Raw genomic sequence first — 115343 nt, 5'->3', positions numbered from 1 at the left:
ATGCTTTCACCAAAAACCGGACTGTCACGAAAGCGGGACTGGCTCTGCACAGATCCCTGAGCGCTGTTCCGCCCCTTTTCCGTACGAATAAAGGGCAAGTTGTCCTTAACGAGACCGGTATATACGGCACGCCCGACAACAAGCTGCAAGCTCATAGCGGCGATAGCGGCTCCAAAAATTTCTGGCACAGCCGCTCTTACACGCTTTCTGTAAAGAAGAAAGCAATGAAGGATATTAATCGCAAAACTGGTCAGGATAGGAATCGTCAAGGACATCATGGGAAGAACCATACCGACAAAAACGATCATCGGAACCCAGACCAAATTCAGCATGGCCACCATGACGCCAAGCGCATCAGAAAGCCAAAAGATCCATCCTGCTATAAACTGCCGCCGCTGTTGCGGGGTCAGTGTCTCGGAATTCGGCATCATATGCCGACGATGCTTCTTGATAATCTGTACAGCACCATACGCCCAGCGATGGCGCTGTTTTTTGAAGGCATCAAAGGTATCAGGCAACATTCCCCAGCCGTATCGCCGATTTGTGTATGCCGCTTCGTACCCGGCTTCAAACAAACGGAGACCCAGCTCGGTATCTTCAACAATGGTGTCTGTGGACCAGCCTCCGACCTCGTCAAAAGCCGTACGCCGCACCATCAACATTGTTCCATGCGCAACAATAGCGTTATCCTCATTACGCTGTACCATGCCGATATCAAAAAAACCGGCATACTCCCAATTCATCATCGACTTGAAGAGACTTTCATGGGCATCCCGGTGATCTTGTGGAGCCTGTACCAAGGCAATTTCAGGGTCCTTGAAACAAGGACAAAGATCTCTGAGCCAATGCGGATGAACAGCATAATCAGCATCAATAACTGCAATAACGGAGGCATCGGGTGCTGTAAAGGAATAGGCCATGGTCATGGCACCGGCCTTGTATCCAATAACACGCGGCAAGTAAATAAACTTGAAAATTTCACGGCCCAGTTGGCGATTCAAACATGCGCAATGATCCGCAACCGGCCTCCAATACTCAGATTCCGTTGTGTTGTTCATGATTACCAGAACCTCAAAATCTGGATAATCAAGGTCGGCACACGTAGTCAGGGTATGCATCAGCAAGGCCGGATTCTCGCGATAAGCCGGCACATGAATAGAAACCTTGGGGCAGAACGCATCATCGCCATGCACCTGACCTGCACGAACGAGCCGTTTTGGCTTTAAACCTAGAAGAACCTCGCTGATCTCGTTAACTTTTGCCAATGTCATGATGGCAAGGGGAATAACCATAAGCACCCCCATAAACCACATGATCCCCGTTCCAAAGTTCATGTAGTTCGTGAAAGGATAGGCCCCGGCCAGAGCAATACCAGCCGCAAATCCATTGGCTGCCAAAGCATAAATAAGAGCGTGCAAAAGGGTTGGCTTCTGGCGACGCAAGCCAAGTATCGTAAGGCATGCGCCAATGATCAAGGCGATCACAGCAACCCGGTCATACCGAACCTCAAAACGCCCCTCCAGAGGAAACTTCAGGTTCCGGGCGGAATCAAAAATGCCCCAATACGCCCCGACTGAACCTTCATTGACTTTCCAAGGCTGATCAAAAGCCTCGATGATGTTGTACTCCACACCGCGCCGATGCGCTTCACGAATAAAGCCACGAATAACTTCGGCCTGCACATGACGCCCCGTATCGGCAGCCTTGAAGTTATAACCTTGGCTGGGCCAACCAAATTCGGCAACGATAATGCGTTTGCCAGGGTAGGCTTGCTTCAAGGCATCCAGCCTCTCATACGCAACCTTGACAGCCTGATCCCAAGGCACTCCTTCCCAGTACGGGAGCAAATGCGCCGCGATAAAGTCAACCTCGCGGACAAGCTGCGGATACTTCAGCCACACATCCCATGTTTCCCCGGTCGAAACAGGAACATTCACGCGTCCCCGTGTCTCCCGAAGATAGGCTATGAGCTCGTCAATTGTAATTTCAGCCCGCAGCAGGGCCTCGTTGCCAATATACAGCGAGCGTACATTCCAGTTGCCCGTGGTGAGCCGTATGGCCCGCTCTATCTCGGCCCGGTCTTCGACCAGATCACCGGACAACCATGCCGCTGTTGTAACGTACATGGCATAATTGCGTGCAATCTCGGGAACATTCTCCAACCCGAGACGAGACGAATACAGGCGTACATTCCGCGTATAATGGGATAGCAGTTCCAGATCCTGATTGATGCGGTCTATGCTGACAGATGTTCCTGCAACAGGATCATCTCCCGGACGAAACGGGCTGAAAGACAGGGAATCGATCGGCATGTCAAATCCCTGCTCACCAACGATATCGGGAGGCACAACGGTAACGTTGGCCCCTTGCCAAACAAGGAAGTGTACGAAAGCTGCAACCAGGACGGCAAAGAAAACACGCACCACAGTCCCTTACCCTGAAAAAGCCCCGAAACCAACACGAAGGTTCCGGGGCACTGAAAGCCGAGCACTACTAAAAGAGCACAGTACAGCGTAGCCGGACCGGGCAAAGATCAAACTTAAAGAGGGCTGTTCCAGCAACGGTCAACCCGGGCGGCCATATCCTCCGCATTCAGGGCTCCCGCAGATGCATCAGAAATCACACAACGGAAAGATGGCCCAATATGACTCTCCTTGCAACCAAACAACCGATAAAAATTCATGAATCGGTTGGCCTGATCCACATCATCCCTGGATAAAAGACTTAAGACCCTTTTGCCAATCCATGCGCACTCTCCAGACACAGCGGGAGACGGTGTTTTTTTTGCCGCACGCTGGGACTGCGCTCCCTTTGCCCCATCCTTGCCAGAAGCTGCAACCTGTACCGACGAAGCAGGCACAGCACCATCCCTTGAATCATCCGCATTACGGGCGAGACCAAGGCCGGGAAAACCAAGGGCACAAACAACAACACACACGACAAAAGCGCACAGGGATTTTTTCATATTTCTGAATTCCTGAACAAGGCAACACCCACTCACACCAGAGGACCAAACGAACATCCCCGCACCGAAGCAGGCGAGGCTGCATGGTAGTCTAAATCCCCAAAAACTCAATACACTATAAATCTCTGTTCCTAATAGGTTTTCCTGTTTCACAACAGAAGCGACACAAAACTGTCAGAGCACTCCCTGCAAACCGGGAAGCACGTCAGACAATGAATCCCCATACCAAGCAGATCGGAAACCATTATGCCCGGCATATCTCTGATGAGAGAGAAAAACGCATAACCAGATATAAATCAGCCTGAACGAGGAGAGGTTGATTATTCGCCGCAAGATAGAATAGATTTCTGCATACAATTAAAAACTATTCGGCTTTGGACGCGCGGATTTCCAAGCGTTACAGGGACGATAAAACGAGGGATGAAATGACCTACAACCCCGGCCCCGAGGTCTGCGCTGGCGGACTGGATCGTGAATACACACTTGAAGATCGCTATAACCGTACGGAAGGGCGCGTTTGGCTGACAGGAACCCAGGCCCTGGTGCGCCTGGTTCTGATGCAAAAAAGACGGGATCTACAGGCCGGCCTGCAAACCGAGGGCTTTATCTCGGGGTATCGCGGCAGCCCATTGGGAGGATACGACCAGGCACTCTGGCAAGCCCGCAATCTGCTTTTGGCCTCAGGCATCCATTTCCAGCCTGCAGTCAACGAAGAACTAGCAGCCACCGCCATTCTTGGAACGCAGCAGGTTGAAAGCAGTGGTGAAAGCCGGGTCAAGGGCGTCTTTTCCCTGTGGTATGGCAAAGGCCCCGGCCTTGACCGGTCCGGCGATGCCATAAGGATAGGATCAGCATATGGCTCATCCCCAAACGGGGGTGTTCTTCTGGTGGTCGGAGATGACCACGGTGCTGTCAGCTCATCCATGCCTTTCCAGTCCGAACAGGCATTTGCCTCATGGAACGTACCGGTCCTTCACCCGGCCAATATAGCAGACTACCTGGAATTTGGCCTGTACGGGTGGGCCCTCTCCCGCTTCAGCGGGACCTGGGTTGGCTTCAAGGCTATTTCCGAAACTGTGGAAAGCGCCTGCTCCATTGAGCTTAGTCCACACAGTCTGCATATCTGCAATCCAGATGATTTTATCGCGCCTCCCGGAGGACTGCACTACCGCTGGCCCGACATGCCAGGCCCCGGCCTGGAAGAAAGACAGTTTGCCAAAAAAGAAGCGGTTCTGGCCTTTGCACGGGCCAATCCTGCCCTGAACCAGTACCTCGGCAATCAGGACCAAGCCGTGTTTGGCATTATCGCAACCGGCAAGGCATTTACGGATCTGAAAGAATCCCTGATGCGCCTGGGACTGGGAATGGTCGATCTTCAACAGCGCGGCATTCGTATTCTGTACCCGGGCCTGACATGGCCACTGGAGCCAGAATCAATACGGCGCTTTGCTCATGGCTTGCGTGAAATTCTTGTTGTTGAAGAAAAGCATAGCTTTGTCGAAGAACAGGTTAAATCAATCCTGTACGGGAACAGAAATGCCCCCCTGATCACAGGAAAAACGGATGGTGCGGGGCAAAACCTTCTCCCCTCATCGGGTGAGTTAAGGCCATCGCGCATTGCTCCGATCCTTGTCCAACGACTTGGCCCTTACGTTCCCGATCTCCTTGAACAGCTTAACAGCAAACTTGCCGCAATCGTTCCGCCGCCAGGCTCGGGCCAATCACCGTCCGAGATCCGTCGAATTCCATACTTTTGTTCTGGCTGCCCGCACAGCTCCTCGACACTGATCCCAGAAGGCGCAAAAGCCTTTGCCGGAATTGGTTGTCACTTCATGGCCAGCTGGATGGACCGGAACACCGGCGGCCTGACCCAGATGGGAGGAGAAGGTGCGAACTGGGTAGGACAAGCTCCGTTCAGCCTGCGCACTCACGTCTTCCAGAATATTGGCGATGGTACCTTTTTTCACTCCGGCAGCTTGGCCCTCAGACAGGCTGTTGCCGCAGGAACAACCCTGACCTACAAAATTCTGTTCAATGATGCTGTTGCCATGACCGGGGGGCAACCTCACGATGGCAATCTAACCGTTGACCAGATCACGCGACTGGTTCATGCCGAAGGCGTGCGGCGCATTGCGGTTGTCACAGATGATCCGGATAAATATCCACGCACCCTGAACTTTGCACCAGGCGTCACCATCCATCATCGCCGCGATATCAACCAGGTACAGCGGGAACTTGCGACACACCGGGGCGTAAGTGTACTGGTCTATGATCAGATGTGTGCGGCAGAAAAACGACGCAAGCGCAAACGGGGGCTTCTGGCCGACCCACCAAGACGACTGATGATCAACGAAGCCGTCTGCGAAGGGTGTGGCGACTGCGGCATGCAATCCAATTGCCTGTCCCTGCAACCTGTAGAAACACCTGCCGGGCGCAAAAGGCAGATCGACCAATCATCCTGTAACAAGGATTTTCTGTGCGTCGATGGATTCTGCCCCAGCTTTGTCAGTATCCGCAGCGCTGAACTGCGCAAACCCAAGGGCGTGGATGATACACCGGATCTGGCCGCAAGGCTGGCAAACCTGCCGATACCCCACCGCCCCTCTGTCCTTGAGAAACCATGGGAAATTCTGGTCACTGGCGTCGGGGGAACAGGCGTTGTAACCATAGGGGCGTTGCTGTGCATGGCAGCTCATCTTGAAGGCAAGGGAGCCAGCGTTCTGGACTTTATGGGCTTTGCGCAAAAGGGGGGGAGCGTTCTCAGCCATGTGCGCATTGCCTCGATACCCGATGCCCTGAATCAGGCACGTATAGACAGGGAGCAAGCCGATGTCCTGCTGGCCTGTGACATGGTTGTGGCAACCAGTCCGGACTCTCTGGGAACCCTGTGTCCCGGGTACAGCCAGGTTATTTGCAATACCTTGGAAATCCAGACCGGATCTTTCACGCGTGATCCGGATTTCAGCGTACAGGGCGACCGTCTTCTGTCCATACTTGAGGCCTGTGTCGGGGCCGATCACGTGCAGCGGCTCAACGCAGGCCAGTTAGCGACAGCACTGACAGGTGACAGCATCATGGCCAATATTTTCCTGCTTGGCTTTGCCGTCCAGAAGGGCCTTGTCCCCGTCAGCCTGGAAGCCTTGGACCGGGCCATCGCGCTTAATGGCGTTGCGATAGATGCCAACCGCCGCGCCTTGGCGTGGGGTCGCCTGGCGGCGGTTGATCCAGACTATGTCCAGTCCATGGCCAACCGGGGAAGAGAACCTCAACAGGATACAGATGACCTGGATACGGTCATAGCTAACGCAACGCGACACCTGACCGATTGGCAGAACGAACAATGGGCAGAAGAGTATTGTTCTTTTGTGAAGCAGGTCGAAGAGAAGGAAGCACGAATTTCAGGCAAGAGGGATCTGACACTGGCTACGGCCCGCAACCTGGCAAAACTGATGAGCTACAAAGATGAGTATGAGGTTGCCAGGCTCTATACGGACCACACATTCCGTGAACGCATTCGCCAGACATTCGGAGACAGCGCCAGAGTATCCGTTCACTTGGCCCCTCCACTCCTGGTTTGGCTGAAACGTCCGGACAGCAAGCCGCGCAAATACGAATTCGGGCCATGGATTTTTGCTGTTTTTAACATCCTTGCCCGCCTCAAGATGCTGCGCGGGTCCTGGCTTGATCCTTTTGGCTACACCAAGGAACGTAGGACAGAAAGATCCCTGATTTCTGAGTACCGTCATCATATCCGTGAGGTCTGTACCTCTCTGCATCCTGACGCCCTTCACCTTGCCGTAAAAATAGCCTCCGTTCCGGAGCAGATACGGGGTTTTGGGCACATCAAGGAAAAAAGCATTGAAAAAGCACGGGAACAGTGGCGATCCCTGATCTGGAAGATCCGGGAAACAGATCAAGGACGATAAGGCAATAACGAAACACCCCAGGGATGTTCGAAGGCCCTTCCAGATGCCTCCTCGAGATCTGGAAGGGCATTAATGCACGGAAATAATGGCCCGTCCCGTATCAAGGATTGCAAAAACTTTGTTAGCCTGCTACACCTCGGCGGCTTGGCAGTGATTGCCAAGGAATTCTTTGCGATTGTGCGCAGATGTGCATACCGCTTCAAAGCGGCGGCCGTCGATATGCCTTGAATTCCCTCTCCTCCCGCTGGTTGCGTGCCCCAGGGGCGCCTTTTTATGTGGCCATTCCCCCTTCTGCCATGAGCATGCGGACAGGGCGCGGCCTGTTTTGAAAGAATTCCGTCGACCATGACCCCATTTTCTGATCTTGGCCTTGACCCGCGACTGCTGAAAGCGCTGGAAGAAGAAGGCTACTCCATACCAACTCCCATTCAGGGAAAAGCCATTCCTCCTGCCTTGGAAGGACGTGATGTTCTGGGCCTTGCGCAAACGGGAACCGGAAAAACTGCTGCCTTTACCCTGCCTATCCTGCATCGCCTGGCTTGCAACCCTATGCGCCCTGCCCCGCGAACAGCCCGGGCACTGATCTTGACCCCAACACGTGAACTGGCCGTGCAGATCGGGGACTCCCTAGCCGCCTATTCGCGCTTCATGCGCCTGAAACGGGCCGTCGTGTTCGGTGGCGTTGGCATGGGCCCCCAAGTACGCTTCATGGCCAATGGCGTTGATGTTCTTGTTGCAACTCCCGGCCGCCTGCTTGACCACGTCAACCAAGGGACAATTCGCCTGAACGGAACGGAAATTGTTGTGCTGGACGAGGCGGACCGCATGCTTGACATGGGCTTCATCCATGATGTCAAGCGCCTGTTCCGGGGACTGCCGCCCAATCGCCAAACACTGCTGTTCTCGGCTACAATGCCGCGCGCTGTCGAAGAACTGACCACGGATTACCTGCGCGAGAGCGTACGCGTTGAAGTGGCACCACAGTCCACGACAGCGGAAAGAATAGAACAGCGCGTCCTGTTCGTGCATCGCGGCGACAAGCGCGATCTTCTTACAGATCTGCTCAACAGCAACGAAGTCAGCCGGGCTATTGTCTTTACACGGACCAAACACGGTGCCAACCGGGTTGTCGAGCATCTGAGCGAACAGGGCATCAGAGCCGATGCCTTGCACGGGGACAAATCCCAAGGTGCACGCCAGAAAGCGCTGAACGGCTTCCGCAAGGGTATTGTTCGTGCGCTGGTCGCAACCGATATTGCAGCCCGCGGCATCGATGTTGATGGAATAACCCACGTCATCAACTATGAACTGCCGAACGAACCGGAAAGCTATGTACACCGGATCGGACGCACAGCCCGTGCAGGCGCTGGCGGCATTGCCTTGTCCTTCTGTGACAACGAGGAAATTGCCTATCTGCGGTCTATCGAAAAGGCTATCCGGATGCAGGTTCCGATGGAACTGGAGCACGCATTCCACAATACAGACATAGCGAGCCTTTATGCCAGCGGACGCTACGTTGCCCCCCCCAAGCGCGGGGGTGGCGGTGGTCGCCCGGGCGGCGGGCGCCATCAAGGAAAACCGGGTGGTGAACGTACACGCCCCGGACGCGACCGCGATGACCGTAGCGCCTCTTTCTCTGGTCGCACACGGAATGACGGGCAGCATTTCTCGTCACGCCGGAATGATCCTGCGCAAGGAGAAGGTGGAAGGAGGCCCCCGCGCGAAGGACAGCAGGCGCAGGACGGACACCGCGCTGGCAAATCCTTCCGGCAGGGCGAAAGACGCAGCTTCCATGCAGATGACCGCTCTGGCGGCGAACGGCGCGGCCCTGACCGCGAGTTCGGCCAGAAGCGAGGATTTGGCGGGCGCAGCAACATGGAGCGTCGCTTCCAGAACCGCAAACCGGCCTGATCATTGAATACAGGGGAGAAGACCGGCAATCCCGGGCTTCTCCTCCTCCATCTTATTCAGACAGAGTCGAATGCTCTTCACGCAGAACAATTTTTCCCAATCGCCGCCCTGAAGACATGTCTATGACGTGCAGGCGATCAGCTCCGCCGCCACCAACACGGACGAGAAGTACGGACTCTTCAAGAATAGCCTGTACAAGAACCGCATCTGGCCCCTCATCCAGACTGACTGTTCCGAAACCAGGCCCTGAGGTCGCAGGGATTTGCAACAGCTCTCCAGCTTTCTCATCGTGCTGCTCCTGTTTTCCAACCCCGGCAAACAACCCGTAAGCCAGCAGGGCAACACCTAACAGAATGAACAGGCCCATTGCTAGGACCAAGGCTTTCAATGCCCTCATAATACTGCTATCTCCAATCATAATTTATGCAAACCCATTGCAGAGCCCAACCGTGACCCAACCACCACGCCACCCCAATTCCCCCGAACCTTCTTCGTATGAAGATGAAGATACGTGCAGCGAAGATCTTGAATCAGGCCCGACAACACTTCTTGTAGCACTGGAAGACGCGGGAGAACGGCTGGACCGCTGGCTGGCTGCATCGCATCTGGACCTGTCGCGCTCCCGGATTAAGTCACTGATTCTGCAAGGACAGATTCAGGTAAACGGCCAGACCATAACGGACCCATCCCTGCGGGTCAAACATGATCAGTCCGTGACCGTGGCAATACCAGAGACTGCACCTGCCATTCCCGTTCCACAGGATATTCCCCTGGCCATAGCATTTGAGGATGACCATCTGGTTGTAATCAACAAAGCCGCAGGAATGGTCGTGCACCCCGGCGCTGGCGTACCAGACGGTACGCTGGTCAACGCCCTGCTGCACCATTCCGGGGAAAGCCTGTCCGGAATCAGTGGCATACGCCGCCCCGGTATTGTACACCGTCTGGACAAGGATACATCCGGCCTCATCGTTGTCGCAAAACACGACCAAGCCCATCATCATCTGGCTAGGCAGTTTTCTTCACGAACCATCGAGCGTACATACCGCGCCATTGTATGGGGCGTCCCAACACCAGCATCAGGTGACATTACCGGCAATATCGGGCGCAGCGGGCACAACCGGCAGAAGATGACTATTGTCCGGCAGGGGGGGAAACCAGCCCTGACACACTATCGGACTCTGACACGTCTGTGCAATGAACGGGCGGCTCTGGTGGAATGCCGCTTGGCCACAGGGCGAACACACCAAATCAGAGTTCATATGAATGCAGTTGGCCACCCCCTGATAGGCGATCCTGTCTATGGGTCACCGCGCTGTATAGGAAAAGATGACGAGAATGCACGGGCAGCTGTTGCCAACTTTCGTCGACAAGCCCTGCATGCCAGAACCTTGGGCTTCGAACACCCGGTAACCGGGGTCTTCATGCGCTTTGAAGCCATACTTCCAGCGGATATGCAGGCATTACTGGTAGCCTTGGGGAGTGGCGCAAACTTCTTTTGAAGTTGCCCACTGCATTTGGAGTCACGATTCAAAAGAGCCAGACCGGCAGAACACACGTAACAGCATCGCAACAAGGCTGCATTATTCTGTCAAAGAATACACGCAATTATATATTGTATACATAATATATAATACGTTTCATAACAAACAAAGAACGAAATTATTACGCACCCATACGTTTTTCATTCCTTTCCATTCTTGACCTGTCATATCCACAATTATTCTTGTCGTTGTGGTGCATTATCCCCATGCTACAATGACTGCGTGCGCACTCGGTAAACGAACAGCGCCATGCAACGCCGTTTTCCCACGGTGCCACAGGGAGCCCAAGATGACCGGCAAGATAATCACCGTCGCACAACAGAAGGGCGGATCCGGGAAGACCACCCTGACAGCCCAGCTTGCCGTCGCATGGCGGCAGAAAGGGCGCAAAGTTGCACTGGTGGATATTGATCCTCAGGGGAGCCTTTCAGCGTGGCACAGCGCACGTGAAGCATCAAACGCGGCAGGGGACTTTACTCTGCTTGCCGTACCTGGCTGGCGCTTGGGCAGCGAGCTGGAAACGCTGTGCCAGACACACGATATTGTCCTGATAGATAGCCCTCCCCATGCAGAATCCGAGGTCCGTATCGTGATCCGAAACGCATCTCTGGTTATTCTGCCCGTACAACCCAGCCCCATGGATCTGTGGGCTATTGAGCCTACCATTGACATTGCAGCCCGCGAGAAAACCCCGGTTCTTCTGGTCCTGAATCGCGTCCCACCAAAAGGCCAGCTGTCCGACAAAATAGCAGACATCCTGAACCGCCTTCCAGTCGTTGTATCGAAGAACCGCTTGGGCAACCGCGTTGCCTTTGCCTCGTCAATGATGGAAGGCAAGGGCGTGATGGAAACAGCCCGACGCAGCCTTGCCGCCCGTGAAATATCGGCTCTGGCCCGGGAAATTTTGTCCCACCTCTCCGCTTCATCCAAAAAAGTATAGCTGAAATAATGGAGTACCAATGTCAGAGTCGTATCCGTCCAAGGTTGAAATACTGGAGAAAGAGCCTCTTCTACGCGCATACAGCAAGGTCAACCGCTACCACTTGCGTCACGAGTTGTTTTCCGGAAAGACAGGGCCTGTTCTGGTCCGCGATGTCATTGAACACAAACATGCTGTCGCTGTTCTTCTCTACGATCCACAGGCTGACGCTGTTGTACTGATCGAGCAATTCCGGGCTCCTCCCCATATTGCCGGCATCAGAAACCCTTGGCTTCTGGAAGTTGTCGCCGGCGTCATTGAGGAAGGGGAGACGCTGGAAAACGTATGCCTGCGTGAATGTGCAGAAGAAACGGGCCTTGAGCCAAAAGGACTCTTTCATATCCAGACATGGTTCACAACGCCGGGTATTTGCACGGAAACCGTCAGCCTTTGGTGCGGTGCTGTGGATTCAACGGAGGCGGGAGGCATACACGGCTTGGCCAATGAAGGCGAAGATATACGGGTCGTTGTGCACCCTGTTGCATCAATACAGAATATGCTGCGCGATAGCACAATCAGCAACGGCACCACACTCATCGCCTTACAGTGGCTGCTGCTGAATCACCAAGCTACGCGCGACAAACTGGCAAGAGCGCAATAGACATAGCCTCGTTATGAGCACACACCCGGAAAAACAGGTCGATGGAAGAAAACGCACCAAGGCTTGTTACGACATGCAGCAGCGGGGTAACGGCATATGCGATCACCATGGCCGCATACTTGCCCGGAAACAAAGACTCTGCCCTATACGACGGATCATGGACAGAACGGGGCAACAACGCGGATAATGCCCTTCCCGTCCACACAGGACCGTTTCCCCTGACAAATCAGCATACAACCTGACGAGGAAGCGGGCTTTCCCGACGCAAGCCAAAAGCACCCGTTGCAACGCACGACCCATCCGGAAAGCGCCACAGCGTGGCATCGTGCGGATCCTGCTCATCATCCACGGAAGCCACCATACCGCCGAAACCAACGGCTATCTCCTCAGCCAAGGCCGCAACGGAGTCTGGCTCCACCAAGCTGCGCCAAGCATTTCCAAAGCGATTCTCCATGGTCAAGGAAAACAGGTTCCACGCATGACTTGCTGTTGGAGTAGCAGACATACAAACCCTCCCTCATAAACAGGCGCTTGGATCACCATAAATCTACACGTAACGCAACGGTACACCCGGCAACATCTCTATCATGCAGCGCACAATTACGATACAGAGCATTTATAACCGTTCCCTTCCAGACAGATGGAGCCTTCACTCCATAATCCGACAGCTGCGATATTGGCATTATTTTGTGCGGTGCACAACAAGAAATAACAGGGCAACGGCGATCAGGGCCTAAAAATGGCTATATCAGGGCATTGCCCCACGATTTTTCTGATTAAAAGGCTTTCCAAGCGATCAGGAATAGGCAGCAGACTACATGCCGAGGAACAAAAAAGGGCCCCCAAGAGGCCCATCCGGATGCCAAACTGTACATCACTCCCCTCGGCCGCCCATTACGGGCGGCCGCGCCCTGTAACTGTATTATTTCCCTGCATTACGCAGCTCGGCAAAAACCGGGCTGGCTTCCATCACCTCATCAACCAACTTCATCGTCTGGAGGTGATTCTGGTAGGAATCCCGCAGACGATCCTGTGCCTTGCGGAATTGCTCCACAACATCACGGAGCACACTTTCAGCTTCTCCCAGACGGCTTTTAACGTGCGAGGCATCAGCGTGCATACGCTCTACTTGGCTGATAATGCCCACATTGGCCTCCTCAATGCTGCGACAAGCCTTCAAAATACGGAACGAGTCATGTGTGACGATCTTGGCCATGGCCTTAACCCCTCGAAAAGAGCAGAAAAGTTCTCCCCCATGGCTTGGCAGCGGGTGGCCGTTCCTCTTCAGCTGGCCCTCTGCTTCCCTCACATTGCACGTCCCCTCTACAGCGCACCAGACAGGCAAAAGGCCCGCAGAACATAAGGACTATGCGTATTCAGCCCGGCCCTGATACGAAGGAACCGGCGAACATGATCCAAGATTGATTTGCTAACGATGAATATAAAAAAATAGACACCCTCCATGCCTTGGAGCGGTGTCTATCTGTCTTGGCGCGCCCTGGAGGATTCGAACCTCCGACCGGCCGCTTAGAAGGCGGCTGCTCTATCCAGCTGAGCTAAGGACGCCCGGTCAGCCAACCTTGCCAAATGCAAAGTTATCCGCATAGGACTTTGGCTTTATATTGCGTTCTCTTGGCTCATCCACCCGCACAACAAAGCCATTCCTGCGGGCATAGGCGATAGCGGAGTCGCGATCATCAAAGCGCAGGCGAACCTGCTTTCGTGTATCGGACGATCCACTCCACCCCATAAGAGCATCGTGAACAACGGGAGCCTCTGACTCAAACTCCAGAATCCAGCCCCGGCTGTTACCGTAACCGGATTGCATTGCATTTTTTGCTGGTCTGTAGATTCGGGCGTTTATCGGCATAACAACCTCACAAACACTGAAACCGTGAACCAAGATCCCGCACCATACGGGCCTTGTTGGTCGGGGCGAGAGGATTCGAACCCCCGGCATCTTGCTCCCAAAGCAAGCACTCTACCAGACTGAGCTACGCCCCGACCTGCCAAGGCAGGCCGGGAAACTAAGGCGAATCGTCCAACAGTGCAAGAACTATCTCCATGCTTTGGGCCGACAACTGACGGAAAGAAAAGAAAACCACCCGACAGGCCCCAAAAGGCAACGTTCCGGCCTAGTCTTTCGTCATCCCGTTGCACCAGTCTGCAAAACCAAAGGGTACACCTGTTCTTGAAACAAACAGCGAAAACAGTCCCTAATTTTCCCGTACAGACGCTTCCGGGTGTACGGGAGCAAGCTTGAAGAGATCATGCGAAAGCTTGTCGCCAACACGGATACCCAACCGCGAACACGTGCCCCCGACAAGCTCAAGAACGGCAAAAACGGGCACCGAAGGGCCACGGGGAACAAGGGAGCCTGGCTCGGCCATATCCTCAATCCAGAGGATATGGCCTCCCCGATCAGTAAAAACCATATCCAGGGGAACAAGTGTATTCTTCATCCACATACGAACAACACGCCCCGGCGAGAAATCAAACAGCATCCCCCGTGAAGGGGCAAGTTCACGACGAAACATCAAACCGATAGCTTGGCGTGCTGGCGTATCGGCAACCTGCACATCGAACCGGTGCCTCTGGTTCCCGCTTGAAACATACAAGGGAACATAGGGCATCTCTGGATCTCCCCCTGACTGAACACCATCTCCTGAAACACCTGTGGCATGGCATATATCTGCAATCAACATGCTGATAAAACAGAACAAGATCAGCCCATAACGGCGCAAAACCATCCGCCTCGCGGCGCCCCATGATCCAGATCGGAAATACAAACTCGACAACCAAGACCTCCTACTGAAGCAACGGCAATCATTGCCCTTGGTCGAGACGCTTCTTGGGGACCCAAGAGGTTACACTCACTGGCTTTCCTTTATGGGAACGCAGAACCTTGGGACGCACAACCTGATCCAGGGCGGGCGCCCCCCCCCTTTCGTCATGACCGGCTGGTGATGCGCTACGCCCATAATAAGCCACCATGGACTCAAGTGAAATCTCACACCTCTTGCCTATGGCAACAGCATCCTGGAAAGGTGGCTGGGCCATGATCATCCGGGCCAGATAATCGGCACCATGGGACCCGAAACGCCGCCATATGCTGCTCAGGAAGTGCTGAATATCATCCGGCAATGGGTGCGGAGCCAAGGAAGGACGCCCTCCCTCAAAAATACGCCAGCTTGTTGGCTCAACAGGCCCCAGAACCGTTGCCAGGAAAAGGCAGGGGATCAGCCTCTGCCCGCGGGAGAGCACGCCGTAATAGGCTTGGGACAGGTACAGAAGACGCTGCATCTTCTGGGGTTGGAGATACTCCCCGTCCTCCAGGGCTCGATCCAGGAACCAGAAGGCAACATCAAAAACACTGTCACATGCGGGGGGTTTCTGAGACAAGGATGACATAAGACCCCGTTTAACCACTCAGTATCAACAACGCAGGAGGATCCGGAAGTGCCGCACACGGGCACGGCTCCATGAGCATCGCGCCCGCAAAACAACGGACCCGTACCTGTGCTGCAGCAAGAACAATCCCTCTAACGAAAGAGGGTAGCTGATAAGGCAAATGTCACGCAACCGTATCAAGAAGGGTGCGGTCCTGCTCCCCCTCGGAATCCAGCAACGATGCACTTGCCTTATAGGCCGTTTCGGCAGTCTTCAGAGAAAGAATGCTGGAGGTCAGGTCAACATTGGGCGCCGCCTGCGCAACCCCGCCAGCACCCGGAGTCGCAACAAAAGCCGGTGTCACCGGACGCACACCAGCAACAACACCAGATCCAGGCTGACTGGTAAAAACAGCTTCCTGGGCAACATAACCATCGTAGCTTTTCCCGGGCTCTGGCATCGCCGCGCCACTGCGGATATTAACAATATTGGTCGCTTCAACTGCGGCTTTTATGCTGGCCGCTTTCATCCCCGATGCCGCAATATTGCTGATGTCCGACATAGACCAACCCCCAAAAGACAACGCCAAGCCAGTACGCTGGCGCACCACATCATATGCATGACCATGAACATTGCGGTATGGGGAAAAGGGACCAGCCTTCAGTCCTAGAAAAGACGGCTGTAATTAGCTCCAACATGCTGCTGAACGCCACCGGATGACAGGACCTTCACGACTGTGTCGTAGAAAAAAGCCCCATCTTTGGTCGAAACCTTCTGCACCTGCGTATCGTTACGGGAACGCCAGGAAACAAGAAAACCCGATACCGCAGACGTCGTCAGAACACCACCAAAATGAACACCGGACCAGCGCCCAGACCCATCAGACTCCTGCTGTGCAGGCTGGCGACCCTGCAGATCATCCCACGTATCAGCAAAATGAAGAGACTCATCCTCTGGACCGACACCCCGGCCTTGCTGCAGACTGGCAACTTGGCTGAAGCTTTGCGCCGAAGAAACAGGGTAGCCGCCGGCAAGCCTCGACGAAGACGAGACCGGGAGAGCTTGTTGCCCTTGTCCAACTTTGGCGACCATACCAGAGAGATCCTTACGTTCTGCACAAAATGCCCCCGCCCCACCGGGAGGAAGCAAATAAAAATCCCATAGACACACGCGGAAGAAGCAGCCGAGGCACAGGGGAATCGGCACGCCCTGTACACGCTGTGTTCTGAGTTCATTCTACATCAAACAAATAATCTGTCAAATTCTCTTGCTGGCACAAGGCTACACCACCTTAATACCATTATTCACGACTGATCGTCAGAATGGGGCATAGAGAACAGAGGCAAAGAATGACCAAAGGTAGATCACGGCGAAAAGGGCCGCCAATCCGATAAAGTCTGCCGCGTAGTGCTGAAATCGCATCTTTCACACCATGTTCACTTTTTGTTCTTATAAATCTGCATATAACAGACCTACCCGTCAAGCTCTGGTGAGCATGGTTGTCGTAACGTCATTTTTCTGCTTTAAACCGGAATATGAGCACACAGCATACATGGCCTGATCTCAGGCTGTCTGTCGCACCGATGATGGACTGGACGGATCGTCACGACCGGGTCTTTTTGCGCGGGATTACGAAGTACACCCGTCTGTACACGGAAATGGTCGTGACAGGAGCCATTTTGCATGGAGACAAACACAGGTTCCTGGACTTTGATCCGCAAGAACACCCCGTGGCCCTTCAGCTTGGCGGCTCTGACCCCGCTGATCTGGCTCGGTGTACAAAAATTGCCGATCAATGGGGGTATGACGAAATCAACCTGAATGTCGGCTGCCCCTCGGATCGGGTTTCATCCGGGCGCTTCGGGGCTTGCCTGATGGCAACCCCGCTTCTGGTCAGGGATTGCCTGAATGCCATGCAAGAAGAAACAGACAAGCCCGTTACGGTCAAGCACCGCATAGGGATTGACCGGACCGACAGCTATGACGAACTGTGCCGCTTCATTGAAACGGTTGCCAGCGGAACATGCCGTACGTTTATCATTCATGCCAGAAAAGCGTGGCTGAATGGTCTTTCGCCGAAACAGAACCGGGAAATCCCTCCGCTGCGGTATGACGTCGTACATCGTATCAAGAAAGAGTTCCCTGAACTCCAGATCGTCTTGAACGGTGGGCTGGGATCCATTGACGAATGCCGCCCCCATCTGGGCGTTGTGGATGGCTGTATGATAGGCCGTGCCGCTTATCAAACGCCGTGGATCCTGTCAGAGGCAGATTCGCTTCTTACCGGTGACACCGCCTTGCAAAGACCTGATCGTATACAGGTGTTGGAGCAGTTCACCCCTCATATCAAAAAACACTTGGCGCGCGGCGTTCCGCTCCACCACATGACCCGGCACGTTCTGGGGCTCTTTCATGGCATGCACGGCGCGCGCACATGGCGCCGCTATCTGAGCGAAAATGCATCAAGCCGTGAGGCAGGGCTGGATGTCTGGGAACGTTCCATAGAGATTATACGCACATCAACTGAAGATGCCGTATCGGAAGCCATCTGACACACTGAATCTTTCAGTGAACAAGACGTGGATTTGCCGACCGAAAGGTGCTCGCTTCTGCCAGTAGCCAGTTCCGGAATGCCATAACCCCTGGTGCCGACGCCGTATCCGGGTTTGAAAGCAAGCACCACGGGCGACCACTACTGACAGAGACATCGAACGGACGCACCAGCGTACCTGTTCGTAGCTCGGAGGCTACAAAGGCACCCCTGGCCAAAGCCACGCCAAGGCCATGCAGGGCAGCATCCATTACAAGCGCCCCATGGTCCATATACTGCTCCCTTGCTCCGCAAAAACCATGCATCCCAACGGCGCGCAACCAAGAACTCCAACCCGCCGCATCAAGCTCACGGGCAGAGCTGTCGTGCAGGATCGTCTGCATCGACAGATTGGCCGGGGCCTTCAAAGACATACGCAGAACCGGAGCACAGACGGGAAAAAGTTGATCCTCAAACAAACGGCCAACACCTTGGCCATCCGGATCTGCCAAGAATACAGCAAGATCAGCATGAGCACTCTCACTGGGTTCCCCCTTCATATCGGGCTGAACCTGAACAGGTATGTCCGGATGACAGGAGAAAAACCCCTCCAGCCGTGGCGCAAGCCACTTGGCGGCGAACGGTGACGCAACAGAAACGGTCACAGGGCTGTCAGGTCGGGGGCGCGCATCATTGACAGCCATCGTAAGGCGATCAAATGCATCGGTCAGCCCCGGCAAAAGCCGGCGTCCAACCGGGGTCAACTCGACAGCCCTGTGATGACGCTGGAACAGCGATGCTCCGAAATGATCCTCAAGGCTACGGATCTGATGACTAACGGCTGCGGGCGTAACAGCAAGCTCCTCGGCGGCACCGACAAAGCTGGAATGACGAGCAGCCGCTTCAAAGGCCCGCAACGCATTCAACGATGGCAGGTCCCGCTTCACCGCGCCCCCCCCGAGATAGATTTTCTATCTCTTCCAGCAGACAGACTGCCAATGCCAGCCTGATAATTCACGGTTTTTTCCTGTCCAGCCCCAAGACCAACGGTAGCAAAAATAACAGGAACCCGGCAAATCGGGAACACAGACAACCGCCACAATTCCACAGGGACAACTAAAGCCCCTGATATTCCAGAGCTTCTTGACACAGGCCACATGCAACAGGCGCAGGATTTTTACTTCAGAAGAGAGGTCAGCTTCATGGCCAGCCCCTTGGATCCCTCTACTTTGATCTTGCCCATGGCAAACGCAACCATAGGATCCATGTTCCCATCCATCAGCTTCAACAAGTTATCTGATGAAATCCGTATGGATGTATCAGCTGGACCATCCTCCCGGCTGACAACGGCAGGCGAAGATGTCGCGTCAATACGCAAAACCCCTTCATCCTTCAACTCGAATTTGACAACAGCACCCAGCGTACCAATTGTCCCAAGCAGGGAACCAACACGCTCTTCAACATCATCAATGGACATGCCCGTCCCCCATACAATAAAGAGCCCGCCCGCTACATACGGCGCGAACCACGCCTTGCGGCTTGATATCCAAATGACGACAAGAGGCCAGGAAGATCAGGCATCATCGCCGCACAACGCTTCTGCAAAGATGTCCTCGCCTTTATGGCTTTTCCCATCCCATCAAGGTTACGGTGCAAGAAGTCCCACGTTTTTTCGCATCCGTCACTTGGGTCATCAAGCCAGTACAGAAGCGTAGCCGTATAAATACCCGATATGGAAGCACGCTTGGTATACCAGTTGAAATCATGGGAGGAATCGCCTGCAGCACGCCAGACAGCATCGGCCGTACGAGCTGTTGCCGCCACTGCACGCGGCATATTGGAGGGCAAGGCATAAAGCAGCAACCCCCTGCGCACAGCCTCCCGAAAACTGCTCCATCGTTCAAGACGCATGCGGATAGCACGATGAAGCTTGTCCTGCACCCGGGACTTGTCCTCACATACCCCCTGCATGTCCTCAATCATCAAACGGTCCGCCAAGGACGCAAAATGATCAACGGCATCAATAACGCCCCGCGGAAATAAATACCCCGGCGCATCAGGAGGCAAACCGCAATCGCGCGCCGCCCGCTCCAAGGCAAGATCACTCCACCCATCAAACGGAACATGGGCCAAGGCTGCAAGGACAAGCCTGTCCTGCCGGGAGCGCCTCTCACCCCCGGCACTTTCTTCCTGCGGGTTTGCCCCGGCTTTACCAGCATGCCCTGCCATCACAACCCCTCGATCAAGACCATTAATGCGCTATTATTCATCAGGAGCAGACACTCTCCTGAGCTCTTCCACAAAGCCAAAGGTCGCCATGTTTTTCATTCTCATGGGATAAAGAATCCCATCCAGATGGTCAATTTCGTGCTGAACAACCCTGGCATGAAAACCTTCCACCAACTCATCCAGCCTGTTGCCGGAAAGGTCAAATCCCCTGTACCGGACGCTCTTCCAACGAGGCACTGTCCCAGCAAGTCCGGGAAGAGACAGGCAAGCCTCCACACCCTCTACACATTCGCTGCCGACCGGCTCAAGCTCGGGATTGATCAACACGGTCAATGGAACACCTGCGCTACCCGAACACTTTTCCGGGACATGAAATATAATGATTCTCAGAGGAATATGAACCTGGGGAGCAGCCAGCCCCACGCCGCCGGCATCCTCCATGGTCTCAATCATGGACTCAACAATCCGAGCGACCTCTTCGCTCTTTGGGTCTTCAACGGCACGCGCCGGCGTCTGCAAGACAGGGTGACCCATGCGGGCTATTTTCAGTATTGGCATGCCCTACTCTTTGAACTTCCCTGCCTTTTCACCGACAGACACACCATATCATGATGCGCAGTGGGGTACTGCAGAATTCTGCCCTATTATTTTGTTTTCCCGCGCACAATAGCATGCTAGAACATCGTGTAGGAACACCTTGTCACAAGCAAGTGTTCCTGTTTCTTTTTCCCTGTCCTACAGGGTAAAACACATGATTTCCTGCGGAAGGAGGTGACGTCAAGTGCAGGTTCTGGTTCGTGACAACAACGTCGATCAGGCTCTCAAGGCTCTGAAGAAAAAGATGCAGCGCGAAGGAGTTTTCCGTGAAATGAAGCTCCGGCGCAGTTTTGAGAAGCGTTCCGAGAGGAAGGCCCGCGAAAAGGCTGAGGCCATCCGCCGTACGCGGAAGCTGGAGCGCAAGCGCCTCGAGCGCGACGGCTTCTAAGCCCAAGGTCGATCCGTTTGTCCCAAACGGCCTCCTTGAGTACCCGAAACCCCGCTTGAACAGTGTTCCGGCGGGGTTTTCCGTGCCTGCAAAGCAAGACGCAAACCCTCGCGCCCCTACATATGGAATAAACAAGGTGGGGTAGATTTATAAACGCCTTGCAGCTACAATGCGGTCGTCCTGCACAAATGGTTTGCACGCGGAGAGAGTGTTGTCCATCTGTACCGCGGGATACATCAGGGGTGCCAAGGAGAGCGCAATGATATTCCGAGTATCCGTAACCAGTCTTGTAGCTGGTCTTCTTTTTGTGTCCGGGTCGGTCATGGCCCAAGATCTTGCCGCTGGCGAGAAAATCGCCAAGAGTCGCTGTGCAGCCTGCCATAACTTTGATAAGGGCGGTGCACACAAGGTTGGCCCTAACCTGTTTGGCATAACAACCCGGGGGCCTGCAAAAGCTGCAGGCTATGCCTATTCAACAGGTCTGACTGATGCCGCAACAAAAGGCTTTGCGTGGGACAAGACCGAGCTCGATACCTATCTCACGGATCCTTCCAAATTTCTGGAACAAAAAACCGGGGATGCCAAGGTTCGCTCCAAGATGACCTTCAAGCTGCCCAAAGCCGATGAGCGGGCTGCTGTGATCATGTATCTGGAAAGCCTCAAGTAGGACTATCTCGTAACACGCCCCAAGCCCCCCACCATCGGGGGGCTTTTTGTTGCCACAAACAGATTACAAATCATTTCCGGGGACAGCTGGTTCAAGTCCCGCCGAGCGATCTCTCTCGGAAGCGTACTTATGCTTCTCGCGGTGATCATCTCCCAGAAAGCTATAGACGACAGGAAGAACAAAAAGCGTAAAGAGAGTCCCGATCAAGAGACCGGAAACAATCACAACACCAATAGAATGGCGGCTTCCTGCACCGGCACCGGAAGCAAGTGTCAAAGGGAAAGCACCCGCAACCATGGCCGCCGTGGTCATCAAAATAGGGCGCAACCGTAAAGATGCAGCATGCGCAACAGCTTCCCTACGGTCTTTCCCTCCATAGATCTGCTCTTCACGGGCAACCTCACAAATGAGAATGCCATGCTTCGTGATAAGCCCGATCAATGTAATCAGGCCAACCTGGGTGTAAATATTCAGTGAAACCAGTCCAATAGCCAAAGGCGCCATGGCCCCGACCATGGCCAGCGGAACCGTCACCATGATAACCAAAGGATCCCTGAAGCTTTCGTACTGGGCGGCAAGAACAAGGTAAATAATGACAAGTGCAAACGCGAACGTTAGCATAAGGGCGCTACCCTCAGTCACAAACTGGCGTGTCGGGCCAGCATAATCAAAGGTATAGCCGGAAGGCAACAGGCGCTGGGCCGTATCGCGAAGAAAACTGACGATATCACCCATAGCCGCACCGGGCATGGGTACAGCTTGGAAAGTGGCAGAGTTCAACTGATTAAACTGCCTGAGTACGTTGGGCTCCGTCACAATTTCTGTACGCACAAGGCTGGATAACGGGATCAACTGGCCAGATGCACCACGCACATACACTGTTCCAATAGCGGCGGGATCAAGACGGAACTGTCGCTCTGACTTAGGAATGACTTTATAGGCCTTGCCCTCTATATCAATGCGGTTGACATAATTGCCACCATAAACACCACCCAAGGCCATACCGATATCCTGCATGGATACACCATAAAGCCCTGCCCGATCACGATCCACCGTTACCTTGACTTCGGGTCTGTCATACTGAAGGTCAAACTTCTGGAAGATAAAATAACCACTTTTACGTGCTGCATCGCCGAACTCCTGCAACACACCCATCAGGGCATTATAGTCTGCCGTTGTTGATATGACAAACTGCACCGGCATTCCTCCAAAACCAGGCAAAGGTGGCAAGGAAAACGCAGATCCTCTCAAACCAACAACCTGCTTCAGATTCCGGCCAACCTCCTCAACAACCTGCTTCTCGGAACGCTGACGCTCACCCCAAGGTTTGAGTATAACGCCGGCAAAACCATCAGACACAGCCTCTGCGCCAACAATGAAGAAATAGGTATCTTTCTCTCGAACAGAATCAAAAATCTCACCAACCTGTTCAGCATAGACATCCATATACTCCGGATTGGCATCCGTAGGACCTGTCAGCTCAACCAAGGCAATACCCTGATCCTCAGGCGGGGCAAGCTCGGAACTTGCCAGCTTGAACAAAAAGGGAAGGCTGAGAAGAACAACCGTCGCCACAATCAAGACATAACGCCAATGACGGATAGACTCCGAAAGCAAGTGCTCATAACGCGCTGAAAGACGGGAAAACCAAGCATCAACCACCTGCGCAATCCGGCTGCCATCATGGGCCTTCAGCAAATGAGCGCACATCATTGGCGACAGTGTCAGCGCAATAACACCAGACACCAAGACAGACCCTGCCAATGTCAACGCGAACTCCTTGAACAGGGCACCCGTCAATCCCCCCAGAAATGCCATTGGCGCGTAAACAGCTGCCAATGTAATCGTCATGGAAATAACGGGCACCGCAATCTCACGAGCACCGACAATGGCAGCATGAAAAGGTGATTTGCCCTCCTCTATGTGCCGATGCACGTTCTCCACCACAACAATGGCGTCATCCACAACCAACCCAATAGCCAGAACAAATGCCAGAAGCGTCATCAGATTGATGGAAAAATCCATTGCCAGCATCAGCGTACAGACGCCGATCAGAGACAGGGGAATGGTCACAATCGGTATGACAACCGAACGCGGAGATCCCATAAACACAAAGATAACGCAGATAACAATGATCACAGCCTCAACAAGGGTCTTCAGAACCTCTCGTATGGACTCCTGTATAAAAATTGTTGAATCGTAATTCACATCAAGGTGAATGGAGGCTGGAAGATTCTCCCGTATACGCGGCAAAGCCGCACGGACATCCCGAACGACTGTCAAAGGATTGGCATCTGGCGTAGCATCAATTGATACAAACAGCGCCTTCTGGCCATTGGACAGAACAGTCACGTCTGACTGTTCTGGACCAATCGTGACCTTGGCGAGGTCTGCCAAACGTACAACACCACTATCTGTCGTTTTGATAACTAGGTTTTCGACAGCATTCACATCGCTGACGCTGGTTTCGGCGCGGATGGTCATGGAATCAGTATATCCACGCAGGGAACCGGCTGCGACTTGCAGGTTATTGCGCTTCAGAACATCGTAAACTTGCTCGGCCGTCAGTTGGTTCAGCGCCATCAACTGAGGATTCAACCAAATCCGAACCGATATCTTCTGGGCACCCAGCAAGGTAACCGATGCAACGCCTGGAATAATAGACAACTGCGGCCTGACAACCCGGCTGACATAATCGGTAATCTGGGCACGATTCAGTACAGTGCTGGAAAACGCCATATACAGGCTGGACACACCGGAGCCAGCCTTCTTCTTGACAACTGGCTCCTCTGCTTCGGAAGGAAGCTCGGAACGTGCGGCCGAGACTTGGGCCATGGCTTCGGTCATTGCTGCATTCGGGTCATGGTTCAGGCGGATATACGCTGTTACAAGGCTGGAACCAGCAGAACTGCTGGACGTGATGTAATCAACCCCATCAACACGAGCCAAGGCAGCCTGAATAGGATCACCGATGAAACCTTGCATCAGGCGGGCATCAGCACCCGGGTATACAGTCGTGACCTCGATGACCGTATTGGACAGCTCCGGATACTGCCTCACCTGCATACTGTCCAAGGAACGAATGCCAAGAAGAAGAATAATGAAGCTGACCACGATTGATAAAACAGGCCTGCGAAGAAAAATATCGGTGAACCGCATGGTGGCCTCCAATCAATCCAAGCCCAGAACGGGCGGAGAGGACAGGCGGCCATCATCAACAATCTTGATCCGCGCCCCACGAGAAAGTTTAAACCCACCAACGGCAACAACACGGTCGCCGGCCTTGATCCCTTCCAAAATCCGGACGCGGCCGTCACGACGCTCCCCTATACGCACAACGGTTGGAACAGAGCGAAGAACCCCGCTTCCATCATCTTCAACTTTATAGACTGTTTCTCCGTACAGAGAGTACGTCACGGCTGTAAGCGGCAGCGTAACCACAGCCTCGCTCTGACCACGGGATATTTCAATTCTTGCAAACATGCCCGGGCGCAGCTTCCGGTCAACATTGGCAAAACTTGCCTGTATACGAACTAAACCACTACCATCAACAGATGGCTCCATGGCGCTGAGTATTCCCTCAAATACTTGACCTGGATAAGCGACAACTGATGCATGCACGGCCTGACCAATCTTCAACAAGGGCAGAATATCTTGTTCCACACCTGCATTCAGACGCATTGCTGAAAGATTCTGTAGATTTACAAGGGCATCACCGGGCTGGACATACTGCCCAAGATCTGGACGCACAAGCCCGAGATCACCATCAAAGGGGGCACGTATAACCTTGCGCTCAATTGTGGCTCGCAGGGACTCAGCATCTGCCGTAACGGAATTGAGATTGGCCTCTGCCTCATCAAGATTGGCCTGAGAGGCCGCATCCACTTTGCGCAGACTCCGCAAACGCTGAACCGTGAGCCGCTGTAGCGTAACCTTGGCTTCTGCCGATCGTAGATTCGCTTTCTCAACGTCTGCATCCAGCTCAACCAAGGTATCATCGGCCTTGACAGAGGCCCCCGAAGAAACCCTGATAGCCTTCACAAGACCGCCAACCGCACTGGAAACCAGAACACCCTGCTCTGCCTCCAGGGTACCAATGGCTGGAATGTTTTGATCCCAATGGTCTTCGGTCGCAACTGTTACAGCTACGGCATGCTCCGGCTCCGGTAGGTTTGCCAGAAATCTGGCAATCGCTATCTCCCGGAAAAGGCCAAACCCTATAACCAACGCCAAAGCCAGACCTACCCCAATCGTGATCAAGACAGGCTTGCGCGCAACCGATTCCAGCTTAAACAAATTCATCCCCAAATCATCGGAAGAGAGAAGGATCTGAGACCCGGCCCAGATTGTAGCACCTAAACATATAAAGAATGATCAATTATGCTGTTCCTTTCTTGGGCAGACACAGAACAGCATAAGCACAGTTGATGCTACGTCTTCTGAATCAACTCTATTTTATACCCATCAGGATCTTCGATGAATGCGATCAACGTCTTGCCATGCTTCATCGGACCTGGCTCACGTGTGATACGCACACCCTCGGCTCTCAGGGATTCACAGGTTGCATAAACATCCTGGACACCCAAGGCAAGGTGGCCAAAACCAGTCCCAATCTCATACGGCTCAGTCTGATCCCAATTGTGGGTTAACTCCAGGACAGTATGGTCATCTTCTTCGCCGTAGCCAACGAACACCAGCGTAAAGCGCCCTTCAGGATAATCACGACGACGCAGCAGCTGCATACCAAGGTGGCGAGTATAAAAATCAACCGAGGCTTCCAGATTCAGGATACGGATCATAGTATGCAGAAATTGAAACGTCATACTCCGTCTCCCCTTGAAAATTACGGAACAGGATGCTGAACACCAGAAAACTCCAAGACGGCAGCAGCGGCACGATCCGCAGGATCACCATCTCCACCGGCCAAGTAGCGCAAGGATTGGGCAAATTCAAGGCGCTGCGCTTCTCTTTGCGGCGAATCATATAAAAGAGCCTGAACAACAGGCGCAATACGCTCTGATACACACTTCTCCTGCAGAAGCTCGGGCACAATCTCGCAATCACGTACAATATTGATCAAATTAACAAAGCGAAGCCGGGTCAGGCGCCTGAAGATCCACGCTGTCAGGGGAGCAACGCGATAGATAACACAATGCGGAACGTTGGCCATTGCCAACTCCAGCGTCACCGTACCCGAGGCAGCAACAGCCGCAGTTGAAGCTGCAAATGCGGCATAGCGATCCTGCTCCCCCCGTACAAGTACAACCCTTGCCGGCCAATCCGTTACAGCCTCTGCAACCATGGCCGAAACGGTTGCCACCGTTGGCACAACAACAACCAGATCGGGGCTTTTGGCCACCAAGGACGTTACAACATCCTTCAGAATAGGCAACAGACGCGACGTTTCGCTATGGCGGCTGCCAGGCAAAACACAAAGCAAAGGACTATTCGGGTCTATATTATGCCGTGCACGAAAAAGATCACCATCTCCCTTGTCCGCCCCGCTTCCAACAACAGGATGCCCAACGTGACAGCACTCCAAGCCATAAGGGCGGAACCAAGCAGGTTCATTGGGAAGAAGACACAAAAGCGCTTGTACCGTACGGGCAACTGTTTTGGCACGAGTTTCTTTCCACGCCCATACCATGGGAGCAACATAATGAATACGCCGCACAGACGGAGATGCTTTGGCAACCGAGCGCTGCAAACGGCCCGTAAACCCCCATGAGTCAACTGTAATCAGCGCAACAGGTGACTCTTGCACGATGCGATCTGTGAGACTGCGAATGATAGCAAGAACACGCGGGATACGGGGAATAACCTCGACCAGCCCCATAACGGCCAACTCAGACTGATCAACAAGACTTTCCAGCCCCTCGGCAGCCATACTTTCACCGCCAACCCCCATAAAACGAATACGTCCCCCCGTCGCCTGCTTCAGGGCAGCCATCAGGCGCGCGCCCAAGACATCGCCCGAAGGTTCGCCGGTGACAATAAAAAACAGGGGGATATCAGACGTCATGCCAGCACGTGCCCTGCTTCATCAACCCCAACAACAAATAATCCCAGCCGATCTGCTTCAGAAATGGCTTCACTACGATGAACAAGCAGGCCAGCTCCGCTCTGAACGGCCACACCGCGCAAACCGGCAGCAAAGGCAGCCCGAACGGTTTCCGGACCAATTGTAGGGAGATCTGTACGCTGCTCCTGGCCGGGTTTACGCATTTTGACAAGAATGCCTCCGTTCCCGTCCCTGCGCAAATCCAAGCAACGGGACAGCATCACATCTGTCCCTTCGACCGCCTCGACAGCCAACACAATGCCTTGCTGAACCACGACACCTTGTCCGACATCAAGAAGACCAAGGCCCCGCGCCACCTCAGCTCCCCTTATGATATCCTGCCGGGCTTGGTTATCAGGAGAATAACGGCCTAGAACCCCGCGTGGCATCACGACATCACGCAACACATCATCGATGCCGATAACCCTGAACCCCTCTGCTTCAAACTCGGCAATCACAGCCCGAAGCAAACCGTCATCGCCCAGTGCCCGTAGACCAATCCGGGCAAAAAGCCGGGCAGCACGCCAATCCGGACACAAGTCGAAAAACCCCGGACGCCGAACTGCGCCAATCATCACAACATCTGTAACGCCAGCCTTTTTCAGTGCCGCAAAACCCTCTGCGGCTGCCCCCAAGCGAACCCACGCATGAGGATGGGTGCCAACCCAAGACGGCTCAGCATAACCCTTGAGAGCCAGTACAAAATAGGGGCGGCCACCCTGACGGCACACATCTGCTGCTTGGGCAGGGAGATCACCGCTTCCCGCTACAATCCCCAGAACCACAGTATACTCACCCATGGTCCATCGGCCGACAAAACGACCGGGAGGAATCTGTATCCAGGAAACGGACAACAACCTGAACAGGCTCGCAATCCGGCCAACGAGAGCGGACATCCTCTATGCGTTCAGACAATACCCCTGTGCTGTCACCAGCCTGAAATAATATCTTGAACGCACTTCTCAGGCTATGAATATCAGCTCGCCCAAAACCCCGACGTTTGAGACCAACAAGATTCAGGCCTTCCAAACGGGCACGATTTCCCATAACCGTACCATAGGGAATAATGTCACCTTCCACACCTGATAACCCACCAACCATGGCATGGCATCCTATGCGGACAAACTGATGAACGGCAGCGCCACCACCAATAACGGCAAAATCATCGATCTCGACATGTCCACCCAACAGCACGTGATTCATAACCAGAACACCACGGCCAATCCGGCAATCGTGAGCCACGTGGCATCCCACAGCCAACATGACCTGATCACCAACAGAAGTCAGCATTCCCCCACCTTCTGTGCCAATGTTCACGGTTACATGTTCACGGACAAGGCAATCGCGCCCAATCTCAAGCCGGGACGGCTCACCCTTGTACTTGAGATCCTGGGGAGCCAGCCCTATTGAAGCAAAGGGAAAAATACGGGTACCGGACCCGATGCTGGTTCTTCCACCGATAACAACGTGCGAAGAGACAGAAACACCCTCCCCCAGTTCGACATCGGGACCTATGACAGAAAACGCTCCAACAGAAACGCCCTCTGCAAGGCGGGCAGCAGGATCAATGATTGCGGTGGGGTGTATCAAGGGCATAGTGGCATCAACTATCCATAATCATGGCCGCATATGTTGCCTCGGCAACAACGGTATTGCCAACACGTCCCTCCGCCCGGAACTTCCACACATTCTTGCGGGCATGCTCCTTGAAGACATGCAGTTCCAGACGATCACCGGGAACAACAGGCCGGCGGAACTTTGCATTCTCCACACTCATGAAGTACACCAGCTTGCCCTCTGCGGCCTCGCCCAAGGTAGCAACAACAAGAACAGCCGATGTCTGGGCCATGGCTTCAACAATCAGCACGCCGGGCATAACGGGACGCCCGGGAAAATGCCCCTGAAAAAACGGCTCGTTAACCGAAACATTCTTCACACCGACAGCCGAAAGCCCAAGACATACATTCTCAAGACAATCCACCATCAACATGGGGTAACGGTGCGGGATCATCTCCATGATCCGTTCCACATCGATCCGCTCAAAATCAACGGACGACGCTGGCATCTCTTTGGCTAAATTATTTGTCATCTCTATCTGCCCATCTATCTCAAAAACACGGCGCTAGGAGGACCGACGGGAAATCAACTTGCCCAAAGCAGCAACCTCGCGCCAGAACTCCTTGATCGGCCTGGCGGGATACCCCATCACCACCGTGCGCGCATCAACATCGCGCATCACGCCAGACTGCGCCGCAATCTGAGCACCATCACCAATCACCAGATGACCGGCAATGCCACCCTGACCACCAATAACAACACCTTTGCCAAGCTTTGTGCTGCCCGATATTCCAACTTGGGAAACGATGACAGAACCAGCCCCTACCTCAACGTTATGGGCAATCTGGACAAGATTATCAATCCGGCAACCAGACCCAATAACCGTATCGGGGCCAGAGCCACGGTCAATTGTTGCATTCGCACCAATTTCCACATCGTCCCCAATAACAACACGACCCAGCTGGGGAACCTTCAAATGCCCGGCTGCACCCATCGCAAAGCCAAAACCATCCTGACCAATACGGCAGCCCGGATAGATAATAACCTTGTCCCCCGCAACCGTGTGCGTAACGGACGCATTGGCGCCAACCACGCATCCCCTGCCCAGAACAACCCCCGTACCAATAACAGCATTGGGCCCGATGACTGTCCCCGCTCCAATAGAAACACGAGCACCAACAACAGCGCCGGCTTCAATAACAACGCCGTCGCCGAGGCTGGCTGAAGAATCAAGGACAGCTGACGGGTGGACACTCGGCCCTAGGTGGGAACCAGGGTAAAAAAGCGAGGCTATCTTGGCATAAGCCCGATATGGATCATTGCTGAATAACAGGGCAACCCCCGGAGGCGCTGCATCACGGTGCGATGGGTGCACAACACAGGCCGCCGCCTTGGTAGAGCGAAACTGAGGCAAATAAGCCCGGTTATCCAGAAAAGAAAGATGACCGGCCCCGGCCGTTGACAAAGGGGCAACATCATGTATCACCAGCTCCTTGCTCTGGTCAGAGATCTCTGCATCTGCGGCCGCAGCAAGATCAACCAGACGAAAAGGGCCAGCCTTGTTGAAGAAACGTGGGTCAGCCAACGAACTACCTCTCTCCTTCCAGCATCCCGCCGTCTTCTTCCCGATCCGCCAGCATCGAAGGATCCAACATTGAAAGACGCGGAAGATCTCTGTTCAAACGCTCCAGAACTTCATCTGTAATATCAACCCGTGGGTCAAAAAGAAAAACTTGGGACCGGTAAAAAATAACGCCCATGCCCTTTTCCTGCGCCACACCATGCACAATCTTTATTAAGGCAGACTGCACCTCAGCCATCGCCTTGGCAAAAGCACGCTCCAAAGCAGCACGCTTGGCCTGAACCTGCTTCTGGAAACGCGTCACACGCGCCTGGAACGCTTGTTGGCGGCGAGCAAACTCCTCCGGAGAAAGCGTGGTACGAAGTTTCAAGAGGGACTCATCCTCAGCCCTCAGTTTCTTCTCCTGCTTTGCAGTTTCACCTTGATAGACCTCTTGGTACCTGTCCCGGTCAGCAAAAACCATACGAGCCGCCGAGGACTCCGCCATGATCTTTTGCTGATCCAGAACACCGAAAGCATACTCCTCACGCCCTGCATAAGCCAAAGAGACCTGAAGCAGCAAGGCAAAGCAGGAAAGAGAAACCCGGACAAAATACCGCAAACACATCAGAAACGGGTTCCGAAGTTAAAGCGGAAGAACTCTGTCTTATCATAATTTTCTTTTACCAGCGCTTGGGCAAGATCGATACTGACTGGCCCCATCGGAGATTTCCAGACCAACCCCACACCAGCAGAAACGCGCGCCTTACTGGATTTATTGATCTCAGATGCAAGCACACCGTCTGGTTCGCCTGAAATACCATAGTCGATGAATGACTTGGCAGATATGCCTAACTCCTCAGGCAAACCAAGAGGAAAACGAAGCTCTGTCGTACCGGCAGCAATCCACTTGGCACCAAAGGAGTCACCCGTCAACTTATCACGGGGACCTGCACCTCCGTACTTGAAGCCACGCAGATTGTCACCGCCCAAGTAGTAATTTCTTACGAAACGAACATCCTGCCCAAGTCCTTCAACAGCACCAATCATACCCTGCTGCATCAAAACAGTATCGTCGGTAACCGAAATATACTGCTGCGCGTCGAGCGCACCCCTGACAAACTTTTCGCTGCCGCCAGCACCGGCAACATCCGTACTCAGACGCACGATATAGCCTTCCTTCGGCTCTATCACATTGTCGCGACGGTCATAGGAAAGGGTCTGCCCGACCATGGACAAAACGCTCTTTCCTTCATTAATCCGACTGGCAGATCCGGATTGACGAGCCCCACGCAAATAACGCGAAGCCGTGGCCTTGACCTTGGTAATTTCAGTTTCACTGATCGTGTAGCGAAGCCCTTGGCGCCAGTGTTCGTCGTAATCAAATCCCAAGCGTAAACCAACACCCATTTCCTTGATGTCATAAGATGACTCGCGCTGCCGATCACGCTCACGAACAAAGACATCAAAGCCAGCAGCCAAAGGACGGTCGAGGAAGTAAGGTTCTGTGAAACCAAGTTCAACTTCCTGCTTGCGCTCGGCAGCCGTTAACGAGAGCCGAACATCTTGTCCCTTGCCGAGCAGGTTACGCTCACTTAGGGATGTATTGAACAGGGCGCCATCACTACTGGACCATCCGACGCCAAACATCAGGCTTCCAGTTGAACGTTCGCGTACGTCAACCTTGACCGTTGTTTGGTCCGGCGCAGTCTCGGAAGGAACATTGGTCACTTCAACTTTTTCAAAAAAGCCAAGATTGCGGATCTTCTCGCGGGAACGCCGCAAACGCGCCGAATTAAAGGCATCGCCTTCAACAAGCTGCATCTCACGACGCACAACACTGTCAAGAGTCCGCATGTTGCCTGAGATATCGATACGATCAACGTAGACCCGCGGACCTTCCTGAATCTCGTAAACAATATCGATAACACGGGATTTGCGGTCACGTTTCACGCGTGGGCGCACATCAACAAAGGCATATCCCAAAGCACCAACAGCATCAGTCAGCGCCTGAACGGTTTCCTCGACATAATCCGCATTATACCAATCGCCCTGCTGCCCGACGATCACAGAAGACAAATCAACAGCATCCATATCCGGAAGCGCAATCTCTATCTTTTGCTCTCCGAACGTATAGCGCTCACCTTCATCGATCGTAAAGGTCATGAAAAAACCGGAACGATCGGGGGTCAACTCTGCAACTGAAGAAATGACCCGGAAATCAGAGTATCCCTGACGCAGATAGAACCGACGCAGCAGTTCGCGGTCATAGTTCATACGATCGGGATCGTATGTATCGGAAGAAGACAGGAAACGATACCAACGCTCTTCCTTGGTCGCAATCATCTCCTTCAGAAGATCATCAGAGTATTTCTTGTTTCCGACAAAATTAATCCTCTGAACGTATGTGGACGGTCCCTCATTGACCTCAAAGACCAAGTCAACGCGATTTTGCTCAAGCTCTATGACCTTGGGTTCGACTGTAACAGCAAAACGCCCGCTGCGCCGATAGACATCCAGAACGCGCTTCACATCTTCCTGAACCTTGGTTCTGGTATAAACGTGGCGGGGCCGCAGCTGCAATTCTGCCTGAAGCTTCTTCTCATCAATCCGTCTGTTACCTTCGAAAACAACGCGATTAATGATCGGATTTTCCACAACCTTCACAAGAAGGGCAGAACCACTACGAGTGATTGAAACATCGGCAAAAAGACCAGTTGCAAACAAACTCTTCAAAGACCCATCAAGACTGTCGGACCCCAGTTTGTCACCGGGACGAAGCGTCATATAGGCCTTGACTGTTTCAGCCTCAATTCTCTGATTCCCCTCGACCCGGATCTCAGAAAGGGCAACAGCAGCAGAATCCTGAATCGAAGCAGGGCGGGCATGGGCCTCGGACAGGACCAAACCGGGAGAAAAAGCGAAAGCAAGTGCCCCGACAGCTGTCAGCGTCAGCACAGGAGCCACAAGGGCGGGATAAGAACGACCAGACAAGGAAACCCCCGCACAGGAGAATGACAAAAGCAGGACAAAACAAAAATAGCCGGAGTGCTACCCCGCGATCAATCGCAGAATATCATTCCAAGTCGTGAAGATCATTAGCCCGAAGAGAAGGATAAGTCCAATCCTCAAACCAATCTCCTGAGCTTTCTCTCCCAAGGGACGACCACAAACAGCCTCCCACGCGTAAAGAACAAGGTGCCCCCCATCAAGTGCAGGGACAGGAAACAGGTTAATCAGACCCAAATTAACGGACAAGACAGCGACAAACATAATCATGCTGAGAAACCCGAGCTGCGCCGCATTGCCGGAATACTCAGCGATACGCACAGGGCCACCAAGATCCTCTACGCCCCTGGTTCCGACAACAATCTGACCAAGGGCTGCCAGTGTACTGACACTCACAGACCATGTCCGGTTCACAGCCTCAACAACAGAATCAAGCGGCCCCAGACGCTCAATACGGAACGCTGAACCAGAGGAGTACACACCCAAAACAGGAATTTTCTGTGTCTTCCCAAATCCATCGGGCATCTCCCGCCATTCTGGGACAGTATGGAGAAGCAGATACTGCCCATTGCGCAGAACCGTTACACGCATGGGAGCCGCACCGTAAACAGGCACCAGCATACGAAGATCCTCGAACTGACGAACAGCCCGCCCCTCTATGGCAACAATTTCGTCTCCAGGCTGGATACCAGCCGCAGCCGCCGGACTTCCTTCGCTGACACGATCAACCACAGCCGGCGTAAATGGTTTGCCGACAAACATGAAAACCAGAGAAAATACAACAAGGGCAAACAGGAAATTTGCTGCAGGACCCGCAAAAACAATAGCTGCTCTTTGCCATACCCGTTTAGCTGCAAAAGAACGCTCACGATCTTCAACTGCCACATCGGCAGCAACCGAACTGGAGGCATCGGCATCGCCCAGAAACCGGACATAGCCCCCTAATGGAATCAGCGATATTTTCCAGCGTGTTCCGCGCGCATCGTCAAGCCCGATGATTTCAGGACCGAAGCCAATGGAAAAGACCTCCACATGCACACCATTCCAGCGGGCAACAAGAAAGTGCCCAAGCTCATGGACAAAAACCACGACGGTCAGCGTCAGAAGGAACGGAACGAGGTAGGTGGAAAAAAATGAAAGAACATCCATGACGCAACGTATCCGTATCCTTCAGGAATTTATGAAGACCGCAATAACACCATCAACCGGGACCAGAAGCCACTCCGGATAATCGGGTCCGACACATCTGCACTGCAATCTCGCGGGCCTGACGGTCAACGTCCAGAACATCAGAAAGATGCTCTGGCTCCGGGCAGCCCGAAAAACGGGCCAGCGTTTCCTCGACCGCAGCGGCAATATCGGTAAAGCGCAAGGAACCATCAAGAAAACGGGCAACCGCAATCTCGTTGGCTGCATTAAGAACAGTCGGAGCACCACCACCCTGACACAGGGCAAGACGAGCAAGACGAAGAGCAGGAAAACGGTTCTCGTCAGGAGGCTCAAATGTCAGGGAACCCAAGGTACGCCAGTCCAGTCTGTCCGTCCGGGCCTCCATACGGCCAGGCCATCCAAGAGCAAAGGCAATCGGGATACGCATATCCGGCGCACCCATCTGCGCAAGGATAGATCCATCCTTATAAGATACCATAGAATGAATAACAGACTGCGGATGCACAACAATATCGATACAGTCTTCATTGACACCAAACAGGTGGCTGGTCTCAATCAGCTCCAGCCCCTTGTTCATCATCGAGGCAGAATCAACTGAAATCTTCGCCCCCATAGACCAAACAGGGTGAGAAACAGCCTCATCCGGAGTTACATCGCGCATCTGCTCGAGGGAGAATTGGCGGAAAGGACCACCAGAAGCCGTCAGCGTCAATTTTTCAACCTGATCCGCCACGGACTGGTCAAGAACCTGGAAAATAGCAGAGTGTTCTGAATCAACCGGCAAAAGAGTCGCACCGCAACGTACCACCTCAGACATAACAAGGCGACCAGCACAAACAAGCGATTCCTTGTTTGCCAAGGCAACAACAGTTCCTTGCCGAACAGCAGCCAAGGTCGGGGCAAGACCAGCAGCCCCCACAACAGACGACATGATCCAGTCAGCAGGCTTGGACGCAGCATCAACAACAGCATCCAATCCCGCAGCAACCTCAACACCTGTACCAGCCACCGCCATTTTAAGGTCAGAATAAAGAGCCGGATCCGCAGTCACGACAATTTCAGGATGAAAGGCACGAGCCTGCCGCGCCAAAAGATCAATGTTACGATTACCAACCAAGGCAACGACATGCCACTTTTCCGGCTTGGCAGACAGCAAATCAAGGGTGCTTGTACCAACTGAACCCGTCGAGCCAAGAATAGAGACACGACGGACATCAGCAGGCTCTGCACGGTGAACCGGGTATCGCATCACCAAGATCCCAAGCCTCCACCCAAGGCGAGAACAACCAAGACAACAACGGGTGCCGCCGCAACAAGACCATCAAGACGATCCAGGATACCACCGTGCCCCGGTATAATCCCACTGCTGTCCTTGACCCTGAAGCGTCTTTTCACAGAAGACTCAAAAAGATCGCCAACTTGGGCCACAACGGCAAGAAGAGCAGCAAGAACCGACGCAAACAGCCAGCCCGCCATATCCAGCATGAATGGCAATGCAGCACCCGTTACAGAAGCACACACCGCACCACCCAACAAACCAGCCCAAGTCTTGTTGGGGCTGATCCGCGGAGCAAGCTTGGGGCCGCCGATGGCGCGCCCAAAAACGTAAGCCCCCGTATCGGTTGCCCACACAACAAACAAGAGCCACATGAGCGTCCAGACATCCGTCTCGCCACGCAGCCAAGAAAGAGCAAGGCACGGAAGGCCAATATAAAGCACACCCATGGCAAGCCAACCTGACCGGCTGAATGCAGCAACGATCAGCGTCCCGATCCATACAAGCCCCAAGGCAACAAAGGACGAATGAGGTACCAACAGGGCAGACACAAACGTAGTTCCGGCAGCAAGCATCCCGCAACCACCAAAACGCCCCCTGCACATCCTGTCCCACTCCCAGACCATCAAGGCAGACGCAAGAGCAACAGCGGATGAAAAGGCAATATCACCAAACCAGACAGCCAAAAGAACAACAGGAGCAAGAAACAACGCCGAACAGACTCTGGCTCCTAACACGGATACCCCCACACATAATAAAACAGTCAGCCCGTCAAGGCACCAAAGCGTCGATCACGACCCGCAAAAGCCTGTAAACATTTCGCAAGTTCAGCCTTGTTGAAGTCAGGCCACAAGACATCTGTAAAAACAAGCTCTGTATAGGCACACTGCCACAGAAGAAAATTACTAATCCTTTGCTCACCGCTAGTCCGAATCAAAAGATCAGGATCGGGCAGGCCGGGAATCATCAAAGAAGAGGAAAACAGATCCTCGGAAATTGAACCTGCATCCAGCAATCCATCCCGGACCATTCCGGCTAACTTCTGAACCGCCGAAACAATCTCTGCCCGGCTGCCGTAGTTAATTGCAATTACAAGATCAAGCAAACTGTTACCGGCAGTCTTTTCTTCTGCATCGGCCATCAAGGCAGCAATGTCGTCTGCCAACCCACAGCGATCACCCATAAATCTCAGGCGCACATCTTCAGAGTTCAGACGTGACACCTCAGACTGTAAATAAAGACGAAGCAGCCCCATCAAGGCAGACACCTCGGACTGCGGTCGCTTCCAGTTCTCAGATGAAAAACCATACAAGGTCAGTTGATTAATACCGAGAGAGGGCGCAGCTTCGACCACAGCCCTTACAGCATCGGCACCACGTTTGTGGCCGGCCACCCGGGGCAGTCCTCTTTTCTGCGCCCAGCGACCATTACCATCCATGATGATTGCCACATGCAAGGTTATGCACCCTTCAGCTTGTTAGAAAGCTAGTAAAACAGATGTTACACAACAACACTACACCTGCATGATTTCTTTCTGCTTGTGATCAAGAACCTCATCCAGGGACTTGATTGTATCATCAGTCATTTTCTGTATTTCAGCGGTATAAGTATGAAGCTCATCCTGTGAGATCAGCCCATCCTTCTCCATTTTCTTCAGGTTGTCATTCCCGTCACGGCGGACATTACGCACGGCAATCCGTGTTGTCTCTGCATACTTGGCGGCAACCTTTGTCAGTTCCTGGCGCCGCTCCTCTGTCAAGGGAGGGACCGGAATGCGAATGGTCTGACCATCCGCCATTGGGTTAAGTCCAAGACCGGCATCACGAATAGCCTTCTCAGCTGCCTTGACCATTCCCTTGTCCCAAACGCTGACCGTCAACATCCTGGGCTCAGGAGAACCAACCGTACCCACTTGGTTCAATGGCATGCTCTGGCCATAAGCCTCAACCTGCACAGGATCAAGAAGGCTGATGTGCGCACGCCCTGTACGCAAACCGGCAAACTCTTTTCTCATCACCTCGACAGCCTGCTCCATACGGTGCCGGATATCTTTCTTCAACGAGGCATAGTCACCAGCCACGATCAATTCTCCTCGGAAATAACAGTATAGCGCCCCTCACCACGCATAACAGCGGCAAAAGCACCATTCCCATGCATGTTAAAAACAACAACAGGCAAGCGGTTTTCACGCGCCAACGCAATAGCCGACGCATCCATGACACGCAAATCCTTGGTCAGAACCTCTGTGTAGCTCAGAGTCTCATAACGCTTGGCATTACAGTCTTTCCTTGGATCAGCAGAATAGACACCGTCAACTTGGGTAGCTTTCAGCAAAGCGTCACAATTAACCTCAACAGCACGCAAGGCAGCGCCTGTATCTGTTGTAAAAAAAGGGTTACCTGTACCTGCCGCAAAAATGACGACACGCCCCTTTTCCATGTGACGCACAGCCTTGCGCCGAATATAAGGCTCGCAAACAGCAGACATGGGAATAGCGGACTGGACCCGGGTATCAACGCCCATCTGCTCCAGCGCATTCTGCACGGCCAGTGCATTCATGACCGTGGCAAGCATTCCCATATAGTCAGCACTGGCCCGGTCCATTCCTTGCGCTGCACCAGAAACACCGCGGAATATATTACCACCGCCAATCACCAGGCAAACCTGCACACCGCCTTGCACAACAGACCGTACATCACGGGCAATAGCCTCTATAACAGCACGGTCCATGCCGTATTCACGATCCCCCATCAATCCTTCGCCAGATAGCTTGAGCATAACACGGCGACAGGTTGACAGGACAAACATGATTAGAACTCCAGAAGGCACAGCGGGGGAAAGAATGACACGAAGATATCAAGACCCAAGCGGGAGGCGGCAACACTCGCAAGATTGCACAACGTTGCCGCCTCCCACATCAACACAAGCAATACAGACCCAAGAAAAGATCAAGCATGCCCCGCCGCAGCTGCAACCTCAGCAGCGAAGTCGGATTCTTGCTTCTCGATCCCCTCACCCAGAGCAAACCGCACAAAGCCTTTCAGCACCACAGGCTTCCCGAGTTCCTTGGACAGATCGGCAACGACGGCAGAAATTCTGCTCTCACCATCGATAACAAAAATCTGCTCGACCAAGCATACTTCCTCGTAAAACTTCCGCAGCCTACCATCAACCATCTTGGAAATGATGTCCTCGGACTTTCCGGAGGCACGGGCCTGATCGGCCAATACATCACGCTCCCGGTCCAAAGCAGCTGTGTCCACCAGATCCTTGTCAAGATACTGCGGATTGGCAGCCGCGACGTGCATAGCGATCTGCTTGCCAACTTCCTCAAGACGGGTCACATCACCTTCGGATTCCAGCGCAACAAGAACACCGATCTTGCCAAGGCCGGGCTTGACTGCCGTATGGACATAGGAGGCGACAACACCGGAAGACACCGACAGCGCCTGATAGCGGCGCAGGTTCATATTTTCACCGATGGACGCAATGGCTGCAGTCACCTCATCAGCAACACTGCGACCGGATCCCGGGAAAGCCGCAGCCTTCAAGGCATCAACATCGCCATCCACACCAAGGGCCACCTGGGCAATACCCTGAGCGAGGGACTGGAACTGATCATTCCGGGCCACAAAGTCTGTTTCGGCATTGAGCTCCACAACTGCGGCACGTGCGCCGATGGCAGCAACAGCGACCAGCCCCTCGGCTGCCACACGCCCTGCTTTCTTGGCAGCCGCCGCAAGACCCTTCTTCCTCAACCAATCAACCGCGGCCTCAAGATCCCCACCGGTCTCGGACAGCGCTTTCTTGCAATCCATCATGCCCGCGCCGGATGTTTCACGCAGTTCTTTTACCAGTGCAGCAGTAATTTCAGCCATTAGTGTAACACCTTCTTCTTCAGGACACCGAGACCGACCAACAACAGAGAAAAAATAGCCGGACAGCCCGATAGTTCAGTTATCTCGAAGAGCCTCACGCGCAGTGGGGCACTCAGGAAAACGGCGGCAACTGCTGTCGCCGCCGCACCTCTTCAACCGCGAACGCCTCAGGCCTCTGCCTGGGCGCTGTCACTCTCGGCGACAAGGACCGGCTCAACAGGAGCCATTTCCGATGCGCCAACATCAACACCAGCAGCTGTCATCTCTGCCTGGATACCCGAAAGAACAGATCCCGCGATCAGATCGCAATACGTGGTGATGGCACGAATGGCATCATCATTGCCTGGAACAGGGAAATCAACACCTTCCGGGCTGGCATTGGAGTCAACGATGGCAACCACGGGAATGCCGAGCTTGCGGGCTTCAGCAACGGCTAGATCTTCTTTTGTCACATCGACAATGAAGAGAATGTTGGGCAGGCCGCCCATATCCTTGATCCCGCCCAAGGCACGATCAAGCTTTTCCATCTCGCGGGTCAGGCTGAGCTGCTCGCGCTTGGTGAAGCTGTTGACAGCGCCGCTCTCGAACATCCCCTCCAACTCACGCAGACGATTGATGGAATTGGATATTGTCTTCCAATTGGTCAGCATCCCGCCAAGCCAGCGGTGATTGACGTAGTACTGTCCGCAGCGACGAGCTGTTTCAGCAACGATATCCTGCGCTTGACGTTTGGTGCCAACGAACAGCACACGACCACCTGAAGACGTGACTTCACGCACTTTCTCCATGGCGCGCTGCAACATCGGAACGGTCTGCTGCAGATCAATGATGTGCACTCCGTCACGAACCCCGTACAGGTAGGGCTTCATGCGGGGATTCCAGCGACGGGTGTTGTGACCGAAGTGGCAGCCAGCTTCGACCAGTTGGCGCAGTGTAAATGTCGGAAGAGCCATTATTTCCTCTTTTCCGGTTGATACCTCCACAGGGCAAGTGGCCGAATAAACGGCACCGGATGGACCATAGTCCCCTTGGAAGAGGACCTCGGGCCCGTGCACCCGTGTGTGTAGTTTTGCACAAGGCTGGTTGTTTATCGCGCCAGACCATGAATTGCAAGCCTGGATATCAGACTTGGGCAGCGCAAGCCTAGATTTCCCGCACCTCCAAGACTCCGGGAACATCCTTCAGGGCACCAATAGTATGGCCGAACAAGGCAAACCCTTGACGAAGAGGCATCTCAACCTCCTGAAATCGCGTTCTGGCCACCAGAACAACCCGGCCGTGCCCCTTGGCGTCAGCATCAATTATCTGACGCACCTTGCAAAGGCAGGATGGAACATCAAAAACAATCATGATTTTCTTGGTTGCCCTGGAAACGGCATTATCCAGGCTTTCAACGTGCTGGACGGACAACCTGACCTGATCGCCATCCAGCCGGGCATCAACACTCAGGAGGAGCGGCTTGCCGGAGTCCAGAAGATCCCGGCTGGATGATAGAATCTCGGAAAAAAACATGGCTTCGTACCCGCCACCCGCATCCGACAGGCTGACAAAGGCATAGCGGGAACCATTACGCCCGGTTTTTTCCTTACGCCCCCCGACAATGGCAGCCATACGTACCGGCGTTTGCCCTCCATTCCGCAAATACATCACTAGGTCAGAAGAAGGAACAGCATCAAGCCGCTCCAAGGTTGTCTTGTAGGCATCCAAGGGATGCGCCGACAGGAAAAAGCCGATGGCGGCCCGCTCTTCATTCAGAATATCTGTCCTGGACCACTCTTCGCCTGTAGGCAAATCAAAGCGTGGAACCGTATCTGCAGGACCAAACAGGCTGACCTGGGACGAGGCACGAGCCTCTGCAGCTGCTTGGGCATGCCTCAAGAGAAGCTCTATACCGGCAAAAAGCCGCGCACGGGACGGCTCCAAGCAATCAAAAGCCCCTGCCCTGACCAAACTCTCAAGCAGCCTCTTGTTGATAGCGCGGCTGTCCACACGCCCGGCAAAATCCTGTACGGAACGAAAAGCACCGCGACTTCTGCGTTCCGTCACCAACCCCTGCATGGCAGCCTCGCCCACATTGCGGACCGCAGCCAGTGCATAACGTACCGCCCCCTGTGGGCTTGCATCGCCAAATTCAACACTGAACTGAACATCAGAGGCATTGATATCAGGCGGTAGAAGCGGAATACCCAAACGTTGCAGCTCCCCCCTGAAAGAGGCCAGCTTGTCTGTATTATGCATATCATACGTCATGATCGCAGCCATGAATTCAACGGGATAGTTGGCTTTCATGTACGCTGTCTGATAGGCTACATAGGCATAGGCTGCGGCATGGGACTTGTTGAACCCATAACCGGCAAACTTGGCGATGGTATCGAAAATACCGGAAGCCTGACCGGAGGCAATGCCACGCTCCGCGCAGCCCTGCACAAACATGGCGCGCTGCTGGTCCATTTCCTCCTTGATCTTTTTCCCCATGGCCCGACGCAACAAGTCCGCAGTACCAAGGGAATAGCCTGCCAGAACCTGAGCTGCCTGCATGACCTGCTCTTGGTAGATCATGATCCCGTACGTTTCCTTCAGGATCGGCTCCAGGCTGGGATGCATATAGTCAATTGGCTCGGTACCCTGCTTGCGGGCAATGTAAGAAGGAATATTATCCATCGGACCCGGTCGATACAGGGCAACAACCGCGATAATGTCTTCCAGGCAGTCAGGTTTCATCCGCGTCAGGACATCCCGCATTCCTTGGGATTCCAGCTGGAACACGCCTGCTGCCTCTCCACGACCAAGCATGTCATAGGTTTTCGGATCATCCAGAGGCAGGGAAGACAGATCGATCTGTCTCCCTCTCTCCCGCAACAGGTTGACAGCCTTCTGCAGTACAGTCAGCGTTTTCAGGCCAAGAAAGTCAAACTTCACAAGCCCTGCGGATTCAACCCACTTCATATTGAACTGGGTCACCGGCATGTCTGACCCGGGATCGCGGTACATCGGAACCAGCTGGTCCAAAGGACGATCGCCAATCACCACGCCGGCCGCATGGGTTGATGCGTGGGAATAAAGCCCCTCCAGGCGCTGACCAATAGACAGCAGCTGGGCAACCTGGGGATCACTGTCACGCAGCGCCTGTAACTGCGGTTCCTGAACAATGGCTTCCTGCAAGCTGACAGGGTTGGCCGGATTGTTGGGCACCAGCTTGCAGATACGGTCAACATAACCCAGGGGCATTTCCAGAACACGACCAACAGACCGCAACACAGCCCTGGCCTGCAACTTTCCAAAAGTTATAATTTGTGCAACACGGTCACGTCCGTATGTCTTCTGCACATAGTCAATGACTTCCCCTCGCCGCTCCTGACAAAAATCGATATCGAAGTCCGGCATTGAAACGCGCTCCGGATTCAGGAACCGCTCAAAGAGAAGCTGGAAGCGCAGGGGATCAAGGTCGGTGATGGTCAGCGCCCATGCGACCAAGGAACCAGCACCGGAACCACGCCCCGGACCAACGGGTACGTCGTTGTCTTTCGCCCACTGGATGAAATCAGCAACAATGATAAAGTAACCGGGAAAGCCCATCTGGATGATCACATCCAGTTCGAACGCAAGCCTTTGATAGTAGGGTGCAGCGACCTTCTCTTTCTCATCCTCTGTCATGCCCGGCATGTAAACATGAACAGGCAGGCGCCTTTCCAACCCTTCGCGGGCCATCTGGCGTAACACATCTTCTTCTGAACTGTCCACGGCACGCGCTGAACGCGGCAGGATTGGCTTGCGCTTCTCCACCATCACTGCACAGCGGCGGGCAATCGTCAGGGTATTATCAATGGCCTCCGGCAGATCCTGAAAAAGCTCCCGCATTTCAGCGGCCGATTTCAGATAATGCTCCGGCGTCAACCGCCGCCGCTCGGTCGCAGAAACCGTCAGCTTTTGCGACATACAAATCAGGACATCATGAGCCTCGAATAACTCGCGATCCGGGAAATAACAATCGTTCGTAGCGACAAGAGGAAGCCCGTGCTTGTAAGCAAGATCGAGAAAAACAGGCTCGGTTCTGTTTTCTTCCGGGGTATCATGGCGCTGTATTTCCATATACAGCCGCCCGGGGAAAACCGATCCAAGCCACTGCAACTCAGCCTCAGCAGGCTGTGAGCCACCATTCAGTATCCGATAACCAACCGGCCCGGAAACCCCACCCGTCAGACACAACAATCCTTCACTTCGAGATTCCAGATCAGGGCGGCGTATCTTTGGTATCTCACCACTCTCTGCCGCCATAAATGCATGAGAAATCAGCGCAATAAGATTGCTGTAACCAACAGCATTCTGACACAACAGAACAAGATCATCAAATTGGTCTGGCACCATATCCGGCCGACCCCGTGGGGGGTCAGTATCCCCGCCGCGTTCCACGGCAACCTGGCATCCGATAATCGGTTGCACACCATCTGCGGCCAAGGTTACCGAAAACTCCAGCCCACCGAACAGGTTGCGGGTATCAGTAATGGCAACAGCCGGCATACCGCGTTCGCGACATGTCTTGCCAAGCGTCTTGATCGGTATCGCCCCTTCGGACATTGAATAGGGCGTGTGAAGGCGGAGGTGAACAAAGGCATTCTGCATAGTCCGCCTAAGATGCCAGAACACGTCAAAAATCACCAGACCTGACGGAGGTCTGGACAGAGCCGAGGCCACACACACAATTTCCCATAAATAAATTGCGGAAAAAGGATGATGGTATTAGCGTACATTCATTATTTTTCGACATAATGATGAAATGACTGATAGGGTTTGCGAGGCATAGATGCTTGTTTTCTGGATGGAATTTGCTCTGGTTCTGGGTGCAATCCTGATCGGTATCCGGCGGGGCGGAGTCTCCTTGGGGTTGATCGGCGGCTTGGGGGTTGCCGTTCTGTGCTTCGGATTTGGCGCTGTTCCAGCCAAACCACCTGTGACCGTCATGCTGATCATTCTTGCCGTTGTTACGGCATCAGCAACCCTGCAGGCCGCCGGTGGACTGGACTGGCTGGTCCAACAGGCTGAACGGCTGCTCAGGACTCACCCGAAGCATGTCACACTTATTGCCCCTTTTTGCTCGTTTGCCTTGACGGTCTGCGTTGGCAGTGGGCATGCCATCTATTCGCTACTGCCCGTTATTGCTGACGTATCCCTGAGAACGGGGGTAAGGCCGGAGCGTCCCATGGCTATATCCAGTGTTGCATCGCAAATGGGCATTACCGCCAGTCCGGTTGCCGCAGCTGTAACCACTTTTCTTGCGATTACCCATGACGCACCCGGGGCCATAGGACTTGTCGATCTGCTGATCGTGACTGTCCCCGCAGGACTGTTCGGCCTTGGACTCGCCTGCCTGTGGAGCCTCAATCGTGGTTTGGACCTGAATAAGGATCCGGAGTATCAGGCACGGCTGACCGACACTGAATTCAGGGAACGCCTTGGAACCAGCATAACAACTCTCGACAAAACACTACCAGCTTCCGCGAAAATATCTGTTGTCCTCTTCTTCAGCGGGATTCTGACCATCGTCATGCTGGCCCTGAATCCGCAATGGGTTCCTGTAGCCAACGGCAAAGCGGTACCCATGACAACCATCGTACAGATTGTCATGTTGGCCTACGGGGCCTTGATCATGCTTTACAGTAACGTCAAGGCTACTGATATTGCCCGAAGCGGGGTCTTTAATGCGGGAATGATTGCCGTCGTGTCCATATTTGGCATTGCGTGGATGAGCGACACCTTTGTAAGTGACAACGAAGAGCTGCTTATCAACACAGTCCGCCAAATGGTGGAGTATGCCCCCCTGACCTTTGCTTTTGCCTTGTTCGCCGTTTCCATGTTCGTAAAAAGCCAAGCAGCAACACTGGCGATCATGATTCCCTTTGGCCTGACCTTGGGCGTGCCCATGCCTGTTCTGGTTGGCGTCATTCCCGCATGTTACGCTTATTTCTTTTTTGCGTTCTACCCCAGTGATTTGGCCGCCATCAACATGGATCGTACCGGCACCACCCGTGTTGGAAAGTATCTTCTCAACCACAGTTTCATGATGCCGGGACTGATCGGTGTATGGGGGGCCACCCTTGCTGGGTGGATACTAGCTTCCCTTACACTCTAGAAAGAGCTCCAGCACCTCACGGATTCTAAGAGCAGGATGCCATATTGGGATCCGGTGAGGCATCAGGATACAAAGTTACAACAGACTGAGCACGTGAAACAAACACCAGACGGAACGCCTGCCCTCCGGCATCGGTCAAGCAGGCTACGTTGTCTTTTTTACCCTGTACACGAGGCAGAACGTGCTTTAGTGCCATAGTTCCTTCTTTCAGAATGTCCCGCGCATGCTGCCCAAGCCCATAGCCCTTGGGACATGCACGACCAACAGAGCCATCAGGACGAATATAAGAAACGCCCACCGTATACACAGGCGGCTTTATATCCTGCTTGGAACACTGTGTTGCTCCGTCAGCAAGGCCAGCCCACCCCGCTTTTTGAGCTTGAAGATAGCGCCCTTCAAAATGGAAACCACCCAAAGTACGGGAACCCGGCTCACCACAGAAAACATGGGTGAATCCATTCTGGCGGAACCATACGTCTGTCAGTTCATTCACAAATCCAGCCACGTCAGCATGGCGGGTCAGAATGGTACCATCGAGCGCGGTGTACAAGGCATTGGCTTCCTCAGGAAAAACCGAAAGAAGCGTAACAGCAAAGTTTTCCGCCCTTGGTTTCGAACCCCAGTTGCCACACAAGGCCAGAACCCCACGATCAAAGGCATCCAGCTCTGGGGCCAAAGGAGCAGGATCATTCACAGAATCAGTCTGCTCATCAAAGAACGGTAGAAAGTCAGACCGCCCAAAAACCGCTGTACGCATCTGGCCACAATCAGCACGAACCCACCGGTCTTTGGGCGATGCACTATTAATCCGGACCTGGATCCACGCATCTTCACCCTGTTCGTAAGAATTGGCCGGATACTCACGGGAAGGAACCAAGCGCACATTATCAGGATTGGACAAGGTCTTCTTGCTGACATAGGCCTCGCATGGACCGGATGCTGTCAGAACACCCGAGGGGGCAGCAACAGACTGACAAGAAAAGACACACCACAAACAGAAAACCAGAAACGATACTGGCGATACACGGTTCATATGGATCCTCACAGGAATAAAATCCGATACAATAACCCGTCACCAATAGATTATTATCAAATTATAATCTATCTATAATTATTATAGGGAGCAAATAGACGTCTGGCTGCGCACCGTAATAGTCCGATCCATACGCGCGGCCAGATCAGTGTTATGTGTGGCAATCAAGGCTGAAAGCCTCTCTTCACGTACCAACGTCAACAGCTGGGAAAAAACCTTCTCTGCGGTCTCCGGATCAAGGTTCCCCGTTGGCTCGTCGGCCAGAAGCAATGCCGGGGCATTAGCCAACGCCCTGCAAATCGCAACACGCTGCTGCTCACCACCTGATAACTGCCCTGGTCGATGCTGGGCACGCACTTGCAACCCCATGGACGTCAGAAGATCCATAGCCCGAACGCGAGCCCGTTGACGCGATGCTCCGGCTATCATCTGGGGAATAATAATATTCTCGACAGCTGAAAATTCCGGAAGAAGGTGATGATACTGATACACAAACCCCAAGTGCCGACGCCTTAACGCCGTACGCCTGTCATCATCAAGCCCGTCGGTATTCAAACCACCAATGGAAACAACGCCTTGATCGGGGCGCTCCAGAAGACCGGCGATCTGCAACAGTGTCGACTTTCCTGCACCTGATGGTCCGACCAGAGCAACGATCTCACCTGCCGCAACTTCAAGATTGATATCAGACAGCACGTCCAGACGCTCCCCGCCCTGCACAAAACAGCGCGACACCCCAGACAGCGCAAGTGCTGGCTTTTGCTTGTCCAGATTCTCACTCATAGCGCAGGGCCTCTACAGGATCCAGGCGGGCTGCCCGCCAACTGGGATAGAGCGTCGCACCAAGAGACAAGGCAATCGCCATGGCCGTAACACGGATAACTTCCGACCATTCCATCTTTGCCGGCATTTTTGAAAGGAAGTAAACTTCAGCAGAGAAAAGGTCTGTTCCTGTCAAAGATTGCAGTCCCTGACGAATGGATTCTATGTTTTCACAGAACAAAACACCAAGAACCAATCCAAATACCGTACCGCACACGCCAACACTGGCCCCCGCCAGAAAAAATATTCTCATGACTGAACCACGCGTCGCGCCCATCGTTCGCAATATCGCAATATCGCGCCCTTTGTCTTTGACCAGCATGATCAGACCAGAAATAATGTTGAAGGCCGCAACAACGATAATAAGGGTCAGAATAAGAAACATTACGTTTCTCTCGACCTGCAAGGCGTTAAACAGGCTGGCATTGCTGCGGGTCCAGTCGGCAACATAGTAGCCACGCCCAAGGGTCTGATAGACTTCATCAATAATCGTATCCAGATTATCCGGATCAACCGTCATGATCTCGATCTGGCTGACCTGCTCCGGCATCTGGAAATAAGCCTGCGCAGCAGCCATTGGCATATAAATGAAGGCGCTGTCATACTCGTGCATGCCAACATCAAAGATCGCTGCAATACGATAGGCACGCATACGCGGCACTGTCCCGAATGCAGTAACGGCACCCTTGGGAGAAACAAGGGTTAAACTATCACCAACCTCCACACCGAAATGGCGCGCCATACGTGACCCAATCACAATCACGCTGGACTCATCAAAATGATCCAGATTCCCGTCAATCAGGCTTCCGGACAAAACCGGCCGCTTGCCGAGATCAGCCTGCGTCATGCCACGCACCATAGCCCCCCTGCTCGCCCCCTTGGCGCTAACCATAACCTGCCCCTCTACAACCGGGCTGGCCAAAGTCACGCCAGAAAGAGTGCGCAAACGCTCTACATACGAACTGTACGCATCAAGATTTCCGTGGGAGGACGTGATAACAACATGACCGTTCAGACCAAGAATGCGCCCCAGCAACTCGTGCCGGAAACCATTCATGACGGCCATGACGATAATCAAGGTTGCAACGCCAAGGGCAATACCAAGCAGGGAGAAGCCGGCGATGACAGAGACGAAACCCTCTTTCCGCCGCGCTCTCAGGTAACGCAGGGCAACCATTCGCTCGAAGGCATCAAAGATCATACTGCAAACCTATCACCTGCATGGCGTCACAACAGACAGCGGCTGCGCTTCAGACAGACGTCAAATGTGACAGCACGGACTCTACAGACACATCCCTCTTTTCGCCGGTACGGCGGCATTTCAGCTCGACATAACCGGCAGCAACGCCTTTGGGACCGATGGTCACGTGCCACGGCAAACCAATTAGGTCAGCCGTGGCAAACTTGGCACCGGCACGTTCATCGGCCCGATCATCATACAACACATCGACCCCGGCATTCCGCAAGTCAGCGTACAGACCATCGGCCACAGCATCAACAGAAGGATCACCGGGCTTGATATTGATCAGGGCAACACGGAAAGGCGCAACACTCTCTGGCCAGATGATGCCATTTTCATCGTGGCTGGCTTCTATGATAGCACCGACAAGGCGGGAAACACCGATACCATAGGACCCCATGTGCAGAACAATATCTTGCCCATCCGGCCCGGCAACCCGGCACCCCATGGGGGCGGAATACTTGGTACCAAAGTAGAAGATATGCCCGACCTCTATGCCACGTGCCGAAACCAGGTTCTCACCCAAGCCGGCTTCCAGCGCCGGGTCATGCATTTCATCTGTTGCAGCATAAGGACCTGTCCAGCTGTCGACCAAAGGCTGGAGATCACCATCAAAGTCAACCGTATCCGGGATCGGCATATTCAATAGATCCCTGTGCACAAAAACACCGCTTTCGCCTGTATCGGCCAAAATCAGGAATTCATGACTGAGATTGCCGCCAATTGGCCCCGTAGCGGCCCGCATGGGTATAGCGCGAACACCCAGCCGGGCGAATGTCTTTAGGTAGGCAACAAACATGCGGTTATAGGCACGGCGGGCGGCCGCTTCATCAAGATCGAAAGAATAGGCATCTTTCATCAGGAATTCACGGCCGCGCATGACGCCGAAACGCGGACGAACCTCGTCACGGAACTTCCACTGGATTTGATACAGGGTTTTCGGCAAATCCTTGTAGGAACGGACCATGGAGCGGAAAACATCCGTGATCACTTCCTCATGCGTTGGACCATACAGCATTTCCCGATCATGGCGATCAACAATGCGCAGCATTTCGCGCCCATAGTCGTCATAGCGGCCAGATTCCCGCCACACATCCGCCGTCTGTATGGTTGGCATCAGCATCTCGACCGCACCAGCACGATCCTGTTCCTCGCGAACAATCTGTTCCACTTTCCGCAAAACACGATGCCCCAAAGGAAGCCAGTTATATATCCCGGCAGCGTGCTGACGAATCAACCCGGCGCGCAACATCAAACGATGGGAAATGATCTGGGCTTCTGCAGGAGTTTCCTTGAGGACAGGAAGAAAATAGCGAGACAGACGCATAAGCGGAGAATTCCTGAGGACAAGACGGTAAACAAGGTCATTTGGCTGACTTTATGACAGGGGTATGTGCTTTTTCCAATGACGTTTTGCATAAATAAAGGGACTTTTAACGTCATAACTCCAAAGCGGTAACGCGGAACGGGACAGTTAAAGTAGAAAGAACACGCACAGGTTCCTGAAAATCAGGCAAAACATCCGGCAGATCACGCCCAAAAGGACCTGCATCCTTTTCTTTAAGGCCTTGTTATAGAAAAAGAACACATGAGAGGAAGCGTTTGTCCGCAATAAACTTGCCATAACCCTTGGTGTTTTCTGTTGCCATTTTGCGGCAGGCCCGGCAGGATCCGCGCACCTCCACGCCCTTCTGAGACAAGGTCATGTCCCGCATCTCTCCTGAATTTATTCGCCTTGCGTGCCTGTATGGGGCCATTTTTATCGTCAATGGCATTCAGCTGCCCTTCTGGCCCGTCTGGCTTGAGAGCCGGGGCATGGGGCCGTGGGAAATCGGTATCCTGTCCGGCGCCCTTTACTGGGCCAAAGCTGTCACCAACCCAACAATCGGCACAATCATAGACACACGCGGCAATCGTATTGGCATGATGCGGTTCTTGGCTGCCACCTCCTTGATTATCTCGCTCTTCTACTTGGGCTTTGATGGTTTCTGGGGACTGTTGATCATCGGTATACTGGGCGGATCCCTGTTTTCTGGAATTACGCCAGTTGCAGAAACAATCAGCATGGGGCATGCCACGCGCGGCAAGATCGACTATGGCCGCGTTCGCCTTTGGGGATCAATCAGCTTTATGGTTGCGGCCTATCTAGTTGGGAAGATACTGGATTATACTCCCAATAACGAAATTATCCTCTGGCTGTTCTTGGGTGGCCTTGGCATTACCCTTGCCGCAACGTGGTTCTCCCCCGACTCGCCCAGCACCGACAGCAATACGGAGCGGGAGCCATGGAGCGGCCTTCTGAGGGACCGCCGCTTCCTTGTCTTCCTTGTTTTCGCTGCGTGTGCGCAGGGAAGCCATGCTGTTTACTATGCTTTCGGCACACTGCACTGGACAAGCCAAGGCGTGGAAAGCGGGGTGATCGGTGGGCTGTGGGCCGTAGGCGTCTTGGCCGAGATTGTCCTTTTTGCTGCATCCGCACGCTTTGTACGCCGGATGGACCCTGCCATTTTGATGGTATCTGCCGGTATTGCCGGGGTTATTCGCTGGCCACTGATGGCCTTTACGACGGCACTGCCCGTTCTCGTCCTGCTGCAAGTGCTCCATGCCTTTACCTTTGGCGCCGCGCACTTGGCAGCAATGCACTATATTACCGCAAACACGCGATCAGGATTGATTGCTCGCGCACAGACCGTGTACTCGGCCGTTGCTGTTGGGCTGGGGTCCGGGATTCTTATGATTGTCGCCGGACGACTCTATGAACTTTTGGAGGGATGGGCTTATTTGGCAATGGCTGGCTTGTCGGCTTTCGCGCTTGTCTCTGCAGCATTTCTTGCCTTCACACGGCATCAGCCAGAGACCATGGAACAAAAGAAACAAGAACTTAGGGAAGAAGCTGCCTAAGCAAATTGCCCGATGAAAAAAGCCCCCAGATCGGGGGCTTTTTTATTTCTATGCTAGGTACAATCAAGCGGCACTCTCATCCCTGGACGATGAAGACTTCCCACCCGAGCTAACGTAGGCAACAGAGGCATGCTCGGCACAGTATGGCTTATTCGGAAGTGATGGTGCACCACAGAAATGGAAACCAAGCTCACGGGGATCACCAATAGGCCAACGGCATGTATGAACAGATAGATCAACAACCGAGCGAATCTTGGGATCCGTCTCTTTTTTCCTGGAAGCAGGAGCATCTTGGCGCGGCTTCTGCTCCCTTTTTATAGGGGAAGGTCGCCCTTGCAAACCCAACCGGTGCGCTTTACCAACGACGGCGTTCTTGGACACGCCCAACCGCTTGCCAATTTCCCCCGTTGTCAGACCCTCAGCCCAAAGAGCCTTCAGCTCCTCGATCCGTTCATCAGTCCAGACCATATACCCCTTGCTCCCAAATAACCGATGACAAGCAGCCGTCAATTCTCTAAACAACAGCCGAGGCTCTCATTGTAGCAGCAAATGAAGGCCAGATAATCCCGAAAAAAAAGGCCGCACACGAAGCACGGCCCAAGTTTAGGGAGGAAACGTCCAAGAAAGACAACATAGCCTCACAAAAAGGAGGGACACGCCATGTTGCATCGCGGATACATCTCACGCCAAGCGTTTCATGTAAAGTCGAAAAAATCCGAACACAGAAAGAAAGACATAAAGAAACACGAACTTAGGGGATCCTGCAATTATCAGTACCATCATAAGCTTTTTAATTCCCGATAAGCACTGCATGAGAGCGAATCCAAATCGCAAAAATACGATACTATAAGGAGAATAGAGCTCGGTATAAAGCAATCAAAAGAACAAGGGCCAAACCCACAGAAACCAATATGTCTGAAATATTCCAATTTCCGTCCCCTTCCCTGCTCATAGCTGACGCGGAAAACCTTACATGGCAAAATTTTCACAGATCTAACATAAATGGAATTCCATGACGTGCTTGAGTGGACTGAAAAAATGAGCGTAGGCTCCGAGGCTTTGGATGAAGACCACAAGCGCCTCATAAGCATGCTGAAAGAACTGAATACGGCTCTGAAAGCAGGGAGCCCAGCAGAAACAATACGGGACATTATGGTCGAGCTGGCTGCCTACACAGATTACCATTTTGCTGCTGAAGAGAGAGTGCTGCGCATGGCCCGCTATGAAGGGCTGGACGAGCACATAGAGGCTCACAACAAGTGGCGTGAACGTCTTTCTGAACTCCAAACAACCTTGGAAGGCAAGGCAGATCGCCGTTCAGCCCTTAAACTGTCTGACTTTTTGTCTGATTGGCTGATACGCCACATTCTGGGTGATGACCAGAAATTCAAGCCTGCAATCGAGGCCTTGGTCAATCGACGGAAGGCAGGTTCTGGAAATGATGGAAATCAATCCACCCCGGAATCATGATTATAAAAGCACTTCATCAATCAAGGGATGCCATCCGTTACGGTCTTCCACCTCAATAACCCACAAATCATCGTCATAGCCCCGTTGACGCGCAATATAGGCATCAGCTTCCTGCTCGGTAACGGCTTGCTCACCCGTGCCACGCATCCAGGCAGGACGACCATCAGGAAGGCGGACCTGTGAAAGAACCCAGCACCCGCTTCCCAACGTGTTCACTTTGACCAGAACAGCACCGGCATCCGGATCGCCGGATACGACAACCGCAGCAAAAACGCCCCGGGATTGACAGTGACGCAGCAAAGCTTGGACCCGTATACGGGTCCGAAGGCGAACATCCCTGTCCATCAAGCCGTGCGTAAAATCAGATGATACCCAAACGCTGTTTCAACCACGTCGGACATGTCACCAACGGACAACGCAAAGACAGCCTTGTCAAATTCCGGAACCATCATACCGGGAGAGAAGGACCCAAGATCACCACCCTCCTCTGACGAAGGGCACTCTGAAACAATTCTGGCAGCCTCCGCGAACTGCACATCTCCACTGCGGATCTTGTCGCGCAAACGAACTACTGCTTCCAGGGCAGCGGCTTTTGATCTTTTTGAGGCTGTATCCGGGGCATCTGCGTGCATTAACAGAATATGGGAAGCGCGAACAGATGTGCTCATGTGAATCAAGACCTCTCTATTGCAAGAAGGGGAAGAGACAACACATCCAGGCCCATGTCAAGATAAGGGGGCAACGGGACCTCAGTCTTGAACACAGGCCCGACAAGATATCTTGACAATAACAAAAAGCCCCACCGGACGAACCGGCAGGGCCACGAAAGATGGGCTTTATCATCTCGCACAAGACAACAAGCCAAAGCCACAATACGGGATTAATGCAAGTGCGCTGCCATTCGCGCGATCTCATCCTTCAGGCGCAACTTCCTGCGCTTTATATCACTGACAAATTCGGGATCCGGGACCGGCCTTCGGCTCTCCACCTGCAGGACAGCTTCAAGTTCCGCATGCTTCATCCGGAGGGACTCAACCCGGGCATCGACACTCATCGTAGCTTCTCCCTTTTCCTGCTGGTAAGAAACACGCTAGATTTTACGCCTGCCCGGCCACAAAGACCATAGAAATTCACAACGCCTTGTTACACCAAAAGTTTTTATCACTTTCTCTTGAACTGCCCATTCAACAGACTCCCGGAGATCAAAATGACGGACAAACCTCGCATGGTGGTTGGCATCAGTGGTGCTACCGGGGTCATATACGGTGTCAAACTGCTGCATATGTTGAAAACTATCGGCATAGAGACCCATCTGGTCATGAGCCGGACGGCTGAAATTACACTGGCATACGAATCGAGCCTGAAAGTTACGGACGTTCAAAATCTGGCAACCGTGCACTACCGAATTGATGACCTGGCAGCGGCTGTATCGTCAGGCTCCTTCCGAACCATGGGAATGATCGTTGCGCCCTGCTCAGCCCGTTGCCTGGCAGAAATCGCCACGTGCGCCGGAAACAACCTGCTGACAAGAGCAGCGGATGTCACCCTCAAGGAACGACGGCGCCTGGTTCTGATGCTCCGCGAAACCCCCCTGCACCTTGGGCACATCCGTAACATGGCTACTGTGACCGAGATGGGTGGGATTATCGCGCCCCCCGCCCCGGCTTTCTACACAAGACCGCAGAGTCTGGAAGATATGGTGGAGCAGAGCGTAGGTCGTGTCCTGGATCTTTTTGACCTCGACATAGGAACGATCCCACGCTGGGGAAAAGATGTAGGACCGGAGCCACGTTCTACAATGCCGCAGACGACACCTTGAGAAGAGGCGCGGATCCGCCCGTATATATTCCCAATGCCTTTGCAGTACACACAAGGACATCATCGGCAGCAAGTAACCGAGCTCCGGTTGTCACATCTTCCAATGGAACGGATGTAACAGTCCCATTCTTCCAGGCCACCATACGACCCCAAGCCCCCTCTGCGACAAGATCGACCGCCGCGGTGCCGAAAGCAGAAGCAATAAGGCGATCACGGGCGGAAGGGATACCGCCACGCTGCAAATGGCCCAAGACGATGGGGCGAGTTTCAATGCCGGCCATACCGGCAATCCGGTCGGCAAGATAATGCCCTATGCCACCATAGCGCTTTTCCCCGCCGGAGTAGGTTATAATGGCACTCTGACCATCTTCACGTCGCACACCCTCGGCAACAACGATGACGACGTGGCTTCTCCCGGTGTCCAGAACAGCACGGATCTTGCGCGATACCTCTTCCAGGGTATAAGGCAACTCAGGGACCAGGATAATATCAGCACCACCGGCGATCCCTGCTGTCATGGCTATATAGCCGGCGTCACGTCCCATAACCTCCAGAATCATGGCGCGGTGATGGGATGCTGCTGTGGAGTGCAGCCGGTCCAATGCTTCTGTAGCAACATCTACAGCTGTGGCAAAGCCAACAGCATAGTCTGTACCGTGCACATCGTTATCGATTGTTTTCGGGATTCCGACCATCCCCAGCCCGGCACGACGACAGAGTTCCGACGTAATGCGCATGGACCCATCGCCACCCACCACAACAACGGCATCCAGCCCGAGCATTCTTGCACCCTCGGCAAACTCTGGCGAGAAATCGCGGTATGATCCATCCGGCATCGGGAATTGCAGGGGATCTCCTTTGCTGGTAGTGCCCAGAAAGGTACCACCAGACCTCAGGCAGGATGCATCCATGGCACCGCCACCAAGCTCGATATACTGCAAAGGACGCGTAATCAGGCCCGAAGTTCCATCAAGAATGCCGTATACCTTCCAGCCGTACATTTCATGCGCTGCACAAGCAACGGCACGCACCACAGCGTTGAGACCGGCACAATCACCGCCGCTTGTCATAATGCCGATTGCACGATTGACAGACATAATACACCTACCTCTTAACTCTATCGGTATACTACACAAAAGCAGCCATACCCCTTTCACAAATTTTCTGCTAGTATCAAATTAATCCAGCATTTTATGGTGTCCTGCCGACGATGATTGATGATGAAGAGAGGGAACAGGTTCTGTCCCGCCTCGCCGAGCTCCGGGTTGAGCATCGCGATCTTGACGAAATTATAAGTCGACTTGGCGATGATGGCCAGAGCAATCAGCTTCAGATTGTTCGCCTGAAGAAACGGAAGCTTCTTCTCAAGGATGAGATATCCCGGGTGGAAAGTATCTTGGTACCCGACATCATTGCCTGAGCAGAATTTTTTATGCCCTCTTGGTGCCGCGCAGCGCCATACGCACCCTGAGCCCTGAGTCTGTTTCCCGCAGGATTGCCTCCGGCTCATCCCCCGGAAAGACGGGGTGCATACCCGAGCAAACCCGCAAGGGAAAATGGCTGCCTCCGCGCGGAACATCCATCCCGTCAAGTCTTGCTTCAATCGCGGCAATGGCCCGTGATGCTTCCGGCTCACGAGCCGGAAAGGAAAGGAGCCCAAGTCCAGCACCGCCGACTGTCGTCACCACATCCGTTTCCTGAACAAGATCGGATACAGACTGGGCCATGGCCTCCATCGCCAAGTGCAAACCATCCAGCCCATAGTTTTCATGAATCCAGTCATGGTTCTCAAGCCAGAAAAGCGCAAAAACCCCACCAACATGGCTCTCGGGTGGCAATGACAAGATATGCTCCATAGCCCTGTGCAGGGCGCGCATGTTATCAATGCCCGTCCATGGGTCCTGGAAGATCCTTGTCTCCAGCCACTCCTGACGTCTGCGCCCTTTCTCCAGGTCTCCACGCAGAACGGCGATTTCCGCGACAGCACGCTCCAGAGCATCACGGGCAGAAGGATGGACATGGGCAAGATCAATGCCTAGAACGTCCACGGGGTCTATAACCGGTGGATGAGGCACCCCCCCCTCTTCATAGGCCAGAAGGGGATTTTTCCCGTGCCGGAAATGACGGCCACCGCCTGCACCTTTCCTCCAATGCGAAGGATCGACGGATCCCGTCCCCTTAACTCCAGCCATACACGCCCCCGCACCATACCGAAGATGTCCCCATTCTATCAGTAAAAAGCCCTTGGTTCAGCACCGACACGCTTTCCTGACAACACCGACAGCATTTATCCTGCCGCATTCGCTTGCAAGCTCCTGTTACCTCCCTATAATGCCGCCTCTTCCCGGCTGAAAGCCCCGCACAGATGCAAAGAGGCCATGATGAACGGCACACAGGGTACTCCTCTCTCGAATCCGGTTGCAGGGATTATCATGGGAAGCCAGTCCGACTGGGAAACCATGCGCCATGCAGCTGACCTGTTGCAGGATCTTGGCATTGCCACAGAGACGCGGATTGTATCAGCCCACCGAACGCCAGACCGGCTCTACCATTACGCAACGTCGGCTCGGAACCGTGGCCTGCGTGTGATTATTGCCGGAGCAGGTGGAGCCGCCCATCTTCCCGGTATGTGCGCCGCATTGACCCCGCTTCCTGTTTTCGGGGTCCCCATTGAAAGCAAAAATCTCAAGGGAATGGACAGCCTGCTTTCGATTGTACAAATGCCGGCCGGTATTCCGGTCGGAACATTGGCTATCGGGAAGGCCGGCGCCATCAACGCGGCTCTTCTGGCCGCATCTGTTCTTGCTCTCAATGATCCGACCATAGCAAGCGCCCTGGACACATTCCGGGAGCATCAAAGCTCTGCTGTACAAGAGTATCCGGTCAACCAGGAAAACTGATATGCCCCTCACACCATCGACCACGGCAAGAGAAAGAGATAACACCCCTCCTGTTCCTCCGGGCTCTGTCATTGGTATTCTTGGAGGTGGCCAATTGGGGCGTATGCTGTCTCTGGCAGCGGCCCGCATGGGGTATACGTGCCACATCTATACACCGGATCATGACAGCCCGGCTTCGATGGTCAGCGCCATGACCACAGTTGCTCCGTGGGACAGCCGGGATCACCTGGCCACATTTGCGGACCGGGTTGATGTCATTACCCTGGAATTTGAAAATATACCCCTTGATTGCCTTGACTTTCTGTCACAGCGAACACGGGTCCATCCTGCCCGGCCTGCCCTGGAAACCGCACAGGACAGAATAAAGGAGAAGACGTTCTTTTCCGCTTTTGCCCGAACTGCGCCGTGGGCGCCTGTCTTTTCTGAAAATGATCTGATGCATGCCGTTGAGGTAACAGGAACCCCGGCCATCCTTAAAACCAACCGCCTGGGTTACGACGGGAAGGGACAGGTCCGGATTGAAACACAAGCTGACCTGCTCAAGGCGTGGGATGCATTGAAAACAGACTGCGCCATCCTTGAAGGCTTTGTCGCATTCAGGGGAGAGGCATCCATCCTGATTGCACGGGGCAGAAATGGAGAAACCGCCTCGTGGGAGCTTGCCTGGAACGAGCATCGTAACCATATTCTCGATACGTCTTCTGTCCCCGCACCCGTGTCCCCAGCCGTTGCCGACGAAGCCCTGCGCATTGCATGTGAGGCCGCGAACAGGCTGGATCTGACAGGCTTGCTGGCTCTTGAATTTTTTATAGCGCATGACGACAGAGTTCTGGTCAATGAAATGGCACCTCGCCCCCATAACTCCGGACACTGGACTATGGACGGCAGCTACACGGACCAGTTTGAGCAGGCCATACGTGCCGTATGCGGTCTCCCCTTGGGAGATACGCGCAGACGCTGCGCCGTTACGATGAAGAATCTGCTTGGCCACGATGTGACCAACTGGCCGATGATTCTTGAAAACCCCCTCGCCCGCCTCCACCTTTATGGAAAGGCGTCGCCACGTCCCGGTCGCAAGATGGGACACATCAATTTTCTGGAAGGATGAGAACGTGCCCGCAACAACCAGGTCTGGACGTATGGCCCTGCAAGGGGGATGCAGGTTGTGATAGAGGAGTTGCTGAGAGAATGGGGGTATCTGGCCATTCTTGTTGTAACCTTTCTGGAAGGTGAGAGCATTGTCATTCTTGCCGGTGCAGCAGCCCAACAAGGAATCATGAACGCGGAGCTGGTTGCCCTGACCGCCTTGTGCGGTAGCTTCCTCGGGGATCAATTCTACTATACGATAGGCCGTTATTACGGTACGCCACTCCTGGACCGGCGACCATCTCTGCGCGGCAAGACAGAATGGGCTTTTCGGCTTGTACGCAAACATGAAACTCTTTTCATTCTCAGTTTCCGCTTCATCTATGGCGTAAGAAACGTCAGTCCGTTTGTTATTGCCATGGCCGGTATCCCCCGCATCCGCTTCATGTGCCTGAACTTCATTGCCGCATTGATATGGGCCATAGCTTTCACGTCGATTGGCTATTTCTCCAGCAAAGCTCTTGAGCGGTTTTTCGGGGAACACCAGATGAAGGTTCTGATCGGCCTTGCAGCGGTTGCCCTTGTCTTTGGGGTGTGTTCATTCCTGCGTGGCTTGATCAACAAAAAGAAAGCTCAAGCTTCCACGGATGTAGTCGAAGAGCCGGAACTGACGGAAACAGACGGCTCCAACACACCACGGACAGGATGAAACAATGTTTTCCAGCGATGAAAAACAAACCTGTCCACGTGAGGGGTGGAACGCGGAAACAGATCATGGCGATCTTCTCAAACTTGTATCCCAGTTGGATGATGCACTTGGCCGCTCCGATACAGCACGCTTTACCCACCCATCGGAATCTATCGTTGATCGATTGATCTCACACATGCGCGAAGAGGGAAGCGCACTGCTGTACCAGTCATACCAAGCAGCACGTGAATATCAAAAAATCAACAGAGCCATAGAATTACAGGGACTGACTATCCTTTCCATACTGGAGCGCAACACATTACCCGGGGTTCTTCGACAATGCGCCGATGGATTCCGGAATATTATCGAGAAAGAAATCTCGGTAAGCAAACCACTTCATAAAGAAGTAGAGCCAAAACAAGTCGCAATGCCTCGAAAATTCTTGACACGAAAAAACCTTAAGGCGAATTATGTTCCATGTGTTTTGTTTTATATAATACAAAAAACAGTGGGGAGGGAACAACGTGGGACGTATTTTATCAGCTGGTGTGATCTTTTCTGTCATCACCTTGTGTTTGCACGGGAATGGTTGGGCTTCGGAAGTCAAATACGTTGCGAGCACAGCCATTGTTGAACACCCTGCCTTAAATGCCATACGGGATGGTTTAAGGGATGGGCTTCGCAATAAGGGCTATGATGACAGCACACTGAAGTTTACATTCGAAAGTGCACAGGGAAGCCCGGCTACTGCGGCCCAGATTGCGCGCAAGCTTGCCGGTGCAGGGCCTGACGTTATTGTCCCCATTACCACACCATCAGCACAGGCTGTTGTCGCCTCTTCCAACCATATTCCCGTTGTATTCTCGGCCATATCAGACCCTGTGGGCGCTAATCTTGTCCAAGACATGGATAAACCCAGCGCCACCGTAACAGGGATTGCTGATATCCCTGATTTTGGGAAAAGCTTGGCGATGGTGAAGGCCATTGTTCCTTCTATGCAGACAATCGGCATACCCCACAATCCAGGTGAACCCAATGTTGTTGATGCCCTTGCAAGAATACGGGCCGCGGCAAACGTAACAGGCATCAAGATCATCGCTACGACAGCGCACCGGTCATCTGATGTACAGTCAGCCGCGCAGGCGTTAGTTGGAAAAGTGGACGCAATCTACATACCACTCGACAATACCGTTGTATCTGCTTTGGAAAGTGTTCTGAAAGTCGGTATTGACAATCATATACCTGTTTTCGCCACCGATACCCACTCTGTCGAGCGTGGATCGGTTGCAGCACTGGGATATGACCAGTACGATATCGGCCTCCAAACAGCTGATATTGTTGATAAGATTCTGAAGGGGGCAAGGGTTTCTGACATTCCGATCGCAATGCCCCGACTTGTACAGCTTTATGTCAATGTAAAAGCTGCTGAACAGATGGGGGTCAAAATCCCTGAGGACATCCTCAAACAGGCTGCTCATGTTGTACGTTAGGAAACTGTCTATCATTTCTTATCCAGATCAATCGTCACCTAAAGAAACGATAGCGCACGTTGAAATTAAAAATATAAGCGAATACTATAACTCCGAGACAGTGGAGTAATTACTAACCTCATTAATTATTAATGTTACAATAAGGGATATTTAATTACATGTCCTTGATATCATTTCTCGGATCTGTGGAGATCGGACTTGTATACGGCCTAGTTGCCCTCGGCGTTTACTTATCATTCAGGGTCCTCAACTTTCCTGACCTGACGGTTGATGGAAGTTTCACGTTGGGCGCTGCTGTTTCTGCAGCCTTGATTGTTCAGGAAGTTGATCCCTACCTTTCGTGCCTTGCTGCTGTTGCCGCAGGTGCCTTGGCTGGCAGCGCAACTGCTTTTCTTAACATTCGCTTCGGTATCCTGCACCTTCTGGCCAGCATTCTGGTCATGACGGCGCTATATACTATTAACTTGAGAATTATGGGGCGCCCGAATATTGCATTAATTATGGAGCCAACCGTCCTTGATCCCCTCGAGAATCTCCGGATTGCTCCGCATTGGATAAAAGTTATGGCTGCAGGTGGTGTAGCCATAGGGGCCGCTGTATGTCTTGCGCGCTTTCTGAACAGCTGCATTGGCATTGCCATGCGCGCAGTCGGCAGTAACGAACGCATGGCGCGGGCAAATGGTATTTCCTGCTCTCGCAAGATATATATGGGTATGGCCATGTCCAATGGATTAGTGGCAATGGCAGGTGCACTATTTGCCCAAATGAATGGCTTTGCCGATTCAACAATGGGGCTTGGAACTATTATTATCGGCCTTGCCGCCGTTATTATTGGGGAAAATCTTTTTCCATCCCGGATCATTCTTGCATCAACTCTAGCATGCTTGGTTGGATCCGTACTCTACCGTATTTCAATCGGAATTGCCCTGCACGCTGACTTCATTGGCCTTACAGCGTCAGACCTTAACCTGATTACTGCCATATTGGTTGGCTTAGCGTTAATTCTTCCCAGACTGAGAAGAGAGTCCGCTGCACGAAGAGCAAGGATACATCAAACCTCCTCAGCTCCAAGCACTTCGCTGTAAGGGAAACAAGACATGATACGCTGCCACAACCTGTGCCTGACATTTAACCACGGTCTTCCAAGTCAGAAAAAGGCATTGGATTACTTATCACTTGATGTCCCTGAAGGAGAGTTTGTCACTGTCATTGGATCAAATGGCGCCGGAAAATCGACTCTTCTGAATACATTAGCCGGAGACCATCTTCCCGATCACGGCCACATAACCATTGATGAGCATGACGTTACAACCTGGCCCACACATCAACGTGCCAGCCTTGTGGCCAGGGTTTTCCAAGATCCGGTCGCCGGAACCTGCGGAGACATGACCCTGGAAGAAAACTTGGCGCTTGCCAATGGTCGCGGTGTTTCAGGAACGTTCAGAAAAGCTTTGGATAAAGACCTCAGGGATCGTTTCCGGGAAGCACTGCATCGCCTTGGTCTGGGTCTTGAGAACAGACTTGCAACCCCAATGGAATCACTATCCGGTGGACAGCGCCAATCTGTCAGCTTGTTAATGGCCACACTGCGCCCATCAAAAATTCTGTTGCTGGATGAGCATACGGCAGCCTTGGATCCCCAAACGGCTTCCATGGTCATGGCATTGTCGGATCGTGTCATCCGTGAACATAATCTGACGGCATTAATGGTCACACATTCCATGCGTCACGCACTGGACTACGGAACACGCACTATCATGCTGCATGAAGGACGCATTGTTCTGGACATAACCGGGGATGAACGGCACAGCATGACAATTCACGATCTCCTCGACATGTTCGCAAAGGTTCGTGGTGAAGAATTGGATGATGACAAACTCTTGCTTGAATAAACCTATTTTATAGGAGATCGCAGATCAGGCACCCCTGCGACTGCCATTTTCCAGATTTTCCTTCAAGATTTCGAGTTCAAGCCACTGCTCCTCTGCGCGCTCAAGGAATGCTTTCTTTGTCTCAAGACGCTCAGCCGTTTTTGCAAAAGCTGACGGATCCGCAGCATAGAAATTGGAGCAAGACAGTTTTGCTTCCAGTGCCGCAATCTCTTTCCGTGCTTGCTCTATCTCATTTGGCAGTTCCTTCAAAAGCCGAGCTTGGGCGTATGACAACTTTGTCAGCACACGCGGTACCTCTGAACGCTCGCGACTTACATCCTTTTTCGCAGATGTAATCGGTAGCGCGTCATCAACCTGCTTTCTCTGGCGTTCGTAGTCAGAGTATCCACCGGGGTATTCGCGGATAACCCCCTCACCCTCGAAGACAAGACTGGATGTTACGATACGATCGAGAAAATCACGGTCATGGCTGACCAACAACAGCGTCCCGTCATAGGATGACAGCGCATCCTGCAGCAAATCCAGCGTATCAATATCCAAGTCATTTGTCGGCTCATCAAGGACCAGCAAGTTGGATGGAGCCGCCAGTGTCTTGGCCAGAATCAGCCTGTTACGCTCCCCCCCTGACAAGCTTCCAACCGGACTTCGCGCCTGGCTCTCACTGAACAGGAAATCGCGCATATAGCCAACAACATGACGCATGGTTCCACGAACATTGACAGAATCACCACCGGTATCCGCCAACGTATCCCACACCGTCTTTTCCGGGTCGAGGAGGCTTCGTGTCTGATCAAGGAAAACCGGAGACAAAGCAGTTCCTAACCGGACAGAGCCGGAATCCGGAGCAAGCTCGCCGAGAAGCATTTTCAACAGGGTCGACTTTCCAGCCCCGTTCGGACCGATGATACCAATCCGGTCACCACGCAAGACACGCACCGAAAGCGGCTTGATGACGCACCGCCCTGAGAAAGTCTTTTCTATATCAACAGCCTCGATAACCAGCTTCCCGGAGAGAGCACCGCTATCAATTCCCATCGCCACACGTCCGGCTTGTGAAATCATGCCGGCGCGTTCCTGACGCATATCGTAGAGACGCTGTACACGCCCCATATTCCGCGTTCTTCTGGCTTTAACACCCTGGCGCAGCCACTCTGTTTCCTTGGCAATCAGCTTGTCAAACTTGGCTCTCTCAACGGTTTCCTGTTCCAAAATGGTTTCGGCCCATTCCTCAAAAGCAGAAAAACCTCTGTCCAGTCGCCGGACAATACCACGGTCAAGCCATAGCGTAACGTTTGTCAGGTTATTCAAAAAAGCGCGATCATGAGAAATAACAATGAAGCCACTGCGACAGGAACGCAGCTTTGATTCCAGCCATTGAATGGTGGGGAGATCCAAGTGGTTGGTAGGCTCATCCAGCAGCATAATGTCTGGATCACAAACCAGAAGACGGGCAATGGCTGCCCGACGCTTCTCTCCGCCGGAAAGTAGGCACGGGTCAGCATCAGGATCCAGGCCAAGCTCATCCAGAAGAGGCTTGACCCGATGCAGGACATGGTCCTGATCCCCCTCGAAGCCACCTGCAACATAATCATATACAGAATGGAATCCCGACACATCCGGCTCTTGAGGCAACCAGGACAGCCGGGTCCCGGGCTGCACAAAAACATCGCCATTTTCAGGCTCAACCTGACCGGCAATAATCTTCAGCAGGGTTGACTTTCCTGCCCCATTCCGCCCGACCAAGCAGATACGGTCGCCACGCCCGACGGCCATGTCAACGCCATCAAACAGGGGAAGGCCACCGAACCCGAGCCGGACATCTCGAAGGGAAAGAAGGGGGGGAAGCGCCACGCGGTACAATCCTGATACAAAGAATAAATACATTATAAACAATTAACGCCAGTACCCGATCCGGCATAGACCTGTGGGGTGTAACAGAAATGCCTGATTTGTTCAATCTTCGGCCCGTATATGCTTGCATACGAAAAACACAGACATCATCATGGGTCACGATTCGTTGACTCTCGGGAGATCATGCACCCCATGGACATTCTGGTCCTGGCGGCCCTTCTTGGTATTGTTGAGGGCCTGACAGAGTTTCTGCCCATTTCATCAACCGGGCATCTGGTGTTGCTGGTGGATGTCCTTGGCTTTCCAGCCCCCCCGGGCAAGACGTTCGAGGTCGCCATCCAGATCGGGGCCATCATGGCGGTCTGCGTTGCATACCGCGCACGCCTGTGGCGGGCTGTCCGAGGCTTTACACAAGACGCTACAGAACAGGCTTTCGTGCGCAATTTGGTGATTGCATTCTTACCTGCCATGCTGGTTGGGGCCATGGCTTACCCTCTGATCAGGCAGGCACTGGACAGCCCGACAGTTATTGCCTGCGTGCTTGTAGCGGGCGGCATAGCCATGCTGGTCATTGAACGCCGCAGCATCATACCAACTCTTGCGACCATCGAAAGTATGCAAGCTGGTACCGCACTACGCATAGGGGTCTTCCAGTGCATTGCCATGATACCCGGCGTGTCTCGTTCCGGGGCAACAATCATGGGCGCTTTGCTGGTTGGTGTTGAACGTCGCATAGCCGCAGAGTTTTCTTTCTTCCTTGCTATTCCAACCATGATGGGCGCCACGACTTACAGCCTTTACAAGAACTGGAACCTTCTTGAAATGGCTTCTCTGGAACTGCTCATGATTGCAACGATTGCAGCCTTTGTTACGGCTCTCCTCGTTATCAGGGCAGCGCTAGCGCTAATTGGCCGGCACGGCTTCTCCCCGTTTGCTTGGTATCGCATTGTTCTTGGCGTCGCTATTTTAGGCTTCCTTCAATCTGGCTTTTAGCCATGACCCCGCATTTCCTGAAACAGGAACCAGTGAGAACACACCACCTTTTTCGCATAGCATACGAGCGATTGTAGTTGTCATGACCACACCCGAAACTATACGCCAGTATCTGTTCTCGACCCTGCCATTCTCGTCAGAAGCAGACTGCATCCTTCTGGGGTTTGCCCTCTTTCTTCTGTCCCTGCTTGTCTTGCGTCATGAAACAAGGAGCTGGAACGCTCTTTTCCTGCCAAGTCTTCTGGCAATTACGCTTGCTGCAATTGATATTGCTTTGGGAAAGCCCTTGATCGAGCCGATACGGGTTCTGTTCCTGACCTGCTTGCTTCCGTTTGTACTAATTGCAGTTTTCCGACTGAGATGGGTACGCTAAGGCAGTGGTCCTTCCGAGCTTCTGAACAAGCTGGGACACAGCACAGTATGAACGCTAATCCGTATTATAACATATAAATACAACCATAATAAACATGGTCTTGTATTTAAAAAGTACAAAGAGAGATTTAAAAATAAAGACTGAATAAATAGAACCTGCAAAAACAGATCAACCGTAGCATAATAAGCCCCGATTGCATCGTGAGAGCAGAAAGACAGGTGTGTCTTGTTGCCTCTGCCTTGATGCAAAAACGGAGCTTGGTGTCTGACATTATGATCAAAAGTTCAGAAGAAAATACCCAGCAGGTTGCTGAAGCGGTAAGCGCCGCACTCTATAGCCGGGATCATACATCCCATATGCTTGGCATTGTTGTTGAAACTGTAAGCCCGGGATCTGCGCGGTTGAGCATGACCGTACGGCAGGACATGGTCAATGGCCACGGCATTCTGCACGGTGGCCTTTGCTTTACGCTGGCCGACACATGCCTTGCCCATGCCTGCCACTCCAGGAATATCCGCGCTGTGACGCATTCGTGCACAATAACCTACACGGCACCAGGACACCTGGGTGACGAGCTGATCGCAGAAGGGCAGGAAATCTGGACAAAGGAACGGAACAGCATGATCGATGTAACAGTCTCCCGGCGGAGTGACGGTGCTGTGATTGCGCTTCTTCGGGGAAACGTGCGGTACATAGGTGGCGTTGTTACGGAACAGCCTCACCAATAGGAGCATGGCACACACTGTCGACAGAGAAGTCCTACTTGTTTTGGTGACGCCGTCACAGCAGACCAAGGCCAAGCATTATGCCCACAGACGGCTTAAAGAAAGCGCCACACCATGATAACCTGTCATCCATCAAAGCCGCTTTATCTGCTGGATCCGATGGAATGGGCCGATCCCGAGCAATTATCTGCACTCCAGCTACAACGCCTGCGTCACACACTCTATAATGCATGGGACAGGATTCTACCTTTCCAGAAAGCCTGTCAAAGAGCCGCCATACACCCTGATGATCTACAAACACTTCCCGACTTGGCGCATTTTCCTTTCATATCTAAAAACGATCTACGCCTCCATTATCCGAGTGGCCTGTTTGCCGTACCCATGGAACGTATTCTTCGCCTGCATACCTCATCAGGGCAAACCGGTACACCAACCATCACCGGATATACACGGACTGATCTGGAAATATGGACACGCCTTATGGCACGGTCCCTCAGAACAGCAGGCGTACGTCAGGGCATGCGTGTACAGGTTTCCTTTGGGTACGGGCCATTTACGGGTGGCCTAGGGGCGCACTATGGTGCCGAAGCACTGGGGTGCACGGTTATTCCCGCTTCAGGCGGGAACACACGGCGACAGATACACTTCATACAAGATCTGAAACCTGACATTATCATGGCTACCCCAAGCTACATGCTTGTTATCGCCGACGAGATGGAACGGCAAGGCATCAATCCCCGGAAAAGCTCCATGAAAATGGGTATCTTGGGGGCGGAACCATGGACAGAAGAAATGCGCTGCGCAATAGAGGAGCGTTTCGACCTGAAGGCCATTGACATATACGGCCTCTCGGAAATCATGGGACCCGGCGTAGCGATAGAAAGCCCGAACAGCAGGGGCAGCCTACACATATGGGAAGACTATTTTTATCCGGAAATCATCGATCCGGATACGGGGGCCGTCTTGCCCGACGGGAGTTTTGGTGAACTGGTACTGACCACGCTAACCCGGGAAGCCATGCCACTGATACGCTATCGTACGCATGACCTGACCCGTCTTCTTCCCGGCACCGGGCGAGGCTTGAGGCGTATGGAACGGACAGCAGGCCGTTCCGATGCCATGCTCACAATACAGGGGGTCAAGGTGCTCCCCACGCAAGTCGAGGCCATTATTCTGCGTGACCCTCGACTAGCTCCTGTTTATCAGCTTGTTATACGTCGCAAAGGGCACAAAGATTATTTGGAGATAAAGACAGAGTTACGCTCCGGCCTTCATGATAAGGACGTGCAAACTGCGGCCAGAACCGATCTGGCCCATTGCATAAAGCGCACTCTGGGGGTACCCGCAAAAATTACAATTGCCCACGAGAACACGATCGAGCGCTCCTCCGGGAAGGCAAGGCGCATTATTGACCTAAGACCTACACAACACTGAAAGAAAAAGGCCGAACTCCACACATCCGGCCTTCAGCCCTCATACATGCATGACGTACATTAGTTCAGCGCGCTGACAACCTCTTCTGTTACCTTTTTGGCATCACCAAAAAGCATCATCGTGTTATCGCGGAAGAAGAGATCGTTCTCGACCCCAGCATAGCCCGAAGCCATGGAGCGCTTGACGAACAGGACGGTCCGCGCTTTCTCCACATCCAGAATAGGCATGCCATAGATCGGGCTGGATGGATCCGTATGCGCCGCCGGATTGGTAACATCGTTGGCACCAATCACATAGGCAACATCGGCTGTCTGGAAATCATTGTTAATGGTCTCCAGCTCAAAAACCTCATCGTAGGGGACATTGGCTTCGGCGAGCAGCACATTCATATGCCCCGGCATACGACCCGCGACAGGATGAATGGCATACTTGACCTCAACTCCCTCTGCCTTCAAGGCATCGGCCATTTCACGAAGGGCATGCTGGGCCTGAGCAACCGCCATTCCATAGCCCGGAACGATGATAACCTTGGAAGCATTTTTCATGATGAACGCCGCATCATCTGCTGAACCCGCCTTGACGGCACGATCTGTGCCGGAACCAGCAGCAGCCCCTTGCGCAGCCTCACCGCCAAAACCACCCAGGATCACATTGAAGATAGAGCGGTTCATGCCCTTGCACATGATATAGGACAGAATAGCCCCGGAAGCCCCCACCAGGGCCCCGGCAATAATCAGCAAGGCATTGCCAAGGGTAAAGCCTATACCACAGGCCGCCCATCCAGAGTAGGAGTTCAGCATGGAGATAACGACAGGCATATCAGCCCCGCCAATGGGCAGGATCAACAAAAACCCCAGGACAAAAGCCATGATCATCAGCAGAAAGAAGATGCTGTGGCTTTCAGACAAGGCAAACACAATAATCAGGAAAACAAGCGCTCCGCCCAGCAAAGCGTTCAGTTTATGCTGCATCGGAAACTGTAGGGGCTTCCCGGCAATCAGCCCCTGAAGCTTGCCAAAGGCAATAACGGAACCCGAAAATGTTATAGCCCCGATCACAACCCCCAGGCTCATCTCGACAAGCGACCCTGCCTGAATACGACCGACCGTACCGATCCCATAGCTCTCCGGCGACAGAAGCGCCGCCGTAGCAACCAGAACGGCTGCCATACCAACCAGGGAATGGAAGGCAGCGACCAGCTGCGGCAAGGCCGTCATCTTGACTTTCAGAGCAACAACTGTTCCGACAGCACCACCAATGACGATAGCCAGAACAATCAGTCCATAACTATGAACTGCAGGAGAAATCAGCGTTGTCAACACGGCAATCGCCATGCCGGCCATCCCGAGCTGATTTCCCTGCCGGGCACTGACCGGGCTGGAGAGTCCACGCAAAGCCAAAATAAAACAGATAGCCGCCACCCCATAGGCCATCATGGTCAAACCTGTCACATTCATCATGGCGTGGCGCTCCCTATTTATCCTTTTTACGGAACATCTGAAGCATTCTCTGCGTCACGATGAACCCACCAAAAATATTGACTGCAGCCAGCATGACCGCAAAGAACCCCAGAACACCCGATGCGGACATATCCAAAGGACCGGCAGCAATCAACGCCCCGACGATAATGACGGAACTGATGGCATTGGTGACGCCCATCAAAGGGGAATGCAGGGCCGGTGTCACAGACCAAACCACATAAAATCCGACAAAACAGGCCAGAACAAAAATGATCATCAGGTACCAGAAATCATGACCCTGCCCTGCTGCAGCCGCATGGGCGGCCGAAGATGCCTGAGTAGCAAGCAGGGATGCTTTTTCAGCCAAATCGGCGGCCGAAGAAGACAGGGCCTTGGCTGCTTCCTGAATAGATTGGGTATCCATTGTCTCCCTTCCTTTTGTCAAACAGCGGTCAGCTGCGGGTGCACCACTGCACCATTGCGGGTGACACATGTCCCCTTGACCAAGGCCTCATCCGGATTGATTTCCAGTTTCTTCGCCTCGCGGTCGGTCAGAAACTGAATGAAGTTGAACAGATTGCGCGAGAAAAGGGCAGAGCTGTCGCCCGCCAGCCGACTGGCAACATCACGATTGCCAACAATCTTGACCCCGTTATGAAGAACCGTCTGACCGGGGACTGTCAGGGCACAGTTCCCCCCTTGCTCTGCGGCCAGATCAACGATGACCGAACCCGGCTTCATGTCTCCCACCTGATCCGCAGAGATGAGAACAGGTGCCTTACGCCCGGGAACCAGGGCCGTGGTAATCGCAATGTCGGCCTTGCGCAGGAAATCGCCGACAACCTTCTTCTGGCGCTTAAAATATTCCGGCGGCATTTCCTTGGCATAGCCTCCGGCTGTTTCCGCCTCTTTTTCCATCGCCTCATCGACGACAACAAACTTGCCACCCAAGGACTCAACCTGCTCACGCGTAGCTGGGCGTACATCGGTAGCATGGACAATTGCCCCAAGCCGTTTCGCTGTTGCGACAGCCTGAAGGCCGGCAACACCGGCGCCAAAAACCAGAACGCGGGCCGGAGCCACAGTACCTGCCGCCGTCATCATCATCGGGAAAGCACGGCCATATTCAGCCGCAGCATCAATCACAGCCCGATAGCCAGCCAGATTGTTTTGCGATGACAGAATATCCATCGATTGCGCACGTGTGATGCGGGGCATCAGTTCCATTGCAAACGCATCAACGCCACGCTCAGCCAAAGCCTTGATCAAGGCTGGCTCTGACAGGGCATTCAGATGACAAAACAGACGGCTGCCCCTTGGCAGAAGAGCAACCTCGTCAAACCCGTCACCTGCCATCATCGGGCGCGAGACTTTCAGGACAATATCAGCGTCAGAAAGCGTGGAGGCCGCATCGGCACCAATTTCAGCACCAGCCTCGGCATACTGGGCATCTGCAACAGACGAATGAAGCCCAGCGCCCGTTTCAACAGAAACCCTGTATCCAAGGCCGATCAGCTTTTTCACAGTTTCCGGAGTAGCCGCCACCCGGAGTTCTCCGTCACGCCGCTCCTTCGGTATGGCAATTTTCATCAGCTCTTCCTCACATCAAAAACAGACCAGCAACGGCGCACCGCAAGGCAATCACAATGCCCCGAAACAGGAAGCCTTGTGAAGTCAAAACACGGACCGGAAAGGCCGGCGCAGACCCGCAGCCGGCGGCCAACATATAGCTGTGAATGCCGTGATTGAAACAAGAAAAAGAATGAGCACAAACAGAAGCCCAGACCGCTGTGCAGATCTGGGCCAACCGAAACCTACAAAACAGCAAACGCACTAATCGGTCGCAACCGATTTATCAACGCTGAAACTTTCACCACAACCGCAACGGCCTGTTTCGTTGGGATTGTCAAAAACAAACCCCGATGAAAATTTGTCGACGCGATAATCCATCGTGGCGCCAAGAACAAACATCAAGGCCATGGGGTCCACCAGAATGGTTACCCCCTTGTCCTCGATCACTTCTTCGAAAGGCTTCTTCTCTTCCGCATACTCAACAACATAAGACATGCCGGAGCAGCCACGGGTCTTGATCCCAACCCGCAGACCGATCATAGGCTTCTCGGAGCGGGCCACAAGGTCCCGCACCCTCTGCGCAGCAGCATCTGTCAGCTGCAGGATCTTCTTGCCGGGTTCAGCAAACATCGTCTGTCTCTCCACACAAGCAGGCTTCAGAACATATCCAGGGCAACACGGGCCACTTCGGTCATCCGGTCGGGAGTCCAGGGTGGATCCCACGTCAGCGACACCGACACGCGGCCAACGCCCTCTACCCGTGCAACCGCGTGAGCGACCTCCTCGGGCATCTCCCCGGCGACAGGACAAGCCGGAGCCGTCAACGTCATGACAATCCGTGTATCTCCGGTATCTCCGATCTCAAGGGTATAGATCAAACCCAGATCGTAAATATTCACGGGGATTTCCGGGTCGTGAACCGTTCTCAACGCGGCAATAACCTCGTCCTCGCTGGCAACCGGTGTTCCAGGCTCCAGAGGTGTTCCAATCTCGATGGCCTCTCCATCTTCAGCCGGAGGAGGAGGATCATACGCATACATAGGCGGTCTCATGGTCATGGCAGGCGCCCTATTCAAAAAGATCGCGTGCCAAACGCAATGCCTTGATAAAGGCATCAATATCGGCACGGTTTGTGTAAAGTCCGAAGCTGGCCCGTGTTGTGGATGAAACGCCAAGGCGCGCCATCAAGGGCTGGGCACAGTGATGCCCTGCCCGCACGCATACACCCTGCCGATCCAGAACGGTTGCCAGATCATGGGGATGGGCCCATGTGGTGGAAAAAGCCACAAGACCAGCTTTCCCTGCCGTGGTGCCATGGACAGTCAGCCCCCCCAGATCAGACAGGGCTTCCATCGTAAAGGACAGAAGATCCATTTCGTGATCAAGGACAGCCCCTCTGTCTATTCCTGCGACATAATCAATCGCGGCACCAAGACCAATGACCTGAACAATGGGCGGTGTTCCGGCCTCAAACTTCGCAGGCAGGGACGCCCACTCACTTTTCTCGAACGTGACCGAGGAAATCATGTCTCCCCCGCCCATCCATGGCGGCATTCTGTCAAGAAGCGTCTCCCGCCCCCACAAAACTCCAACACCGGTCGGCCCGTATAGCTTATGCGCAGAGAAGACGTAGAAATCGCAGCCCAGCTCCTGAACGTCGACACCCTGATGCACCACACCCTGGCATCCATCCACCAGCACAACGGCACCAACCGCATGGGCCCGGCTGCATATGTCGCGGACAGGCAGGACAGTCCCCAGCACATTGGACACATGGGCAACGGCAACCAAACGGGTACGAGGGGTCAGAAGATCAGAGAAGGCATCAAGATCCAGGGAACCGTCGTCGCAGACAGGTGCCACCTTCAGAACCAGCCCCAACTGATCACGCAGCATCTGCCACGGTACAATATTGGAGTGGTGTTCCAGCTCGGTCAGAACAATCTCGTCTCCGGGTTTCAGAAAGGCACGACCATAGCTGTTGGCAACCAGGTTAATCGCCTCTGTCGCACCACGGGTCAGGACAATCTCCCGTTCCGAAGCTGCATTCAGAAACCCCTGAACCTTGCGACGCGCGGCCTCATAAGCCAGCGTAGAACGCTCGGACAGCCAATAGGCGCCACGGTGGACATTGGCATACTCTTCCTCATAAGCCCGCCGCATGACATCGAGAACCACAGCCGGCTTCTGGGCAGAAGCCCCCGTATCCAGATAGGCAAGGGGCTTGCCATGCACCGTACGGGACAAAATAGGAAAATCAGCCCTGATGGCCTCAACATCAAAAGGCCGTACAATCGCACTTGTTGGGGTTACAGCCACCGTCATTGGCTTCGTGCCCCCAACCACGCATGAATGTGCTTCAGAATGGCTGCCTGCAGTGCTGGATGACGGACCATAACAGCAGCCTCGTCCAAGAAGCCCTCAATCAGAAGTGAACGCGCCACATCATCCGGAATACCCCGGGCACGCAGATAAAAGAGTGCGTCCTCGTCCAGTGCACCTGCTGCCGCACCATGGCTGCATTTGACATCATCAGCGTAAATCATCAGTTCCGGCTTGGTATCCACTTCGGCGCCACGCGACAACATCAATGCCTTGTGCAACTGCTGGCCATCGGTCTGCTGTGCATCACGACGAACCAGTACACGCCCCTGAAAAACACCACGCCCATTGCTGTCCAGGACACCCTTCCAGACCTGGTTCGAGGTACAGCCGGCCACAGCATGATCCATAAAGGTTGTTGTATCAACGTGCTGATCATGCCCCACAGCATAGACCCCGTTGACCAGGGCACTGGCACCTTGGCCTGCAAGCTCGACGCAGAGATCGGAGCGGGACAGGCGTGCCCCTGTCAGAACAGAGAAGCTGTCAAGGGAGGCTGATTCAGCCAAGGTAGACTGTCCGGCCATAAACCATGTGCTGGCACCGTTCATGTTCTGGAGCACCACATGATCCAGGGAAGAGCCTTCGGCCATCCGTATTTCACGAACCCAATTGGCAAAGACAGGGTGCTCGTCCGCAGAGACATGGCTCTCTGCCATGACAAGACGGGCATTCCGCCCAAGATCCAGCACAAGACGGGGCTGCACGCTGCGTGCCTGTCTTTCACCGGTGTAAATGGCTACCACATGAACAGACACATCAATAACGACGTTGTCCGGCACTCTGACGAACAGGCCATCAGCCAGCACACTGGTATTCAGCGCCGCAAAGGGATGTTCGTGATAGGGCAGAAGTTGCCCCAGAAGCCCCTCCAAGGCTGCCGGCTCCTGTGCCATAACCTGCCCCAGGGGACGCAGGTCAAGCCCATCAGGGCGCTCACATGCTGACAAAAGATTAACCGAACGGGTCAGGGCTTCGTCGTAGCAGCCATTCACCAGAACAACGGTCCAGGCTTGTTCAAGAGCCAAGGCATGGTTCGTGATAACAGAATCCACGCTCTCAACAGCCCCGCCACGTATCAAGGCCCAGTCAAGACGGGTCAGGTCACGAACCTGCGTGTACTTCCACCGTTCACTCCGGCGCCCGGGAAGCCCTTGCTTCTCGTAAGCCTCCATACCAAGGCGACGCAAGTCAGACAACCAGGCAGCCTGACCCGGCACATCCACGTCATGGTCACACCCGAACAAAGGCAGTGCGGCATTCTTCATCATGACAGAACCTTCCGTTCAAGCCGCAGCATCACGATATCCGGCATAGCCATTTGCCTCCAGATCCTCCGCCAGCTCCGGACCACCGGTGCGAACGACCTTGCCGCCGACAAAGACATGGACCACATCAGGCACGATATAGCGCAGGAGCCGTTGATAATGGGTAATCACCAGGAAAGAACGCTGGTTCCCCCGCAGGGCGTTGATCCCTTCGGACACGATCTTCAGTGCATCAATATCCAGACCGGAGTCCGTTTCATCCAGAATGGCAAACCGGGGATCAAGCACCGACATTTGCAGGATCTCGGCCCGCTTTTTCTCACCACCAGAGAAACCGACGTTGACAGGGCGCTTGAGCATGTCATCGCTGACACCAAGTTCGCGCGCCTTGTCCTTGACCAACTTCAGGAACGCCACAGGGTCGATCTCGGGTTCCCCGCGTGTCTTGCGACAGGCATTCAGCGCAGCCTTGAGAAAGGTTGACATGGCCACACCCGGAATTTCCACCGGATACTGGAATGACAGAAACACCCCGGCACGGGCGCGCTCGTCTGCCGAAAGTTCCAGAAGGTTTTGGCCATCAAACAGCACCTCGCCTTGTGTGACATCGTATCCATCACGCCCGGCAATGATGTTGGACAGGGTGGACTTGCCAGTTCCATTGGGCCCCATCAGGGCATGAACCGTGCCCGGCTCAATGACCAGATCAACACCCTTTAGAATTTCCCGCCCGTCAACAGAGGCATGAAGATTACGAATTTCAATCAGTGACATCTTGTTATTCCTTCTGTCGCAGGCTCAACCAACGCTGCCTTCAAGCGAAATGGAAACCAGCTTCTGGGCCTCGACGGCAAACTCCATCGGCAGGGTCTGCAAAACTTCCTTGCAGAACCCATTGACGATCAGACCAACCGCTTCTTCCGGATTAAGCCCGCGCTGCAGACAGTAAAACATTTGCTCCTCGGAGATACGGCTTGCCGTTGCTTCATGTTCAGTCCGGGCCGAGGGATTGCGGTTCTCGATATAGGGAATGGTATGCGCACCGCACTGATCGCCGATCAGAAGACTGTCACACTGCGTAAAATTCCGCGCCCCTTCTGCACCCGGCATAATGCGCACCAGTCCACGATAGGTCTGATCCGACTTGCCTGCAGCAATACCCTTGGCAATGATCTTGGACGTCGTGTTACGGCCAATATGGATCATCTTTGTGCCCGTATCGGCCTGCTGAAAATTATTGGTGATGGCAACCGAATAAAACTCCCCTGACGAATTATCGCCCTGGAGAATACAGGAGGGATACTTCCACGTTACGGCCGACCCGGTTTCAACCTGGGTCCACATAACCTTGGCATTCCGCCCGCGACAGGCTGCACGCTTGGTCACAAAGTTGTAGATCCCACCCCGTCCTTCGGCATCACCGGGGTACCAGTTCTGAACCGTGGAATACTTGATCTCGGCATCATCCAGGATAACAAGCTCAACCACCGCAGCGTGCAGCTGGTTCTCGTCACGCTGCGGGGCCGTACAGCCTTCCAGATAGGAAACGTACGCCCCTTCATCGGCGATAATCAGGGTCCGCTCGAACTGCCCGGTATTCTTTTCGTTGATACGGAAATAGGTCGACAGCTCCATCGGGCACCGCAGCCCCTTTGGGATGTACACAAAGGAGCCATCCGTAAAGACCGCCGAGTTCAGACAGGCATAGAAGTTGTCAGCCACCGGCACGACAGATCCAAGGTACTGCCGCACCAAGTCCGGGAACCGTTGGACTGCCTCGGAAATGGAGCAGAAAATAACACCCATGTCCTCCAGGCGCTTTTTATAGGTTGTTGCAACGGATACCGAATCAAAGACGGCATCAACGGCAACACCGGCCAGGACTTCCTGCTCTTTCAGCGGAATGCCAAGCTTCTCGTATGTCTTCAGAAGCTCCGGGTCCACTTCATCCAGACTGGCTGGACCCACTTTCTGACGGGGCGCCGCATAGTAATAGGCATCCTGGAAATCCGGGGTTGGATAATTCAGGTTTGCCCAGTCAGGCTCCTCCATCGTCAGCCACAAGCGGTAGGCCTTAAGGCGCCATTCCAGCAGCCATTCCGGCTCCACCTTCTTTGCGGAAATGAAGCGGACAATATCCTCGTTCAAGCCTTTGGGAGCCCGATCGCTTTCGATATCGGTTTCAAAACCGTATCGGTAATGTTCCAGTTCCTTTACGGTTCTGGCTGTGCTGTCTGTTGCCGCCATGCTCCGTCCTGCTCCCTTTGAAACTCTGTGCTGCTCAGGCCACGGTCACGGTCCGGGGCACAAACGGCAGCGGATCTGATGCCATATCGGCCAGGGTCACGTCTGAAAGCGCACGGTATACAGCGCCATTCACCCGATTCCAATGGCCGTTCATCGGACACAGGTTCCCGATCCCGCATCCATCCGGCGATTCGTCTACACATGATGTCAGGGCAATAGGACCCTCGACAGCCTGCACGATATCGGCAACCGTGATCTGCTCGGCTCCACGCCCCAGACCATAGCCGCCGGACACACCCCGGGCCGAAACAACCAGCCCTTCCCGTGTCAAGGTCTTTAAAATCTTGGCGACCGTCGGCATGGGAATGCCGGTCTCACCGGCAACCTGTTGAGCAGAGTGCCGCCCACCAACTTTTACCATGTATACCAACAGAACAACGGCATAGTCGGTCAACTTGTTAATGCGAAGCATACAAACACCCCTGACATTTGCCTACCATCAGCCACGGAAACAGGACCTTTTCAGTCCTTCTTTAATAAGACTGAAAAGGTCCTGTTTCAAGAGCAAGTTTACCTTGCTGACACAAGAAAAAGACCTATAGGGTGCAGGTTGCACATATATAAGTTGGGTAGGACACGCCATGACACGCGGTTACATTGCGCCCCTGACTGCAGCTCTCCTGCTGTCGATGATGATCCATCAAGCTCATTGCGCTCAACCCCTTGAAGGAACTCCGTGGCTTGGCGCTGCGTTTTCAGGCGACAAAAGCAATCTGGAAGCCTTTGCCAAGAATGGCGGGAAATTCATTCGCCTTTACGGTGAGGAAGATGCGTGGGTTCTGGATGAAGCCGCCAAACTGGGGCTGAAAGTGATTATGGGGGTATGGCTTGAGCATCCACGCCGGGGCTTCAATCTTGACGACCCAAAAGCTGTAGAAGAACAAAACGCCAGGATCCGCGATTTTGTAACCCAACACCGCGATCACCCGGCTCTTCTCGCATGGGGCATTGGCAATGAAGTCGAGCTTCTTCAAAGCGATCCCAGACCGGCATGGCGGCTTGTGAACAAAACAGCAGCCATGGTCAAGGCCATAGACCAGGAACACCCCACCATCATGATTGTAGTCAACATGGGGGATGACCGCCTGAGAATCTTGGCAGATCATAGCCAGCATGCCGATATTATTGGCATCAACACCTATGGTGACGGATTGTATGGACTTCCGGATCGCTTGCAAAAGGCAGGTATCCGCAAACCCGTTGCCATCACCGAATTTGGCCCCTTGGGACAGTGGGATGCAACCAGGAAGGCATGGGGTGCTCCGCTGGAGCTGACAGGCAGCCAGAAGGCCAAATTTTTCAGGGATGCAATGGCCTTCATAAAGGAAAGCCCGCAACTTGTCGGTGGATTTGCTTTCGTGTGGGGAGCCAAACAGGAACAAACCGAAACATGGCACGGCCTTCTACTCAAAGACGGCAGCCTGACCCCAATGACCGACGCCCTGATTGAGTCCTGGGGGAAGACCGTGACGAACAAGGCCCCGGAAATACGCCATGCCAGTATCAATACTGATGTACACCATTCCGGTGACGATATCATTGCCCACGTTGATGCCATTGACCCGGAAGGACAGGCCCTTGTCACGGAATGGATTGTAAGAAAGGAATCAACGGATCTGAGAAAGGGTGGAGATATTGAATCGATTCCGGAACAGATACCTGTGCACATCCGACACAACAGCGTACAGCAATTGACGTTTATCAGTCCGGCACCCGGGGCCTATCGCCTCTTCATTACGGTACGGGATCCATCCGGGAAGGCCGATACAGCAAACCTACCGTTTCTGGTTTCCGACCATGAAACAAACTGAAGGCAGTTTTTGTACATATAGCCTTGGCCACAAGGCCCTGCCGCGCAATTGACGCGGCAGGGCAACAGCATGACGATATACGGGCGATTCTCTTACGGGAACACTGTCATGCAGCTGGCCACCGCACAGGACCAAACCATTCTCCAGGAATCAGACATTGCTCCCGTGGTCCGATCCCCTCTTCTGCCGGAGCATTTGAGAACAGGTCATTGGTACTGCGATATCCATCACGGCATGTTCCTGATCCTGCTGACTCGTGGGGCCCATGCGGCCAACCATGAGAACGAGAAACTGACACACTACTTCGTTGATACCATCACCATCTATTGGCTTGTTCACTGCCTGATGGAAGAGGAAGACATGGCCGGCGCTCTGATGAAGGGTATAGCCGATCCATCCGTTGTGCGTCAGCACTGCCGTGCCCATACGGCCCTGACGCAATGGTGGGATAACCGGGTCTTTTCACCGCTGAAAATCTCCGCCGCAAGCTGTAAAAGCATAGCCAGGACAATGACGGAGTTTCTGGAGCAGGTTGTCCATCACATCAACGAAATGGACCAGAGCACTTATGGAAAAACATCCCCATCGACTGAAGAAAGTCTAATACAGGCGATGGAAGCTCTCTCGCGCACCCATCTGCCACTGTCACCACAAATGGCTGGATGCCAGCAGGTCGCCGAATGCCTGGCACCACGCATGTCAACCTTTGTACGGCCCGACTCACTCAGCCCCTTGGCGATGGAGCAGGTCAAGTCGTTCTTTCTCGCACCACGCCGGGAACCTCTCCTTGACGAGGAACACGGGGGGTTCCGGGATCTGTTTTTTGCTCACTATGGAGCCGGACGACGGAACAATAGCAACACCGAAATGCCCGTCGCCCGATTTTAGAGCAATCCCTAAGTGATATCAGGGGGCGATTTCAAAGACCCCGTCAACTTCCACAGCAGCACCCAGCGGCAGGGATGGACACCCAACGGCAGCGCGGGCATGACGTCCTGCATCACCAAATACCTGGACCATCAAATCAGAAGCCCCGTTGATCACCTTGGGATGGTCGGTAAAGTCAGGTGTGCACGCAACAAAACCACCCAGGCGAACCACACGCTGAACCCGGTCAAGATTACCACCACACGCTGCCTTCAACTGCGTCAGCAGATTAAGCGCACACTGACGTGCTGCAGCGGCACCATCGTCCACGCTGACCTCGCGCCCCAGAAGACCGGTTGTCATCAGGCTTCCATCACGCATGGGAAGCTGCCCGGAAATCACGACCTGCGTCCCAAGAACAACCCACGGCACATAATTGGCAACGGGGGCCACAGCAGGGGGCAGAACAAGCCCTAGCTTCTCCAGACACGCATCAATACGACCATTTTGCATCACACATGCTCCTGAATTCTTGCAACAGAACAAACATCACCCAGGGAAGATTATTACGGATAAATTCCCGCTCTACACACAATACGGGGATGCCCAAAGACGTGTGTGTGTGATAAACCCTGGCCACATATTCGGCAATCCAAAAGGGAACTGGCGCCACGCCTGTCGTCCCTATCCAGATTCAAGGGGATATCTGTGAGCAAGCTCTCTCTTCCGAAAGACAAAATAAAAATTGTGCTTCTGGAGAATATCCACAGCAGCGCCGTCACCTACCTTACCGCTCAAGGCTATACAACGGTGGAATGTCATGGGGGCGCCCTGGATGGAGCTGAGCTTCAACAAGCCATTGCCGATGCTCACATGGTCGGAATTCGCTCACGTACAAAACTGACATCTGATGTTCTGGCTGCAGCCAACAAACTTATTGCCGTCGGGTGCTTCTGCATCGGAACCAATCAGGTCAATCTGGATGCAGCGCGGACCATGGGGATACCGGTCTTCAACGCACCCTACTCCAATACACGCTCCGTTGCCGAGCTGGTTCTGGGGGAAATCATCATGCTGGCACGGCGTATCCCGGAAAAGAACTGGAACACCCACGGCGGAAGCTGGCTGAAAAGCACAGACGGGGCCTGTGAAGTCAGGGGAAAGACCTTGGGCATCATCGGTTATGGCCATATCGGCACCCAGCTGTCTATCCTGGCTGAGAATATTGGGCTGCGGGTCCTGTTCTATGACATCGTTGAAAAGCTGGCGCTTGGCAATGCCTGCTCGTGCGCCAGCCTGGATGAGATGCTGGCTGCATCCGATTTCGTCAGCCTGCATGTTCCATCAACCCCCGAAACCAGAAACATGATTGGCGCGGAGCAACTGGCCGTGATGAAGCCCGGTGCAGCACTGATCAATGCGGCCCGGGGGCAGGTTGTAGACATTGATGCTTTAGCCAACGCCCTGAGAAAAAAACATCTTTCCGGTGCAGCCATTGACGTGTTTCCACAGGAACCTGCTGATTCAAAGGAAGAATTCATCAGTCCTCTTCGCGGTCTGCACAACGTTATCCTGACCCCTCACATCGGAGGCTCCACCCTGGAAGCACAGGTCAATATCGGCACCGAGGTTGCAGAGAAGCTGGTCAAGTACTCTGATAACGGTTCAACTTTAGGCGCTGTCAACTTCCCCGAAGTGCAGCTCCCCATGCATCAGGGTGGATCACGCTTTATGCATATACACAAGAATGTCCCGGGAGTTTTGGCCCGAATCAACGAAGTTCTCTCGGCACACACAGTCAATATTACAGGCCAATATCTACAAACATCATCCAATATTGGCTATGTTGTTGTTGACGTCGACACCCGGGAAGGAGACATGGACGCCATCCGGACGGCGCTGGAAACAATTCCCGGCACAATACGAACACGCTTCCTGCTGTGACATAAAGAAAGGAGGCAGGGGCAATACCCCTGCCTCCGGTTCAAGGAATAACTAGGGCAACAGGTAGAGTGGATCGGACAATACAAGATTAGGCGCACCTTCGGGTGCCCCTTCGCAAAGGTTTATCATCATATCCGCCAAGGCATCACCATCAACATCAACATGAATTTTGATGTTGCGCCCTGCAATCATACCCCCCAACTGATTGACCTCTCCACACTCCTCATACCAAACCCCATTGGGATGAGGAAGCGTTCCGCCAAAACGCAACGGTTGGAATCCATCGGCAAAACGGTCTCCATCAATGGCTGAAAGATCAACGCGATCTCCCTCTGCGCTGTTGAAGTCAACAATGTAGTCGGGCGTATCTACCAGCGAATCCTCAAAGGAAATATAGACAAATGTATCCGCACCTTTATCGCCAATCAGAAGATCCCTGCCACCATTCCCCTGCAGGGTGTCATTGCCGTCCCCACCGGCAAGCCAGTTGAGAAAGCTGTTTCCGATCAAACGATCGTCGCCTGATCCCCCCACGACAACCTCTATATTCTTGATCGTATCTTCGGGAATACCCCCGACAAAGGCCACACTTTCCATCCCCTTCTCGGCCAAGGTCAGGTGTACCGGCTGCGTCTTGTCAAGGAAGTCAACCGTATCCATACCGGCACCGCCGTCAATGTAGTCGCGTCCGCCAGCACCATGGAAGGTGTTACCCTGATCGTCCCCGATCAGACGATCATCACCGGAACCACCAATGATCTGCTCGATATTCCGTATCGTATCCTCCGGCTCTCCCCCAACGTAAACTGTGACTTCGTGCTTCCCATTGAGGGTAACGTGAACCGGCAAATCCTTGTCCAGATAATCTGCGCAATCCGTACTGTCACCACCATCAATGTAGTCTTTCCCCGGCCCTCCCCGGAATACATTCAGGCCATCATCACCAATCAGCCTGTCATCACCCGACCCCCCGATGACATTTTCAATATTGATGAGAACATCTTCGGCTACACCGCCGACAAAAACATTGACAGGCAAGGATCGTTTCAAGGTAACAACAACAGAAGCAAGCTTGTCAGAATAATCCGCCGTATCCTGACAACCAGAGCCATCCAGGATATCGCGACCACCTCTTCCACGAAAAATGTTACCTTCATCGTTTCCTATGAAAAGATCATTTTGATTTGTCCCGACGATCGACAGCTTTGGGTCCATATCGTATGGTTTCATGATCAAGACCTCCCACTTTATTCATTTCATATTTCATATCAATAGTATCATAAAATTATCAATGTATTCGATATATAGTATTATATCGCCCCCATGCATTAACATGAGGGCGACTTTCCCATCATTATCATTGCGCTGCAGCACCGTGCATCCTCTCTTCCAAGCAACACACCATACTGCCAGAAAACATCACGAAAAGAGCTCCACATCAGAGCTGATATGCCCCCCGGAAGGACTCACTTCAACCACACTTAATGGAGCAGAACCGGTTATAAAATCTTCCACCGGATCCGGCTCTGTAACGAGATCCTGGGCACTGACAGGCACCGTGGACTCCTCAATAGGGTTCACGCTACCAGACCCATGGGGTTTGTACGCAGGCGGAGTAAGAGCAGCAGTAGCATCAGAAGACCCCGGGAGCAAAACCTTGGGCGTTTCTTCAGAGAATAACCCCAAGAGCGTAACCGTAAAATCAGGGACGGTATCACCATTGGTATCTGCAAGAACAAGAGCCGGGTTCCCCGGACCACCCGGCACACACCACACAGCATGTGCTTTCGGACCATCTGTAGAGAAATGGAGAAGGGACGCGACTGGTGTCAGACCGAAATCCAGGACGTCGCCTTCAGCGACACTGAAGTCAAGGATTGTATCCCCACCATCAAGCGAAGCATTATAAACGAAACGATCAGAACCTGATCCTCCGGTCAGGATATCCTGACCCTCTCCACCAAAAAGGACATCATCACCAGCCCCACCAACGATGACATTGTTAAAAGAATCCCCTTTTATGACATCATTCCCGGCCCCTGACTTTATTCCCTCAATATTACGAACAATGTCATCCGAGAAGCCATCAACAAAAACTGTGCTGTCCTGTGATCCGGATAGCTCTACATACAGAGACTTCTTGCTCTCCGAGAGATCAAGAAAATCAAACCCGGCGAGACCATCGACAAGATCCCGCCCCGGCGTTGCCACAAGCATATCATCACCATCCGTGCCAAGGACTTCATGCCTTAACACCACATTGATTTTTCCTTGCCGGGCTGACATTTCCCACACTCCGATCGTAATATCCGGTTCCAGGTCACCATTGACATCTGCAACAACTTTTCCTGCTCCCCACCCCACATCCATATCACCCTGATACCAGATAGAATGAACACGCGGGACATCACCCGAGAACGCAAGAGGCTGGAAGCCCTCACGCATCACGTTCCCATCAAAGTCTGAAAGATCAATCCGATCTCCAGACAAGCTGTTCAGATCTGCGATAAAGTCCTGATACTGCGGACTGGAATCAGAGACGTGGCGATAAACAAAGATATCGGCCCCGGCTCCCCCCATCAGCAAATCACCTTGGCCGGCACCTTCAATAAGATCGTCGCCACCATTTCCGATCAAGACATTGACACCGTCATCACCACGCAACTCATCAGCCAAGGACGTACCGACAACACCCTCGATGTTGCGCAAAACATCCTGACAGATGCCGTCAACATAGACGTATGCATCGTTTTTCCCGGCAAGCGAAACGCGTATACCCGCAGAGGATCTGGAGTAATCGACTACATCGACCCCACCATGCCCATCAATCACTTCTGCTGCAGGCGCATCTATAAAAAGGTTAGCCTCGCCGTTACCAGTACGGTCAGCGGCCAAAGACTCTTCTTGATCAGGGAGCTGCACATCTACCTCTGTTGTGGGGATAGCAGAGGGAAGCTGAACCAGTTCGGACGATTCCTGCTCTGAATAATCAACAAGATCTGTTCCATCCAAGCCATCAATCAATTCTGGTCCAGGTTCGGCACGGATCGTGTCATCTCCGGAGCTCCCAATACGATGCGTCAGGGCTTCAGAAGGAAGCACACGCGTACTATCACCGGCAAGAAGGCGCTTTGTTGGAAAGAAACACTCAGAAACACGGAAGACAGCGCTGTTCCCCAGGAAACTGTCTTGTTCCACCCTGCGAGTCATTGACCCCCCCCTACACAAGTTGCTGGAAGCAAAAGCGCGCGAAGGGTAGCTTGCCTGCCCCTAATATTCAAGCACAGGTAGTTTATGTTAAAAAATACAATCAATAGGGGCGTTGTCAAGCATACAAGCCCCCTGTAGAACAACAATATTCCCCAGATGGATCACACCCTGAGCTCCTGGAGGCAGGCATCGCTCAGAAAAACATCGGCCTTAATGTGCTGCCCGATGAACCTGAAGAGTATGATTATGATTGAGAGGTCCGTGCCCGTGCCCAAATCCGGGTGCCGTTTCAATGGCAACACGCACATAATCACGGGCACGCGTCACAGAAGCCAAAGGCGAAAGCCCTTGAGCAAGACCCGTAGCAACAGCAGAAGCCAGCGTACACCCTGTCCCGTGCGTGTGACGGGTCAACATTCTCTCACCTTGGAAACGATCCACGCCATCGGCATGAATCAGCAAGTCAACCAACAGATCACCATCCAGATGCCCACCCTTCAACAGAACAGCCGAAGAACCAAGCGCACGCAGGGCATCTATCGCATGAACCATGGAAGACTCATCGAGGATATCCTGACCAACCAAGGCCCCCGCCTCGGGAAGATTGGGCGTGATCAAGAATGATTTCGGGATGAGTATCTCTTTCATGGCCTGAACCGCATCGGGTTCAAGCAGGGCATGTCCCCCTTTTGCGTACATGACCGGGTCAAGAACAACCGGCACATCCGCTGCAAAGTCGTCAAGCGCCTGCGAGACAGCACGAATGATGCCTGTTGTTGCCAACATCCCGATCTTGATACAGTCAGCCCCAATATCTTCCATGACGACTGCAATCTGGTCGCGTACAAAAGACTCTGGGACAGGGTGTATACCAAACACACCCTTTGTATTCTGGGCCGTCAATGCTGTAATCGCCGTTGCGGCAAAACCACCCAGACATGTCACTGTCTTGATATCAGCCTGAATACCGGCACCACCGCCAGAATCAGAGCCGGCAATAATCAACACACGCCCACGGGATAAAGAGACCATCATAACACGCCTCCATCCGCACTGGACTCAATAGCCCGGCATAAATCCAGCGCGACATCTTCGACCAAGCCGGCATCCTCTGCCTCCACCATAACGCGGATCAAAGGCTCTGTACCGGATTTCCGTAAAAGAACGCGCCCGGTCACGCCCAGCCGCTTTTCCCAGTGACCAACACAGCCTTTTACCGTATCGGAAGCCAAAGCATGATCTGCCTGGCTACGGCCAGCGACACGCACATTCCGCAACACTTGGGGATACGGGTGAAAAACACGCAGCAGCTCACTCGCACTACGACCAGACTGCACAAGCTCTGCCAAAACCTGCAGAGCCGCAACAAGCCCATCACCCGTTGTTGCATGATCGCCCAGAATGATGTGACCAGACTGCTCGCCGCCAAGCGCAAGACCGCTGGCACGCATCTGTTCCATCACATAGCGATCCCCGACTGCAGTCCGAAGCAACTGGATGCGCTCTGACCGCAGAAATGCCTCCAGCCCCAGGTTGGACATCACGGTCGCAACAACGGTGTCGCCCGGCAACTCATCCCTGTTTCGGAGAGCGCGGGCAATCAGGCCCAGAATCTGGTCGCCATCAACCAAATGTCCGTGCTCATCACACAACACCAGGCGATCGGCATCACCATCAAGAGCAATACCAATATCAGCCCCATGGCTGATAACGGCAGCCTGCATGGCATCTGGATGCTGAGAGCCGCATCGATCATTGATATTGACCCCGTTCGGATCAACGCCCAGGGGAATCACCTCTGCCCCCAGTTCCCACAGAACAGAGGGCGCTGTGCGATAGGCAGCCCCATTGGCACAGTCCACAACAACCTTCAACCCGTCAAGACGAAGCCCCCGGGGGAATGTCTGCTTGACGGATTCAATATACCGGCCACCGGCATCATCCAGACGCCTGGCCCGACCCAAGCCCGTTGGCGAGGACAAGGTTACGGCTTGATGCTCCGGTGCATCCAGCTCCTGCATCAGGGTCTCGATCGAAGCCTCGACCTCATCGGACAGTTTGTAACCATCGGGCCCGAACAGCTTGATCCCATTATCCTGGTAAGGATTATGGGACGCAGAAATCATTACGCCCAGATCAGCGCGCAGCGACCGGGTCAGCATGGCAACTGCCGGCGTTGGCATTGGTCCCACCAACAGAACATCCATCCCCACCGAGATAAAACCGGCAGTCAGGGCAGGTTCGAGCATATAGCCTGACAGCCGGGTATCCTTGCCAATAACAACAGCATGTCGATGAGGACCACGGGTAAAAATACGCCCGGCAGCCATTCCGACCCGCAACGCAGTTTCGGCCGTCATGGGTTCTACATTGGCTGTCCCACGTATACCGTCTGTACCGAAGTACTTTCTTGTTCCCATAAACTGCCTCGGTCTCTCTATTGTGCGGCAGAGCGCACAGCTTGCCATACATTACGCGCTTGCACTGTTGCAGCCACATCATGCGCACGCACAATATTGATGCCCTGCTCCCACCCAAGGGTCGCAAGAGCCAATGAACCGGGAAGCCGCTGAAGAGGATCAGCAACACCCGCAACCTGACCAATAAAACTCTTGCGTGACACACCCAGGGCCACAGGACAGCCCAGCCCGCGATACAGACCAAGATGCCCCAGAATATCTGCATTATGTGATGCCAGCTTGCCAAAGCCTATACCGGGATCAACACAAATATTCTGTTGGTCAATACCAGCCCTGCGACAAGCATGAATACGTTCTTCCAACGCATCAAAAACATCCAGAGCAGAACACATATAGGAAGGTGCCTGCTGCATTGTCCCCGGTTCACCCTGCATATGCATCAAGATGACAGGTTTTCCCAAACGAGCAGTCATATCCAGACTACCCGGACCACTCAGGGCCGAAACATCATTGATAATGGAGGCCCCGGCCGCAACGGCAGCTTCCATGACCGGCGCATGCCTGGTATCAACAGAAACAACCGCACCGGAGTTGGCCAAAGCCCGAATGACAGGAACAACGCGTCGGATTTCCTCGTCATGACACACCGGTGCAGCGCCAGGCCGCGTTGACTCTCCCCCAACATCAAGAATACCGGCGCCTGCTTCCAGCATAGCGATACCACGCGCAACGGCCGTATCGACATCCAGGTAGTCTCCGCCATCGGAGAAGCTGTCTGGTGTTACATTAATGATCCCCATAACGACAGGACCGTCCGGCAACATTGTTTCCAGAAAAGAGGAGGGCCCTTTTCCTTCACACAAACGCATACGCCGCGTCGTATGGGCCAAAATCTCATCGCCCCCCTGACAGGCCCACTGAACCAAGGCTTCGCGTGAAACAACGGCGCGACCGGCAACACCCGTCTCATCACGCCAGATAACCATCCAGGTGGGGCTGTCATGCACACCGCCCAGAGTCACACCCAACGGAACAACATACAGGGGGAAAGAGCCTGAAATGGCGGAAGGAGCCAAACAAAAGGCCCGCGGCAACGCGGGACTTTTGTTTGCAAACAACAAGCTGCCCATAACCAGAACTTTCAACTTTCCGGCTGAGGTTCCGGCCCGGGCCGGTTTGACAAGCCTGTATCAGGTTTCCCGCTGGAAGGTACAGAGGACTTCCGCACAGGACCAGACGCAGCGCCAGACCCCGTGGCAGATGGCAACGAGTCATCATCGTCACGGACGATAGGCTGTCCATCCAGAAGGCCACGAAGTTCGGCACCGGTCAGGGTCTCATACTCAAGCAAAGCCTGAGCAATACGCTCCAACTGGTCACGGTTCTCGGTGAGAATCTTCAGCGCACGCTTGTAGCCACGATCAACCAGTGTACGGACCTCCATGTCCACTTCACGCGCTGTCTGTTCAGAAATGTTCTTCTGGGTCGTTACCGTATGCCCCAGAAACACCTCCCCCTCTGGCGCGGCATAGGCCAATGGCCCCAGACTCTCCGACATCCCCCACTCCGTCACCATTCTCCGGGCACGGTCCGTGGCCATCTTGATATCCTGCGCGGCTCCGGTCGTAACTTTCTCGGGGCCAAAAATCAGCTCCTCTGCTATACGACCGGCCATGGCAATCGCCAGGAAGGACTCAAGATATTCGCGGCTGACGGAGTAGCGATCCCGCTCCGGCAGGCTTTGTACCAACCCCAAGGCCCGCCCACGGGGGATGATCGTGGCCTTGTGGATGGGGTCGTAGGCCGGACAGTGCAAGGTCACAAGGGCATGCCCCCCCTCGTGGTAAGCAGTCATCCGCTTCTCATCCTCGGTCATGACCATGGAGCGACGCTCCGCACCCATCAGAACCTTGTCTTTTGCCTCTTCAAAATCAGAGTGGGTCAGAACTTTCTTTCCCTTGCGGGCAGCAAGCAGGGCGGCCTCATTCACCAGATTGGACAAGTCAGCACCGGAAAAGCCCGGTGTCCCGCGCGCAATAACCTTGATGTCGACATCCGGTCCCAGCGGACTTTTGCGGGTATGCACACGCAAAATCTTCTCGCGTCCCAGAACATCCGGGTTCGGCACCACCACCTGACGGTCAAAGCGGCCCGGACGCAAAAGAGCAGGATCCAGAACATCGGGCCGGTTGGTCGCTGCAATCAGGATAACCCCCTCATTGGCTTCGAAACCGTCCATCTCCACAAGCAGCTGGTTCAGGGTTTGCTCACGTTCGTCATTACCGCCACCAAGACCGGCACCACGATGACGACCCACAGCATCAATTTCATCGATGAAAATAATACAGGGCGCGTTCTTCTTGCCTTGCTCGAACATGTCACGGACACGACTGGCACCGACGCCAACAAACATTTCAACGAAATCAGACCCTGAAATCGTGAAAAAGGGAACGTTTGCTTCACCGGCAATCGCACGCGCAAGAAGCGTTTTCCCCGTCCCCGGAGGCCCAACCAGCAGAACACCCTTGGGAATCTTGCCACCGAGACGCTGGAACTTCTGGGGATCGCGCAGAAACTCGACCACTTCCTCCAGTTCCTGCTTGGCTTCGTCGATGCCGGCAACATCATCAAAGGTCACACGTCCGGCCTTCTCGGTCAAAAGACGCGCCTTGGACTTTCCAAAACCCATGGCCCCGCGTGATCCGCCCTGCATCTGTCGCATGAAGAAAATCCACACGCCAATCAACAGCAACATCGGGAACCACGAAATCAGGACCCCCCAAATCGTGGGAACATCATCTTCCCGTGGCAACGCTGCAATACGGACGTTATGGTCGCGCAACTGCTGCACCACATTGGACCCGTCTGGCATAAAGGTGGAGAAAGCTTGACCGTTCTGCAAGGAGCCGGAAATACGACCACCCTGGATGGTCACGGCAACCACTTCCTTCCGGTCAACCCTCTCAAGGAAGTCAGAGAATGCAATGGCACTTCCTGCATTACGAGGCGAAGACGTCTGGAACAGGTTGAACAGCGCCACCAGAAGGACGGCTATTATCACCCACAGAAGCAAGTTCTTGCTGAAATTCAAAGCACTGCCCTTCCATCAAACCCGCTGCCGGTGCCAACCGGCTCCACTCTGCAGCGTACAGTCACTTAATATCCAATCTACATAGGCCCGGATGGACCCCCCGCAAGGCGGAAACTGCATGATCCCAGCGGATGACAGGGAGAAAAGCGGGCAAACACAGAAAAAGCCCGATCCACCCCGGTTTTTACTGAGAAATAGCCTACTTGCGGCACAGATACCAGTACCCCGTTAAGCCAAAAAGCGGGAAGTGTCGCCAACGCGATCAGGGGAACCCCCTGCAAAGGCGTTATACACCCCTCCAATGCTTTGAGAAAGGCGGTCCCTTCATGCCCCAAAGGCGCAAGGGACAGATGCTCCGGGACATCTCCCTCATGTCCAATCAGAAAGCGACCGTCCCATCGTTGGACACTTGGCCACAAAGCCACAGGAATCCGATCCGGCAAACCCCGCGTTTCCCGTGCAACAAGCAAGCCGGACTCTTGGGGGACAAGAACGCATCCCCCCAACGTTGCCCTCGCAGGGAGCTTGTCCATCAGTCGTGACAAACGCTCCTGACGTGGCGGGTATTCCAGGCCGCCAACACACATCAGAACACGACGCAAGGCATGCATCGCTTCATCTGGCGAGACATCCCGCAGCACCTGATAATCACAGATCGCAAAACCAGACGCGTCAATCCGGACGGCAGAAGCCAACACTTCATCAACACGCCGCTCAAAACAAAAACGCTCGGCAGCACGCGTTCCCGGGTGGCCCTGCTCATCACCCGCCAAAAGACGCTGACGAATCTTGATACGCTCGTAGCGCAGGTTCTTGTTGGAAGGATCCTCAATCCAAGGCTGGCCGCTGTGTATCAGAAAGGCCCTGAGGGCATCAGGATCAACATCAAGCAAGGGACGCAGCAGGCATATATTCTCACGGGTCACAAGGGGTGCCATTCCCGCCAGACCAAGAGGACCACTGCCGGCATTACGACGCAGAACCCGGGTCTCATCCTGGTCACGCCGATGGTGACCGAGCAACAAGTGAACAACTCCCTGTTCCCGGCACCACTGGTCCAGAAGCGTGTAACGGCATCGCCGCGCCCACTCCTGCCCTGCCCCCGGTGGAGGCGCGCTACCAGGAACGAGGATATGGTGCCTGATATCATAGGCCCTCATCCAGCCAGCAACCTGACACGCTTCCGTTGCTGATTCAGGACGCAGACGGTGATCAACCGTCAAAGCATAAAGACAACCGCCACGATCGACAGTCCATCGCCGGGCCAACAAGGCAAGAGCAAGGCTGTCTGCACCGCCGGAAACAGCAACAGCGACAACCGGCGGGCACCCGAAAGGCCCAAGACCTTCCATTGCCTCACTAAAGACCGCATAGAGCACATCTGGATCAAAGGCAGACATACACAACCGACTGGGTCAGAATGAACATTTCAGACGTTCTTTCTCGCTCCCCAAACGACGCTTTATCGCATCCGGTGCAGCAGGATACTCGGACTTGAGCTTGCCCAAAGCAGCACAGGCCTCCTTGTTCTGACCCAGCTTGCCCATGGTTAACCCAAGCTTCAGCAAGTTATCGGGTGCCTTCGTGCTCTTGGGATATTTCTTGTACCCATCCAGGAAAGAGACAGCCGCCTGCTTGTAATTGCCGCGCACATAGAACGTTTCACCAAGCCAATACTGGGCATTCCCCGCCAGATCATGACCAGGATTTTCTTTGATGAAATCCTGGAAAGCCACCTGCGCTGCCGGGTAATCGTTTGTGCGCAATAAATTGAAGGCACGCGTATATTTCTGACCGGGATCCATAGGCTCGGAAGGAACAAAGGCCCGACCACCAGACGCAGGCTCAGAAGAAAAACCGGATGCAGGGGATGCCCCACTCCGTCCTTTTTCCAGTTCCTGGAAACGAAACTCCGCATCTTTGACATAGGCATCAAAGCGCTCGGACAGTTGCTGGTTCTCGTGTTGGACTTCTTCCAGGCGGCCTGTCAATTCCTGGTTCAGACGCTCCAGTTCACCAACCTTGACCAGAAGCTCGGAAACAAGGCCGGCGCTATCGGCCTGGGCCATACGAACACCCGAGGAGGAAAAGCCATCACGGGCCACAGCCGGAGCAGACACTAGAAGACACGCTATCACGCCACAGCCGGCACATGAAAAACGCAACAGCACAGGCAAAGAGAAAAGAGCAGCCCCGTCAGTCATACAACATTCCCGAATTTCTGTAGACCAGAACACCGTGTCCAAGACACACGATAACATCCTACACGTCTACAGAAAGCCAACAAAAAAACAGCAACCTATATGGCCTGGAAAAATAAAAAGCACCCGCAGCCACCAGCTGCATAAGCAGCCAATAGCTGACGGGTACTTTTTAACACACGTGTTGCCGTATCGACACCGCACGCCGCACAAGCGCAGCGGAGTCTAATGCAGCTGATCAGTGCAGAACAGAAACACCGCGACGATTTTTGGTGTAGCAGGCTTCAGTTGCATCACCGCATTCCGGACGCTCCTTGCCATAGGAGGTCACTTTCAGACGGCTGGCACTCACACCTTGGGCAATCAGGAACTTCTTGACGGAGTTCGCACGACGCTCACCCAGACCAAGGTTGTACTCACGCGTACCGCGCTCGTCAGCATGCCCTTCAATCATCAGGGTCGTGCTGGAGTAGCGCTTCAGCCAAGCGGCTTGGTTACGCAGGGTAGCCTGTGCTTCCGGAGTCAGGGTGTACTTGTCAAAACCAAAGTGGACACGATCGCCCACAACGGTCATGAACTCTTCAACCGACCCGGGAGCAGGAGCGGCTTTGCCCATGGAACCGCTGGCCGACTCATCAGAGGCGGTACCGCATGCGGACAAAAGGGCTACGGCGGCGAGAACGGGCAACAGGCGGAACTTCATTGTTTTTCCCCTCAGCTCACGTAATGGGGTTAAGGAAGCTCCGGGACGCAAGACCACAAGGATATTGCGCACAGAGCAGGCAGGCCCGAAAACGGACCCCAAGACGGCCTTATACTGGTTTTTCTCAACTCCGTACAGTCCGTTTGATGCAATGCCATGTCACGATTACGGCAAAAGTGGTGACCACGCCGGATCTGACGCAGCCTGGGGTGTGATAACGCGCCGCTCGTTGTAACCTGTGAGATCAATCGAATAAAGCTGGGGATTTCCGCTCTTCTCGCTTCTGTAATACATCAGGACACGACCATTTGGCGCCCATGTCGGGCTTTCCATCAGGAAACCCGATGACAGCATGCGTTCACCACTTCCATCCGGCTTCATGACGCCAATGTAGAATTCACCGCCCTTCATCTTTGTAAAAGCAACCAGATCTCCCCGCGGGGACCAAACCGGAGTGGCATAACGTCCCTCGCCGAAGCTGATGCGGCGAACACTGCTTCCATCGGAGTCCATTACGTAAAGCTGCTGGGTGCCGCCACGATCCGAGTTGAAAACAATACGGTAACCATCAGGCGAATAAGAAGGCGACGTATCAATCGCAGACGCATTCGTCAGTTGAATACGGCGCCGGGTTCGTAAATCCATCTCGAAGATGTCGGTGTTACCATCTTTCGCCATAGACAGGACAACCTTGTTTCCATCAGGTGAAAAACGCGGTGCAAATGTCATGCCTGGAAAATCACCCAGAAGCTCCTGCCGGCCAGAGTCGATGTTGTACAAATAGACCCTGGGGCTGTCGCCATAGAAACTCATATAGGTAATTTCCTGCGCAGTCGGCGAAAAGCGCGGAGTCAGTACCATCGACGAGCCATCAGTCAGATACTGGTGATTGGCACCATCCTGATCCATGATCGCCAAGCGTTTGACCCTGCGTGTTACCGGCCCGCTTTCTGCAACATAGACAATACGGGTATCAAAATAACCGTCTTCACCGGTCAAACGCTTGTAGATCTCGTCAGAAATCATATGCGCAACACGGCGCCAGTTATCCGGGGCCGCTGTAAACGATTTACCCAGAACCTGCTGCCCCGTGAAAATATCCCAGAGACGGAAGGCAATCCGTACCGTGCCAGGCCCGTGTGACTCTACGGCACCTTGCACCAGAACCTGTGCATTGATCGTGCGCCAGTCGGCAAAGTGCGGTGGCTCATCCAGACCTGAAAACTGCTGAATGAATGCTGACCGGTCCAATGGCAGGAAAAGTCCCGAACGCTCCAGGTCGGCTGAAACCACCGACGCGACATCTGCGCCAACCGAACGGTTTGAGTCCGAGGCCACAAAATCAGGAACAGCCACAGGCGTTGGCTCAACCCGGCCACGGGTAATATCAATGCGCACCTCTGCCCATGACGGAGTACCGATGCCAAGGCCAACCGCGATCACAAAGACAAGAATACCGAACTTCAAAGCACCTGCAGTGACAGAACGACCACACTTTATCATCGCTTCCTGGTTCCTTCCGGAAAAATCATACCCTCTGCTCCGGTTACATCCGGGACTGAGGACTGAAGACAAGTTCCATGGACTTGAACGTCTCATACTTTTGCAAAGGATAGCGGATTGGCTGCGACCGGTACACAGCCCGACGCGCTGATTCCGCAACAGCCCGATACGATGAGTCACTGCCATAACGCTGTGTATCAAGAACATCGACACTGGTTACCATCCCTTCCGGGGTAATGCGAACCTTAAGCGGGATCACCATACTTTCCACCCCCTTGGCACCGGTATCAACAGCCCAGTTCCGTTCAATCTGCGCCCTTATGGCATCCAGCTCCGTCATGGTAGCCCGATCGGCAAGAGGGGCATTCAGAACTCTCGGCTGATTGGAAGGTTGCTGTGGGGTTGACTTCTTTTCCGGTGTGGCAGGCTCTGACTTCTCGCGAAATTTTTCGACATTCTTCATCAGATCCTTGAACGGGTCATCATCCTTGGGCTTGGCCTTCTGCGTGTCCTGCTTCTTCGGTTCAGGTTTCTTTGGCTCTGGCTTCTTGGGTTCCGGTTTTTTGGGCTCTGCTTTTTCAGGATCAGGTTTCGGAGGCTCAACCGGCTTTGGCTCTGCTTTCTTCGGCTCTGGCTCCGGTGCCTGTTTTGGCTGAGGGACAGCAGCATCGGCACGCACCTGCGGCTTGGGCTGATCATCTTGCTTTGGTTCCGGCTTCGGTTCCTCCTTTGGCTCCTCAACCTTCTTGACAGGGGGAGGTGCCGCCGTACGCTCAGCAATCTCGACAAGATCAACAATCATGGCCGTCTCAATTGGCTCCGGCTCATCGAACAGGGAAGGAAAACCAAACACAGCCAGCAACAGCACTACAACATGCAGCGTGACAGAAACAACCAACCCGTTGCACATACCGCGACGTTTCATGTGCACACTGCGCCATCCAAACTAACGTTTAGCCGCGGAAGCCGCGGGCGTCTGCGTAACCAGGGCAGCCTTGGAAAAACCGGCAGCATGCAGGCTGCCCAGAATGTGCATCACAACACCATACTGAAGTTGGCCATCGGCGCGGACATAGATCCGTACATCCGGATTGACACCGGCAATGGCCCGAACCCGGGCCGGCAATAGATCCAGGGAAATCGGTGTCTGGTTCAGATACACCTGACCATCTGCTGCAACAGAAACGGTCAGAGCCTTGTTATCCGGCTCGGAAATCTGAGGAGCCTTGGCCCGGGGCAGATCAACGCTGACACCGGTTGTCAACAACGGCGCCGTCACCATAAAGATAACAAGGAGGACCAGCATCACATCAATCATTGGCGTCATGTTGATTTCAGCAACAGGACGGCGGCGACGACGAAACCCGCCTCCACGAGCACCTGAAGATTGCACCGTCATGCCCATAAGATCGTACTCCTGCTATCAGCCGCGCTCGTCAAGCTGACGGGATAGAATGGCCCCGAATTCACCGGAAAAGTTGTCCAGCCGCTGGGCAAAACGATCGAGATCCGACGAAATCTTGTTATAGGCAACCAAGGCTGGAATAGCCGCCACCAGACCGATCGCTGTGGCAAAAAGAGCCTCCGCGATACCAGGTGCGACAGTTGCCAGGCTGGTGTCCTTGCTGACACCGATGGAATGGAACGAGTGCATGATACCCCACACCGTTCCAAACAAGCCAACAAAGGGCGCCACCGACCCGGTCGAAGCCAGGAAACCAATCCGTTTCTCCAGCCCTTCCATCTCACGGGCAACGGTTATGTGCATCACACGCTCTACCCTTTGGGCAAAGTGAGCACGAATGCCTGTATCCCCGGTTCCCGGGCGTCCCGATGAGCGACGCCACTCCCTCATCGCGGCAACGAAAACAGCCGACATGGGATCGGCAGGACGGTTGCTGAGACGCTCGTACAGCTCTTCCAGCGATCCACCTGACCAAAACTTCTCCTCGAACTTGTCTACCTTGGTATTGAGATAACGCAGCTTCAGGGCTTTGTCGAAAATGATGGCCCAGCTCCAGATCGAAGCCAGGACAAGCCCCAGCATGACCGTCTTGACGACAAGGTCAGCTTGCCAGAACAGGCCAAGAGGAGAGAGATCGGCAGCGGCCACAGCGGCTTGAGGCAGGACAGTGGGGTCCATGATCGTTCCGAACCAAGTAAAGTGTCTAAGGAAAGACAGACACAGACGAATCCATGCTGCCAACAAAGGCTCTATGCACACGTGCAGGCAAACGAACCGGGCGACCCGATCCGTTCAAACACGCAAGGCGCACAGAAAGGGTGACGAGAAGCGCATCATCCGTCAATCCGGACGGATCGGATACACGGTGGATAGCCTGCTCCATGTCAACGCGGGCGCCTGATATACAGCGTATCCGGGTCTCTACATGCAGCAGGTCATCCAACCGGGCCGGACGCATGAACTCAACCGAGCACGACCGAACAACAAACGTAATATCCTGCTGCTGCCGCAATCTTTCCTGTTCGATACCCAGCGTACGGATCATCTCCGTGCGGGCGCGCTCGGCAAATTTCAAATAATTTGCGTAATAGACAACACCGCCAGCATCCGTGTCTTCATAATAGACCCGCACCGGCAGAACGTGGGGACCAAGCCCGCTCATCCCTCACCACCTCCGGGGAATGAGCTGGCCAGAAGATCCAGCTGCTGATAGTCCCGCACAGGGGCAGGCAGTCCCAAGTGGGCATACCCGGCTTCCGAGAGGATACGACCCCGCGAAGTACGCTGGATCAAGCCTTGCTGCAACAGGAATGGCTCGATCACTTCCTCCAGGGTATCTCGCTCTTCAGACATCGCCGCAGCAAGGGTTTCCACCCCGACAGGACCACCTCCATAATTACGGGCGACACAGGTCAGATAGCGCAGATCCATGGCATCAAGGCCCTTCTTGTCAACCTCCAGGCGGGCCAAGGCGGCATCGGCGACAAAGGCATCAACAGGCGTGCGCCCTGATACCATGGCAAAATCCCGGACGCGACGCAGCAGGCGCCCGGCCACACGCGGGGTGCCACGTGACCGGCATGCGACTTCCATCGCACCATCCTCTGTCAGATCCAGCCCCAGAATGCCGGCACCACGGCGCACAATTGCCACCAGTTCCTCCGGTTCATAGAAATTCAGGCGCACGGGTATCCCGAAACGATCCCTGAGAGGCGTTGTAAGAAGACCGGAACGGGTCGTGGCCCCGACAAGGGTAAACGGCTGAAGATCAATCCGCACACTACGCGCCGAAGGCCCCTCGCCAATAATCAGGTCAAGCTGAAAATCCTCCATAGCAGAATACAGAACTTCTTCTATGGCCGGATTGAGGCGATGAATTTCATCAATAAAAAGAACATCGTTCTTTTCAAGGTTGGTCAGCAAGGCCGCAAGATCACCGGCACGGGCAATCATCGGACCGGACGTGGCCCGGAAACCAACGCCCAGTTCGCGGGATACAATCTGGGCCAAGGTTGTCTTGCCCAGCCCCGGCGGGCCATGCAGCAACACATGATCCAGGGCATCACCACGTGCGCGGGCTGCTTTGACAAAGACCGAGAGATTTTCGCACGCCAAGCGCTGACCGATAAACTCACCCAAGGTCTGGGGACGGATGTGAAGTTCTCCATCCCCCTCCTGCAAAGCACCGGAAATCAGGCGCGGATCCTCCGCATTGCCTTTCATGCCTGAAGCCCCCGGCCCAGATAACGCAGCGAGGCCGACAACAGCCCCTGTACAGTCGCATTCTCACCCAGGTCACGGGCACTGACAGAAACGGCAGCAAACGCATCAGCACGGCCATAACCCAGATTGACCAAGGCTGATACCGCATCACCAGACACGTCACAAGCACCTGCAACAGGAGCCACAGACACAGGACCAATCCGGGACACACTCTCTGCGCCAACCCCGCCAGCATGAGCAGGAAAGGCCACAACTTTGTCCTTCAACTCTGCAACAATACGGCCGGCCAGCTTGGGACCCACCCCCGTGGCGCGGGTTAGCATACCCCGATCCGCCGCCGCAATTGCACGTGCGATATCATCAGGTGATCCAACGGACAGGATCGCCAGGGCAACCTTGGCCCCAACTCCTTGAACTGTCAGAAGAAGGCGAAAGAAAGCGCGCTCCGCTTCGGCTGAAAAGCCGTACAGGTGGATATGATCTTCCCGGACATGGGTTTCCACGATCAGGGCAACGGCTTCCCCTACTGAAACGCGTGACAAGGTACGGGTGGAAGCAAAGACAAGATAGCCAACCCCACCCACATCAATGACAACCCAGTCATCACCGGTGCTGTCAACCACACCCCGCAGCTTTGCAATCATCAGCGTTTCCCTCCTGCCAGCGCCGCCAATGCCATCGACGAGGACCGGAAGTGAGCATGACACACAGCAACAGCCAGTGCATCAGCCGCATCTGCTGTACTGATGCTACAGCCAGGCAACAGCGTCCGCACCATCATCTGCACCTGTTCCTTTCCTGCAGCACCCGTTCCCACAACAGCCTTCTTGATCTGGGATGGCTGGTATTCCGCCACAGGAATACCCCGACGCGCCGGAACCAGAAGGGATACCCCGCGCGCTTGCCCCAGTTTCAGGGTTGAATGAGGATTCCGGTTAACAAAGGTCTCTTCGACAGCAGACTCATCCGGGGTCCACTGATCGACAACGTCCGACAGCCCTTCGAACAGGCAGGCAAGGCGCTCGGCAAGTGACCGGGAGGCATCGGTATGAACGGTGCCATCAGCAAGCACACGCATACGGTTCCCGGCAACTTCGATCACACCCCAACCGGTGTGACGCAGCCCGGGATCAAGGCCCAATATCCGGATTGTCATCGCACCACCCCCGGGCACCACATGGTATCAATCAAGACACGCCATGACCGCATCGGGAATCTCTTCGTTGGAGAAAACCCGCTGCACATCATCATTATCTTCCAGAATATCCAGAAACTTCAGCAAGCTGCGTGCACCGTCTTCATCCAACGAGACCGTATTCAGGGCTTTCCAGTCCAGTCGGGCGGCTTCCGGCTCTCCCAGAACCGGCTCAAGGGCAGCGCGAACCGCTCCCAAACTATCAGGGGCACAAAAGATCTCATGCTCCTCTTCAGACGAAACCACATCGTCGGCACCCGCCTCAACGGCAGCTTCCAACACATCATCCGGCGACCCCACCGACAATGAATAGACAATATAGCCAACACGCTCAAAGTTGAACTGTACCGGGGTCAACGTCCCGCCATGCTTGGAAAAAACAGCCCGCACATCAGAAGCGGTACGGTTCCGGTTATCTGTCAATGCCTCAACGATAACAGCAACATTGCCCGGCCCCATGCCTTCATAGCGTACCTCTTCATAATCCTCCCCGTCCGCACCGGACTGGGCCTTTTTCAGAGCACGTTCTATGTTGTCCTTGGGCAGGGAGTTCTTGCGGGCATCCATAATCGCAGCGCGAAGGCGCGGGTTGCCTTCCGGCTCCGGCCCGCCGGTTCTGGCGGCCACATAAATTTCCTTGGCCAGCTTGGTAAACAGCTTGGCGCGCTTGGCGTCCTGTGCACCCTTGCGATGCATGATGTTCTTGAATTTGGAATGACCGGCCATGGTATCTTGATATCCTGGAACTGAAACAGAAACTCGGGATTTGTACGGCGACCCCGCCAAAACCCCGGCTCTACCCGGACAGCTGTCATGCTGCCTGTTGGCACGAACGGCGCACTATGGCAGGACTACCCCCTGAAAGACAAGGGCCAGAACACCGTTTTCAGAGTGTTTCCCTGTCAAAAACAGGCATGGCTGACTGCAACCGCCCACCGATCCGGATTGGATGCACAAACACAGCCAAGCCTGTACGATCATCTGTCTGAATGACAACGCCACACACAGTTGCGTCCCCTGTCGCGGGGGAAAGCTTGTCGGCCGGCATCTTGCGCACAAAGCGAGATACGGACACGTCTTTTTTCATACCGATGACAGAGTCATAATCCCCGCACATGCCCAGATCCGTGATGTAGGCTGTACCACCCGGGAGAATCTGGGCATCGGCGGTCGGAATATGGGAGTGCGTCCCCGCGACCAAGGAAGAACGTCCGTCACAGAAATGCCCAAGAGCCATCTTTTCACTGGTTGCTTCGGCGTGAATGTCCACAATCACGGCATCAACACCGCCCCCCAGACGGAACCGCTCCAGCTCTGCATTAACAGCCGCAAAAGGATCATCCAGCGGATCCATAAAGAGGCGCCCCATGCACTGGACAACCAGAACCCTTCGCCCCGACGCCGTTGTATAAAGCATGGCCCCACGCCCCGGGGTCCCGACAGGATAATTGATCGGGCGCAGGATCCGGGGTTCCCGGTCAATATAGGCGATCATCTCCCGCTGGTCCCAGGCATGGTTGCCCAAGGTCAGGGCATCAACACCGCTGGCAAAAAAGTCCTGGGCAATACTCGCTGTCAGACCAAAGCCATGAGCGGCATTCTCAGCACACACGGCGACAAAATCCAGCCCGAGACTCCTGCGCAAATCCGGAATGACCTGGCAAGCCTTTTCGCGCCCGGCCCGTCCGACAACATCCCCCAGATACATCAAACGCATACGCTGGAACCTCTCTCGTTTCTTCTGCTTATAATTGTCTGGTTGTCCCGGACGTGGTGAGCCGGCAAAAGCCTGCCTCTGTTACCCAACCATCCAGGGGAATGTCGTGTGACTCAGTTGGCAGAACATCAACCCTTTGACACTCCCACGCCACAGCAAAAGCAGGCGCCCGGGAACCGGGGGCATGCAGCGCAGGCAGCGTCCGGTCATAGAACCCCCCACCATACCCAAGACGCGCACCGGATCCCGTAAACCCGACAGCCGGGACCAGAACCAGGTCCGGAACAACAGACGGGCAGGATGACGGGGGATGACGGGTTCCCCAGATGCCTTCTTCCAGAGGATCACCAGGTTGCCATCGCCGGAATACTAGAGGCTGGTCACGACCACACACAACCGGCAGCGCCAAGGCCCGGCCCGCAGCAGCAACACCCGCAATGGGGTCTGGCTCGCCCCTCATGGGGACATAAGCCGCAACAATATGGTCGGCAGAATACTCAAGGAGAAGGCGCGTAACAAAACCCGTCAAGGCCGATCCAGCAGCCAAGGCTGCTCCGGACGCTACAAAATCATCACGCCGCTGTAACAGGGCGCGACGCAACAGGCTCTTGTCCTCGGAACAATGGCTCACGCACCCATAATCCACGCTGGAGGCCAGAAAGGCACGATCAGAAACATCGTACATATAAAGACGGACCCGCACAGACGCACGGGCCCGAATAAAACGCAATCAAGAGGCGAAGCCACCTTGGGCCGTTGGCAAAGCGCAACCTCCACTAAGGCCGCGAGCACAAAGTGGGACCCATGATACTGCAGCCACAGCCACAACAGGGACAGGCCCCTTTCTAAGATTATAGCCCCCGGGAGTAGTGCAACCTGACGAACCAGGCAGCTTCGCACATCCTTAGTCTAGGAGACCAAAAGCGTTTGCGCAACTGTTTCCACACGTTTTGCCATGTGCTCGATCGCACTGACAAAATTCTCCTCGCTCAAACGCAGGGTAGACTGCTCATCGCGCCTTTGCTCAAGGTGCAGACGGGCTGATTCAAGGGCCTGACGCGCTTCCTCAAGCTGTGCCCGCAAGGCGTCTCTCTCTTGCTGCATCGCACAGAAACTGGCTTCCAATGCCTTATGCGCCGACAAAGCGGCGTCACGGTCCGCCTCCAGGCGATCACGGACATCCACAACCCGCCGGATTTCCTGATCCGCCTCCAGCGCGATATGCTCGGACATCTCCTGCGCCTTGTCACGGGCTTCAACAGCCTCCTCAAAACTTCGGACAAGAGCATCCCGCGCCTTGGTGGCTTCGCGGGCTTCATCAGCCAAGAGCAAGGATACAAGAACCATGACCAGCTCGTCAGAAACCGCACCGGCCTCATTGGCCAGCGCCCGGGCACGACGATCAATATCACGGCCAAGCAGTTCGACCTCTGCCTCCTGCCCGTCTTCGCACCCAACGGTGTAATGACGGCTGTTGATCGTCAGCGTAACCTTGGCCATGGGCCTATACCTCCAGTACAGCGCGTAAACGGCTGATAGCGGCGTCTATGCGCCCGGATGCCTGCTGGCTGGTCAGCTGTAACGCCTCATAATCGGCACGCACAGCCTCCAGATCAGCGCTCAGGCGCGCAACCTCGCTGCTGTCGCACGCTCCGGCAGCCTTCAGGCCGGCCTGCTCAAGGGCGGCCACCGCATCATCAAGACGGCCGAGGGCCTGTTCAATCCGGCTCGACATAGACATCCTCATTGGGTTTCAATACACTGCACAGCCGCTGTGCATACGGCGGCACAGAATAGGCACCACCCGGGCACCGGTCAACATTCTTGCCTCCTGCCGTGTCCAGCTTGTCCGGAGACCCACCCTGTCATCCCCCGCCCCCTTGCGCATGATCATCCACGGACGCGACCACATCCGCGCAGCCCTGCACGCGTATCGCGCCATGGACAACGCCTGCCCCCTGGAATTCTGGAGTCCGCCCGATGCCGTCCGCTGGCAGGGGCCTCGATGGCTCTGGCTTCTCTGCCTGACCGAAACAACCGGGACCCCCCCGGATCGGTGGACCCTAGTGCTGGACTGCGGTGATGCAGCCGGGATGGCACTCACAGCCCTGCGCGACGGAATCCCTGCCGTAGCTGTGCACAGCCTGCACGCAACAGCAATCCGAACCCTTGGGGGCGTGGCCGGGCAATTGGGTCAGCGATTGGCCCTGGATTATCCGGAACGCCTGGATCTGGGACTGTGTACAGATGTAGATTATGCATGCAAAGCATTGCTCCGGGGAGATCGTGACGCTATCAAGGGGGCACTTTGCACCGGCCCGCGCCGGCCCCTCAACCTCCTGCAGGAACCATAATGGTCGCCTTTTCACACGCATGCCGCCTTTACCTTGTCACGCCACCAAACCTGCACGATGTGCCGCGCTTTGCCGAACAACTCGAATCAGCCTTGGGCGCAGGCGATGTTGCGGCGCTGCAACTGCGCATGAAAACGGCGGATGATGCGACCGTTTTACGGGCGATTGAGCAGCTCATGCCTGTTGCACAGCAGCACGATGTTGCCTTTATCCTCAACGACCGACCGGACCTGGCCAACCAAAGCGGTTGTGACGGTGTCCACGTCGGACAGGATGACAGCAGATGCACAGAGGCACGTCGGATTATGGGCTCTGACCGGATCGTCGGCGTCACCTGCCACGACAGTCGTCACCTGGCCATGCTGGCGGCTGAAGATGGAGCTGATTATATCGCCTTCGGAGCTTTCTATCCGACGCAGACCAAAGAACCACCAGCCATGGCCGACGTCTCATTACTGCGCTGGTGGCAAGAAACCATGACCCCGCCCTGCGTGGCCATCGGAGGCATAACACCGGACAATGCCCGCCCACTGGTTGAAGCCGGCGCTGATTTTCTGGCCGTATGCAGTGGCGTATGGGACTGGCCGGAGGGACCTGCGGACGCGATCAGGAAGCTGAACCAAGCTATGACCCCCTGAAAGGGTAGATCAGTCAACCTCGGACCATAGCACATCGGTGATGCGGCTGGCCCCGGCCACCGCCATCACCAGCCGGTCTACCCCCAAGGCAATACCCGCACATTCCGGCAAACAGGACACCGCATCCATAAAGGCTTCATCAATCGGGTAGCGCACGCCATACAAGCGCTGTTTCAGCCCCATATCATGCTCGAAACGGCGGCGCTGCTCCGCAGCATCGGTTAATTCGCCAAATGCATTGGCCAGCTCTACCCCGTTCAGATAAACCTCGAAACGCTCACACACCCTGGGATCAACCGCTGAACGCCGCGACAACGCCGCCATCGATGCGGGCCAATCGTACAGGATGACGGGGCCATCACAGCCCAGAGAAGGCTCTATACGGTCCAGAAAGATATGGAAGAACACATCGTCCCAGCGATCACCAGCTCCGGTATACACCCCGATGCGGGATGCTTCTGCACGCAAACGATCCGGTGGCGGAGCGGGATCAGACGGATCTGATACTGTCGACAGCAGATCGATACCGGCATAACGGAGGAAAGCATCTTGCACAGTCAGCCGGGAAACCGGTTGAAGGATGCCCACAGCCGTAAAAAGCTCCTCGACATCAACCATCAGATCCGTATAGCTGGCCTGCGCCCGATACCACTCCAGCATTGTAAACTCTGGATGATGGGTATCAGACCGCTCACCATTACGGAAAACACGGGCAATCTGAAACAGGCGCGGAAGGCCCCCTGCCAGAAGCTTTTTCATGGCAAATTCGGGGCTTGTATGCAGATAGAATGTCCGCTCCCCACCATCCGGATCCTCAAGAACCGTACGAAAGGCCTTCAAATGCGGTTCCAGACCCGGCGAACACTGCAGGGCCGGCGTTTCCACCTCCAGAAAGTCCCGGGCCGCAAAAAAGGTACGGATATTGGCCATAACATTCTGGCGAGCCCGCAGAAAAGGAAGCCGGCGCGCCAACGAATCGGCGTCCCACCAGCGTGGAAGCGATGATCTGTTCTTATCCTGCGTCATAAGCGCACCTGATATAGCAATTGAAGAAACAATGCCAGCTCTGTTGCCAGAGGCGCCACGATCTGATAGGAAGCCCGCTGCGATCTATGACCAATTCTCCTTGAAACAGCTTTCAGAAGTTTACACATGAAGATTAACGCCAACCTGATTCGCCCCGGCATGGTCATCGAACACGAAGGCCGCAGCTGGAGCGTCCTGAAGACCCAGATTGTGCAGCCAGGAAAGGGCGGCGCCTTCATCACCGTGGAAATCCGGGATGTCGATACCGGAAACAAGTCCAACGCACGCTGGCGCACGGCTGATACCGTGGAAAAGCTGGATGTCCGGCAGATTGACTGCACATATCTGTTCCAGGATGAATCCGGCTACAACTTCATGGACAAGGAAACGTTCGACCAGTTTCCGCTTCAATCCGATCTGGTTGGTGAAAAGGGCGGCTTTCTGCAGGATGGCATGGATGTCGTCGTCGATCTGATCGAGGGCAAGCCCGTATCCGTGAAGCTTCCCAACTCGGTCGTTCTGGCCGTTGTGGAGTGTGAGCCCGTCGTCAAGGGGCAGACAGCCTCTTCCTCCTACAAGCCAGGCATGCTGGAAAACGGGATGCGGATTATGATCCCACCGCATATCGAGGCGGGCACCAAGGTGGTTGTCAACACCGAGGAATGCTCCTACGTGGAACGCTACAAGGGATAAGTTCCAGAAACACCCCGGGCCGGTTACAGTACATAGCATTCCGGGGCAGCAAGGCTTTGTGGCGGGCTTTTGTTGCTGCGCAGCATACCCGCCTGACTTTTTTGAGGGAACCTTTCAGGCAATGGCTCTTCGCTCTCCTGTACTCAATGTCATGGTTATGGCGGCTGAAAAAGCCGGACGAAAGCTGGTGCGCGACTTTGGCGAACTTGAGCAACTTCAGGTCTCGATCAAGGGCGTGGGTGACTTCGTATCAGCCGCAGATCTCAAAGCCGAGAAGATTTTGCGTGCAGAACTGTCAAAGGCCCGGCCCGGCTTCGGCTTTTTGTTGGAAGAAGGCGGTGTTGTCGAAGGCCATGACACCGAACACCGCTGGATCATCGACCCACTGGATGGAACAACCAATTTCCTGCACGGTATCCCGCATTTTGCCGTTTCCATTGCTCTGGAGCGTGCAGGAGAAATTGTGGCAGGCGTAACCTACAACCCCATCACCAATGAACTCTTCACTGCTGAAAAAGGTGGTGGCGCATTTTTCAACGACAGACGCCTGCGCGTGTCCGGTCGCCGGAAAGCGGATGAAGCAGTCCTTGGCACCGGAATTCCCCACAAGGGACGCGGAGAGCACCCCCTCTTTGTGCGGCAGCTACAGCGGATCATGAATACGGTGGCCGGAGTACGACGCATGGGATCCGCATCCCTGGATCTGGCATGGGTCGCCGCCGGACGCTTTGATGGATTCTGGGAATCGCACCTGTCTCCCTGGGATGTCGCCGCAGGCGTTCTGATGGTACGGGAAGCCGGCGGATATGTCAGCTCTCTGGACACCACTGCCGATCCGGTTGCATCGGGTAATCTTCTGGCATCCAACGAACCGCTGCACCATGGTCTCCTCGCTCTGCTGAGGGAACCTGGCTCCACCGGATCAGATAAATCGTAATTCCGCCACGTTCACGGAACCTGCTTGGGTTGCAACCTGATTGCGGCACACGGAACAGGTGATATAGTCTCTGGGAAAGAAGCGACAAGCTGCCTGACAATCCTGCTGTCAGCTTGCCGTTTCTTCTTTGGCAACCGCCGGGAGACTGCCTCGTGAAGCGTGCAATCACCTTCTCACCCCTGCCCTTGCTCAGACTATCCGTGGCCGCAAGCCTGCCCATGCTGCTATCGTTATCAGCTCACGCAGGGGCCACGGACGCATCCTCCCGACCCGCTGTTTTTGTGGACCTCAAGGCTCTTGATGCCCTTGGCCCACCGCATACCATTTCTGACACATCATCACTTGCTACAGAGCCGGCAAGAAAAGTACGCCGCAGCCTGCCGAGCAGGCTTCACGTCCCTCCCCCTGTTCATGACAAGCTGCCCACACAGCCAGAACAGCCCTTGGCAGAAAAAAAACCGGGAGGAGAGAAAGCTCCGGCAACAGAAAAGAGTCACCACACGGTAACACCATCCCTGCCCGTATCATTACAAGCAATCACACCTCCGGCTCGCGCAGAAAAAGGGGATGTATCGCCTGTATCTCTTAAAACCAGCAAAGAACCATCCGTAAAGGTCACAGAACCGGGAACGGATCCCCTTGCCTTTGCGCCTGCAGCCCTGTCCCTTGCCTTCGAACCCGATGAAATTACCCTGCCCGAGGCAGCAAAAACACATCTGGATACGCTGGCTCGTGACATGCAGAAACAAAAGAAAACCAGTGCGCGTCTGATGGCCTATGCCAGAAAAGACCCGCACAACCCATCGCGTGCACGCCGGACATCGCTGGCAAGAGCCTTGGCCATACGCTCGTATCTGCTGGAAAAAGGCATTCCGTCAAACCGGATCGGCGTACGCGCCCTTGGCGGGCAAGTGGCGGACGGAAGAGAAGACAGGGTTGATATACTTCTGGCCGGATCATAGGTATCATGCATACAAGTGTTGGACTATTGCTGAATATGAGGCCCCTTGGCATGCGCATGACCCGTCCCCGCCGTTTCCTGGTCCGCATGAGTATCTTTCTTGCTGTTGTAGCCGGTGTTGGAGCTGTTCTCACGCCCGCCGTGCTACCTTTCTTTATGGCCAGCCCTGTTCTGAACGGCCTGATTATCGGGGTTATTTTCGCGGGTATTATCATGAACCTGCGTGAAGTCACAACGCTGGGACCGGAACTGGAGTGGATCGAACGGTTCCGGCGCGATGAGACTGCCGTATCCAGTGAAGCTGTATCACGGGGACCGCGTCTGCTTTCACCCATGGCGACCATGCTCCATGAACACAAGGGACGCGGCCGCTTCACCCTTTCGGCACCGGCAATGCGGTCTCTGCTTGATGGCATAGCATCACGCATGGATGAAGCCCGCGACCTGTCCCGCTACTTCATCGGGGTATGCATCTTTCTTGGACTTCTGGGCACGTTCTGGGGTCTGTTGCAAACGGTTGGCGCGATCTCCGATGTGATCGGGTCGCTGGAAATCGCAAGCCAGAGCGATACAAGCATTGTGTTTTCAGCCTTGAAATCGGGCCTGGAACAACCCCTGCAAGGTATGGGAACCGCATTCTCGTCATCCCTGTTCGGACTGGCAGGTTCGCTGATTCTTGGGTTTATGGACCTGCAGGCCGGGCAAGCCCAGAACGCCTTTTATAATGATCTGGAAGAATGGCTGTCGCAGATAACCCGCCTGACCTCCGGCGTTATTGGCAGCGAAGGCGAGCAGTCAGTCCCAGCTTATATCCAGGCCCTGCTTGAACAGACAGCCGAGAGTATAGACGAGCTACAAAGAACGATTGCCCGCGGCGAGGAAGGCCGAACATCGGCCCTGACTTTCCAGCGGGAACTGGTCGAGCGCCTTCTGACACTGACAGACCAAATGCGGGCTGAACAACAAGTCTTGCTGAAAATGGCCGAAAGCCAGGTGGATATGAAGGGCCTGATACGGTCCCTGGCAGAAACCATGGAAAAAACGCCCGGAAGCCAGGATGACCATGGGCGCACCTACCTGCGCAATATTGATATAACCTTGGGCCGTATCGCCGATGAAGGCGCACGAGGACGGGAAGAGGCCGTGCGGGAAATAAGGAATGAGATCAAGCTGTTGGCAAGGACCATTGCCAATCTTACTGACGAAGCCCGCCCATAGCACCCCTGACTGGACAGCCTGCTGATGACACGTCGATCCCGCCAGCGCACCATTGATATCTGGCCCGGCTTTGTTGATGCCTTGGGCAATCTTGTCATTATCTTGATGTTTGTCCTGCTGGTTTTTGTTCTGGCCCAATTTTTCCTGGGGCGCAGCCTGTCAGGCAAGGAAGAGGAAGTGAACAGCCTGACAGCCCAGATTTCCAATCTGGCTGAGGCATTGAAGCTGGAACAACAGGCTGGCGCGCAAATGCGGGCCCGTATTGCAACGCTGACCGCCGAGCTGGGAACGGTTTCAAGCCGTGCCCGTGAGCTGGAAGATCGCAACCAGGGTCACAGCTCGCTCACAGCCCAGCTGACAGCTGATATTGAAGCCTTGGAGGCTCTTCATAAAAAGCTGGAGCAGGAAATTGCGGAAAAGGACAGGCAACTGGCAGACAACAGCGGCCAATTAACAGAACAGACACGTCTGGCCGAACAGGCCCGAACACAGGCAGCCCTGCTGCAACAGCAGCTTGATACATTGAACGCTGAAATAGCCAAACTGTCACAAGCCCTGGAAGCCACAGAAAAGATCAATCGTGAACAGCAGGTTCAGATCTCGGATCTCGGCCGCCAATTGAACAGGGCACTGGCAACACGTGTTCAAGAACTGCAAAAATACCGCTCTGAATTCTTTGGCCGCCTGCGTGAGGTATTAGGGGACCGCTCTGACGTTCGGATAGAGGGAGATCGCTTTGTCTTCCAGTCAGAGGTCCTGTTTGCCTCGGCATCGGCTGATCTGGAGGATAGTGGTCAAGACAAGTTGCAGCGCTTGGCCACAACACTGATCGATATTGCCCGGACAATCCCACCGGAAATCAACTGGATCCTGCGTATTGACGGCCATACAGACAGCGTTCCGATCAACACAGCCCAGTTCCGTTCGAACTGGGAATTGTCATCAGCCCGGGCCATATCGGTGGTCAATTTCCTTATATCCCAAGGCATTGACCCTCATCGCCTCGCTGCTGCCGGCTTTGGAGAATACCAACCCCTGGATGCAGGGCAAACACCACAGGCACGTGCACGGAACCGACGCATAGAAATAAAACTTGACCAAAGATAGAACGTATTGATCTGCCGGTGACATATTCTGTGGATTATAGGCTTGCATGCCCGGAACAATGGCGGTATACAGTCGCCTCGTTTTTTGGAGAGCAAGGGTCATGAAAAAGGGCATCCATCCTGAATACAAAGAGATCACCGTCATCATGACGGATGGTTCCGAGTTCAAGACACGTTCGACCCTGAAGGCTGATTCCCTTCGTCTTGATATCGACCCAAAGTCTCACCCGGCTTGGACTGGTGTGCACCGTCTTGTTGACAGTGGCGGGCAGATCGCGAAGTTTAACAAGCGCTTCGCCGGCTTCGGCCTCAAGAGCTGACATGAAAAAAGAAGGCAAATTGCCTCTTTTACTGACAGCTTGGAAAACGTCCGCTTTTGCGGGCGTTTTTCCTTTTCCCAAGAGGCATATATTCGGCATGCTGCCGTAATTCGGCAGACAGCCGCTCCTCGTTGGGCACAAGTTCTTCTGGAGTTCCGGTTTGGCTCTCCTCTTGTGATCAGGTAGAATTCAGCTAGCTACCCCCTCAATACTTTGCCAAAACAGACAAGTAGACGCGATAGATGGCCGCTGTAACAAACTATGAGATTTACACGCAAGACGGGCGAGGCAACTGGACTTTGCACGCCCGCTATCCCGGCCGTGACCGCGAAGACGCCATGGAAGAGGCAAAGGAAGTTGAACGGCTGCGGAATATTCCGGTCCGGGTTGTCAAGGAGGTCTACTACCCTGAGAACAACACCACGGAAGAGAACATCATCTACTCCGGCCGCGTCAAACCAAGACCGGAAACATCGGGATCCATGATGAAGTCCGGTATTGCGCCGGTCCGTCATTCCCATGGGGGTCAGTCTGCACCCTCCACTGGTACGCGGAGCAGCAGCCCACAATTTGGAAAACCCGCCAACAAAACAGGGGATTTCATTTTTCGCCTGTCGATGGTGCTGCTTCTATCCGGCCTGATTGCCATCGTTGCAACTGGCATCACCTCTTTGGTCATGAAACAAATCGCCCAAAGCGGTCTTCCCGTCGAACATGGCACACAGTCTATTGTTCTGTTCGGGGTTTTTGTTGGCGTCTTCCTGCTGGGCGCCGTTCCGCTGATTATGACCTACGTACCGCTGGATGCTCTTGGTGGTGACAACAGCGGGGACAAGAAGATCTCCCCCACCCGGAAAGCCGTTCCACGCGGCTCATCACGCAGCGCAACAGAAGCCTTGGCTGAACGCGTTGATAGGGCACCCGACTCACGCCCTGAGAAAATAGAAGGATCTGGCACGAATAAAGGCGACATACTGGAGGCTCTCCTGCCAGAAGACGAAGCCGAGTGGCCCGCCCTGAAGGCAAGCGACCCGAAAAAAGCCCCCCAGAAAAAGAAAAAGAAGAAAGCAGAGGACAAGCAGTCTACACAGACCGGGAAGACAGATACCGCATCCCCGGAACGGCCACCTGCAAAGGCTGATACAGAAGGAGAGCCACAGGCTCCATCTCCCACATTTGACAAGGCACGCCTGGAATCCATGAAGTTCTTGGGCTCTATTATTGAGTCCATCAAAACATCCTATCCCAATCTGGATGCCTACAACCGCTTTGGCCTTAATCTTTACCTGTGCGGCGCGTGCGAGCACTTGGCTCAATCCCAGTCTCTGAGCAAAAAAGAACAAGAAGAACTGAGCAAGCAGGCTCTGGAGATTATCGGCACCAAGCCGGAACAAGCCCGGCAGATGATCCAGCGCCTTGATACCTATCGGCAGGAAGTGCGCTACCGCACCATGATTGCAGCGGGAATCAGCGCCATGCGTGCCCATCTGTCCGGTGACTCAGACCCCCTGCACGCACTGGGCGGTGTGATGAAGCAGTGGAACACACCGCAGACCCAACAACTCAGCACCTCCGGCGTTACCATCCTGTTTACTGACATGGCTAATTCAACAAGCATGACCCAAGAACTGGGTGATGCGGCAGCGCAGGACATCATCCGTGCACACAATACCATTGTGCGCAATGCGTTGCTCATGCACAGGGGCAAAGAGGTCAAGCATACCGGTGACGGCATTATGGCCACGTTTGATGGTGCACTGGATGCAGTTCAGGCCGCGATCAACATCCAGGAAAAAGCCGCTGAACACACTGCCAGATGGCCACGTCTTGCTCTGAAGTTGCGCATCGGGATGAACAGTGGTGATCCGATTGTCGAAGAGAATGACTACTTTGGCGCAACGGTACAAATTGCCGCCAGGGTATGTGCATGCGCGGGTGTCGGTCAGATATGGCTGGGAGAGTCAACCAAGGCCCTCATTCCTGATAGCGTTGATCTCCTGATCAGCTCTCGCGGGGCGCAAGAGCTCAAGGGTGTTCCGGATCCTGTTGAGCTATTCGAGGTCTCCTATGGCCAAGGAACGGCAGGACAGCCCCAGCCTTCGGGGAACGGGGAAGGAAATACAGGAGGGCAACCACATGCCTGATCAGGTCACCGTGCTGTATCCGACACAGTAGCACCTACTCCGGTAGAATAAAAAAGCCTCTTCATAACGAAGAGGCTTTTTCAATGGGGCGAGTGACCGGACTCGAACCGGCGACCCCCTGGACCACAACCAGGTGCTCTAACCAACTGAGCTACACCCGCCATTATCGGAGGACGGCTTTGTAGTCCGTCTTACAGCCTGCGTCAAGCAACCTTTTTACTTTCGATGCCAAACCGCAATTGCATCATAAGGAACAAGAATGATCAGGAACCGGTAACAGGACGACGAAGGATCATGTAGACGCATCCATAGCTCCCGGCAAAGCGACGCCGCGTTGCAATCTCATCACGAACACCCGCGATAACAGCAGACAGAGTTTGATCTGTACAGGCGTCAGCCTCCAGATCTTCTACCCGCTTTTCCAAGGGACCATAATAATCCAGCCACCATCCCTCTTCGGGCAAAATCTCGGCATGGACAAATGAATACCCGGCTCCCATTCCCAGAACCATTGCAGACGAGACGGTTTGCATATCGGGATACGCTGCCTTCCAGAACTGCTCGGCATCATGGGGGGGACGGGCGGTTAACCACATCCAGTCCGACAACACCAAGAAACCACCGGGCTTCAACAGCGACCACCAGGAATCCAAGGCGTTTTCAAGACCAATTACATAGGCTGCCCCTTCGGACCAGACAACATCAAGAGACTGCTCTTCCAAGCCGGACCCCACCATATCAACGGCCTGAACATCAATATTTTCCGATAATCCCGCCACAGCAGCGGATCGTTCCAGTTCTTCGAGAAAAGGACGGTGCAGGTCAACAGCAATAACATGGGCACCCAATGACTTGGCCAAAACAAGAGAACTGCGGCCATTCCCACATCCCATGTCTGCAATTCTGGGACTGTGGGGCAAACTTTTTCCCAGACGAAGCGCCAATGATTGCGCAAAACAGTCCAGACCCGGCCCCTGCCGCGGCAACCCCTCGAAGACGCGCGCAAACGCTTCAGCGGCCGGTATTTTATCCAGTACGTCAACCATGCGAGGCTACCCTTTCCTTACAGGCAGACATACATCCGTACTCCACCCCTTATATCTCAGCACTCCGGGTCCAAGAAAACAGAAGGGCCGCTGCCGCATGCTTGGCCTGCCCCGCTGCATCCCGCCCACCAACAACCGGCGCAAGGGCCACCGCCCCCTCCAAAAGAAGAGCAAGATCCCACCCCCGCGCGTCTGCCTGACCAACACCCTGCTCACCCAACCGTTCTGCAAACCATGGACCCGCCCAACGGCAGCGAAACACAGCATCACCGGCTATACTGACGTCATGCCCGGAAAACTCTCCAACTGCGCGCAGCAAAAGGTTCCCCTGCGCCCCTTCATTACCGAGCCAGTCTGCCAGGGCATCGAAGATTGCCAGAACTTCAGGCTGAGCCGGATCAGAACGTTCGACGACATGTCTCTCCAGAAAGCTGCGGAATCGCTCGTCACGGCGCTCCAACACAGCCCGGACCAAGGAA

Annotated in this window: 116 protein-coding genes, 3 tRNA genes and 1 other RNA gene (2 of these 120 cut by a window edge); 36 read left to right on the top strand and 84 right to left on the bottom strand. The window is 54.2% G+C overall.

Translation table 11 applies throughout. The features are described 5' to 3' along the window. A protein-coding gene (locus HEQ61_RS11445; RefSeq protein ID WP_168018795.1) for a glycosyltransferase family 2 protein crosses the window boundary here: on the bottom strand, positions 1-2426 show its 5' portion. The gene continues 238 nt to the left of window position 1, outside the view; only the first 2426 of its 2664 coding nucleotides appear in the window; its start codon is at positions 2424-2426; its stop codon lies beyond the left edge, outside the window. Between the two features lie 113 nt (positions 2427-2539). Then, complete coding sequence (locus HEQ61_RS01075; protein WP_168018793.1) at positions 2540-2965, bottom strand: hypothetical protein; 426 nt, start codon at positions 2963-2965, stop codon at positions 2540-2542. A 425-nt stretch (positions 2966-3390) separates the two neighbouring features. Here HEQ61_RS01075 and HEQ61_RS01070 point away from each other — a divergent pair, with 425 nt between their 5' ends. Together HEQ61_RS01070 and HEQ61_RS01065 are read left to right on the top strand one after the other, a co-directional pair. Then, entirely contained in the window at positions 3391-6891 is a 3501-nt protein-coding gene (locus HEQ61_RS01070; protein ID WP_168018792.1) for an indolepyruvate ferredoxin oxidoreductase family protein, read from the top strand. Positions 6892-7236: 345 nt separating this feature from the next. Continuing rightward, a complete protein-coding gene (locus tag HEQ61_RS01065; RefSeq protein WP_168018791.1) occupies positions 7237-8802 on the top strand; it encodes a DEAD/DEAH box helicase in 1566 nt (521 codons plus the stop codon). Positions 8803-8854: 52 nt separating this feature from the next. On the opposite strand, the gene HEQ61_RS01060 is transcribed toward HEQ61_RS01065, so the two are convergent. Further along, entirely contained in the window at positions 8855-9199 is a 345-nt protein-coding gene (locus HEQ61_RS01060; protein ID WP_168018790.1) for a hypothetical protein, read from the bottom strand. A gap of 52 nt (positions 9200-9251) precedes the next feature. Here HEQ61_RS01060 and HEQ61_RS01055 point away from each other — a divergent pair, with 52 nt between their 5' ends. The 3 genes from HEQ61_RS01055 (at position 9252) to HEQ61_RS01045 (ending at position 11926) form a co-directional block, all read left to right on the top strand. Next, positions 9252-10304 carry an RluA family pseudouridine synthase gene (locus HEQ61_RS01055; RefSeq protein ID WP_322099160.1) on the top strand — a complete coding sequence of 351 codons (1053 nt, stop codon included), beginning with the start codon at positions 9252-9254 and terminating at the stop codon, positions 10302-10304. A 331-nt stretch (positions 10305-10635) separates the two neighbouring features. Further along, a complete protein-coding gene (parA, locus tag HEQ61_RS01050; RefSeq protein ID WP_168018788.1) occupies positions 10636-11286 on the top strand; it encodes a ParA family partition ATPase in 651 nt (216 codons plus the stop codon). 19 nt (positions 11287-11305) lie between these two features. Next, positions 11306-11926, top strand: coding sequence for an NUDIX domain-containing protein (locus HEQ61_RS01045; protein WP_168018787.1), 621 nt, complete (start codon positions 11306-11308; stop codon positions 11924-11926). A 226-nt stretch (positions 11927-12152) separates the two neighbouring features. Here the strand turns inward: HEQ61_RS01045 and HEQ61_RS01040 are convergent, their stop codons facing one another. The 9 genes from HEQ61_RS01040 to HEQ61_RS01000 form a co-directional block, all read right to left on the bottom strand. Then, positions 12153-12431 (bottom strand): hypothetical protein, encoded by a 279-nt coding sequence (locus HEQ61_RS01040; protein ID WP_168018786.1) that lies wholly within the window; start codon positions 12429-12431, stop codon positions 12153-12155. Between the two features lie 417 nt (positions 12432-12848). Continuing rightward, positions 12849-13142 (bottom strand): hypothetical protein, encoded by a 294-nt coding sequence (locus HEQ61_RS01035; protein WP_168018784.1) that lies wholly within the window; start codon positions 13140-13142, stop codon positions 12849-12851. Between the two features lie 273 nt (positions 13143-13415). Further along, positions 13416-13492, bottom strand: a tRNA-Arg gene (locus tag HEQ61_RS01030). Positions 13493-13496: 4 nt separating this feature from the next. Further along, positions 13497-13796: an ETC complex I subunit gene (locus HEQ61_RS01025; RefSeq protein WP_209315576.1), complete on the bottom strand. Its 300-nt coding sequence runs from the start codon at positions 13794-13796 to the stop codon at positions 13497-13499. A 57-nt stretch (positions 13797-13853) separates the two neighbouring features. After that, positions 13854-13930, bottom strand: a tRNA-Pro gene (locus HEQ61_RS01020). 212 nt (positions 13931-14142) lie between these two features. Beyond that, the gene (locus HEQ61_RS01015; protein WP_168019219.1) at positions 14143-14559 is read right to left on the bottom strand and encodes a DUF192 domain-containing protein; all 417 of its coding nucleotides are present in this window, start codon (positions 14557-14559) and stop codon (positions 14143-14145) included. Between the two features lie 193 nt (positions 14560-14752). Beyond that, the gene (locus HEQ61_RS01010; RefSeq protein ID WP_168018782.1) at positions 14753-15337 is read right to left on the bottom strand and encodes a Panacea domain-containing protein; all 585 of its coding nucleotides are present in this window, start codon (positions 15335-15337) and stop codon (positions 14753-14755) included. A gap of 163 nt (positions 15338-15500) precedes the next feature. Continuing rightward, on the bottom strand, positions 15501-15878 hold the full coding sequence (locus tag HEQ61_RS01005) for a hypothetical protein (protein ID WP_168018781.1): 378 nt from the start codon (positions 15876-15878) through the stop codon (positions 15501-15503). A gap of 104 nt (positions 15879-15982) precedes the next feature. Beyond that, the gene (locus HEQ61_RS01000; RefSeq protein WP_168018780.1) at positions 15983-16408 is read right to left on the bottom strand and encodes a hypothetical protein; all 426 of its coding nucleotides are present in this window, start codon (positions 16406-16408) and stop codon (positions 15983-15985) included. 443 nt (positions 16409-16851) lie between these two features. Between HEQ61_RS01000 and dusA the strand changes: the two genes are divergently transcribed. Continuing rightward, the gene (gene dusA, locus HEQ61_RS00995; RefSeq protein ID WP_168018779.1) at positions 16852-17868 is read left to right on the top strand and encodes a tRNA dihydrouridine(20/20a) synthase DusA; all 1017 of its coding nucleotides are present in this window, start codon (positions 16852-16854) and stop codon (positions 17866-17868) included. Positions 17869-17881: 13 nt separating this feature from the next. Here the strand turns inward: dusA and HEQ61_RS00990 are convergent, their stop codons facing one another. From HEQ61_RS00990 to def, 4 genes are all read right to left on the bottom strand, one after another. Further along, positions 17882-18793, bottom strand: coding sequence for a LysR family transcriptional regulator (locus tag HEQ61_RS00990; protein WP_168018778.1), 912 nt, complete (start codon positions 18791-18793; stop codon positions 17882-17884). Between the two features lie 230 nt (positions 18794-19023). Continuing rightward, positions 19024-19323: an SCP2 sterol-binding domain-containing protein gene (locus tag HEQ61_RS00985; RefSeq protein WP_168018777.1), complete on the bottom strand. Its 300-nt coding sequence runs from the start codon at positions 19321-19323 to the stop codon at positions 19024-19026. Between the two features lie 32 nt (positions 19324-19355). Then, positions 19356-20075: a COQ9 family protein gene (locus HEQ61_RS00980; RefSeq protein ID WP_168018776.1), complete on the bottom strand. Its 720-nt coding sequence runs from the start codon at positions 20073-20075 to the stop codon at positions 19356-19358. A gap of 33 nt (positions 20076-20108) precedes the next feature. After that, the gene (gene def / locus HEQ61_RS00975) at positions 20109-20633 is read right to left on the bottom strand and encodes a peptide deformylase (protein WP_168018775.1); all 525 of its coding nucleotides are present in this window, start codon (positions 20631-20633) and stop codon (positions 20109-20111) included. Positions 20634-20856: 223 nt separating this feature from the next. On the opposite strand from def, the gene rpsU reads away from it, so the two are divergent. After that, on the top strand, positions 20857-21060 hold the full coding sequence (gene rpsU / locus HEQ61_RS00970) for a 30S ribosomal protein S21 (RefSeq protein WP_066135377.1): 204 nt from the start codon (positions 20857-20859) through the stop codon (positions 21058-21060). A gap of 259 nt (positions 21061-21319) precedes the next feature. Next, positions 21320-21727, top strand: a complete 408-nt coding sequence (locus HEQ61_RS00965; protein WP_168018773.1) for a c-type cytochrome — start codon at positions 21320-21322, stop codon at positions 21725-21727. A 63-nt stretch (positions 21728-21790) separates the two neighbouring features. Here HEQ61_RS00965 and HEQ61_RS00960 read toward each other — a convergent pair whose 3' ends face one another. The 19 genes from HEQ61_RS00960 to dnaE all read right to left on the bottom strand — a co-directional run bounded on the left by HEQ61_RS00960 (position 21791) and on the right by dnaE (position 44859). Then, positions 21791-24886 carry an efflux RND transporter permease subunit gene (locus HEQ61_RS00960; protein ID WP_168018772.1) on the bottom strand — a complete coding sequence of 1032 codons (3096 nt, stop codon included), beginning with the start codon at positions 24884-24886 and terminating at the stop codon, positions 21791-21793. A gap of 12 nt (positions 24887-24898) precedes the next feature. Continuing rightward, positions 24899-26029 (bottom strand): efflux RND transporter periplasmic adaptor subunit, encoded by a 1131-nt coding sequence (locus tag HEQ61_RS00955; RefSeq protein ID WP_168018771.1) that lies wholly within the window; start codon positions 26027-26029, stop codon positions 24899-24901. A 128-nt stretch (positions 26030-26157) separates the two neighbouring features. Continuing rightward, on the bottom strand, positions 26158-26550 hold the full coding sequence (gene gloA / locus HEQ61_RS00950) for a lactoylglutathione lyase (RefSeq protein WP_168018770.1): 393 nt from the start codon (positions 26548-26550) through the stop codon (positions 26158-26160). 20 nt (positions 26551-26570) lie between these two features. Beyond that, complete coding sequence (gene lpxB, locus HEQ61_RS00945) at positions 26571-27749, bottom strand: lipid-A-disaccharide synthase (RefSeq protein ID WP_168018769.1); 1179 nt, start codon at positions 27747-27749, stop codon at positions 26571-26573. Further along, positions 27746-28588, bottom strand: coding sequence for an LpxI family protein (locus HEQ61_RS00940; protein ID WP_168018768.1), 843 nt, complete (start codon positions 28586-28588; stop codon positions 27746-27748). Before HEQ61_RS00940 ends, lpxB begins: the two co-directional genes overlap by 4 nt. Further along, entirely contained in the window at positions 28581-29384 is an 804-nt protein-coding gene (lpxA, locus tag HEQ61_RS00935) for an acyl-ACP--UDP-N-acetylglucosamine O-acyltransferase (RefSeq protein WP_168018767.1), read from the bottom strand. Before lpxA ends, HEQ61_RS00940 begins: the two co-directional genes overlap by 8 nt. Positions 29385-29391: 7 nt before the next feature. After that, positions 29392-29853, bottom strand: a complete 462-nt coding sequence (fabZ, locus tag HEQ61_RS00930; protein WP_168018766.1) for a 3-hydroxyacyl-ACP dehydratase FabZ — start codon at positions 29851-29853, stop codon at positions 29392-29394. A 57-nt stretch (positions 29854-29910) separates the two neighbouring features. Further along, positions 29911-30930 (bottom strand): UDP-3-O-(3-hydroxymyristoyl)glucosamine N-acyltransferase, encoded by a 1020-nt coding sequence (gene lpxD, locus HEQ61_RS00925; protein WP_168018765.1) that lies wholly within the window; start codon positions 30928-30930, stop codon positions 29911-29913. 4 nt (positions 30931-30934) lie between these two features. Continuing rightward, complete coding sequence (locus HEQ61_RS00920) at positions 30935-31534, bottom strand: OmpH family outer membrane protein (protein ID WP_168018764.1); 600 nt, start codon at positions 31532-31534, stop codon at positions 30935-30937. Next, entirely contained in the window at positions 31534-33900 is a 2367-nt protein-coding gene (gene bamA / locus HEQ61_RS00915; protein ID WP_245183037.1) for an outer membrane protein assembly factor BamA, read from the bottom strand. Before bamA ends, HEQ61_RS00920 begins: the two co-directional genes overlap by 1 nt. 57 nt (positions 33901-33957) lie before the next feature. Then, positions 33958-35064: an RIP metalloprotease RseP gene (gene rseP, locus HEQ61_RS00910; RefSeq protein ID WP_168018763.1), complete on the bottom strand. Its 1107-nt coding sequence runs from the start codon at positions 35062-35064 to the stop codon at positions 33958-33960. A 52-nt stretch (positions 35065-35116) separates the two neighbouring features. Further along, positions 35117-36334, bottom strand: a complete 1218-nt coding sequence (locus HEQ61_RS00905) for a 1-deoxy-D-xylulose-5-phosphate reductoisomerase (protein ID WP_168019215.1) — start codon at positions 36332-36334, stop codon at positions 35117-35119. After that, complete coding sequence (locus HEQ61_RS00900) at positions 36334-37098, bottom strand: phosphatidate cytidylyltransferase (protein WP_168018762.1); 765 nt, start codon at positions 37096-37098, stop codon at positions 36334-36336. The genes HEQ61_RS00905 and HEQ61_RS00900 overlap by 1 nt, the downstream gene beginning before the upstream one ends. A gap of 26 nt (positions 37099-37124) precedes the next feature. Beyond that, complete coding sequence (locus tag HEQ61_RS00895; protein WP_272487505.1) at positions 37125-37817, bottom strand: isoprenyl transferase; 693 nt, start codon at positions 37815-37817, stop codon at positions 37125-37127. Positions 37818-37874: 57 nt separating this feature from the next. Continuing rightward, positions 37875-38396 carry a ribosome recycling factor gene (gene frr / locus HEQ61_RS00890; RefSeq protein WP_245183067.1) on the bottom strand — a complete coding sequence of 174 codons (522 nt, stop codon included), beginning with the start codon at positions 38394-38396 and terminating at the stop codon, positions 37875-37877. 47 nt (positions 38397-38443) lie between these two features. Continuing rightward, the gene (gene pyrH, locus HEQ61_RS00885; protein WP_168018760.1) at positions 38444-39169 is read right to left on the bottom strand and encodes a UMP kinase; all 726 of its coding nucleotides are present in this window, start codon (positions 39167-39169) and stop codon (positions 38444-38446) included. Positions 39170-39309: 140 nt separating this feature from the next. Continuing rightward, entirely contained in the window at positions 39310-40239 is a 930-nt protein-coding gene (tsf, locus tag HEQ61_RS00880; protein ID WP_168018759.1) for a translation elongation factor Ts, read from the bottom strand. Between the two features lie 167 nt (positions 40240-40406). Next, positions 40407-41192 (bottom strand): 30S ribosomal protein S2, encoded by a 786-nt coding sequence (rpsB, locus tag HEQ61_RS00875; protein WP_168018758.1) that lies wholly within the window; start codon positions 41190-41192, stop codon positions 40407-40409. 190 nt (positions 41193-41382) lie between these two features. Beyond that, positions 41383-44859, bottom strand: coding sequence for a DNA polymerase III subunit alpha (gene dnaE / locus HEQ61_RS00870; protein ID WP_168019211.1), 3477 nt, complete (start codon positions 44857-44859; stop codon positions 41383-41385). A gap of 181 nt (positions 44860-45040) precedes the next feature. On the opposite strand from dnaE, the gene HEQ61_RS00865 reads away from it, so the two are divergent. Further along, complete coding sequence (locus HEQ61_RS00865) at positions 45041-46366, top strand: anaerobic C4-dicarboxylate transporter (RefSeq protein WP_168018757.1); 1326 nt, start codon at positions 45041-45043, stop codon at positions 46364-46366. Positions 46367-46391: 25 nt separating this feature from the next. Here HEQ61_RS00865 and HEQ61_RS00860 read toward each other — a convergent pair whose 3' ends face one another. The 4 genes from HEQ61_RS00860 to proS form a co-directional block, all read right to left on the bottom strand. Further along, complete coding sequence (locus HEQ61_RS00860) at positions 46392-47399, bottom strand: EndoU domain-containing protein (protein ID WP_168018756.1); 1008 nt, start codon at positions 47397-47399, stop codon at positions 46392-46394. A gap of 81 nt (positions 47400-47480) precedes the next feature. Further along, positions 47481-48182 (bottom strand): ABC transporter ATP-binding protein, encoded by a 702-nt coding sequence (locus tag HEQ61_RS00855; protein WP_168018755.1) that lies wholly within the window; start codon positions 48180-48182, stop codon positions 47481-47483. Then, positions 48175-49422 (bottom strand): lipoprotein-releasing ABC transporter permease subunit, encoded by a 1248-nt coding sequence (locus tag HEQ61_RS00850; protein ID WP_168018754.1) that lies wholly within the window; start codon positions 49420-49422, stop codon positions 48175-48177. The genes HEQ61_RS00855 and HEQ61_RS00850 overlap by 8 nt, the downstream gene beginning before the upstream one ends. 49 nt (positions 49423-49471) lie before the next feature. Then, positions 49472-50788, bottom strand: coding sequence for a proline--tRNA ligase (gene proS / locus HEQ61_RS00845; RefSeq protein WP_168018753.1), 1317 nt, complete (start codon positions 50786-50788; stop codon positions 49472-49474). A 377-nt stretch (positions 50789-51165) separates the two neighbouring features. On the opposite strand from proS, the gene HEQ61_RS00840 reads away from it, so the two are divergent. After that, on the top strand, positions 51166-52362 hold the full coding sequence (locus HEQ61_RS00840; protein WP_168018751.1) for a 3-phenylpropionate MFS transporter: 1197 nt from the start codon (positions 51166-51168) through the stop codon (positions 52360-52362). A gap of 63 nt (positions 52363-52425) precedes the next feature. Here the strand turns inward: HEQ61_RS00840 and HEQ61_RS00835 are convergent, their stop codons facing one another. Further along, a complete protein-coding gene (locus HEQ61_RS00835; RefSeq protein ID WP_168018749.1) occupies positions 52426-52830 on the bottom strand; it encodes a GcrA family cell cycle regulator in 405 nt (134 codons plus the stop codon). 534 nt (positions 52831-53364) lie between these two features. On the opposite strand from HEQ61_RS00835, the gene HEQ61_RS00830 reads away from it, so the two are divergent. After that, positions 53365-53832 carry a bacteriohemerythrin gene (locus tag HEQ61_RS00830; protein ID WP_168018747.1) on the top strand — a complete coding sequence of 156 codons (468 nt, stop codon included), beginning with the start codon at positions 53365-53367 and terminating at the stop codon, positions 53830-53832. Here the strand turns inward: HEQ61_RS00830 and HEQ61_RS00825 are convergent, their stop codons facing one another. The 3 genes from HEQ61_RS00825 to HEQ61_RS00815 all read right to left on the bottom strand — a co-directional run bounded on the left by HEQ61_RS00825 (position 53833) and on the right by HEQ61_RS00815 (position 54886). After that, on the bottom strand, positions 53833-54177 hold the full coding sequence (locus tag HEQ61_RS00825; RefSeq protein ID WP_168018746.1) for a DUF1491 family protein: 345 nt from the start codon (positions 54175-54177) through the stop codon (positions 53833-53835). Continuing rightward, positions 54177-54500: a peptidylprolyl isomerase gene (locus tag HEQ61_RS00820; RefSeq protein ID WP_168018744.1), complete on the bottom strand. Its 324-nt coding sequence runs from the start codon at positions 54498-54500 to the stop codon at positions 54177-54179. Before HEQ61_RS00820 ends, HEQ61_RS00825 begins: the two co-directional genes overlap by 1 nt. Positions 54501-54712: 212 nt before the next feature. Further along, positions 54713-54886, bottom strand: coding sequence for a YdcH family protein (locus HEQ61_RS00815; protein WP_082811929.1), 174 nt, complete (start codon positions 54884-54886; stop codon positions 54713-54715). A gap of 153 nt (positions 54887-55039) precedes the next feature. Here HEQ61_RS00815 and HEQ61_RS00810 point away from each other — a divergent pair, with 153 nt between their 5' ends. After that, entirely contained in the window at positions 55040-55651 is a 612-nt protein-coding gene (locus tag HEQ61_RS00810) for a UbiX family flavin prenyltransferase (protein WP_168018742.1), read from the top strand. Here HEQ61_RS00810 and HEQ61_RS00805 read toward each other — a convergent pair. Then, on the bottom strand, positions 55626-56747 hold the full coding sequence (locus HEQ61_RS00805; protein WP_168018740.1) for an ATP-dependent 6-phosphofructokinase: 1122 nt from the start codon (positions 56745-56747) through the stop codon (positions 55626-55628). The two genes, HEQ61_RS00810 and HEQ61_RS00805, sit on opposite strands and share 26 nt — an antisense overlap. A 113-nt stretch (positions 56748-56860) precedes the next feature. On the opposite strand from HEQ61_RS00805, the gene HEQ61_RS00800 reads away from it, so the two are divergent. Then, a complete protein-coding gene (locus tag HEQ61_RS00800; protein ID WP_168018738.1) occupies positions 56861-57070 on the top strand; it encodes a YdcH family protein in 210 nt (69 codons plus the stop codon). Between the two features lie 10 nt (positions 57071-57080). On the opposite strand, the gene HEQ61_RS00795 is transcribed toward HEQ61_RS00800, so the two are convergent. Further along, complete coding sequence (locus HEQ61_RS00795; protein ID WP_168018736.1) at positions 57081-57842, bottom strand: diguanylate cyclase domain-containing protein; 762 nt, start codon at positions 57840-57842, stop codon at positions 57081-57083. A 186-nt stretch (positions 57843-58028) separates the two neighbouring features. Here HEQ61_RS00795 and purE point away from each other — a divergent pair, with 186 nt between their 5' ends. The 7 genes from purE to HEQ61_RS00760 all read left to right on the top strand — a co-directional run bounded on the left by purE (position 58029) and on the right by HEQ61_RS00760 (position 63706). Then, on the top strand, positions 58029-58550 hold the full coding sequence (gene purE, locus HEQ61_RS00790) for a 5-(carboxyamino)imidazole ribonucleotide mutase (RefSeq protein ID WP_168018734.1): 522 nt from the start codon (positions 58029-58031) through the stop codon (positions 58548-58550). Between the two features lies 1 nt (position 58551). Further along, positions 58552-59658: a 5-(carboxyamino)imidazole ribonucleotide synthase gene (locus tag HEQ61_RS00785; protein ID WP_168018732.1), complete on the top strand. Its 1107-nt coding sequence runs from the start codon at positions 58552-58554 to the stop codon at positions 59656-59658. Positions 59659-59706: 48 nt separating this feature from the next. Continuing rightward, positions 59707-60345, top strand: a complete 639-nt coding sequence (locus tag HEQ61_RS00780) for a DedA family protein (protein ID WP_272487506.1) — start codon at positions 59707-59709, stop codon at positions 60343-60345. A 4-nt stretch (positions 60346-60349) separates the two neighbouring features. Then, positions 60350-60958 (top strand): hypothetical protein, encoded by a 609-nt coding sequence (locus tag HEQ61_RS00775; protein ID WP_168018728.1) that lies wholly within the window; start codon positions 60350-60352, stop codon positions 60956-60958. After that, positions 60849-61814, top strand: a complete 966-nt coding sequence (locus HEQ61_RS00770) for an ABC transporter substrate-binding protein (protein ID WP_209315574.1) — start codon at positions 60849-60851, stop codon at positions 61812-61814. Before HEQ61_RS00775 ends, HEQ61_RS00770 begins: the two co-directional genes overlap by 110 nt. A gap of 158 nt (positions 61815-61972) precedes the next feature. Next, entirely contained in the window at positions 61973-62899 is a 927-nt protein-coding gene (locus tag HEQ61_RS00765) for an ABC transporter permease (protein ID WP_168018726.1), read from the top strand. 12 nt (positions 62900-62911) lie between these two features. Then, positions 62912-63706: an ABC transporter ATP-binding protein gene (locus HEQ61_RS00760; RefSeq protein WP_168018724.1), complete on the top strand. Its 795-nt coding sequence runs from the start codon at positions 62912-62914 to the stop codon at positions 63704-63706. Positions 63707-63730: 24 nt separating this feature from the next. Here the strand turns inward: HEQ61_RS00760 and HEQ61_RS00755 are convergent, their stop codons facing one another. Continuing rightward, positions 63731-65557 carry an ABC-F family ATP-binding cassette domain-containing protein gene (locus tag HEQ61_RS00755; RefSeq protein WP_322099159.1) on the bottom strand — a complete coding sequence of 609 codons (1827 nt, stop codon included), beginning with the start codon at positions 65555-65557 and terminating at the stop codon, positions 63731-63733. Positions 65558-65749: 192 nt separating this feature from the next. Here HEQ61_RS00755 and HEQ61_RS00750 point away from each other — a divergent pair, with 192 nt between their 5' ends. The 4 genes from HEQ61_RS00750 to HEQ61_RS00735 all read left to right on the top strand — a co-directional run bounded on the left by HEQ61_RS00750 (position 65750) and on the right by HEQ61_RS00735 (position 69082). Then, positions 65750-66550, top strand: a complete 801-nt coding sequence (locus tag HEQ61_RS00750) for an undecaprenyl-diphosphate phosphatase (protein WP_168018720.1) — start codon at positions 65750-65752, stop codon at positions 66548-66550. Positions 66551-66632: 82 nt separating this feature from the next. Beyond that, positions 66633-66923 carry a hypothetical protein gene (locus HEQ61_RS00745; protein ID WP_168018718.1) on the top strand — a complete coding sequence of 97 codons (291 nt, stop codon included), beginning with the start codon at positions 66633-66635 and terminating at the stop codon, positions 66921-66923. A gap of 260 nt (positions 66924-67183) precedes the next feature. Further along, positions 67184-67651 carry a hotdog fold thioesterase gene (locus HEQ61_RS00740; RefSeq protein WP_322099158.1) on the top strand — a complete coding sequence of 156 codons (468 nt, stop codon included), beginning with the start codon at positions 67184-67186 and terminating at the stop codon, positions 67649-67651. A 111-nt stretch (positions 67652-67762) separates the two neighbouring features. After that, a complete protein-coding gene (locus tag HEQ61_RS00735) occupies positions 67763-69082 on the top strand; it encodes a phenylacetate--CoA ligase family protein (RefSeq protein WP_168018716.1) in 1320 nt (439 codons plus the stop codon). Between the two features lie 59 nt (positions 69083-69141). On the opposite strand, the gene HEQ61_RS00730 is transcribed toward HEQ61_RS00735, so the two are convergent. The 10 genes from HEQ61_RS00730 to HEQ61_RS00685 all read right to left on the bottom strand — a co-directional run bounded on the left by HEQ61_RS00730 (position 69142) and on the right by HEQ61_RS00685 (position 78483). Beyond that, positions 69142-70539 carry an NAD(P)(+) transhydrogenase (Re/Si-specific) subunit beta gene (locus HEQ61_RS00730; protein WP_168019205.1) on the bottom strand — a complete coding sequence of 466 codons (1398 nt, stop codon included), beginning with the start codon at positions 70537-70539 and terminating at the stop codon, positions 69142-69144. Between the two features lie 16 nt (positions 70540-70555). Continuing rightward, positions 70556-70966 (bottom strand): NAD(P) transhydrogenase subunit alpha, encoded by a 411-nt coding sequence (locus HEQ61_RS00725; RefSeq protein ID WP_168018714.1) that lies wholly within the window; start codon positions 70964-70966, stop codon positions 70556-70558. Positions 70967-70983: 17 nt separating this feature from the next. Further along, on the bottom strand, positions 70984-72132 hold the full coding sequence (locus HEQ61_RS00720; RefSeq protein ID WP_168018712.1) for a Re/Si-specific NAD(P)(+) transhydrogenase subunit alpha: 1149 nt from the start codon (positions 72130-72132) through the stop codon (positions 70984-70986). A gap of 243 nt (positions 72133-72375) precedes the next feature. Beyond that, positions 72376-72744, bottom strand: a complete 369-nt coding sequence (locus HEQ61_RS00715; protein WP_168018710.1) for a HesB/IscA family protein — start codon at positions 72742-72744, stop codon at positions 72376-72378. Positions 72745-72770: 26 nt separating this feature from the next. Further along, a complete protein-coding gene (locus HEQ61_RS00710) occupies positions 72771-73154 on the bottom strand; it encodes an SUF system Fe-S cluster assembly protein (RefSeq protein ID WP_168018708.1) in 384 nt (127 codons plus the stop codon). Between the two features lie 28 nt (positions 73155-73182). Further along, entirely contained in the window at positions 73183-74439 is a 1257-nt protein-coding gene (locus HEQ61_RS00705) for an aminotransferase class V-fold PLP-dependent enzyme (protein ID WP_168018706.1), read from the bottom strand. After that, positions 74436-75767 (bottom strand): Fe-S cluster assembly protein SufD, encoded by a 1332-nt coding sequence (gene sufD / locus HEQ61_RS00700; RefSeq protein WP_168018704.1) that lies wholly within the window; start codon positions 75765-75767, stop codon positions 74436-74438. The genes HEQ61_RS00705 and sufD overlap by 4 nt, the downstream gene beginning before the upstream one ends. A gap of 15 nt (positions 75768-75782) precedes the next feature. After that, a complete protein-coding gene (gene sufC, locus HEQ61_RS00695; protein WP_168018702.1) occupies positions 75783-76538 on the bottom strand; it encodes a Fe-S cluster assembly ATPase SufC in 756 nt (251 codons plus the stop codon). Positions 76539-76562: 24 nt separating this feature from the next. Next, positions 76563-78011, bottom strand: a complete 1449-nt coding sequence (gene sufB, locus HEQ61_RS00690; protein ID WP_168018700.1) for a Fe-S cluster assembly protein SufB — start codon at positions 78009-78011, stop codon at positions 76563-76565. 34 nt (positions 78012-78045) lie between these two features. Further along, the gene (locus tag HEQ61_RS00685) at positions 78046-78483 is read right to left on the bottom strand and encodes an SUF system Fe-S cluster assembly regulator (protein ID WP_168018698.1); all 438 of its coding nucleotides are present in this window, start codon (positions 78481-78483) and stop codon (positions 78046-78048) included. 169 nt (positions 78484-78652) lie between these two features. Between HEQ61_RS00685 and HEQ61_RS00680 the strand changes: the two genes are divergently transcribed. Next, a complete protein-coding gene (locus HEQ61_RS00680) occupies positions 78653-79882 on the top strand; it encodes a glycoside hydrolase family 2 TIM barrel-domain containing protein (protein ID WP_168018696.1) in 1230 nt (409 codons plus the stop codon). Between the two features lie 108 nt (positions 79883-79990). After that, positions 79991-80770 carry a hypothetical protein gene (locus HEQ61_RS00675; protein WP_168018694.1) on the top strand — a complete coding sequence of 260 codons (780 nt, stop codon included), beginning with the start codon at positions 79991-79993 and terminating at the stop codon, positions 80768-80770. 18 nt (positions 80771-80788) lie between these two features. On the opposite strand, the gene HEQ61_RS00670 is transcribed toward HEQ61_RS00675, so the two are convergent. Further along, positions 80789-81262 carry a RidA family protein gene (locus tag HEQ61_RS00670; RefSeq protein WP_168019204.1) on the bottom strand — a complete coding sequence of 158 codons (474 nt, stop codon included), beginning with the start codon at positions 81260-81262 and terminating at the stop codon, positions 80789-80791. Positions 81263-81457: 195 nt separating this feature from the next. Here HEQ61_RS00670 and serA point away from each other — a divergent pair, with 195 nt between their 5' ends. Next, positions 81458-82693 carry a phosphoglycerate dehydrogenase gene (gene serA, locus HEQ61_RS00665; protein WP_168018692.1) on the top strand — a complete coding sequence of 412 codons (1236 nt, stop codon included), beginning with the start codon at positions 81458-81460 and terminating at the stop codon, positions 82691-82693. 51 nt (positions 82694-82744) lie between these two features. On the opposite strand, the gene HEQ61_RS00660 is transcribed toward serA, so the two are convergent. The 23 genes from HEQ61_RS00660 to HEQ61_RS00550 form a co-directional block, all read right to left on the bottom strand. Next, on the bottom strand, positions 82745-83923 hold the full coding sequence (locus HEQ61_RS00660; protein WP_168018690.1) for a M10 family metallopeptidase C-terminal domain-containing protein: 1179 nt from the start codon (positions 83921-83923) through the stop codon (positions 82745-82747). A gap of 189 nt (positions 83924-84112) precedes the next feature. Next, entirely contained in the window at positions 84113-85903 is a 1791-nt protein-coding gene (locus tag HEQ61_RS11380; RefSeq protein ID WP_168018688.1) for a M10 family metallopeptidase C-terminal domain-containing protein, read from the bottom strand. Between the two features lie 210 nt (positions 85904-86113). Then, positions 86114-86935, bottom strand: coding sequence for a bifunctional hydroxymethylpyrimidine kinase/phosphomethylpyrimidine kinase (gene thiD, locus HEQ61_RS00650; protein WP_168019203.1), 822 nt, complete (start codon positions 86933-86935; stop codon positions 86114-86116). Beyond that, the gene (gene glmM, locus HEQ61_RS00645) at positions 86935-88323 is read right to left on the bottom strand and encodes a phosphoglucosamine mutase (RefSeq protein ID WP_168018686.1); all 1389 of its coding nucleotides are present in this window, start codon (positions 88321-88323) and stop codon (positions 86935-86937) included. The genes thiD and glmM overlap by 1 nt, the downstream gene beginning before the upstream one ends. Before the next feature lie 17 nt (positions 88324-88340). Continuing rightward, complete coding sequence (gene folP, locus HEQ61_RS00640; RefSeq protein WP_245183035.1) at positions 88341-89468, bottom strand: dihydropteroate synthase; 1128 nt, start codon at positions 89466-89468, stop codon at positions 88341-88343. Further along, positions 89465-91414 carry an ATP-dependent zinc metalloprotease FtsH gene (gene ftsH, locus HEQ61_RS00635; protein WP_168018685.1) on the bottom strand — a complete coding sequence of 650 codons (1950 nt, stop codon included), beginning with the start codon at positions 91412-91414 and terminating at the stop codon, positions 89465-89467. Before ftsH ends, folP begins: the two co-directional genes overlap by 4 nt. Positions 91415-91491: 77 nt before the next feature. After that, entirely contained in the window at positions 91492-92814 is a 1323-nt protein-coding gene (gene tilS / locus HEQ61_RS00630) for a tRNA lysidine(34) synthetase TilS (protein WP_168018684.1), read from the bottom strand. Positions 92815-92829: 15 nt separating this feature from the next. Further along, entirely contained in the window at positions 92830-93618 is a 789-nt protein-coding gene (ybgF, locus tag HEQ61_RS00625; protein WP_168018683.1) for a tol-pal system protein YbgF, read from the bottom strand. A gap of 235 nt (positions 93619-93853) precedes the next feature. Continuing rightward, positions 93854-94318 (bottom strand): peptidoglycan-associated lipoprotein Pal, encoded by a 465-nt coding sequence (pal, locus tag HEQ61_RS00620; RefSeq protein WP_168018682.1) that lies wholly within the window; start codon positions 94316-94318, stop codon positions 93854-93856. Positions 94319-94483: 165 nt separating this feature from the next. After that, entirely contained in the window at positions 94484-95821 is a 1338-nt protein-coding gene (gene tolB / locus HEQ61_RS00615; RefSeq protein WP_168018680.1) for a Tol-Pal system beta propeller repeat protein TolB, read from the bottom strand. Between the two features lie 43 nt (positions 95822-95864). Beyond that, positions 95865-96746: a TonB C-terminal domain-containing protein gene (locus HEQ61_RS00610; protein WP_168018678.1), complete on the bottom strand. Its 882-nt coding sequence runs from the start codon at positions 96744-96746 to the stop codon at positions 95865-95867. Positions 96747-96767: 21 nt separating this feature from the next. Next, positions 96768-97226, bottom strand: a complete 459-nt coding sequence (locus tag HEQ61_RS00605) for an ExbD/TolR family protein (RefSeq protein WP_168018676.1) — start codon at positions 97224-97226, stop codon at positions 96768-96770. A gap of 18 nt (positions 97227-97244) precedes the next feature. Further along, the gene (tolQ, locus tag HEQ61_RS00600) at positions 97245-97964 is read right to left on the bottom strand and encodes a protein TolQ (RefSeq protein WP_168018674.1); all 720 of its coding nucleotides are present in this window, start codon (positions 97962-97964) and stop codon (positions 97245-97247) included. A gap of 25 nt (positions 97965-97989) precedes the next feature. Next, positions 97990-98448 carry a tol-pal system-associated acyl-CoA thioesterase gene (ybgC, locus tag HEQ61_RS00595; RefSeq protein ID WP_168018672.1) on the bottom strand — a complete coding sequence of 153 codons (459 nt, stop codon included), beginning with the start codon at positions 98446-98448 and terminating at the stop codon, positions 97990-97992. After that, on the bottom strand, positions 98445-99509 hold the full coding sequence (gene ruvB / locus HEQ61_RS00590) for a Holliday junction branch migration DNA helicase RuvB (RefSeq protein WP_168018670.1): 1065 nt from the start codon (positions 99507-99509) through the stop codon (positions 98445-98447). The genes ybgC and ruvB overlap by 4 nt, the downstream gene beginning before the upstream one ends. Beyond that, a complete protein-coding gene (ruvA, locus tag HEQ61_RS00585) occupies positions 99506-100153 on the bottom strand; it encodes a Holliday junction branch migration protein RuvA (RefSeq protein ID WP_168018668.1) in 648 nt (215 codons plus the stop codon). The genes ruvB and ruvA overlap by 4 nt, the downstream gene beginning before the upstream one ends. Further along, complete coding sequence (gene ruvC / locus HEQ61_RS00580; RefSeq protein ID WP_168019201.1) at positions 100153-100659, bottom strand: crossover junction endodeoxyribonuclease RuvC; 507 nt, start codon at positions 100657-100659, stop codon at positions 100153-100155. Before ruvC ends, ruvA begins: the two co-directional genes overlap by 1 nt. Before the next feature lie 33 nt (positions 100660-100692). After that, positions 100693-101430: a YebC/PmpR family DNA-binding transcriptional regulator gene (locus HEQ61_RS00575; RefSeq protein WP_168018666.1), complete on the bottom strand. Its 738-nt coding sequence runs from the start codon at positions 101428-101430 to the stop codon at positions 100693-100695. Between the two features lie 160 nt (positions 101431-101590). After that, positions 101591-102421: a YmdB family metallophosphoesterase gene (locus tag HEQ61_RS00570; protein WP_168018664.1), complete on the bottom strand. Its 831-nt coding sequence runs from the start codon at positions 102419-102421 to the stop codon at positions 101591-101593. A gap of 28 nt (positions 102422-102449) precedes the next feature. Beyond that, the gene (locus HEQ61_RS00565) at positions 102450-103106 is read right to left on the bottom strand and encodes a 5-formyltetrahydrofolate cyclo-ligase (protein WP_168018662.1); all 657 of its coding nucleotides are present in this window, start codon (positions 103104-103106) and stop codon (positions 102450-102452) included. Between the two features lie 51 nt (positions 103107-103157). Then, positions 103158-103319: non-coding RNA, 6S RNA (gene ssrS, locus HEQ61_RS00560), on the bottom strand. Positions 103320-103330: 11 nt separating this feature from the next. Beyond that, entirely contained in the window at positions 103331-103921 is a 591-nt protein-coding gene (gene zapA, locus HEQ61_RS00555; protein ID WP_168018660.1) for a cell division protein ZapA, read from the bottom strand. 4 nt (positions 103922-103925) lie between these two features. Next, positions 103926-104156, bottom strand: a complete 231-nt coding sequence (locus tag HEQ61_RS00550; RefSeq protein ID WP_168018658.1) for a hypothetical protein — start codon at positions 104154-104156, stop codon at positions 103926-103928. A 151-nt stretch (positions 104157-104307) separates the two neighbouring features. Between HEQ61_RS00550 and HEQ61_RS00545 the strand changes: the two genes are divergently transcribed. Together HEQ61_RS00545 and thiE are read left to right on the top strand one after the other, a co-directional pair. After that, entirely contained in the window at positions 104308-104775 is a 468-nt protein-coding gene (locus HEQ61_RS00545) for a hypothetical protein (RefSeq protein ID WP_168018656.1), read from the top strand. Beyond that, the gene (thiE, locus tag HEQ61_RS00540) at positions 104775-105413 is read left to right on the top strand and encodes a thiamine phosphate synthase (protein ID WP_168018654.1); all 639 of its coding nucleotides are present in this window, start codon (positions 104775-104777) and stop codon (positions 105411-105413) included. The genes HEQ61_RS00545 and thiE overlap by 1 nt, the downstream gene beginning before the upstream one ends. Before the next feature lie 9 nt (positions 105414-105422). Here the strand turns inward: thiE and epmA are convergent, their stop codons facing one another. After that, positions 105423-106439 (bottom strand): EF-P lysine aminoacylase EpmA, encoded by a 1017-nt coding sequence (gene epmA / locus HEQ61_RS00535; protein WP_168018652.1) that lies wholly within the window; start codon positions 106437-106439, stop codon positions 105423-105425. Between the two features lie 126 nt (positions 106440-106565). Between epmA and efp the strand changes: the two genes are divergently transcribed. The 7 genes from efp to HEQ61_RS00500 all read left to right on the top strand — a co-directional run bounded on the left by efp (position 106566) and on the right by HEQ61_RS00500 (position 113818). Beyond that, positions 106566-107132, top strand: a complete 567-nt coding sequence (gene efp, locus HEQ61_RS00530; protein WP_168018650.1) for an elongation factor P — start codon at positions 106566-106568, stop codon at positions 107130-107132. Positions 107133-107253: 121 nt separating this feature from the next. After that, complete coding sequence (locus HEQ61_RS00525; protein ID WP_168018648.1) at positions 107254-108069, top strand: inositol monophosphatase family protein; 816 nt, start codon at positions 107254-107256, stop codon at positions 108067-108069. 152 nt (positions 108070-108221) lie between these two features. Continuing rightward, the gene (locus HEQ61_RS00520; RefSeq protein WP_168018646.1) at positions 108222-109031 is read left to right on the top strand and encodes an OmpA family protein; all 810 of its coding nucleotides are present in this window, start codon (positions 108222-108224) and stop codon (positions 109029-109031) included. 5 nt (positions 109032-109036) lie between these two features. Continuing rightward, positions 109037-110248 carry a flagellar motor protein MotA gene (locus HEQ61_RS00515; RefSeq protein WP_245183034.1) on the top strand — a complete coding sequence of 404 codons (1212 nt, stop codon included), beginning with the start codon at positions 109037-109039 and terminating at the stop codon, positions 110246-110248. Positions 110249-110272: 24 nt separating this feature from the next. Further along, positions 110273-111355: a peptidoglycan -binding protein gene (locus HEQ61_RS00510; protein ID WP_168018644.1), complete on the top strand. Its 1083-nt coding sequence runs from the start codon at positions 110273-110275 to the stop codon at positions 111353-111355. A 100-nt stretch (positions 111356-111455) separates the two neighbouring features. Next, a complete protein-coding gene (rpmE, locus tag HEQ61_RS00505; protein ID WP_167804601.1) occupies positions 111456-111674 on the top strand; it encodes a 50S ribosomal protein L31 in 219 nt (72 codons plus the stop codon). Between the two features lie 242 nt (positions 111675-111916). Further along, on the top strand, positions 111917-113818 hold the full coding sequence (locus HEQ61_RS00500) for an adenylate/guanylate cyclase domain-containing protein (RefSeq protein ID WP_168018642.1): 1902 nt from the start codon (positions 111917-111919) through the stop codon (positions 113816-113818). A gap of 84 nt (positions 113819-113902) precedes the next feature. On the opposite strand, the gene HEQ61_RS00495 is transcribed toward HEQ61_RS00500, so the two are convergent. The 3 genes from HEQ61_RS00495 to HEQ61_RS11375 all read right to left on the bottom strand — a co-directional run. Beyond that, positions 113903-113979 (bottom strand) — tRNA-His (locus HEQ61_RS00495). A gap of 102 nt (positions 113980-114081) precedes the next feature. Next, a complete protein-coding gene (locus tag HEQ61_RS00490; RefSeq protein ID WP_168018640.1) occupies positions 114082-114864 on the bottom strand; it encodes a class I SAM-dependent methyltransferase in 783 nt (260 codons plus the stop codon). Between the two features lie 49 nt (positions 114865-114913). After that, positions 114914-115343 carry the 3' portion of a TetR/AcrR family transcriptional regulator gene (locus HEQ61_RS11375; protein ID WP_168018638.1) on the bottom strand. 185 nt of this gene lie beyond the right edge of the window, so 430 of the gene's 615 nt are visible here — the last part of the coding sequence; the start codon falls outside the window, past its right edge; its stop codon occupies positions 114914-114916.

It is taken from the genome of Haematospirillum sp. H4485 (assembly GCF_012102745.1).
Classification (GTDB): domain Bacteria; phylum Pseudomonadota; class Alphaproteobacteria; order Rhodospirillales; family Rhodospirillaceae; genus Haematospirillum.
This window is presented reverse-complemented; position numbering and strand designations above follow the sequence as displayed.

What these genes read in the sequence shown, in the direction of transcription:
- HEQ61_RS01075 (WP_168018793.1), bottom strand. Translation starts at nt 2,965, where the DNA reads ATGAAAAAATCCCTGTGCGCTTTTGTCGTGTGTGTTGTTGTTTGTGCC.
- HEQ61_RS01070 (WP_168018792.1), top strand. Translation starts at nt 3,391, where the DNA reads ATGACCTACAACCCCGGCCCCGAGGTCTGCGCTGGCGGACTGGATCGT.
- HEQ61_RS01065 (WP_168018791.1), top strand. Translation starts at nt 7,237, where the DNA reads ATGACCCCATTTTCTGATCTTGGCCTTGACCCGCGACTGCTGAAAGCG.
- HEQ61_RS01060 (WP_168018790.1), bottom strand. Translation starts at nt 9,199, where the DNA reads ATGAGGGCATTGAAAGCCTTGGTCCTAGCAATGGGCCTGTTCATTCTG.
- parA (WP_168018788.1), top strand. Translation starts at nt 10,636, where the DNA reads ATGACCGGCAAGATAATCACCGTCGCACAACAGAAGGGCGGATCCGGG.
- HEQ61_RS01045 (WP_168018787.1), top strand. Translation starts at nt 11,306, where the DNA reads ATGTCAGAGTCGTATCCGTCCAAGGTTGAAATACTGGAGAAAGAGCCT.
- HEQ61_RS01040 (WP_168018786.1), bottom strand. Translation starts at nt 12,431, where the DNA reads ATGTCTGCTACTCCAACAGCAAGTCATGCGTGGAACCTGTTTTCCTTG.
- HEQ61_RS01035 (WP_168018784.1), bottom strand. Translation starts at nt 13,142, where the DNA reads ATGGCCAAGATCGTCACACATGACTCGTTCCGTATTTTGAAGGCTTGT.
- HEQ61_RS01025 (WP_209315576.1), bottom strand. Translation starts at nt 13,796, where the DNA reads ATGCCGATAAACGCCCGAATCTACAGACCAGCAAAAAATGCAATGCAA.
- HEQ61_RS01015 (WP_168019219.1), bottom strand. Translation starts at nt 14,559, where the DNA reads ATGCCCTATGTTCCCTTGTATGTTTCAAGCGGGAACCAGAGGCACCGG.
- HEQ61_RS01010 (WP_168018782.1), bottom strand. Translation starts at nt 15,337, where the DNA reads ATGTCATCCTTGTCTCAGAAACCCCCCGCATGTGACAGTGTTTTTGAT.
- HEQ61_RS01005 (WP_168018781.1), bottom strand. Translation starts at nt 15,878, where the DNA reads ATGTCGGACATCAGCAATATTGCGGCATCGGGGATGAAAGCGGCCAGC.
- HEQ61_RS01000 (WP_168018780.1), bottom strand. Translation starts at nt 16,408, where the DNA reads ATGGTCGCCAAAGTTGGACAAGGGCAACAAGCTCTCCCGGTCTCGTCT.
- dusA (WP_168018779.1), top strand. Translation starts at nt 16,852, where the DNA reads ATGAGCACACAGCATACATGGCCTGATCTCAGGCTGTCTGTCGCACCG.
- HEQ61_RS00985 (WP_168018777.1), bottom strand. Translation starts at nt 19,323, where the DNA reads ATGTCCATTGATGATGTTGAAGAGCGTGTTGGTTCCCTGCTTGGGACA.
- HEQ61_RS00980 (WP_168018776.1), bottom strand. Translation starts at nt 20,075, where the DNA reads ATGGCAGGGCATGCTGGTAAAGCCGGGGCAAACCCGCAGGAAGAAAGT.
- def (WP_168018775.1), bottom strand. Translation starts at nt 20,633, where the DNA reads ATGCCAATACTGAAAATAGCCCGCATGGGTCACCCTGTCTTGCAGACG.
- HEQ61_RS00965 (WP_168018773.1), top strand. Translation starts at nt 21,320, where the DNA reads ATGATATTCCGAGTATCCGTAACCAGTCTTGTAGCTGGTCTTCTTTTT.
- HEQ61_RS00960 (WP_168018772.1), bottom strand. Translation starts at nt 24,886, where the DNA reads ATGCGGTTCACCGATATTTTTCTTCGCAGGCCTGTTTTATCAATCGTG.
- HEQ61_RS00955 (WP_168018771.1), bottom strand. Translation starts at nt 26,029, where the DNA reads ATGAATTTGTTTAAGCTGGAATCGGTTGCGCGCAAGCCTGTCTTGATC.
- gloA (WP_168018770.1), bottom strand. Translation starts at nt 26,550, where the DNA reads ATGACGTTTCAATTTCTGCATACTATGATCCGTATCCTGAATCTGGAA.
- lpxB (WP_168018769.1), bottom strand. Translation starts at nt 27,749, where the DNA reads ATGACGTCTGATATCCCCCTGTTTTTTATTGTCACCGGCGAACCTTCG.
- HEQ61_RS00940 (WP_168018768.1), bottom strand. Translation starts at nt 28,588, where the DNA reads ATGGGTGAGTATACTGTGGTTCTGGGGATTGTAGCGGGAAGCGGTGAT.
- lpxA (WP_168018767.1), bottom strand. Translation starts at nt 29,384, where the DNA reads ATGCCCTTGATACACCCCACCGCAATCATTGATCCTGCTGCCCGCCTT.
- fabZ (WP_168018766.1), bottom strand. Translation starts at nt 29,853, where the DNA reads ATGCCAGCGTCGTCCGTTGATTTTGAGCGGATCGATGTGGAACGGATC.
- HEQ61_RS00920 (WP_168018764.1), bottom strand. Translation starts at nt 31,534, where the DNA reads ATGTGTTTGCGGTATTTTGTCCGGGTTTCTCTTTCCTGCTTTGCCTTG.
- rseP (WP_168018763.1), bottom strand. Translation starts at nt 35,064, where the DNA reads ATGGATGTTCTTTCATTTTTTTCCACCTACCTCGTTCCGTTCCTTCTG.
- HEQ61_RS00905 (WP_168019215.1), bottom strand. Translation starts at nt 36,334, where the DNA reads ATGCGATACCCGGTTCACCGTGCAGAGCCTGCTGATGTCCGTCGTGTC.
- frr (WP_245183067.1), bottom strand. Translation starts at nt 38,396, where the DNA reads ATGGAGCAGGCTGTCGAGGTGATGAGAAAAGAGTTTGCCGGTTTGCGT.
- pyrH (WP_168018760.1), bottom strand. Translation starts at nt 39,169, where the DNA reads ATGTTTGTCCTGTCAACCTGTCGCCGTGTTATGCTCAAGCTATCTGGC.
- tsf (WP_168018759.1), bottom strand. Translation starts at nt 40,239, where the DNA reads ATGGCTGAAATTACTGCTGCACTGGTAAAAGAACTGCGTGAAACATCC.
- rpsB (WP_168018758.1), bottom strand. Translation starts at nt 41,192, where the DNA reads ATGGCTCTTCCGACATTTACACTGCGCCAACTGGTCGAAGCTGGCTGC.
- dnaE (WP_168019211.1), bottom strand. Translation starts at nt 44,859, where the DNA reads ATGCAGAATGCCTTTGTTCACCTCCGCCTTCACACGCCCTATTCAATG.
- HEQ61_RS00865 (WP_168018757.1), top strand. Translation starts at nt 45,041, where the DNA reads ATGCTTGTTTTCTGGATGGAATTTGCTCTGGTTCTGGGTGCAATCCTG.
- HEQ61_RS00860 (WP_168018756.1), bottom strand. Translation starts at nt 47,399, where the DNA reads ATGAACCGTGTATCGCCAGTATCGTTTCTGGTTTTCTGTTTGTGGTGT.
- HEQ61_RS00855 (WP_168018755.1), bottom strand. Translation starts at nt 48,182, where the DNA reads ATGAGTGAGAATCTGGACAAGCAAAAGCCAGCACTTGCGCTGTCTGGG.
- HEQ61_RS00850 (WP_168018754.1), bottom strand. Translation starts at nt 49,422, where the DNA reads ATGATCTTTGATGCCTTCGAGCGAATGGTTGCCCTGCGTTACCTGAGA.
- proS (WP_168018753.1), bottom strand. Translation starts at nt 50,788, where the DNA reads ATGCGTCTGTCTCGCTATTTTCTTCCTGTCCTCAAGGAAACTCCTGCA.
- HEQ61_RS00840 (WP_168018751.1), top strand. Translation starts at nt 51,166, where the DNA reads ATGTCCCGCATCTCTCCTGAATTTATTCGCCTTGCGTGCCTGTATGGG.
- HEQ61_RS00835 (WP_168018749.1), bottom strand. Translation starts at nt 52,830, where the DNA reads ATGGTCTGGACTGATGAACGGATCGAGGAGCTGAAGGCTCTTTGGGCT.
- HEQ61_RS00830 (WP_168018747.1), top strand. Translation starts at nt 53,365, where the DNA reads ATGGAATTCCATGACGTGCTTGAGTGGACTGAAAAAATGAGCGTAGGC.
- HEQ61_RS00825 (WP_168018746.1), bottom strand. Translation starts at nt 54,177, where the DNA reads ATGGACAGGGATGTTCGCCTTCGGACCCGTATACGGGTCCAAGCTTTG.
- HEQ61_RS00820 (WP_168018744.1), bottom strand. Translation starts at nt 54,500, where the DNA reads ATGAGCACATCTGTTCGCGCTTCCCATATTCTGTTAATGCACGCAGAT.
- HEQ61_RS00815 (WP_082811929.1), bottom strand. Translation starts at nt 54,886, where the DNA reads ATGAGTGTCGATGCCCGGGTTGAGTCCCTCCGGATGAAGCATGCGGAA.
- HEQ61_RS00810 (WP_168018742.1), top strand. Translation starts at nt 55,040, where the DNA reads ATGACGGACAAACCTCGCATGGTGGTTGGCATCAGTGGTGCTACCGGG.
- HEQ61_RS00805 (WP_168018740.1), bottom strand. Translation starts at nt 56,747, where the DNA reads ATGTCTGTCAATCGTGCAATCGGCATTATGACAAGCGGCGGTGATTGT.
- HEQ61_RS00800 (WP_168018738.1), top strand. Translation starts at nt 56,861, where the DNA reads ATGATTGATGATGAAGAGAGGGAACAGGTTCTGTCCCGCCTCGCCGAG.
- HEQ61_RS00795 (WP_168018736.1), bottom strand. Translation starts at nt 57,842, where the DNA reads ATGGCTGGAGTTAAGGGGACGGGATCCGTCGATCCTTCGCATTGGAGG.
- purE (WP_168018734.1), top strand. Translation starts at nt 58,029, where the DNA reads ATGATGAACGGCACACAGGGTACTCCTCTCTCGAATCCGGTTGCAGGG.
- HEQ61_RS00785 (WP_168018732.1), top strand. Translation starts at nt 58,552, where the DNA reads ATGCCCCTCACACCATCGACCACGGCAAGAGAAAGAGATAACACCCCT.
- HEQ61_RS00780 (WP_272487506.1), top strand. Translation starts at nt 59,707, where the DNA reads ATGCAGGTTGTGATAGAGGAGTTGCTGAGAGAATGGGGGTATCTGGCC.
- HEQ61_RS00775 (WP_168018728.1), top strand. Translation starts at nt 60,350, where the DNA reads ATGTTTTCCAGCGATGAAAAACAAACCTGTCCACGTGAGGGGTGGAAC.
- HEQ61_RS00765 (WP_168018726.1), top strand. Translation starts at nt 61,973, where the DNA reads ATGTCCTTGATATCATTTCTCGGATCTGTGGAGATCGGACTTGTATAC.
- HEQ61_RS00760 (WP_168018724.1), top strand. Translation starts at nt 62,912, where the DNA reads ATGATACGCTGCCACAACCTGTGCCTGACATTTAACCACGGTCTTCCA.
- HEQ61_RS00750 (WP_168018720.1), top strand. Translation starts at nt 65,750, where the DNA reads ATGGACATTCTGGTCCTGGCGGCCCTTCTTGGTATTGTTGAGGGCCTG.
- HEQ61_RS00745 (WP_168018718.1), top strand. Translation starts at nt 66,633, where the DNA reads ATGACCACACCCGAAACTATACGCCAGTATCTGTTCTCGACCCTGCCA.
- HEQ61_RS00735 (WP_168018716.1), top strand. Translation starts at nt 67,763, where the DNA reads ATGATAACCTGTCATCCATCAAAGCCGCTTTATCTGCTGGATCCGATG.
- HEQ61_RS00730 (WP_168019205.1), bottom strand. Translation starts at nt 70,539, where the DNA reads ATGAATGTGACAGGTTTGACCATGATGGCCTATGGGGTGGCGGCTATC.
- HEQ61_RS00725 (WP_168018714.1), bottom strand. Translation starts at nt 70,966, where the DNA reads ATGGATACCCAATCTATTCAGGAAGCAGCCAAGGCCCTGTCTTCTTCG.
- HEQ61_RS00720 (WP_168018712.1), bottom strand. Translation starts at nt 72,132, where the DNA reads ATGAAAATTGCCATACCGAAGGAGCGGCGTGACGGAGAACTCCGGGTG.
- HEQ61_RS00715 (WP_168018710.1), bottom strand. Translation starts at nt 72,744, where the DNA reads ATGTTTGCTGAACCCGGCAAGAAGATCCTGCAGCTGACAGATGCTGCT.
- HEQ61_RS00710 (WP_168018708.1), bottom strand. Translation starts at nt 73,154, where the DNA reads ATGTATGCGTATGATCCTCCTCCTCCGGCTGAAGATGGAGAGGCCATC.
- HEQ61_RS00705 (WP_168018706.1), bottom strand. Translation starts at nt 74,439, where the DNA reads ATGACGGTGGCTGTAACCCCAACAAGTGCGATTGTACGGCCTTTTGAT.
- sufD (WP_168018704.1), bottom strand. Translation starts at nt 75,767, where the DNA reads ATGATGAAGAATGCCGCACTGCCTTTGTTCGGGTGTGACCATGACGTG.
- sufC (WP_168018702.1), bottom strand. Translation starts at nt 76,538, where the DNA reads ATGTCACTGATTGAAATTCGTAATCTTCATGCCTCTGTTGACGGGCGG.
- sufB (WP_168018700.1), bottom strand. Translation starts at nt 78,011, where the DNA reads ATGGCGGCAACAGACAGCACAGCCAGAACCGTAAAGGAACTGGAACAT.
- HEQ61_RS00685 (WP_168018698.1), bottom strand. Translation starts at nt 78,483, where the DNA reads ATGCTTCGCATTAACAAGTTGACCGACTATGCCGTTGTTCTGTTGGTA.
- HEQ61_RS00680 (WP_168018696.1), top strand. Translation starts at nt 78,653, where the DNA reads ATGACACGCGGTTACATTGCGCCCCTGACTGCAGCTCTCCTGCTGTCG.
- HEQ61_RS00675 (WP_168018694.1), top strand. Translation starts at nt 79,991, where the DNA reads ATGCAGCTGGCCACCGCACAGGACCAAACCATTCTCCAGGAATCAGAC.
- HEQ61_RS00670 (WP_168019204.1), bottom strand. Translation starts at nt 81,262, where the DNA reads ATGCAAAATGGTCGTATTGATGCGTGTCTGGAGAAGCTAGGGCTTGTT.
- HEQ61_RS00660 (WP_168018690.1), bottom strand. Translation starts at nt 83,923, where the DNA reads ATGAAACCATACGATATGGACCCAAAGCTGTCGATCGTCGGGACAAAT.
- HEQ61_RS11380 (WP_168018688.1), bottom strand. Translation starts at nt 85,903, where the DNA reads ATGACTCGCAGGGTGGAACAAGACAGTTTCCTGGGGAACAGCGCTGTC.
- thiD (WP_168019203.1), bottom strand. Translation starts at nt 86,935, where the DNA reads ATGGTCTCTTTATCCCGTGGGCGTGTGTTGATTATTGCCGGCTCTGAT.
- glmM (WP_168018686.1), bottom strand. Translation starts at nt 88,323, where the DNA reads ATGGGAACAAGAAAGTACTTCGGTACAGACGGTATACGTGGGACAGCC.
- tilS (WP_168018684.1), bottom strand. Translation starts at nt 92,814, where the DNA reads ATGTCTGCCTTTGATCCAGATGTGCTCTATGCGGTCTTTAGTGAGGCA.
- ybgF (WP_168018683.1), bottom strand. Translation starts at nt 93,618, where the DNA reads ATGACTGACGGGGCTGCTCTTTTCTCTTTGCCTGTGCTGTTGCGTTTT.
- pal (WP_168018682.1), bottom strand. Translation starts at nt 94,318, where the DNA reads ATGAAGTTCCGCCTGTTGCCCGTTCTCGCCGCCGTAGCCCTTTTGTCC.
- tolB (WP_168018680.1), bottom strand. Translation starts at nt 95,821, where the DNA reads ATGATAAAGTGTGGTCGTTCTGTCACTGCAGGTGCTTTGAAGTTCGGT.
- HEQ61_RS00610 (WP_168018678.1), bottom strand. Translation starts at nt 96,746, where the DNA reads ATGAAACGTCGCGGTATGTGCAACGGGTTGGTTGTTTCTGTCACGCTG.
- HEQ61_RS00605 (WP_168018676.1), bottom strand. Translation starts at nt 97,226, where the DNA reads ATGGGCATGACGGTGCAATCTTCAGGTGCTCGTGGAGGCGGGTTTCGT.
- tolQ (WP_168018674.1), bottom strand. Translation starts at nt 97,964, where the DNA reads ATGGACCCCACTGTCCTGCCTCAAGCCGCTGTGGCCGCTGCCGATCTC.
- ybgC (WP_168018672.1), bottom strand. Translation starts at nt 98,448, where the DNA reads ATGAGCGGGCTTGGTCCCCACGTTCTGCCGGTGCGGGTCTATTATGAA.
- ruvB (WP_168018670.1), bottom strand. Translation starts at nt 99,509, where the DNA reads ATGAAAGGCAATGCGGAGGATCCGCGCCTGATTTCCGGTGCTTTGCAG.
- ruvA (WP_168018668.1), bottom strand. Translation starts at nt 100,153, where the DNA reads ATGATTGCAAAGCTGCGGGGTGTGGTTGACAGCACCGGTGATGACTGG.
- HEQ61_RS00575 (WP_168018666.1), bottom strand. Translation starts at nt 101,430, where the DNA reads ATGGCCGGTCATTCCAAATTCAAGAACATCATGCATCGCAAGGGTGCA.
- HEQ61_RS00570 (WP_168018664.1), bottom strand. Translation starts at nt 102,421, where the DNA reads ATGCGTTTGATGTATCTGGGGGATGTTGTCGGACGGGCCGGGCGCGAA.
- HEQ61_RS00565 (WP_168018662.1), bottom strand. Translation starts at nt 103,106, where the DNA reads ATGTACGATGTTTCTGATCGTGCCTTTCTGGCCTCCAGCGTGGATTAT.
- zapA (WP_168018660.1), bottom strand. Translation starts at nt 103,921, where the DNA reads ATGGCCAAGGTTACGCTGACGATCAACAGCCGTCATTACACCGTTGGG.
- HEQ61_RS00550 (WP_168018658.1), bottom strand. Translation starts at nt 104,156, where the DNA reads ATGTCGAGCCGGATTGAACAGGCCCTCGGCCGTCTTGATGATGCGGTG.
- HEQ61_RS00545 (WP_168018656.1), top strand. Translation starts at nt 104,308, where the DNA reads ATGATCATCCACGGACGCGACCACATCCGCGCAGCCCTGCACGCGTAT.
- thiE (WP_168018654.1), top strand. Translation starts at nt 104,775, where the DNA reads ATGGTCGCCTTTTCACACGCATGCCGCCTTTACCTTGTCACGCCACCA.
- epmA (WP_168018652.1), bottom strand. Translation starts at nt 106,439, where the DNA reads ATGACGCAGGATAAGAACAGATCATCGCTTCCACGCTGGTGGGACGCC.
- efp (WP_168018650.1), top strand. Translation starts at nt 106,566, where the DNA reads ATGAAGATTAACGCCAACCTGATTCGCCCCGGCATGGTCATCGAACAC.
- HEQ61_RS00525 (WP_168018648.1), top strand. Translation starts at nt 107,254, where the DNA reads ATGGCTCTTCGCTCTCCTGTACTCAATGTCATGGTTATGGCGGCTGAA.
- HEQ61_RS00515 (WP_245183034.1), top strand. Translation starts at nt 109,037, where the DNA reads ATGCATACAAGTGTTGGACTATTGCTGAATATGAGGCCCCTTGGCATG.
- HEQ61_RS00510 (WP_168018644.1), top strand. Translation starts at nt 110,273, where the DNA reads ATGACACGTCGATCCCGCCAGCGCACCATTGATATCTGGCCCGGCTTT.
- rpmE (WP_167804601.1), top strand. Translation starts at nt 111,456, where the DNA reads ATGAAAAAGGGCATCCATCCTGAATACAAAGAGATCACCGTCATCATG.
- HEQ61_RS00500 (WP_168018642.1), top strand. Translation starts at nt 111,917, where the DNA reads ATGGCCGCTGTAACAAACTATGAGATTTACACGCAAGACGGGCGAGGC.
- HEQ61_RS00490 (WP_168018640.1), bottom strand. Translation starts at nt 114,864, where the DNA reads ATGGTTGACGTACTGGATAAAATACCGGCCGCTGAAGCGTTTGCGCGC.